General features: G+C 45.7%; 119 protein-coding genes and 1 pseudogene (2 of these 120 running past the window's edge). 78 read left to right on the top strand and 42 right to left on the bottom strand.

Going from position 1 to position 115,343, the window contains the following annotated elements; all coding sequences use genetic code 11:
* From AAEU32_RS02165 to AAEU32_RS02070, 20 genes are all read left to right on the top strand, one after another.
* Positions 1–316, top strand: partial view of a flagellin N-terminal helical domain-containing protein gene (locus AAEU32_RS02165; RefSeq protein WP_421968885.1) — the 3' end only. It extends 653 nt beyond the left edge of the window; only the last 316 of its 969 coding nucleotides appear in the window; its start codon lies off the left edge, out of view; the stop codon is at positions 314–316.
* A gap of 167 nt (positions 317–483) precedes the next feature.
* Positions 484–1,449, top strand: coding sequence for a flagellin N-terminal helical domain-containing protein (locus tag AAEU32_RS02160; RefSeq protein WP_421968884.1), 966 nt, complete (start codon positions 484–486; stop codon positions 1,447–1,449).
* A gap of 77 nt (positions 1,450–1,526) precedes the next feature.
* A complete protein-coding gene (locus AAEU32_RS02155; RefSeq protein ID WP_421968883.1) occupies positions 1,527–1,982 on the top strand; it encodes a flagellar protein FlaG in 456 nt (151 codons plus the stop codon).
* Positions 1,983–2,006: 24 nt separating this feature from the next.
* Positions 2,007–3,422, top strand: a complete 1,416-nt coding sequence (gene fliD, locus AAEU32_RS02150; protein WP_421968882.1) for a flagellar filament capping protein FliD — start codon at positions 2,007–2,009, stop codon at positions 3,420–3,422.
* A gap of 15 nt (positions 3,423–3,437) precedes the next feature.
* A complete protein-coding gene (gene fliS, locus AAEU32_RS02145; protein WP_421968881.1) occupies positions 3,438–3,872 on the top strand; it encodes a flagellar export chaperone FliS in 435 nt (144 codons plus the stop codon).
* Positions 3,862–4,143, top strand: a complete 282-nt coding sequence (locus AAEU32_RS02140; RefSeq protein ID WP_421968880.1) for a hypothetical protein — start codon at positions 3,862–3,864, stop codon at positions 4,141–4,143. Before fliS ends, AAEU32_RS02140 begins: the two co-directional genes overlap by 11 nt.
* Positions 4,144–4,220: 77 nt before the next feature.
* Positions 4,221–6,329: a motility associated factor glycosyltransferase family protein gene (locus tag AAEU32_RS02135; protein WP_421968879.1), complete on the top strand. Its 2,109-nt coding sequence runs from the start codon at positions 4,221–4,223 to the stop codon at positions 6,327–6,329.
* Positions 6,326–7,516 carry a UDP-N-acetylglucosamine 4,6-dehydratase gene (locus tag AAEU32_RS02130; protein ID WP_421969046.1) on the top strand — a complete coding sequence of 397 codons (1,191 nt, stop codon included), beginning with the start codon at positions 6,326–6,328 and terminating at the stop codon, positions 7,514–7,516. The genes AAEU32_RS02135 and AAEU32_RS02130 overlap by 4 nt, the downstream gene beginning before the upstream one ends.
* A complete protein-coding gene (locus tag AAEU32_RS02125; RefSeq protein ID WP_421968878.1) occupies positions 7,516–8,673 on the top strand; it encodes a LegC family aminotransferase in 1,158 nt (385 codons plus the stop codon). The genes AAEU32_RS02130 and AAEU32_RS02125 overlap by 1 nt, the downstream gene beginning before the upstream one ends.
* Positions 8,670–9,833 carry a UDP-N-acetylglucosamine 2-epimerase gene (gene neuC / locus AAEU32_RS02120; RefSeq protein ID WP_421968877.1) on the top strand — a complete coding sequence of 388 codons (1,164 nt, stop codon included), beginning with the start codon at positions 8,670–8,672 and terminating at the stop codon, positions 9,831–9,833. Before AAEU32_RS02125 ends, neuC begins: the two co-directional genes overlap by 4 nt.
* Complete coding sequence (gene neuB, locus AAEU32_RS02115; RefSeq protein WP_421968876.1) at positions 9,823–10,905, top strand: N-acetylneuraminate synthase; 1,083 nt, start codon at positions 9,823–9,825, stop codon at positions 10,903–10,905. The genes neuC and neuB overlap by 11 nt, the downstream gene beginning before the upstream one ends.
* Entirely contained in the window at positions 10,898–11,545 is a 648-nt protein-coding gene (locus tag AAEU32_RS02110; RefSeq protein ID WP_421968875.1) for a NeuD/PglB/VioB family sugar acetyltransferase, read from the top strand. The genes neuB and AAEU32_RS02110 overlap by 8 nt, the downstream gene beginning before the upstream one ends.
* Positions 11,542–12,600, top strand: a complete 1,059-nt coding sequence (locus AAEU32_RS02105; RefSeq protein WP_421968874.1) for a nucleotidyltransferase family protein — start codon at positions 11,542–11,544, stop codon at positions 12,598–12,600. Before AAEU32_RS02110 ends, AAEU32_RS02105 begins: the two co-directional genes overlap by 4 nt.
* Complete coding sequence (locus AAEU32_RS02100) at positions 12,600–13,565, top strand: Gfo/Idh/MocA family protein (RefSeq protein WP_421968873.1); 966 nt, start codon at positions 12,600–12,602, stop codon at positions 13,563–13,565. The genes AAEU32_RS02105 and AAEU32_RS02100 overlap by 1 nt, the downstream gene beginning before the upstream one ends.
* A complete protein-coding gene (locus AAEU32_RS02095) occupies positions 13,562–14,257 on the top strand; it encodes an acylneuraminate cytidylyltransferase family protein (protein ID WP_421968872.1) in 696 nt (231 codons plus the stop codon). Before AAEU32_RS02100 ends, AAEU32_RS02095 begins: the two co-directional genes overlap by 4 nt.
* Positions 14,257–15,066, top strand: a complete 810-nt coding sequence (locus AAEU32_RS02090) for an SDR family oxidoreductase (RefSeq protein ID WP_421968871.1) — start codon at positions 14,257–14,259, stop codon at positions 15,064–15,066. Before AAEU32_RS02095 ends, AAEU32_RS02090 begins: the two co-directional genes overlap by 1 nt.
* 72 nt (positions 15,067–15,138) lie before the next feature.
* On the top strand, positions 15,139–15,924 hold the full coding sequence (locus AAEU32_RS02085; RefSeq protein ID WP_421968870.1) for a flagellin N-terminal helical domain-containing protein: 786 nt from the start codon (positions 15,139–15,141) through the stop codon (positions 15,922–15,924).
* A 155-nt stretch (positions 15,925–16,079) separates the two neighbouring features.
* The gene (locus AAEU32_RS02080; RefSeq protein WP_421968869.1) at positions 16,080–17,513 is read left to right on the top strand and encodes a sigma-54 dependent transcriptional regulator; all 1,434 of its coding nucleotides are present in this window, start codon (positions 16,080–16,082) and stop codon (positions 17,511–17,513) included.
* A gap of 217 nt (positions 17,514–17,730) precedes the next feature.
* Positions 17,731–17,976: a Rho-binding antiterminator gene (locus tag AAEU32_RS02075; RefSeq protein WP_421968868.1), complete on the top strand. Its 246-nt coding sequence runs from the start codon at positions 17,731–17,733 to the stop codon at positions 17,974–17,976.
* A 27-nt stretch (positions 17,977–18,003) separates the two neighbouring features.
* The gene (locus AAEU32_RS02070) at positions 18,004–18,285 is read left to right on the top strand and encodes a hypothetical protein (protein ID WP_421968867.1); all 282 of its coding nucleotides are present in this window, start codon (positions 18,004–18,006) and stop codon (positions 18,283–18,285) included.
* 253 nt (positions 18,286–18,538) lie between these two features.
* Here AAEU32_RS02070 and AAEU32_RS02065 read toward each other — a convergent pair whose 3' ends face one another.
* Both AAEU32_RS02065 and AAEU32_RS02060 read right to left on the bottom strand, forming a co-directional pair.
* Positions 18,539–18,952: a biotin/lipoyl-containing protein gene (locus AAEU32_RS02065; RefSeq protein WP_421968866.1), complete on the bottom strand. Its 414-nt coding sequence runs from the start codon at positions 18,950–18,952 to the stop codon at positions 18,539–18,541.
* A 151-nt stretch (positions 18,953–19,103) separates the two neighbouring features.
* Positions 19,104–19,685 carry a DNA-3-methyladenine glycosylase I gene (locus AAEU32_RS02060; protein ID WP_421968865.1) on the bottom strand — a complete coding sequence of 194 codons (582 nt, stop codon included), beginning with the start codon at positions 19,683–19,685 and terminating at the stop codon, positions 19,104–19,106.
* Positions 19,686–19,870: 185 nt separating this feature from the next.
* Between AAEU32_RS02060 and AAEU32_RS02055 the strand changes: the two genes are divergently transcribed.
* The 31 genes from AAEU32_RS02055 to AAEU32_RS01905 all read left to right on the top strand — a co-directional run bounded on the left by AAEU32_RS02055 (position 19,871) and on the right by AAEU32_RS01905 (position 50,694).
* Complete coding sequence (locus tag AAEU32_RS02055; RefSeq protein WP_421968864.1) at positions 19,871–20,986, top strand: sensor histidine kinase; 1,116 nt, start codon at positions 19,871–19,873, stop codon at positions 20,984–20,986.
* Positions 20,979–22,388 carry a sigma-54-dependent transcriptional regulator gene (locus AAEU32_RS02050; protein WP_421968863.1) on the top strand — a complete coding sequence of 470 codons (1,410 nt, stop codon included), beginning with the start codon at positions 20,979–20,981 and terminating at the stop codon, positions 22,386–22,388. The genes AAEU32_RS02055 and AAEU32_RS02050 overlap by 8 nt, the downstream gene beginning before the upstream one ends.
* Positions 22,389–22,568: 180 nt before the next feature.
* On the top strand, positions 22,569–22,898 hold the full coding sequence (gene fliE, locus AAEU32_RS02045; RefSeq protein ID WP_421968862.1) for a flagellar hook-basal body complex protein FliE: 330 nt from the start codon (positions 22,569–22,571) through the stop codon (positions 22,896–22,898).
* 19 nt (positions 22,899–22,917) lie between these two features.
* A complete protein-coding gene (gene fliF, locus AAEU32_RS02040; RefSeq protein WP_421968861.1) occupies positions 22,918–24,636 on the top strand; it encodes a flagellar basal-body MS-ring/collar protein FliF in 1,719 nt (572 codons plus the stop codon).
* Entirely contained in the window at positions 24,629–25,666 is a 1,038-nt protein-coding gene (gene fliG, locus AAEU32_RS02035; protein ID WP_421968860.1) for a flagellar motor switch protein FliG, read from the top strand. Before fliF ends, fliG begins: the two co-directional genes overlap by 8 nt.
* Positions 25,667–25,669: 3 nt before the next feature.
* Positions 25,670–26,527 (top strand): flagellar assembly protein FliH, encoded by an 858-nt coding sequence (gene fliH / locus AAEU32_RS02030; RefSeq protein ID WP_421968859.1) that lies wholly within the window; start codon positions 25,670–25,672, stop codon positions 26,525–26,527.
* 3 nt (positions 26,528–26,530) lie between these two features.
* Positions 26,531–27,868 (top strand): flagellar protein export ATPase FliI, encoded by a 1,338-nt coding sequence (fliI, locus tag AAEU32_RS02025; protein ID WP_421968858.1) that lies wholly within the window; start codon positions 26,531–26,533, stop codon positions 27,866–27,868.
* Positions 27,861–28,313 (top strand): flagellar export protein FliJ, encoded by a 453-nt coding sequence (gene fliJ / locus AAEU32_RS02020; RefSeq protein ID WP_421968857.1) that lies wholly within the window; start codon positions 27,861–27,863, stop codon positions 28,311–28,313. Before fliI ends, fliJ begins: the two co-directional genes overlap by 8 nt.
* Positions 28,314–28,390: 77 nt before the next feature.
* Positions 28,391–30,427 carry a flagellar hook-length control protein FliK gene (locus AAEU32_RS02015; protein WP_421968856.1) on the top strand — a complete coding sequence of 679 codons (2,037 nt, stop codon included), beginning with the start codon at positions 28,391–28,393 and terminating at the stop codon, positions 30,425–30,427.
* Positions 30,428–30,474: 47 nt separating this feature from the next.
* Positions 30,475–31,002, top strand: a complete 528-nt coding sequence (fliL, locus tag AAEU32_RS02010) for a flagellar basal body-associated protein FliL (RefSeq protein WP_421968855.1) — start codon at positions 30,475–30,477, stop codon at positions 31,000–31,002.
* A gap of 11 nt (positions 31,003–31,013) precedes the next feature.
* A complete protein-coding gene (fliM, locus tag AAEU32_RS02005) occupies positions 31,014–32,105 on the top strand; it encodes a flagellar motor switch protein FliM (RefSeq protein WP_421968854.1) in 1,092 nt (363 codons plus the stop codon).
* A gap of 42 nt (positions 32,106–32,147) precedes the next feature.
* Positions 32,148–32,555, top strand: coding sequence for a flagellar motor switch protein FliN (gene fliN, locus AAEU32_RS02000; RefSeq protein ID WP_421968853.1), 408 nt, complete (start codon positions 32,148–32,150; stop codon positions 32,553–32,555).
* The gene (fliO, locus tag AAEU32_RS01995) at positions 32,552–32,953 is read left to right on the top strand and encodes a flagellar biosynthetic protein FliO (protein ID WP_421968852.1); all 402 of its coding nucleotides are present in this window, start codon (positions 32,552–32,554) and stop codon (positions 32,951–32,953) included. Before fliN ends, fliO begins: the two co-directional genes overlap by 4 nt.
* 34 nt (positions 32,954–32,987) lie before the next feature.
* Complete coding sequence (fliP, locus tag AAEU32_RS01990) at positions 32,988–33,701, top strand: flagellar type III secretion system pore protein FliP (RefSeq protein ID WP_421969045.1); 714 nt, start codon at positions 32,988–32,990, stop codon at positions 33,699–33,701.
* 2 nt (positions 33,702–33,703) lie between these two features.
* A complete protein-coding gene (fliQ, locus tag AAEU32_RS01985) occupies positions 33,704–33,973 on the top strand; it encodes a flagellar biosynthesis protein FliQ (RefSeq protein ID WP_421968851.1) in 270 nt (89 codons plus the stop codon).
* 2 nt (positions 33,974–33,975) lie between these two features.
* Positions 33,976–34,755 carry a flagellar biosynthetic protein FliR gene (gene fliR, locus AAEU32_RS01980; protein WP_421968850.1) on the top strand — a complete coding sequence of 260 codons (780 nt, stop codon included), beginning with the start codon at positions 33,976–33,978 and terminating at the stop codon, positions 34,753–34,755.
* A gap of 9 nt (positions 34,756–34,764) precedes the next feature.
* Positions 34,765–35,895, top strand: a complete 1,131-nt coding sequence (flhB, locus tag AAEU32_RS01975; protein WP_421968849.1) for a flagellar biosynthesis protein FlhB — start codon at positions 34,765–34,767, stop codon at positions 35,893–35,895.
* A gap of 642 nt (positions 35,896–36,537) precedes the next feature.
* On the top strand, positions 36,538–38,643 hold the full coding sequence (gene flhA, locus AAEU32_RS01970; RefSeq protein WP_421968848.1) for a flagellar biosynthesis protein FlhA: 2,106 nt from the start codon (positions 36,538–36,540) through the stop codon (positions 38,641–38,643).
* 76 nt (positions 38,644–38,719) lie between these two features.
* A complete protein-coding gene (flhF, locus tag AAEU32_RS01965) occupies positions 38,720–40,237 on the top strand; it encodes a flagellar biosynthesis GTPase FlhF (RefSeq protein ID WP_421968847.1) in 1,518 nt (505 codons plus the stop codon).
* A complete protein-coding gene (locus AAEU32_RS01960; RefSeq protein WP_421968846.1) occupies positions 40,230–41,090 on the top strand; it encodes a MinD/ParA family protein in 861 nt (286 codons plus the stop codon). Before flhF ends, AAEU32_RS01960 begins: the two co-directional genes overlap by 8 nt.
* Before the next feature lie 14 nt (positions 41,091–41,104).
* Positions 41,105–41,827, top strand: coding sequence for an RNA polymerase sigma factor FliA (locus AAEU32_RS01955; protein ID WP_421968845.1), 723 nt, complete (start codon positions 41,105–41,107; stop codon positions 41,825–41,827).
* A 40-nt stretch (positions 41,828–41,867) separates the two neighbouring features.
* Positions 41,868–42,251, top strand: a complete 384-nt coding sequence (cheY, locus tag AAEU32_RS01950; RefSeq protein ID WP_347391066.1) for a chemotaxis response regulator CheY — start codon at positions 41,868–41,870, stop codon at positions 42,249–42,251.
* An 18-nt stretch (positions 42,252–42,269) separates the two neighbouring features.
* Positions 42,270–43,025 carry a protein phosphatase CheZ gene (locus AAEU32_RS01945; protein WP_421968844.1) on the top strand — a complete coding sequence of 252 codons (756 nt, stop codon included), beginning with the start codon at positions 42,270–42,272 and terminating at the stop codon, positions 43,023–43,025.
* Between the two features lie 15 nt (positions 43,026–43,040).
* A complete protein-coding gene (locus AAEU32_RS01940) occupies positions 43,041–45,284 on the top strand; it encodes a chemotaxis protein CheA (RefSeq protein WP_421968843.1) in 2,244 nt (747 codons plus the stop codon).
* Positions 45,285–45,296: 12 nt separating this feature from the next.
* Positions 45,297–46,424 (top strand): protein-glutamate methylesterase/protein-glutamine glutaminase, encoded by a 1,128-nt coding sequence (locus AAEU32_RS01935; protein ID WP_421968842.1) that lies wholly within the window; start codon positions 45,297–45,299, stop codon positions 46,422–46,424.
* The gene (locus tag AAEU32_RS01930) at positions 46,417–47,181 is read left to right on the top strand and encodes a flagellar motor protein (protein ID WP_421968841.1); all 765 of its coding nucleotides are present in this window, start codon (positions 46,417–46,419) and stop codon (positions 47,179–47,181) included. The genes AAEU32_RS01935 and AAEU32_RS01930 overlap by 8 nt, the downstream gene beginning before the upstream one ends.
* 3 nt (positions 47,182–47,184) lie before the next feature.
* Positions 47,185–48,159: an OmpA family protein gene (locus tag AAEU32_RS01925; protein WP_421968840.1), complete on the top strand. Its 975-nt coding sequence runs from the start codon at positions 47,185–47,187 to the stop codon at positions 48,157–48,159.
* Positions 48,156–48,941: a ParA family protein gene (locus AAEU32_RS01920; protein WP_421968839.1), complete on the top strand. Its 786-nt coding sequence runs from the start codon at positions 48,156–48,158 to the stop codon at positions 48,939–48,941. Before AAEU32_RS01925 ends, AAEU32_RS01920 begins: the two co-directional genes overlap by 4 nt.
* Positions 48,938–49,723, top strand: coding sequence for a chemotaxis protein CheW (locus AAEU32_RS01915; RefSeq protein ID WP_421968838.1), 786 nt, complete (start codon positions 48,938–48,940; stop codon positions 49,721–49,723). The genes AAEU32_RS01920 and AAEU32_RS01915 overlap by 4 nt, the downstream gene beginning before the upstream one ends.
* Before the next feature lie 56 nt (positions 49,724–49,779).
* Positions 49,780–50,274 (top strand): chemotaxis protein CheW, encoded by a 495-nt coding sequence (locus tag AAEU32_RS01910; RefSeq protein WP_421968837.1) that lies wholly within the window; start codon positions 49,780–49,782, stop codon positions 50,272–50,274.
* 3 nt (positions 50,275–50,277) lie between these two features.
* Positions 50,278–50,694: a DUF2802 domain-containing protein gene (locus AAEU32_RS01905; RefSeq protein WP_421968836.1), complete on the top strand. Its 417-nt coding sequence runs from the start codon at positions 50,278–50,280 to the stop codon at positions 50,692–50,694.
* Here the strand turns inward: AAEU32_RS01905 and AAEU32_RS01900 are convergent.
* Positions 50,691–50,996, bottom strand: a complete 306-nt coding sequence (locus AAEU32_RS01900) for an EscU/YscU/HrcU family type III secretion system export apparatus switch protein (protein WP_421968835.1) — start codon at positions 50,994–50,996, stop codon at positions 50,691–50,693. The genes AAEU32_RS01905 and AAEU32_RS01900 overlap by 4 nt on opposite strands.
* Positions 50,997–50,998: 2 nt before the next feature.
* On the bottom strand, positions 50,999–53,374 hold the full coding sequence (gene fliK / locus AAEU32_RS01895) for a flagellar hook-length control protein FliK (RefSeq protein ID WP_421968834.1): 2,376 nt from the start codon (positions 53,372–53,374) through the stop codon (positions 50,999–51,001).
* Positions 53,375–53,476: 102 nt separating this feature from the next.
* On the opposite strand from fliK, the gene ccmA reads away from it, so the two are divergent.
* From ccmA to AAEU32_RS01845, 10 genes are read left to right on the top strand one after another with little or no spacing between them, the layout of a single operon-like run.
* Entirely contained in the window at positions 53,477–54,097 is a 621-nt protein-coding gene (gene ccmA, locus AAEU32_RS01890; RefSeq protein WP_421968833.1) for a cytochrome c biogenesis heme-transporting ATPase CcmA, read from the top strand.
* A complete protein-coding gene (gene ccmB / locus AAEU32_RS01885; RefSeq protein ID WP_421969044.1) occupies positions 54,097–54,783 on the top strand; it encodes a heme exporter protein CcmB in 687 nt (228 codons plus the stop codon). Before ccmA ends, ccmB begins: the two co-directional genes overlap by 1 nt.
* Positions 54,783–55,520: a heme ABC transporter permease gene (locus AAEU32_RS01880; RefSeq protein WP_421968832.1), complete on the top strand. Its 738-nt coding sequence runs from the start codon at positions 54,783–54,785 to the stop codon at positions 55,518–55,520. Before ccmB ends, AAEU32_RS01880 begins: the two co-directional genes overlap by 1 nt.
* A gap of 1 nt (position 55,521) precedes the next feature.
* On the top strand, positions 55,522–55,728 hold the full coding sequence (ccmD, locus tag AAEU32_RS01875) for a heme exporter protein CcmD (RefSeq protein WP_421968831.1): 207 nt from the start codon (positions 55,522–55,524) through the stop codon (positions 55,726–55,728).
* Positions 55,725–56,204, top strand: a complete 480-nt coding sequence (gene ccmE, locus AAEU32_RS01870; RefSeq protein ID WP_421968830.1) for a cytochrome c maturation protein CcmE — start codon at positions 55,725–55,727, stop codon at positions 56,202–56,204. The genes ccmD and ccmE overlap by 4 nt, the downstream gene beginning before the upstream one ends.
* 3 nt (positions 56,205–56,207) lie before the next feature.
* On the top strand, positions 56,208–58,148 hold the full coding sequence (locus tag AAEU32_RS01865; protein ID WP_421968829.1) for a heme lyase CcmF/NrfE family subunit: 1,941 nt from the start codon (positions 56,208–56,210) through the stop codon (positions 58,146–58,148).
* Positions 58,145–58,708 carry a redoxin family protein gene (locus AAEU32_RS01860; protein WP_421968828.1) on the top strand — a complete coding sequence of 188 codons (564 nt, stop codon included), beginning with the start codon at positions 58,145–58,147 and terminating at the stop codon, positions 58,706–58,708. The genes AAEU32_RS01865 and AAEU32_RS01860 overlap by 4 nt, the downstream gene beginning before the upstream one ends.
* 1 nt (position 58,709) lies before the next feature.
* Positions 58,710–59,171 (top strand): cytochrome c-type biogenesis protein, encoded by a 462-nt coding sequence (locus AAEU32_RS01855; RefSeq protein ID WP_421968827.1) that lies wholly within the window; start codon positions 58,710–58,712, stop codon positions 59,169–59,171.
* The gene (ccmI, locus tag AAEU32_RS01850; RefSeq protein ID WP_421968826.1) at positions 59,171–60,409 is read left to right on the top strand and encodes a c-type cytochrome biogenesis protein CcmI; all 1,239 of its coding nucleotides are present in this window, start codon (positions 59,171–59,173) and stop codon (positions 60,407–60,409) included. Before AAEU32_RS01855 ends, ccmI begins: the two co-directional genes overlap by 1 nt.
* A 9-nt stretch (positions 60,410–60,418) precedes the next feature.
* Positions 60,419–61,156, top strand: coding sequence for an MlaA family lipoprotein (locus AAEU32_RS01845; protein ID WP_421968825.1), 738 nt, complete (start codon positions 60,419–60,421; stop codon positions 61,154–61,156).
* 55 nt (positions 61,157–61,211) lie between these two features.
* Here AAEU32_RS01845 and AAEU32_RS01840 read toward each other — a convergent pair whose 3' ends face one another.
* Positions 61,212–62,432: an EAL and HDOD domain-containing protein gene (locus AAEU32_RS01840; protein WP_421968824.1), complete on the bottom strand. Its 1,221-nt coding sequence runs from the start codon at positions 62,430–62,432 to the stop codon at positions 61,212–61,214.
* 290 nt (positions 62,433–62,722) lie between these two features.
* Between AAEU32_RS01840 and putP the strand changes: the two genes are divergently transcribed.
* Complete coding sequence (gene putP, locus AAEU32_RS01835; protein ID WP_421968823.1) at positions 62,723–64,207, top strand: sodium/proline symporter PutP; 1,485 nt, start codon at positions 62,723–62,725, stop codon at positions 64,205–64,207.
* 55 nt (positions 64,208–64,262) lie between these two features.
* On the opposite strand, the gene AAEU32_RS01830 is transcribed toward putP, so the two are convergent.
* From AAEU32_RS01830 to AAEU32_RS01795, 8 genes and pseudogenes are all read right to left on the bottom strand, one after another.
* Positions 64,263–64,982: a DUF3379 family protein gene (locus AAEU32_RS01830; RefSeq protein WP_421968822.1), complete on the bottom strand. Its 720-nt coding sequence runs from the start codon at positions 64,980–64,982 to the stop codon at positions 64,263–64,265.
* Positions 64,975–65,529 (bottom strand): annotated as a pseudogene (locus tag AAEU32_RS01825) (sigma-70 family RNA polymerase sigma factor); the annotation flags it as partial. The pseudogene AAEU32_RS01825 and the gene AAEU32_RS01830, both read right to left, overlap by 8 nt.
* A gap of 59 nt (positions 65,530–65,588) precedes the next feature.
* Entirely contained in the window at positions 65,589–67,184 is a 1,596-nt protein-coding gene (locus AAEU32_RS01820) for a BatD family protein (RefSeq protein WP_421968821.1), read from the bottom strand.
* Positions 67,178–69,112, bottom strand: a complete 1,935-nt coding sequence (locus AAEU32_RS01815; RefSeq protein ID WP_421968820.1) for a VWA domain-containing protein — start codon at positions 69,110–69,112, stop codon at positions 67,178–67,180. The genes AAEU32_RS01820 and AAEU32_RS01815 overlap by 7 nt, the downstream gene beginning before the upstream one ends.
* A complete protein-coding gene (locus AAEU32_RS01810; RefSeq protein ID WP_421968819.1) occupies positions 69,109–70,107 on the bottom strand; it encodes a vWA domain-containing protein in 999 nt (332 codons plus the stop codon). Before AAEU32_RS01810 ends, AAEU32_RS01815 begins: the two co-directional genes overlap by 4 nt.
* On the bottom strand, positions 70,100–70,531 hold the full coding sequence (locus AAEU32_RS01805; protein ID WP_421968818.1) for a DUF4381 domain-containing protein: 432 nt from the start codon (positions 70,529–70,531) through the stop codon (positions 70,100–70,102). The genes AAEU32_RS01810 and AAEU32_RS01805 overlap by 8 nt, the downstream gene beginning before the upstream one ends.
* On the bottom strand, positions 70,532–71,497 hold the full coding sequence (locus AAEU32_RS01800) for a DUF58 domain-containing protein (RefSeq protein WP_421969043.1): 966 nt from the start codon (positions 71,495–71,497) through the stop codon (positions 70,532–70,534). It abuts the gene before it with no gap.
* Between the two features lie 8 nt (positions 71,498–71,505).
* Positions 71,506–72,462, bottom strand: coding sequence for an AAA family ATPase (locus AAEU32_RS01795; RefSeq protein ID WP_421968817.1), 957 nt, complete (start codon positions 72,460–72,462; stop codon positions 71,506–71,508).
* 603 nt (positions 72,463–73,065) lie between these two features.
* Between AAEU32_RS01795 and fadI the strand changes: the two genes are divergently transcribed.
* From fadI to AAEU32_RS01780, 3 genes are all read left to right on the top strand, one after another.
* Positions 73,066–74,376: an acetyl-CoA C-acyltransferase FadI gene (gene fadI, locus AAEU32_RS01790; protein WP_421968816.1), complete on the top strand. Its 1,311-nt coding sequence runs from the start codon at positions 73,066–73,068 to the stop codon at positions 74,374–74,376.
* The gene (fadJ, locus tag AAEU32_RS01785) at positions 74,376–76,538 is read left to right on the top strand and encodes a fatty acid oxidation complex subunit alpha FadJ (RefSeq protein WP_421968815.1); all 2,163 of its coding nucleotides are present in this window, start codon (positions 74,376–74,378) and stop codon (positions 76,536–76,538) included. Before fadI ends, fadJ begins: the two co-directional genes overlap by 1 nt.
* 223 nt (positions 76,539–76,761) lie before the next feature.
* A complete protein-coding gene (locus AAEU32_RS01780) occupies positions 76,762–76,953 on the top strand; it encodes a hypothetical protein (RefSeq protein WP_421968814.1) in 192 nt (63 codons plus the stop codon).
* 17 nt (positions 76,954–76,970) lie between these two features.
* On the opposite strand, the gene AAEU32_RS01775 is transcribed toward AAEU32_RS01780, so the two are convergent.
* Together AAEU32_RS01775 and AAEU32_RS01770 are read right to left on the bottom strand one after the other, a co-directional pair.
* Entirely contained in the window at positions 76,971–79,232 is a 2,262-nt protein-coding gene (locus AAEU32_RS01775) for a putative bifunctional diguanylate cyclase/phosphodiesterase (RefSeq protein ID WP_421968813.1), read from the bottom strand.
* 19 nt (positions 79,233–79,251) lie between these two features.
* Positions 79,252–81,978 (bottom strand): insulinase family protein, encoded by a 2,727-nt coding sequence (locus AAEU32_RS01770; RefSeq protein WP_421968812.1) that lies wholly within the window; start codon positions 81,976–81,978, stop codon positions 79,252–79,254.
* 163 nt (positions 81,979–82,141) lie between these two features.
* On the opposite strand from AAEU32_RS01770, the gene sixA reads away from it, so the two are divergent.
* Positions 82,142–82,612 carry a phosphohistidine phosphatase SixA gene (sixA, locus tag AAEU32_RS01765; RefSeq protein ID WP_421968811.1) on the top strand — a complete coding sequence of 157 codons (471 nt, stop codon included), beginning with the start codon at positions 82,142–82,144 and terminating at the stop codon, positions 82,610–82,612.
* Positions 82,613–82,624: 12 nt separating this feature from the next.
* Here sixA and AAEU32_RS01760 read toward each other — a convergent pair whose 3' ends face one another.
* A complete protein-coding gene (locus tag AAEU32_RS01760) occupies positions 82,625–82,954 on the bottom strand; it encodes an SUI1 family translation initiation factor (protein WP_421968810.1) in 330 nt (109 codons plus the stop codon).
* Between the two features lie 123 nt (positions 82,955–83,077).
* Between AAEU32_RS01760 and AAEU32_RS01755 the strand changes: the two genes are divergently transcribed.
* The 4 genes from AAEU32_RS01755 to AAEU32_RS01740 all read left to right on the top strand — a co-directional run bounded on the left by AAEU32_RS01755 (position 83,078) and on the right by AAEU32_RS01740 (position 87,071).
* Positions 83,078–83,383: an STAS domain-containing protein gene (locus AAEU32_RS01755; RefSeq protein ID WP_421968809.1), complete on the top strand. Its 306-nt coding sequence runs from the start codon at positions 83,078–83,080 to the stop codon at positions 83,381–83,383.
* Entirely contained in the window at positions 83,376–85,073 is a 1,698-nt protein-coding gene (locus tag AAEU32_RS01750; protein ID WP_421968808.1) for a SpoIIE family protein phosphatase, read from the top strand. The genes AAEU32_RS01755 and AAEU32_RS01750 overlap by 8 nt, the downstream gene beginning before the upstream one ends.
* A gap of 104 nt (positions 85,074–85,177) precedes the next feature.
* The gene (locus AAEU32_RS01745; protein WP_421968807.1) at positions 85,178–85,831 is read left to right on the top strand and encodes a GAF domain-containing protein; all 654 of its coding nucleotides are present in this window, start codon (positions 85,178–85,180) and stop codon (positions 85,829–85,831) included.
* A 46-nt stretch (positions 85,832–85,877) separates the two neighbouring features.
* Positions 85,878–87,071 (top strand): amino acid aminotransferase, encoded by a 1,194-nt coding sequence (locus AAEU32_RS01740; protein WP_421968806.1) that lies wholly within the window; start codon positions 85,878–85,880, stop codon positions 87,069–87,071.
* Between the two features lie 61 nt (positions 87,072–87,132).
* Here AAEU32_RS01740 and AAEU32_RS01735 read toward each other — a convergent pair whose 3' ends face one another.
* The gene (locus AAEU32_RS01735) at positions 87,133–87,444 is read right to left on the bottom strand and encodes a YebG family protein (RefSeq protein WP_421968805.1); all 312 of its coding nucleotides are present in this window, start codon (positions 87,442–87,444) and stop codon (positions 87,133–87,135) included.
* A gap of 173 nt (positions 87,445–87,617) precedes the next feature.
* Here AAEU32_RS01735 and AAEU32_RS01730 point away from each other — a divergent pair, with 173 nt between their 5' ends.
* On the top strand, positions 87,618–87,911 hold the full coding sequence (locus AAEU32_RS01730) for a ComEA family DNA-binding protein (RefSeq protein WP_421968804.1): 294 nt from the start codon (positions 87,618–87,620) through the stop codon (positions 87,909–87,911).
* 29 nt (positions 87,912–87,940) lie between these two features.
* Here AAEU32_RS01730 and AAEU32_RS01725 read toward each other — a convergent pair whose 3' ends face one another.
* Positions 87,941–88,243: a DUF6170 family protein gene (locus tag AAEU32_RS01725; protein WP_421968803.1), complete on the bottom strand. Its 303-nt coding sequence runs from the start codon at positions 88,241–88,243 to the stop codon at positions 87,941–87,943.
* Positions 88,240–88,761 carry a disulfide bond formation protein DsbB gene (gene dsbB / locus AAEU32_RS01720; protein WP_421968802.1) on the bottom strand — a complete coding sequence of 174 codons (522 nt, stop codon included), beginning with the start codon at positions 88,759–88,761 and terminating at the stop codon, positions 88,240–88,242. Before dsbB ends, AAEU32_RS01725 begins: the two co-directional genes overlap by 4 nt.
* 234 nt (positions 88,762–88,995) lie before the next feature.
* Here dsbB and fadR point away from each other — a divergent pair, with 234 nt between their 5' ends.
* From fadR to AAEU32_RS01705, 3 genes are all read left to right on the top strand, one after another.
* Entirely contained in the window at positions 88,996–89,709 is a 714-nt protein-coding gene (fadR, locus tag AAEU32_RS01715; protein WP_421968801.1) for a fatty acid metabolism transcriptional regulator FadR, read from the top strand.
* Positions 89,710–89,983: 274 nt separating this feature from the next.
* Positions 89,984–90,589, top strand: a complete 606-nt coding sequence (locus AAEU32_RS01710) for a peroxiredoxin (RefSeq protein WP_105255000.1) — start codon at positions 89,984–89,986, stop codon at positions 90,587–90,589.
* 435 nt (positions 90,590–91,024) lie between these two features.
* Positions 91,025–91,543: an outer membrane protein assembly factor BamD gene (locus AAEU32_RS01705; protein WP_421968800.1), complete on the top strand. Its 519-nt coding sequence runs from the start codon at positions 91,025–91,027 to the stop codon at positions 91,541–91,543.
* 79 nt (positions 91,544–91,622) lie between these two features.
* On the opposite strand, the gene AAEU32_RS01700 is transcribed toward AAEU32_RS01705, so the two are convergent.
* The 5 genes from AAEU32_RS01700 to AAEU32_RS01680 form a co-directional block, all read right to left on the bottom strand.
* Positions 91,623–93,452, bottom strand: coding sequence for a DEAD/DEAH box helicase (locus AAEU32_RS01700; RefSeq protein WP_421968799.1), 1,830 nt, complete (start codon positions 93,450–93,452; stop codon positions 91,623–91,625).
* A gap of 233 nt (positions 93,453–93,685) precedes the next feature.
* On the bottom strand, positions 93,686–93,952 hold the full coding sequence (locus AAEU32_RS01695) for a GrxA family glutaredoxin (protein ID WP_421968798.1): 267 nt from the start codon (positions 93,950–93,952) through the stop codon (positions 93,686–93,688).
* A 99-nt stretch (positions 93,953–94,051) separates the two neighbouring features.
* Positions 94,052–94,330, bottom strand: a complete 279-nt coding sequence (locus tag AAEU32_RS01690) for a peptidylprolyl isomerase (protein ID WP_421968797.1) — start codon at positions 94,328–94,330, stop codon at positions 94,052–94,054.
* 10 nt (positions 94,331–94,340) lie between these two features.
* A complete protein-coding gene (locus AAEU32_RS01685) occupies positions 94,341–95,399 on the bottom strand; it encodes a Kelch repeat-containing protein (RefSeq protein WP_421968796.1) in 1,059 nt (352 codons plus the stop codon).
* Positions 95,400–95,900: a TlpA family protein disulfide reductase gene (locus tag AAEU32_RS01680; RefSeq protein WP_421968795.1), complete on the bottom strand. Its 501-nt coding sequence runs from the start codon at positions 95,898–95,900 to the stop codon at positions 95,400–95,402.
* Positions 95,901–96,100: 200 nt separating this feature from the next.
* Here AAEU32_RS01680 and AAEU32_RS01675 point away from each other — a divergent pair, with 200 nt between their 5' ends.
* From AAEU32_RS01675 to AAEU32_RS01660, 4 genes are all read left to right on the top strand, one after another.
* Positions 96,101–96,547, top strand: a complete 447-nt coding sequence (locus AAEU32_RS01675) for an Hsp20 family protein (RefSeq protein ID WP_421968794.1) — start codon at positions 96,101–96,103, stop codon at positions 96,545–96,547.
* 70 nt (positions 96,548–96,617) lie between these two features.
* Positions 96,618–96,908, top strand: a complete 291-nt coding sequence (locus AAEU32_RS01670; protein WP_421968793.1) for a hypothetical protein — start codon at positions 96,618–96,620, stop codon at positions 96,906–96,908.
* Positions 96,909–96,982: 74 nt separating this feature from the next.
* The gene (locus AAEU32_RS01665; RefSeq protein ID WP_421968792.1) at positions 96,983–97,471 is read left to right on the top strand and encodes a LabA-like NYN domain-containing protein; all 489 of its coding nucleotides are present in this window, start codon (positions 96,983–96,985) and stop codon (positions 97,469–97,471) included.
* A 182-nt stretch (positions 97,472–97,653) separates the two neighbouring features.
* The gene (locus tag AAEU32_RS01660; RefSeq protein ID WP_421968791.1) at positions 97,654–97,941 is read left to right on the top strand and encodes a hypothetical protein; all 288 of its coding nucleotides are present in this window, start codon (positions 97,654–97,656) and stop codon (positions 97,939–97,941) included.
* 100 nt (positions 97,942–98,041) lie between these two features.
* Here AAEU32_RS01660 and cydB read toward each other — a convergent pair whose 3' ends face one another.
* From cydB to nadD, 18 genes are all read right to left on the bottom strand, one after another.
* Positions 98,042–99,040 carry a cytochrome d ubiquinol oxidase subunit II gene (cydB, locus tag AAEU32_RS01655; RefSeq protein WP_421968790.1) on the bottom strand — a complete coding sequence of 333 codons (999 nt, stop codon included), beginning with the start codon at positions 99,038–99,040 and terminating at the stop codon, positions 98,042–98,044.
* The gene (locus AAEU32_RS01650) at positions 99,033–100,400 is read right to left on the bottom strand and encodes a cytochrome ubiquinol oxidase subunit I (protein ID WP_421968789.1); all 1,368 of its coding nucleotides are present in this window, start codon (positions 100,398–100,400) and stop codon (positions 99,033–99,035) included. The genes cydB and AAEU32_RS01650 overlap by 8 nt, the downstream gene beginning before the upstream one ends.
* A 104-nt stretch (positions 100,401–100,504) precedes the next feature.
* The gene (locus AAEU32_RS01645; RefSeq protein ID WP_421968788.1) at positions 100,505–101,059 is read right to left on the bottom strand and encodes a GbsR/MarR family transcriptional regulator; all 555 of its coding nucleotides are present in this window, start codon (positions 101,057–101,059) and stop codon (positions 100,505–100,507) included.
* A gap of 137 nt (positions 101,060–101,196) precedes the next feature.
* Positions 101,197–102,756: a cryptochrome/photolyase family protein gene (locus tag AAEU32_RS01640; protein WP_421968787.1), complete on the bottom strand. Its 1,560-nt coding sequence runs from the start codon at positions 102,754–102,756 to the stop codon at positions 101,197–101,199.
* Positions 102,757–102,764: 8 nt separating this feature from the next.
* On the bottom strand, positions 102,765–104,063 hold the full coding sequence (locus AAEU32_RS01635) for a DASH family cryptochrome (RefSeq protein WP_421968786.1): 1,299 nt from the start codon (positions 104,061–104,063) through the stop codon (positions 102,765–102,767).
* A gap of 120 nt (positions 104,064–104,183) precedes the next feature.
* Positions 104,184–105,365: a type III PLP-dependent enzyme gene (locus AAEU32_RS01630; RefSeq protein WP_421968785.1), complete on the bottom strand. Its 1,182-nt coding sequence runs from the start codon at positions 105,363–105,365 to the stop codon at positions 104,184–104,186.
* Positions 105,366–105,518: 153 nt separating this feature from the next.
* Positions 105,519–106,496 carry a DUF4382 domain-containing protein gene (locus AAEU32_RS01625; RefSeq protein WP_421968784.1) on the bottom strand — a complete coding sequence of 326 codons (978 nt, stop codon included), beginning with the start codon at positions 106,494–106,496 and terminating at the stop codon, positions 105,519–105,521.
* Between the two features lie 60 nt (positions 106,497–106,556).
* Positions 106,557–107,150, bottom strand: a complete 594-nt coding sequence (locus AAEU32_RS01620) for a hypothetical protein (RefSeq protein WP_421968783.1) — start codon at positions 107,148–107,150, stop codon at positions 106,557–106,559.
* Between the two features lie 220 nt (positions 107,151–107,370).
* On the bottom strand, positions 107,371–108,339 hold the full coding sequence (lipA, locus tag AAEU32_RS01615; RefSeq protein ID WP_421968782.1) for a lipoyl synthase: 969 nt from the start codon (positions 108,337–108,339) through the stop codon (positions 107,371–107,373).
* Positions 108,339–108,941 carry a lipoyl(octanoyl) transferase LipB gene (gene lipB / locus AAEU32_RS01610; protein ID WP_421969042.1) on the bottom strand — a complete coding sequence of 201 codons (603 nt, stop codon included), beginning with the start codon at positions 108,939–108,941 and terminating at the stop codon, positions 108,339–108,341. Before lipB ends, lipA begins: the two co-directional genes overlap by 1 nt.
* A gap of 66 nt (positions 108,942–109,007) precedes the next feature.
* A complete protein-coding gene (gene ybeD, locus AAEU32_RS01605) occupies positions 109,008–109,286 on the bottom strand; it encodes a DUF493 family protein YbeD (RefSeq protein ID WP_421968781.1) in 279 nt (92 codons plus the stop codon).
* A gap of 153 nt (positions 109,287–109,439) precedes the next feature.
* Complete coding sequence (locus AAEU32_RS01600; RefSeq protein ID WP_421968780.1) at positions 109,440–110,603, bottom strand: serine hydrolase; 1,164 nt, start codon at positions 110,601–110,603, stop codon at positions 109,440–109,442.
* A 50-nt stretch (positions 110,604–110,653) separates the two neighbouring features.
* A complete protein-coding gene (locus AAEU32_RS01595) occupies positions 110,654–111,433 on the bottom strand; it encodes a septal ring lytic transglycosylase RlpA family protein (RefSeq protein WP_421968779.1) in 780 nt (259 codons plus the stop codon).
* On the bottom strand, positions 111,433–112,536 hold the full coding sequence (rodA, locus tag AAEU32_RS01590) for a rod shape-determining protein RodA (protein WP_421968778.1): 1,104 nt from the start codon (positions 112,534–112,536) through the stop codon (positions 111,433–111,435). The genes AAEU32_RS01595 and rodA overlap by 1 nt, the downstream gene beginning before the upstream one ends.
* Positions 112,533–114,452, bottom strand: coding sequence for a penicillin-binding protein 2 (mrdA, locus tag AAEU32_RS01585; RefSeq protein ID WP_421968777.1), 1,920 nt, complete (start codon positions 114,450–114,452; stop codon positions 112,533–112,535). Before mrdA ends, rodA begins: the two co-directional genes overlap by 4 nt.
* Before the next feature lie 9 nt (positions 114,453–114,461).
* Complete coding sequence (rlmH, locus tag AAEU32_RS01580; protein WP_421968776.1) at positions 114,462–114,932, bottom strand: 23S rRNA (pseudouridine(1915)-N(3))-methyltransferase RlmH; 471 nt, start codon at positions 114,930–114,932, stop codon at positions 114,462–114,464.
* A 3-nt stretch (positions 114,933–114,935) separates the two neighbouring features.
* Entirely contained in the window at positions 114,936–115,253 is a 318-nt protein-coding gene (gene rsfS / locus AAEU32_RS01575) for a ribosome silencing factor (RefSeq protein ID WP_421968775.1), read from the bottom strand.
* 51 nt (positions 115,254–115,304) lie between these two features.
* Positions 115,305–115,343, bottom strand: the 3' portion of a protein-coding gene (nadD, locus tag AAEU32_RS01570) for a nicotinate-nucleotide adenylyltransferase (protein ID WP_421968774.1). Its footprint extends 606 nt past the window's final position; 39 of the gene's 645 nt are visible here — the last part of the coding sequence; its start codon lies beyond the right edge, outside the window; the stop codon is at positions 115,305–115,307.

Genomic DNA, 115,343 nt, shown 5'->3' with positions numbered 1-115,343 from the left:
CACTGAAACAGGCATCAGTGTGTCGAGCCAGGGTAATGCACAAGCCGTTATGGCAGGTATGAATGCTATGATCGCTGTTGTTGATAAAAAGCGTGCTGAGTTGGGTGCGGTACAAAACCGTTTCCAGTCTACGATTCGTAACCAAGCAAACGTTTCTGAAAACGTTGCTGCGGCAAAATCACGAATTAAAGATGCCGACTTTGCGTTAGAAACAGCACAATTGACGCGAAATCAGATCCTACAACAGGCAAGCCAGACGATATTAGGTCAGGCGAATCAAAGGCCACAAGCGGCTTTGAGCCTATTACAGGGTTAGTAAAAAATTAATTTAAAGTTTTTTTAAAAAAAAAAGCTAAAGCTTTCGCTTTATTCGTCGATAAGAGATTAGAGAACTGTAATTTTAGGGCTCTAAACCTTAAAGGGTTTGTAACTGGGTAGGGGTATCCCGTTGCACTCCCTCTTGTCAATAAAGCGGAGGCTAATATGGCTTTATACGTAAACACTAATGTGTCTTCATTGAATGCTCAACGGCAGTTAATGACGTCAGGTAATGCGCTTGATACTTCTTTTAAGCGTTTGTCTTCAGGTCTACGCATCAACAGCGCAGCTGATGATGCAGCGGGTCTGCAAATCTCAAACCGTCTAGGTAGCCAAGTTAATGGCTTGGAACAGGGTAACCGTAACGCCAACGATGGTATTTCACTTGCTCAAACTGCTGAAGGTGCGATGGAAGAAGTAACGAGCATGTTCCAGCGTGTTCGTGTTCTTGCACAACAAGCAGCAAACGGTTCAAACACTGATGAAGACCGTTTGGCACTTCAAGAAGAAATCCGTCAACTAGCTGAAGAAACAAACCGTGTTGCTTCTGATACAACGTTTGGTGGTCAAAACCTGTTAGATGGTACTTACTCAGCATTCTTCCAAGTGGGTGCGGATGCAGTTCAAACTATTGGTTTTAGTATGCAGTATGTGGGTGCAACAACCAACACTATGACAGCTAACGGCGGCTTCACGCTTTCAGGCATCGCGGGTATTGCATCGGCTGTAACAGGTGCGGCACTTTCTGATGGCGTAGCGGGTGTGAGTGAAGCTGGTGGTACAGCTGCAGCGACTACTTACAACTTCGCAGGTGTATTTACTGAAACAGGTATCAGTGTATCAACTCAAGGTAACGCGCAAGCAGTTATGGCGGGTATGGATGCGTTGATTGCAGTAGTAGATAAGAAGCGTGCAGAGCTAGGTGCGGTACAAAACCGTTTCCAATCTACAATTCGTAACCAAGCTAATATCTCTGAGAACCTATCTGCAGCACGTTCACGTGTTCGTGATACGGACTTCGCAGCAGAAACAGCGGCGTTAACGAAAAACCAAATCTTGCAACAGGCGAGTCAATCTATCCTAAGTCAGGCGAACCAGCGTCCTCAGGTCGCTCTGTCACTTTTAGGCTAGTAGAGTGATTATGAGCCATAACTGACCGACGTGGGGTTATGGCTTATACTCCTACTTAGTGATGTTGGAGGATCCCCATGATAGAGATTAAACCAAATCAAGATGTGGCAAGCATTTTGCAAAAGGTTCCTGTGCAAAATCGCCAACAAGACACGCAAACTGAGGACTCAAATCCAGCACCTCAGGATGTAGCAAAAGTGCCATTGAGAGTCACTGAGCCTTTAGCTGAGACTAATGAAACGGACTCTAAGGCTAGCTTTGTTGAGCAAGTTACTCAGCAGCAACAAGAGCGCATGGAAGAACTTAAGGAAAGCTTAGAAAAGCTCAATGAGTTCATCCCCATTCGTTCTACTAATTTGATTTTTGAATTCGATGAGCTTGGCGATCCACCAGTGATTAAGGTGGTTGACCGAGACAGTGAAGAGGTTATCCGTGAAATACCTCCTCGCGAATTCAGAGAAATGGCTAAAGCTTTAGAAGATTTTGCCGATAAATTAGATAACCGCGGGATGATATTCAATCAGTCTGCGTAATAGCAGTTTTTTTAGGAGGTTTACATGCCATTAATCACATCAGCCGGCGTAGGTTCAGGTTTGGACTTAGAGAGTATCATAAGTGCGTCTGTTGAAGCTGAAAACGCTCCTAAAATGCTGTCTTTCATTAAACGTGAAGAACGGCTTCAAGTTGAATTGTCTTCGATAGGAGCAGTGAAGTCTGCGCTGTCGCAATTAAAAGACATCATGGAGAAGCTCTCAGATCCAGAAAATTTCAACAACCGTGTTGCCAACATTACGCAGCCAGCAAGCGGTGATATTATTTCTGTCTCACCTTCTAGCGACATCACCCCTGGTGATTTTGACGTCGAAGTGATGCAGCTTGCACAAGGCAGCCGAGCAATGTCGGCAGCAGGTGCATTTGCCGACTCAACGGCGGTTGTTAGTGCCAGCGGTGGCACACTTAGTTTTGCTGCTGGAGCCAATAGCTTCGATTTAACCGTGGATGCAGGTGCTACTCTTAGCGACTTGCGTGACGCCATCAATAATTCTGCTGATAACTTCGGCGTAACGGCTAACATCATCAATACGGGCACCGAGTCAAAGCTAGTGCTCACTTCTAATGAAACAGGCTCAGGCAACGATTTAGTAATCACCAATGACAATGCTGAACTGGATGCGGTATCTACGGTCGCCAACGCAGGTGGCGCGGGAGGTATGAGCATCGCTGCGGGTGATGAAGCCAAAGACGCCATTATCGAAGTCGATGGCATTGAAATTGTAAACGATAGCAATGTATTTATTGACGCTGTTCAGGGGATGACTATCACCGCTAAGCAAGTGAGCGAGGCCGGGGAGACAGCGCAATTGAATATTGCAGTTGATCGTAAAAGTGTAACGGAACTTATCGATAAGTTTGTTGAAAGCTACAACAATCTAGTTGGCACTATCGCTTATCATACTAGTTATGATGACCAAAGAACTGTGGGTCTTCGTGGTGATGGTACTATGCGAACTCTGAGTGACCAATTAATCAGCACTCTATCTTCAACGTTAACCGATGCAGGCCCATTTACCAGTATTTTTGATATCGGTTTGACCGTTGACAATAAAGGTTACCTTGAGAAGTCGAGTCTAGTACGTAGCTTAGATGAAGCAATGGATTCTAACTATGATGATATTGGCAAGGCATTTGCAGGAACTGATGGAGTTGCCACAAAGCTAGATGAATTATTGGGTGTTTTTGTTGATTCAGGCGGCATTTTGAAAGACCGAGAAGAAGACATAAACAACCAACTTGATGACCTTGAAGATGATGTGGCTAATCATGAATATAGAATGCAAGAACTTGAGGTGCGTCTTCGTAAACAATACTCAGGCTTAGATGTATTACTGGCACAGATGCAGTCGACTCAACAGTACTTGTCTGCGCAATTAGCAAGCTTGCCTGGTTTTAAAACCTCGAAATCTTCTTCGTAAATAAGGCGGTAAATTATGTACAACGCGAAAGTAAAGAACTATCAAAAAGAAGCTTTGAAAACGCGCCTAGCAGGTGCTGATCGTTACGAAGTAATCCAAATATTGATGGCGGGGGCACTGGAGAAGCTGGTGCATGCAAAAGTTGCGATAGAGCATAAAAACCTTGAAGCCAAAGCAGAGCACTTGGGAAAGGCGTCTTCGATTATAGATGCATTACGTGGTTGCCTAGACTTTGAAGCTGGCGGTGAAGTGAGTGAAAACTTATATGCCTTGTATTCATACATGCTCGACCAGCTAATCGACGCCACTGTTGAAAATAATGCAGCAAAAGTTGAAGAAGTCAGTGTGTTACTGAAGGAAATCAAATCAGCATGGGATGCTATCCCAGCAGATGTGCGTCACCAGACACTAAACACAGAACCAACTCAAGCGAGTGTCAATGCGAGATAAAAAGCATTCGAGTGCACCAGTTAGTCGGGCACTGACTTTGGCACTTGAAAAATCAGACATTGATGGCGCACAGCGTGCGCTTGAACAGTTGAGTGAGGTGATTACAAATCTGACCCAGCAAGAACTGCTAGAGCATCAAGCGTATTTTGCCGCTCTGAATGAACAAATGATTGGCGCTATTGCCACGCTCACCAAAGACAAAGAAGCTGCGAAGCAGCAGTTGTCGCAATATAAAGCCAATACGAATAAGCTTAAAGCCTACTCAAAGTAACGGGTAGGCACTTGGCACTTTACTTGCTTTACGCTAGTTTATTGTTATAACAGTCAAAAATGACGAGTGATCAATACATGGCAAATCAGCAAGACGAATTACAGACGCTGCTCTCTCAAGCCGAAGAATCAATAAAGCAAAGCCAAGAACACCAACAACGCGAAGCGCTTTTTGCGCAGCAAGCCAATGAACGTTTTGCGAAAAACCTCAGTGCATTCGAAAAATTTTATCCCGATATTGCGCAAGCAATTAGTCAATTCCAAACCAGAGAAGACTTTTGTCTGCACGTAACTAAATCTGGACACGGCAACTTTGTTCCTCAGGGCGAGAAAGTGCCGCTTTACAGTGAAGATCCCATTGCTCAAACCATAGCCCAAGTAGATAAATATACGCAAAAGGCGAATTTTGGTCGCACTGATTACACGGGCGCTTCACCCTGGGAAAGTGACGACTCCCGATTACACATACAATTTATGCGTCGTCTAAGTGAGGCACTTTCACGAATCGACACTCAACAAAATAAACCACTTCGCTCGTTACCACCGCATTACCCTACAGCACTGATTTTTGGTATCGGTCTGGGCTACCACATCCCTGAATTGATGAGCCGTCATAGCTTTGATTACATGTTTATTTGCGAGCCAGATTTAGAATTATTTTTTGCTAGCCTTTTTTGTATAGACTGGCATGACATTATCACCAAAGTGGATGAGCAAGGCGGTTGTTTGTTCTTGAGTTTAGGTGTTGATTATGACGAATTTTTTGACGAAATTTACCGCATAGCGAATGAAATTGGTTCATTCTCTGCGATTAATAGTTTCTGCTACCAGCATTATCCATCAGTCAAAGTAAATGAGTTAATAAAGTCATTTTTTGATAACTACTATCAATTGCAACAAGGTTATGGCTTTTATAACGACGCCATAACCGGACTGGCCCATGCGGTACTCAATGTAGAGTCGGGTGCAAACTTTCTGTTCGCAACTGAGCAAGCAAAAAAATTGGTCAGTGATACGCCAGTATTTATTGTTGGTAATGGGCCATCGTTGGATGAGGCCATAGACCTTATCCGTGAGAATCAAAACAAAGCAATTATTATTGCGGCCGGTACCGCGCTGCAAAGTTTACTCAAAGCAGGTATAACACCTGATTTCCATGTTTTAGTGGAGCGGCCAAAAATAACATACGATATTGCTAAGGTGATTGAACCTGAGCAAGGGTATGGTGATTTGAACCTACTTACAGTCGATGTCATGTACCCAGATGTATTGGGTTTGTATAAATGGTCAGGAATAGGGCTCAAGGGTCCAGAAGCCGCAACGGTTTTCTTATCTTTATTTAGCTATATAAACTATGGCATGTCTATCACAGAGTTAATCGCCAGTAGTCCATTTGTGTCTAATACGGCGCTGTCATTTGCTGCCATGATGGGCTTTAAGGACATTTACATGTTGGGCATCGACAATGGTTATCACCTCAGTGGCCAAACGCACTCAAAACTGTCTATTTATGAGGAAAAAGACAAACCGATGGAAGTGCTCGAAGGCGCAAATATTCGCCTTGCTGGCAACTTTGATCATGATGTTATGGCTACCTCGCTTATGGCCATGTCAAAGGCAAGTTTTGACAGGTTACTGACCGCGTTGGGGGATAAAGTACACGCATACAATGTTGGTAACGGTGCAAAATTACGTGGGGCTACGGCCATTCGCGAAAGTGACGTGATACTCACATCAAAAATCGATGATAAAGAGACGCTCGTTGAGAACATTAAAACGACTTTCTTTAAGCCGGTGGACTTTGGCGATATCGAACAACTCATGAGTTTTGATGAGTTTGATGAGTTGTGTGATTACATCATTGATTTTGGGACGCGACCAATTACCACACGAGACGAAGCAAATGCAGCGCTAAAGGCGCAACAGCGCGTTATTTACGCCTTTAAGCAATCTAAGGCGCCACACCTTTTCCAAATGCTCAAAGGCACATTGCTTTATTTTCATTGCCCCATGATTTGTTTCTTGTATCAGTTTGAAGATGAGCAAGAGACTTTGAAACACTTTCATGAAGTGCATTCGTTATGGTTAGAATTTGTTAAAGATGCCAAAGAAGACTTCCGCAAGAATTGGCGCACTAAGTGCACGTGGACAAAGCCACAGTACGAGAACTATAAAAAGGATTCATAATGGACGTCTTGAAGTTAGTTCATCGCAGTCAGCCTTTGTTTAGCAATGATTTGCAGGCATTTGCTGATGAACTCTCCGACAAAGTCGCACAGTCACGGTTTTTGGTGCTTGGTGGAGCGGGAACCATAGGGCAGGCGGTGAGTAAGGAGATTTTTAAACGTCAGCCTAAGGCTCTGCATATTGTTGATATTAGTGAAAACAACATGGTTGAGCTGGTGCGTGATATTCGCTCGTCTTTAGGTTATATCAAAGGGGACTTTCAAACCTTTGCGCTAGATATTGGCAGTGTCGAATATCAGGCATTTATCAATGCCATGCCTCATTATGATTATGTATTGAACTTATCTGCACTGAAACATGTGCGCAGTGAAAAAGATCCATTTACTTTGATGCGCATGATCAACACCAATATTTTTAATACCGAATCGACCTTACGCCAAGCGATAAACTCTCATGCACAAAAGTATTTTAGTGTGTCTACGGATAAGGCTGCCAATCCAGTAAATATGATGGGTGCGTCAAAACGTATTATGGAAATGTTTCTGATGCGTGGAAGTGAAAATATTCCAGTTTCAATGGCGCGCTTCGCTAATGTTGCTTTTAGTGATGGTTCGTTATTACACGGTTTCAACCAAAGGCTATTAAAAGCGCAACCCTTAGTGGCTCCCAGTGATATTAAACGGTACTTCGTCACTCCAGAGGAGTCGGGTCAATTGTGCCTAATGTCCTGTTTGTTAGGTGATAATCGAGATATATTTTTCCCAAAACTAAGTGATGAATTGCACTTACTCACTTTTTCCGAAATAGCACAAGCCTATCTGCAGCAAAGAGGTTACGAGCCGGTATTATGTGAGTCAGAGCAGCAGGCTAGGGAGTTGGCTGAAACACTACCACAACAAGGAAAATGGCCCTGCTTATTCACCCAGAGCGATACAACGGGTGAAAAAGACATTGAAGAGTTTTACACGCATACCGAAACACTCGATATGTCACGGTTTGAAGATTTGGGTATTGTTAAAAATAACGCCAATTATGATACCGATGAACTTGAGTATTTCACGGAGCAAATCAACGCAATGAAGCAAAAGGGACACTGGCAAAAAGTTGACCTTGTTGAGCTGTTTTGTCATCTGATGCCAGAGTTTAGTCATGCCGAGGTCGGTAAATATCTGGATGGTAAAATGTGATGAGTTCCACACAGAGTCTTATTCGTTTTGTCAGAGAGTTTTACCAAAGCAATGAGTTTATTCCACTGCATGCTCCTCATTTTAACGGCAATGAGAAAAGCTATGTGCTTGATACGATAGATTCAACCTTTGTTTCCAGTGTGGGTGCGTATGTCGATCTGTTTGAGCGTCAAGTTGCGGAATTTACGAATGCTTCGAGTGCAATCGCGACCGTCAACGGGACGGCGGCATTGTACAGTGCTCTGTATGTTGCAGGAGTGCGACCAAACGAGCTCGTGATCACCCAAGCTCTGACGTTTGTCGCAACGTGTAATGTGATTGCCCAGCTTGGTGCTCAGCCTGTATTTGTTGATGTGGAGCGCGCAACATTGGGGATGTGCCCACGTGCATTAGAGACGTTTTTAGATCAACACTGTCACCTTAAGGAAGGTATGTGTTTTCACTCAAGTGGTTCACGTATTGCAGCGGTTGTACCAATGCATACCTTTGGTCATCCTGTACAAATACATGAAATTAATCGTGTTTGTGCTCGGTTTGGTATTACTGTCGTTGAAGATGCTGCGGAAAGTCTTGGCTCGTTTTATAAAGGTCAACACACTGGCACCTTTTCACCTTTTGCTGCATTGAGCTTTAATGGTAACAAAGTGATCACCACAGGTGGTGGTGGCATGGTGCTATGTGAGTCACAGGAAGTCGGCAAGCGCGTGAAACATATCACGACCACTGCAAAAGTGGCCCATGCTTATGAGTTTTATCACGATGAGCTTGCGTTCAACTTTCGTATGCCAAATATTAACGCGGCATTGGGTTGTGGGCAGATGGAGCAATTACACGCTTATCTAAGCGCAAAGCGTGCGTTGGCGCTGGCTTATCAAGCGCATTTTGATGGCAGTGAGCTAGAGTTTGTCTGCGAACCAGAGCACGCCCAATCGAATTATTGGTTAAATGCAGTTATCTGTGCGGATAAGCATCATCGAGATGAGTTCCTTGAAATGACAAATAAAGCGGGAGTGATGACCCGTCCTGTATGGCAGTTGATGCACACACTGCCGATGTTCAAAAATGCCATTCGAGGACCATTGGATATGTCTGTTTGGTTGGCAGAGCGCATTGTAAACCTACCCAGCTCCGTGCCCACCGTATCGGAGGTGAAATGAAAAAAATAGCCATAGTTACCGGTACTCGTGCAGACTTTGGGTTATTGTGCCCAATCATTTTAAAGCTACAACAACACCCTCAATTTGACACCTGTGTCTTCGCATGCGCAAGCCATTTGTCTCCAGAGTTTGGGATGACAATCAATGAGCTAAAAGCGAATTCAATAAACAACATAAGGCCAATTGAAATGTTGCTGTCATCGAGTTCGAAAGTTGGAGTTGCAAAATCTACCGGCCTAGCTGTCATTAGTTTTACGGATGCGTTTGCTGCTGAACAGCCCGACTGTGTCTTGGTATTGGGTGACCGTTATGAGATTTTTGCAGCGGCACAGGCAAGCTTTTTCCTTGATATACCGATAGCCCATATTCATGGCGGCGAAGTAACCGAAGGCGCATTTGACGATGCTCTGCGCCATTGCATTAGTAAATTGGCAAGCGTGCATTTCTGCGCCGCTGAGCAATTCGCCGAACGCCTTGAGCGGCTGGGGGAATTTCCTAAAAGCATTCATGTTGTTGGTGCGCCTGGAGTGGACAACATTTTGAGTGCACGAGGAGCCTGTGAATCAGAGGTGGCTGATGTTATCAACTTCCCCTCACAATCACCTTTGGTGTTGGTTACCTATCATCCTGTGACGCGCGGTGATGCGAGTGAAAATGATATCACGCCACTGCTTACGGCCATTGAAAACCAAACACAATTTAATTTTATTGTCACTTACCCTAACGCAGATGGTTTGGGCGCACAGATGATTAAACAGTGGCAAAAGCTAGCGCATCTCCCTCATGTTCGCCTTGAGCCCTCGTTAGGGTTTAGGCGTTATCTCACAGTTATGTCTCATACTGCTTGTGTGTTAGGTAATTCATCAAGCGGTATCATTGAAGCGCCGAGCTTTCATGTGCCTACTGTCAATATCGGCTCTCGTCAGGACGGTCGCCCTCGCAGTGCGAGCATCATTGATATTGAGATGGAAAGTAAATTAGTTGAAGAAAGTTTGCAAAAGGCAACTAGTGAGGAGTTTAAACAACTCTGTCAGCAAGCAACTAATCCATACGGACAAGGTAATAGCGCAGAGAAAATCGTTGAGATACTCGCTAGCATTGATTTTAACACTCTGAGTAAAAAAGGATTTTATGAACAGGAGCAGGTTCATGAACGGTAGAACCTTAATTATCGCTGAGGCGGGTGTGAATCACAACGGCGACCAGGAAATGGCGCTTGAGTTGATACGTGAGGCACACAAAGCCGGTGCAGACATTGTTAAATTTCAGACTTTCAAAGCTAAAAACTTAGTTACAGCAGGAGCTGAGCAAGCCGCGTATCAGTCCGCCAATATGGGGAAACAGGAATCCCAGTTAAGTATGTTAGAGCGCCTCGAGCTTAGCTATGAGCACCATCATGCATTAGTGTCATTGTGTGACACGCTTGGCATTGAATTTTTATCGACGGCTTTTGACTCAGAGAGTTTGGCATTTTTGACCCAAGAGCTTGGACTCAAAAGGCTTAAAATCCCCTCTGGGGAATTAACAAATGCGCCGCTATTGTTAGAGCATGCACAATGTGGCTGCGACTTAATTGTATCTACAGGAATGGCAACACTCGCTGAAATTGAGCAGGCACTCGGGGTGATTGCATTTGGTATGCTGCACCCTAAAGCGCATGCTGGCAATGAGATAGCGTTTGCACAGGCTTACGCCAGCACTGAGGGGCAAGCTCTACTTAAACAAAAAGTAACGTTACTGCACTGCACAACTGAATATCCTGCGCCATTAGATGAAATAAACCTCTGCGCCATGAATACTATGAGTCATGCATTCTCTCTAAAAGTAGGGTATTCCGATCACAGTGATGGTTGGGTTGTGCCTGTGGCGGCAGTTGCCAGAGGAGCAACCGTCATAGAGAAGCACTTCACCTTGGACCAATCATTACCTGGACCAGATCATAAAGCCTCTTTAGAGCCTGACCAACTTGCCAATATGATTTGTGCTATCAGACAAACAGAAGTCATTTTGGGAAATGGTATTAAAATGCCAACTGTAAGTGAGCTTGGTAACAAAGAGGTCGCACGTAAAAGCTTAGTTGCAGCACAGAGCATCAAATGCGGTGATGTGTTTAGCGAAAGTAATCTCGCAGTTAAGCGCCCAGGTTCGGGTATGTCTCCGCATAAATACTGGTCATTACTCGGTGTAAAAGCGTCTAAAGACTATAACATCGGTGATTTACTCGATGAATAACTCACGCGTTATCATTTTGGGTGCAGGTGGCCATGCGAGTGTTCTGGCGGACACGATTATGCGCGGTACGCAGGATATAGCAGCGGTTATTAGCCCGAGTAAAGTGCATAGCCCCATTCTTACACACCTCAAACACTGTTCATCTGATGACCAACTTAAACACTTTGACCCACGAACCCATGAAGTTGTGATCGGTGTGGGTCCTCGGGTGCACGGTGATGTTAGACCCCAACTGGTATCTTTTGCACAGGAACTTGGCTTTAAATTTGCAAAGGTTATATCTGAGGCCGCGTATGTGGCGGAACAAGTGAAGATTGCCGATGGCGTGCAGTTATTGCCTGCTTGCGTGGTAAATACAGGCGCAATAATTGCGGAACATGTTGTTGTGAACTCACGCGCCTTAGTGGAGCATGACTGTTCTATTGGCGCTTTTTCGCATATAGGCCCAGCAGCCGTATTATGTGGCGGTGTAAATCTTGGCCAACATGTGTTTGTAGGAGCCGGGGCGGTTATTTTACCCGGCGTGCGTATTGCCAGCCACACTATCATTGGTGCTAATGCGTTAGTAGACAGAGATATTGACCAGCCGAGCACCGTATATGGTGCGCGCGCAACCGTCCAACAAAGGAGCAGCACATGAGCTTTGCTTGGCAGAAAATTTTATTAGGTCCATCGCGGCCACTCAGAGAAGCGCTGGAAGTGATCAATACCCAAGCCTCTCGGGTTGTTTTGGTTGTTGATGAAAACCAGCAACTGAAAGGAGTGGTTACTGACGGGGATATTCGTCGTGCTTTATTGCAAAATTTAGGGTTAGACGTACCGCTGTCGCAAGTAATGAACACCAATCCCATTATTGCCGCTAAAGGAACAGACAAGGACAAATTGATCGACATCATGGAAAATAAAGGGATTTTATCAATCCCGATTGTCGACAATGGCAAAGTGGTAGGTCTTGAGACGCTTCAGCAGTTTTTAAGCAAACCTAAATATGATAACCCGGTATTTCTAATGGCTGGAGGGTTTGGGACTCGGCTTAGGCCTCTGACCGATGACTGCCCAAAACCTATGTTGCAAGTAGGCAGTAAACCAATCTTAGAAACTGTGTTGCAAAGTTTTGTTAAGGCGGGATTTCGGAACTTTTATATCTCCACTCACTATATGCCCGAGCAAATTGAAGATCATTTTGGTGATGGCAGTAAGTGGGGGGTGAGTATTAAGTACGTGTACGAAGACACGCCACTTGGTACTGGTGGTGCGCTTGGTTTGTTACCCAAAGACTTACCAGATGACTTGCCACTGATCATGATGAATGGCGATGTGCTAACCAAAGTAGACTTTGCGCGTTTATTAGAGTTCCACTGTGATAATCAAGCTGACGCGACTATGTGCGTGCGCGAGTATGAATACCAAATCCCATATGGTGTTATTAACGGCCAAGGAAACCGTATCATTGATATGGAAGAAAAGCCCATTCAACGCTTTTTTGTCAATGCTGGGATCTATGTGGTATCACCACAAGTTGTTAAGTCAGTGCCTTACAACTTCAATATTGATATGCCTACCATACTAGAACAACAAATCGACATTAATAAACAGGTGTTGATGTTCCCGATCCACGAGTATTGGCTTGATATTGGTCGTATGGATGATTTTAACCGGGCACAAATTGATATCCGAAGTCTTGGGTTGAGTTAATGAAAACATTGGCAGTGATTGGTCTTGGCAATATATCCAATCGTCATCGACGTAACTTAAAAGCACTGTACCCTGATGCTCAAGTTCTTGCCATGTCGGCGAGTGGTCGGCCAATAACGAGCCTTCCTCAATGCGCGGATGCGATGGTAAGTAATGTTGACGAACTCGTTGCTGCAAGGCCTGACCTCGTTATAATCGCATCCCCCGCACCCATGCATCACTACCATGCTCAAGTACTGCTCAAAGCGGGAGTGGCATGTATCGTTGAAAAACCATTATGCGCTGATAGTACTCAAGCCAAGGAACTGATGGATGCGCTTATAGGCGTAAAAACTCCTGTGGCAGTGGGTTATTGTCTGCGTTACATGCCAAGTGCAATCAAAATGAAAGAACTCGTATATTCAGGGGGATTAGGAGAGATATATTCGATCCACATCGAAGTAGGCCAGTATCTTCCTGATTGGCGCCCTGACACGGACTTTCGTCAAACGGTCTCTGCGCGCAAGGAGCTCGGCGGTGGCGCATTACTCGAGTTGAGTCATGAGTTAGATTACGCCAACTGGCTTTTTGGGCCTTTAACTCCGCTGCAGGCCACTATTAAGCACTCTAAAACACTGAAACTTGAAGTGGAAGACCTTGTGGATGTTGGGTTTGCAAGCCAATCCGGCGCCCATCTTCATATGCATTTAGACTTTTTACAGCGCCAACCATCGCGCTTCTGTACGGTGCATTGTAGTGCAGGGAAGGTGCATTGGAATTTACTTTTAAATCGCATTGATTGGACCGATGAATCTGGTTTGATTCATGTTTTTGATTACCCAGATTGGCAAGCTAATGATATGTACATGGCGATGGTGCGTGACATGCAAAACAATATTGATGCACAACCGAATCAGTGCGTATCACTGTCACAAGCCGCTGAGGTTTTGGATTTGATAGATACTATTAGAAAGATGCAATCATGATACGTAATGCCTTTATTTTCGCTCGTGGTGGCTCAAAGGGACTACCTCGTAAGAATGTCTTGCCTTTGGCTGGAAAGCCCTTATTGGCTCATTCGATAGACAGCGCTAAACAAGCGGGGATATTTACAAGAATTTTTGTGTCCACCGATGATGCAGAAATTGCCAATGTGGCGCGACAGTATGGGGCTGAGGTAATAGACCGTCCTGCGCAGTTGGCACAAGATACATCATCTGAGTGGCTGGCGTGGCAACACGCTATCACATGGGTGCAAAGCAAATATGGTGCATTTGAGACCTTCGTAAGTTTACCAACGACCAGTCCTCTGCGCATCAAGGACGATATTATCGCTGCAGTTGAGCAGCTTAATGCAACAGATGCGGATATATGCATCTCGATCACACCAGCCTCACGCAGCCCATATTTCAATATGGTCACCCGTCAAGATAGTGGCGAGGTGCAGTTGGTGATAAACACAGACACTAAAGTGTTGCGTCGACAAGATGCCCCTGAAGTGTTTGATATAACAACGGTCGTGTATGCGGCCAAAAGTCGCTATGTTGAGTCAGGGAAGGGTGTTTTGTCAGGAAAGGTTACGAGCATTTGTGTGCCCCCTGAACGTGCAGTAGACATCGACACACAACTGGACTTCGATTTGGCACAGTTGCTAATTGCAAGACAGGAATCCAATTAATGAGAACAATAACTCAGCTTCAAGATATGACCCAACAGTGGGTTTTGATAACAGGTGGGGCCGGGCATGTTGGACGCGCTGCGGCGCATGCATTACTTGAGCTTGGCGCGAACGTTATCTTGCTAGACAGAGATAAACAATACTTAAATCAGGTTCATGCTGATGAGTTTGAACATGCTAAATCCGTGCATTGTGTGTGTTGTGAGCTCAGCGATGAGCAGAGTATTCACCTTGCAATGAAACAGGTTGCAAGTATTACTCAGGGCACACTTAATGTGCTGATCAACAATGCCGCATTCGTTGGTACAGATAAACTGACAGGTTGGTGTGTACCTTTTGAAAAACAGTCCTTTGAGACATTTAAGGCATGTTTAGATGTCAATCTCAGTGCCCCTTTTCTTTTGAGTCAATTGGCATTTGATTTGATGAAACAAACGCAAGGTGCGAATCGCAGTATCATCAACATTTCCTCTATTTATGCTGTAGTTGGCCCACAAATGGACATGTATGCAGGAACCGAAATGGGCAATCCCGCCGCGTATGCTGCGAGTAAAGCAGGGTTGATGCAATTGACTAAATGGATGGCTGCGAATATCGCTCCTGAGGTCCGCATTAACAATATAGTGTTGGGGGGTATTGAACGAGGGCAACCGCAAAGCTTCTTAGACAAATACAACGCAAAAGTGCCAATGCAACGCATGGCGACGGAGGAAGATGTCAAAGGTGCCATAGCGTATTTGAGTTCAGGATTGTCTAACTATATGACAGGACAGTCACTTTATTTAGACGGTGGCTGGACCGCTATTTGAAAATAGATTGTCACCGCTATTTGGCTATACTTATAGCTATGTGAGCTAGCTGTATAGTTAGGTGAGAGTGATATGAAAGTAGGTCAACCTTCGAGTGCATTGAACACCCAAGCGCTCAATAATCTCAACAAATTGGATCAACAACTTGCCTCTGGTAAGCGCGTTAATTCGGCAGCGGATGACGCCGCAGCGTTGCAAATTATTGACCGTTTAACGTCGCAGCAAAATGGTTATGCGCAAGCAAGCCGTAACGCTTACGACGGTATCTCTTATGCGCAGGTGAGCGAGTCGGCACTAGGGAATGTGAATGATGCGGTATCGCGTATTCGTGAGTTGTCAATCCAATCGGGTAATGGTGCCTTGACTGATAGCGACCGTCAGGCTTTGCAAGAGGAAGTCGTGCAGTTGCAAGATGAGATAAGCACCACCCTAGAGCAGGCAAACTTCGCAGGAAAACCTTTGTTTAATGGTGAGGATGTGAGTTTCCAAATTGGTGCTGATGCCAATCAAACCAATACTCTGAGCGCACCAAATAGCGATTTTCTAAATGCGATTAACACTATTGATATATCAACTCAAGCAGGAGTCGATTCAGCCTTGCAAATTGCCGATGATGCGTCGCAGTTAGTTAATGAGCAACGTGCGCAACTAGGCGCGTTTGAAAATGCACTTTCGAGCAATATTCGTAGTTTGTCGCAGCAAAATGAGAACATTGCTGCCAGTCAAAGTCGTATCCAAGATGCTGACTATGCGCGTGCTGTGAGTGAACGTACAGCCAATGATATTCTCAGCCAAGCGTCTATTGCATTGCGAGGGCAAGCAAATCAAAGCGCTGCATCAATACTAGGGCTGTTGTAAATTTATTCATCAGTTAACTCAAATCAAAGAAGTGTAGGAAAAGTGTCTGATTTTTGGCGTGTACGTCAAAAAAATGCCACTTTTCCTTGAATCCTGTCGTCACTGCAATACAATCTAGAGATATTACAATCGCTTAGTTTTAAAATGGCGGCAGGATGATCCTGATTCTTGATGATAATAATAAACGGGCAAATGGCTTAAGTTATGCACTTTCATTTGTAGGAGAAGCAAATGAAATCATTAATTTGGAGCAATTCGCTCACGCTACACAAAGGCACAAAGAATCAATAGTCGTGCTCGGGGCACTGGGGCACAACGAACATCAGCAACTTATCAAGGCACACCCTGAGTTACCATTTTTACTTATTGGCGAAACGCTCAATCCTCTACTTGAGATAGCCAATGTAATTGGTCTCATCTGTGAGCCGTTTAGCCACGATTTTACAACCCAACTTCTGCACGACTGTCAGCAGTATCTGCGCATGAAACCTTGTGCACATGCAGCAAAAAGTCCCAAAGCATTTAACGGCCTAGTCGGTGACACCGAAGCTGTGAACCACGTGCGTTTTTTAATCTCACAGGTTGCTAAAACAGATGCCAATGTCCTTATTTTAGGTGAGTCGGGCACAGGTAAAGAAGTGGTCGCAAGTAACGTGCACTTGCTTTCAGGGCGCAGTAATGGTCCGTTTGTTCCCGTGAACTGTGGCGCTATTCCTGGAGAGTTACTTGAAAGTGAGTTGTTTGGTCATGAAAAAGGCGCATTTACAGGGGCCATTTCTGCCCGAAAAGGTCGCTTTGAACTCGCTCAAGGTGGCACACTTTTCCTTGATGAAATTGGCGATATGCCGCTGCAAATGCAAGTTAAGTTACTACGTGTATTGCAAGAGCGTAGTTATGAGCGAGTAGGCGGTACCAAAGCCATACAGGCCGACGTGCGCGTCATCGCCGCGACACATCGTAACCTAGAAGAAATGATTGAAGCGGGCGACTTCCGTGAAGATTTATACTATCGCCTCAACGTATTCCCTATCGAAAACCCAGCATTGCGAGAGCGTGCTGCTGACATTGGTTTATTACTTAAAGAACTCACTAAGCGCGTGCAACAGCAAAGCGGACAGGGAGTAAAGTTTACTGATAGAGCCATCGAAAGCCTACAAGCCCATTCTTGGCCGGGCAACATTCGTGAACTTGGCAATTTGGTAGAGCGTATGGTCATCATGTTCCCTGACCAAGTAGTTGATGTGCCAGATTTACCTGCTAAATACCAACACGTCGACGTGGAGGCATTCGTCCCCGAGTATCCTGAAGAGTTGCTTGAACGCCAAGCTCTCAATGATATTTTTGGCGAAGGCTTTGTTGATGAGGACGATAGTCCAAGCGCTCCTGAGCACGCATCTTCTGCAGATATGGGTCTACTACCTGATGAGGGTATTGTTCTTAAAGACTATCTCGGCGAGTTGGAAATTAGCCTTATTACCCAGGCGCTAGAGCGTCATGATTATGTGGTCGCTCGAGCTGCGGAAATTCTTGGAGTCCGCCGCACTACCTTGGTGGAAAAAATGAAGAAATACGACCTTAATCGGGATTAGCCTTCTTTGAATTAACGGCTCCCTCAGGTGTAGTCGATTATAAAAGCAAGCCTTTGTTGTGAGTTCTTCGCTTCAGTTTATATTGGCCTGATCTCGAATCAGGCTGTTCAACACGCCCTAGCGAAAATCAGCTTGTTATGCTTTTCTGTGTATCGGCAACCGTGTTGAGGTATGCTCTGTTTCTATAATATTGAATTTGCATACAGCGGAGGTGTTGATGATAAGTTGTAGTCAATATGATTACGTAGAGATTGTGTGCTTGTTTCAATATCCCATTGAAATCCAGCTTAGCTGTGGTGATTTTGTTGTGGGTCGGGCGCTCGATACGCAACAAAATGCGGCCAAGGAGGAGTGCATTAAAATAAGCACAGATCAAGGCGATGTGTTGGTTGTCCTCGATAGCATCGCGACTTTAAAAGTCACAGTTAAAAACCCACACTTTGATGAAGTCGCGTTTAAGTAACGCCCCAGAATCAGCGAGGTCAACACGATGAAATTAACCCTAACCTGTAGTGTTATTTTATTGGCATTGAGTAGTGCAGCGCATGCCTTAGTGCCTAATGGCGAGTATTATCAAAAATCACAGCAACAGATTGACCAATTGCAGGCAGAGTCAGCGATACTCGCTAGCATTCATCCAAAAAACCAGCATGTGATACAACTTATCGATAATATCCGCCTGGAAATCAATTTGATTCAGCAACGAGTAGAGCTGTACAAAAAGTTAGAGCAATCACAATTAATTATGTACTCTTTCAAACCCCAAAAATAGCCCAGTTCATATGGGGGAAAAGGCCAATAAAATTGCCGTAGATCACAGCCATGTGCTACTTGAGCCTAGTATATCTATAATTTAATTTATTATGCAGAATGCGATGACTTAAGGCCAACATGACCGTACTTTGTTAGGTGGTTATTGATAACTGTAGTCAACTGAACCATTGCGCTATCTCTTGCCCAATGACAGGCTTTTTTCTAAACAGTGAAATCATTTCCGACATCCTTGTATGCGGTTTATGAGTCAGTCATGAAAGAGTCAAAATTGCCAAAAGTGTGATCCCAATAAAAAGGCATACTATTATCCAAAGCAATCTGGGGTTATCGAGTAAGAACCGATCATCAAGCTCTTTATTAGCCACTTTTTGAGTATCTTTTTCCACATTTGTCATGTGTATTCGCTGTGCTTGAGCTGCTGACACTTGATGCTGGCGCAGCCTCATTGCGACTTGTTCAGGGGTAACTACTTCTCCTTGGGCAATGAGAATTTGTTCAATGATGCCATCGCAAGGAGCAACAACCTCTAAAATCACTTTATCTGATTCAACGGCAAATAAAATTTGCTCGAATGTAACTATTTGACCTTCATTTACATACACTTTGTTGATGCTTGCGGACGATCCCTGTTCTGGTAGTGAGGGTATTTTAATTTCTTCGCGCATAAGCCTTCCATAGTTGCATTTATGTGGCACACAGGGATCATTGGTAAGCAAGCTTCGGTTATAAATAACACACCTGCACCAACAAATTATCAAGTTACTTTGCAGTAGGCAATTTTAGTTAGGGCTAGTTTATGTGAGTTAAGGTTTATCTTCATTGCTTATACATAGCCAACACTTCTTCTTTGCGAAAACAATCATTGTGATGATCGTTGACCATGCCGCAGGCTTGCATGTGTGCATACACGGTTGTAGAGCCCAGAAACTTAAAACCACGTTTCTTTAGGTCTTTGGCAAACGCATCGGACTGTTCGCTGGTGGCAACATAATCCGCTTTTGAACGAATGGAATTTACACGTGGTTTGTGGCCTACAAACTGCCATTGATAGTCGCTAAAGCTGCCAAATTCGTGCTGAATTTCTAAAAAGCGTTGGGCGTTATTAATGGTTGCGAGAATCTTCAGGCGATTACGCACAATGCCTTCATCATTGAGTAGCCTTTGAATATCTTTATCGTCAAACGCTGCGATTTTGCGGGCATCGAAATTAGCGAATGCGTTGCGATAGTTGTCGCGTTTTTTCAAAATGGTGTACCAGCTCAACCCTGCTTGCGCCGACTCCAAAGTCAAAAACTCAAAAAGGGTATCATCGTCGTATACCGGCACACCCCACTCACTGTCGTGATAGGCAACGTAATCTTCTTTATTTAAATCAACCCAATCGCATCGTTTACACATGTTCTTATCCTTGAAATAGGCGTCTTTATCATCACCCTGTTACCATAGCAGTTAACTGGTTTTATATACAGTGTCATTTTTTTGATTTTAAATTGATAACTCTAAATTATTGATATTTAAGGTTTTTAAAGTTGGTACGCTTTGTGCTTTTGTTTAGAAAACCCTGTGTTTAAGAGAAAGTTACCATGGCATTAGCGAGTGTATTAACCCCGCACATTTTTCCACAAGGACAGTTTGGCTCCGCATTAGCTCACGAGGCCTATATAGGTGAGCTCAGTGATTTGCGTTTGCAGGCCAGTTGGCTTAGCCACCTTGTTGATACTATGCCTGCGGGCGTTGTGGTGCTCGATGGTCAAGGCATGATAGCCAAAGCCAACCAAATTGCCATTGATATGTTAGGTGAGCCACTTGAGGGTGAGAAGTGGTTTAGCATTATTCAGCGCTCGTTCCGTCCCCAGCAAGACGATGGTCATGAGGTGTCATTGCGAGACGGACGTCGTATTAAACTCGAAATTCGTGCTTTGGCTCCTGAGCCAGGGCAGTTAATTCTGATGACAGACCTAACCGAAACGCGTCAATTACAAGCACGCTTAGCACATATGCAGCGCTTAAGTGCGCTCGGTAAGATGGTCGCTACTTTGGCACACCAAGTACGCACGCCACTGTCTGCAGCGATGCTTTACGGCGCTAATTTAGGCTCTGAGCGTCTCAATAGCGAGTCACGTTCGCATTTTCATGAAAAGCTGATGTCGCGATTGAAAGACTTGGAAAACCAAGTGAATGACATGCTGTTGTTTGCTAAAAGCGGCGAGCAACAAGTGGTTGAGCCTATGTCACTGGGTCAACTGCTCAGCGATGTAAAACAAGGTGCGGAAGCAATGTTATGTGAACATGGCGCGCAGTTGCACGTGCAATTGCCAGAGCCAGATGCTGAGGTTATGGGGAATCGCACAGCCCTTGCAAGTGCCATCAACAACCTTATTCATAATAGCCTGCAGGTGATCCCAGAGAATGCGCAAATACACATGAGTGCACAGCGCTGCCAAGAGGATGACACCAAGGTCAATATTATTATTCGTGACAATGGCCCTGGTATTAGCAATGAGCTAAAACACAAGATTTTTGAGCCCTTTTTTACCACCAAACGCCAAGGAACCGGACTAGGTCTTGCGGTTGTTGCATCGGTAATGAGTTCGCACAAAGGGCAGGTATCGATTAAAGATGCAGAGCATGGCGGTGCAGAGTTCATCTTGAGTTTACCGCTATTTAACATTCACCCACAGGAGGACAAACATGAGTAATTATGTCTTAGTGGTCGAGGACGATCCCGGTTTACGCGAAGCGCTGACCGACACGTTGTCGTTAGCTGGCGTGGCGTGTATTGCAGCTAAAAGTGGTGAAGATGCGATCATGATGCTCAAAGAGCATGATGTTTCATTGGTCGTCAGTGATGTACAAATGCCGGGTATTAACGGTATTGAGCTACTTAAAAGCATTAAACTTAACTACCCTGATTTGCCGGTGTTGATGATGACAGCCTATGCCACCATTGATGATGCGGTTGAAGCGATGCGCATGGGCGCAATTGATTATATGGCCAAGCCGTTTGCACCTGAGGTGCTGTTGAACTTGGTTAGTCGCTACTTGCCTGCCGAGGCACCAGCTCACAAAGGGCCTGTGGTGGCGGACGCCAAAAGTTTAGCGCTCCTCGATTTAGCGAATAAAGTGGCTGATAGTGACGCCAGTGTGATGGTCATGGGGCCAAGCGGTAGTGGTAAAGAGGTGCTGGCGCGCTTCATTCACGACCAATCTTCTCGTGCCAATGAACCCTTTATCGCGATTAACTGTGCAGCCATTCCAGAGAATATGCTTGAGTCCACCTTGTTTGGGTATGAAAAGGGCGCGTTTACAGGGGCTATTAATGCCTGCCCGGGTAAGTTTGAACAAGCTCAAAATGGTACCATTTTGCTCGATGAAATTACCGAAATGGATTTAAGCCTGCAAGCAAAGCTATTACGGGTGCTGCAAGAGCGTGAAGTTGAGCGCTTGGGAAGTCGTAAAACCATTGCGTTGAATGTGCGAGTGCTCGCAACATCTAACCGCGATTTGAAAGAAGCGGTGCGTGAGGGAGTATTCCGTGAAGACTTGTTTTACCGCCTTAATGTTTTCCCATTGAAGTGGTTGCCGTTGTGTGAACGTCCTGGGGATATTATTCCGCTAGCGGAGCATTTGCTCGAGCGCCATTGCCAAGCAGCCAAGCAGCCTATTGCGAGTTTAAGCGAGCAAGCTAAAGAACGTCTGTTGTCTCACGCATGGCCGGGTAATGTTCGTGAACTTGAAAACGTTATTCAACGGGCGCTAATTTTAAAATCAGGTGATGTGGTGCAAGAACATGCAATCTACATTGAAGAGTTAGTGCCTGCAGGGGAGCTGCAAACGATGAGTAACGTCCCCGTTGTTGGTCACAGTACTCCCCAAGAGCTGAATGTGCCTGCATCTGCTAATGAGAGTGAGAAGGTGCTCGATGATAGTGCGAGTTTTAAAGATGAACTCAAGAATAAAGAGCATAAAATCATTCTCGATACGCTTAATCGTTTCAACGGTAAGCGTAAAGATGTTGCTGATGCGTTGGGAATAAGTCCGCGCACCTTGCGCTATAAAATTGCGCAAATGCGTGAGCAAGGTATTCAGCTGCCCGCCTAAAATATCATTACGATGCCCAAACCTCGTTTGGGCATTTTTTTGTCAGTCAAAATTCTGCCAGCTCAAAAAGCCAGCAGTGTCAAAAATAAAAGCGCTCAAATCATTGTTTTTATTGGTTTTATTGTTGGCACGCTTAATGCTTTTCATAAACTAAGTTTTATTTAATTTGTGATATGCAAAATGAAAGTTGAAGCCAATTCATTGTTCCAAGAAATGCAAATGCTGACTCAAGAAGCACAAGCAAGAAACCCTCTCAAGCAAGTCGTGCCACAAACAACTACGTCGTCGGCACAGTTTGGCGAACTCCTAAGCAACGCAATTGATACAGTCAATGGTCTACAAAAAGACGCCAAAGCGAAAGTAACGGCTGTGGAAATGGGTGATCGCCGTGTGTCGTTAGCTGAAGCAATGATTGCATCACAAAAATCATCAGTGGCCTTTGAGGCAACCGTGCAAGTGCGTAACAAGCTGGTTGAAGCCTACAAAGACATTATGAATATGCCTGTTTAACGGATAGTGGAGAAAAGTCGTGGCGCAAGCAAACCAATCAACTGATCTCGCTCTGGCGGATGGCGGTGTCGATTTAAGTCCCGGCAACGACAATCATTCGGAGCAAAAGTCAGGATACCTTGGCGCAATGAGCGGTATCGATATGCTGCGTCAGGTGACCTTAATTATTGCTTTGGCTATTTGTGTGGCTATTGCAATCTTCATTATCATTTGGGCGCGCCAACCTGATATGCGCCCGCTCGGCAAGATGCCAACCGAAGAGCTCATTCAAACGCTTGATTTTCTTGATGCACAAAAAATTGATTACGAGCTAGATGGCAATATCGTAATGGTGCCAGATGATGCGTACCAAGATATTAAACTGTCAATGACCCGTGAAGGGTTAACGCAGGGTCCAGACTCAGGCACGGATATTCTCATGCAAGACATGGGTTTTGGTGTGTCACAGCGCTTAGAGCGTGAGCGCCTCAAGCATTCTCGTGAGCAGCAACTTGCGCGTACGATTGAAGAGCTAAACAAGATCACCCGTGCCAAAGTGTTGCTTGCTATCCCTAAAGAAAACGTATTTGCGCGTATCGAGAAAAAGCCTTCTGCAACGGTTGTGGTAACGCTTAAACGTGGCCGTAATCTTAATGGTGAAGAAGTTGATTCGGTAGTTGATATTGTCGCTTCTGCAGTGCAAGGATTATCGCCTTCACGCGTTACCGTAACCGACCAAAATGGGCGTTTACTTAACTCAGGTTCGCAAGACTCACTGTCTGCTCGCTCACGCAAAGAATATGAAATTGAGCGCCAGCGCGAGCAAGAATATATTGAAAAAATCGACAGCATCATGATCCCAGTGGTTGGCCTAGGTAACTACACCGCACAAGTTGATTTGGTGATGGACTTCAGCGCTGTTGAAGAAACACAAAAGCGCTTCAATCCAGATTTGCCAGCGGTACGTAGCGAGACAACCCTCGAAGAAAATAATATTGGTGGTTTAGCTGTGGGCATTCCAGGCGCATTGACTAACCAGCCACCGGTTAATTCAAACATCCCTGAAAATGCGGTGGGCGAACAAAATGCGCAAACTACAACGCCTTCGCGTAACCACAAAGAGGCAACGCGCAACTATGAACTCGACACCACGATTTCGCACAAGCGTAAGCAAACCGGTGTGATCCGTCGTATCAGTGTGTCAGTGGCGGTTGATTATACGCAAACTCAAGGCGCTGACGGTCAAAATGTGGCTGCGCCACGCACTGAGCAAGAATTGAATAATATTCGCCGTTTACTCCAAGGCGGGGTGGGTTTTGATTTGCAACGCGGTGATGCGCTTGAAGTTGTGAGCGTACCGTTTGTCCGTGAAGATGTAACCCAAATTGCTGAATTGCCGATTTGGGAGCAAAACTGGTTCCAAAAATATGTCCGTATGGCGTTAGGCTTCTTAGTAATCATCGTACTGATTGTTGCGGTAGTGCGCCCAATGCTTAAACGTCTTATCAACCCTGATGATACGCTTGAAGCTTATGACGAAGAATCATTGACCTCAGGTGTTGATATTGGTGATGCCACACTGGATATGCTTAACACCAACTTTGATGAGTCGTCAGTGGGCTTCTCCCCAGATGGCACATTGCAACTTCCAGATTTGCATGGTGATGAAGACTTACTCAAAGCGGTTCGCGCATTGGTGGCAAATGAGCCAGAATTATCCTCACAAGTAGTTAAAGCATGGTTGAGCGAAGATGACTGAAGAACAAGAGACAATTAGCACAAAATTCGATGTCGATAAGCTTGATGGGGTTGAGAAAGCCGCCATATTACTACTGAGCTTATCTGAAGAAGATGCAGCACAAATACTCAAGCACTTAGAGCCAAAGCAAGTGCAACGTGTGGGTATGACCATGGCCTCACTGACTGATTTGAGTCAGGCTAAGATCAGCGCAGTACACAACTTGTTTATTGAACAAATTCAGCAATTTAGTACGATTGGCTTCCAGTCAGAAGATTTCATTAAGAAGGCGCTAACCGCGGCTCTTGGTGAAGACAAAGCGGCAAGCTTAATTGACCAAATCGTGATGGGTTCAGGTGCCAAAGGTCTGGACTCATTAAAATGGATGGACTCGAAGCAAGTTGCGAACATTATTCGTAATGAGCACCCTCAGATTCAAACTATCGTGTTGTCGTACCTCGAGCCAGAGCAAAGCGCCGAAATCTTGGCACAATTCTCAGAGAAAGTACGCCTTGATTTGACCATGCGTATTGCCAACTTAGAAGAAGTGCAGCCAGCAGCATTGCAAGAGCTAAACGAAATCATGGAGAAACAGTTCGCAGGTCAAGCAGGTGCGCAAGCGGCGAAGATGGGTGGTCTCAAAGCGGCAGCAGATATCATGAACTACCTCGATACCAATATCGAAGGTCAGTTGATGGATTCAATCCGCGAACACGACGAAGAAATGTCGCAACAAATCCAAGACTTGATGTTCGTATTCGAGAACTTAATGGATGTCGACGACCGTGGTATTCAAGCAATCTTGCGTGAAGTGCAACAAGATGTCTTGATGCGTGCAATTAAAGGCGCAGACGATGGTCTTAAAGATAAGATCCTCAGCAACATGTCTAAACGCGCTGCAGAAATGTTGCGTGATGACCTTGAAGCCATGGGTCCTGTGCGTGTCAGTGAAGTTGAAGCGGCACAGAAAGAAATTTTGTCTACAGCACGTCGTCTTGCAGATTCAGGTGAAATCATGCTTGGCAGTGGTGGTGGTGAGGAGTTCTTATAAGCCATGAGCGACATCAAATTGCACCGTGGAAGAAAATTGGATGCCAGTGAAGCAGCACAAGAGTTGTTACAGAACTGGTCCATACCTGAGGTCACAGCGAAAGTTGAGGCGCTAAAAGGCCGTTCCACTGCGTTTGGTACACCACTAGAAGAGTTGTACAAAAAACATGTGCTCGAGGATGACGCGCATCACGGTGATGAGGTTGAGGTGCAAACACCTCAAGAGCCAGACTTGCCTAAGCTCACTATGGAAGAGCTTGAACAAATTCGCCAAGATGCCTATGAAGAGGGCCTCAAACAGGGCAACGAACAAGGTTACATCGATGGCTTTGAAAAAGGCGTAAGTGAAGGCAAAGAAGCAGGCTACAAAGAAGGTATTAATCAAGGAAAAGAGCAAGGGCTACAAGAAGCTAAGCCTTTAATTGACGAGCAACTGGCAACCTTAAAGGCCCTGTTAGAAGCCCTTGATGAGCCGGTTAAACACCTTGATCAGCAAGTTGAAAGCGAAGTTATTTTGCTCGCAACTGAGTTGGCAAAAGCCATTACCTTGAATGAAATCAAGACTCATCCTGAGACCATTTTAGCAGCGCTTAAAGCAGCAACGGATGCGTTGCCGAGTAACGATGCACAATGCCAAATTTACCTGCATCCTGAGGACTTAGAATTAGTGCAACGTCACTTTGATGAGCAAGCACTTGCTAACCGTCATTGGCAACTATTGAGTGAACCAACAATGGAACGTGGTGGGTGTCACATCAAACAACAGCGCTCATCAATTGATATGGCCCTGGCGGGGCGTATCAACCAAGTTATTGATAACTTCTTGCAAGATGCCGGTGTGCATGTGAAGGACAAGGAGTAAGCCATGTCAACTTCCTTGTTAGAACGCCTACAAAGTAAGCGCCAATACATTCACCAACCCCCAGTAGCAGTGGCGGGGAGCTTAACCCGCGTGGTTGGTTTAACCCTCGAAGCCAAGGGCCTACATGCCCCCATAGGCAGCCAATGCCTAGTGGAAACTAATCAAGGTATGGTCGAGGCTGAAGTTGTTGGTTTTAATGATGATATTTTATATCTAATGCCCAACGATAGAATCTCAGGGGTGCTGCCTGGCGCGCGCGTTATACCTCAAGCTAAACAACCTGGTTTACCAGTGGGAATGAGCTTGCTTGGCCGTGTAGTTGATGGCTTGGGTCGACCTTTGGATGGTCTTGGCCCGTTGCGTACACAAAACTATGTGCGTTTTGCTCAGCACAATATTAACCCGCTCGCGAGAAGACCTATAAGTCAGCCCATGGATGTGGGCGTCAGAGCCATTAACTCAGTGATCACAGTGGGTCAGGGCCAGCGCATGGGCTTGTTTGCAGGTAGTGGTGTCGGTAAGTCGGTGTTACTTGGCATGATGACACGCGGCAGTGCCGCTGATGTGATTGTGGTTGGCCTTGTTGGCGAACGTGGTCGCGAAGTAAAAGAGTTTATTGAAGAGATTTTGGGAGATGACGGGCGCGCTCGCTCGGTGGTGGTTGCTGCTCCTGCGGATGCCTCACCACTAATGCGTTTAAAAGGGTGTGAAAGCGCCGTGACAATCGCTGAGTATTTTCGAGACCAAGGGTTGAATGTGTTGCTCCTTTTAGACTCAGTGACACGTTATGCCATGGCCCAGCGTGAGATTGCGCTAGCGGTAGGTGAGCCGCCAGCAACCAAGGGTTATCCACCTTCTGTCTTTGCTAAACTGCCAGCGTTAATTGAGCGCGCAGGTAATGGCGGCGAAGGCCAAGGTGCGATCACCGCATTCTTTACCGTCCTCTCTGAAGGGGATGATTTACAAGACCCCATCGCTGATGCCGCGCGTGCCATTTTGGATGGTCATATTGTACTCTCTCGTGAGCTTGCAGACAGTGGTCATTACCCGGCGATTGACGTGGAAAAGTCGATAAGTCGTGTGATGCCGCAAGTTGTGTCTGAACAACATATGCAGCAAGCGCGTTTACTCAAACAGGTGATGGCACTGTATTCAGAAAACAAAGACATGATCACGTTGGGTGCGTATCAAAAAGGTACCGACCAAGTGCTCGACCAAGCTATTGATATGATGCCCATGATCAATCAATTTTTGCGTCAAGGTATGAAAGATGTGGTGCCATATGATGAGTGTCTGAACTCGTTGGCTATCTTATTCGGCCAAGGAGGCAACCGTGGCTAAACTCAGTGTGTTACACAAGTTAGAAAGTGATAAAGAGGAAAAGCTACGCGCTGACTTTTTGGCCGCACAGCAGTATCAGCGTATGCATCAGCAAAAGCTCACGGGTTTGAATCAATTCCGTGGTGAATACATGCAGCAATTGATGACTAAGGCTCAAACTGGCTTATCTAGTGCAGGGTTTAGTCACTATCAAAACTTCATCAGTAAAATTGACCAAGCTATTGAGCAGCAAACTCAGGTTGTAGACACAGCGAAAAGAGTGGCTGAACAGCGCCAAAGCCAGTGGCAACAACAGCGCATTCGTACCGAGGCAGTCGCCAAGTTAATTGAGAAGCAAGCTCTTAAAAAACAAATACAAATGGCTAAGGCCGAGCAGAAAATGTTGGATGAATTTGCTACTAACCAGTTTTTCGCACGGCGGGCTGCACAAAACACTGGTACGTAACTTGCTACCCTGTGAGTAATAAGTGATTTTGGCGGTAAAGCGGCAGCGCTTTGCCCCTTTTAAAAGGGTTTCATCACATGTCATACATAGAATCAGCGTTACCGCTCAATACCCTTGTGCAAGGCAGTGAAGCTGCACCTAGCGAAGCTCAAAGTGGCAGCAGTGCAGATTTTGCAGACGCTTATGGCCAAGCGCAGGCCAGCGTTCAAGAGCAATCGCAAAAAGCGGCTGTGCGCGCTAACGACCAATCTGCAAATGAATTAAAAGCCGTGGACCCTTCGTTTAGAAAAGAGCCCGAACATAAGCCGCTAGATGCCAAAGTGCATCCCCAAGAAAATGCTCAAGAAGTAACATCAGATCAGTCTCAAGAGCATGATGCGCAGGCCAACGCTGTGGCTGAACTAGATGAGGTCACTGGTGCAAAAAACATTGCATCACAGTCACTTGAAACGCAAGTGCAAGGTGAGGATATCTCCATTGCCAATGAGCAAACGGAACAGCTGAGTGATGACATCCTGCTTAGCAATGATGATTTTTATCAGCAAATTTTTGCCCAGCTCAATGTCAGTGCAGAGCTAAAGCCGGTGGCAAAAGAAGTGAATCAACTGTTGGTGGGTGACTATGCGCATATGCCAATCACACCAGGGCCAATCATGACTTTGCCTGTCGAGCTAGAAAGTGCACTGGCCGAGCTCACACCAAAACAGCTTGAGCAACTTAACGTATTGATTCAACAGCAAGGTCAAGCTCAAGGGGTTGACGCTAAGCTGTTAACGCAGCTAAGTCAGCACCTGCAGGCAATGATCGCTCAAGGAGACGCCAAAGCAGCATTCCCAAAGGCTTCGCCAGAGGTGCTCCCCCAAGCTATGCATTTAGAGCAGGGTGAGGCAATCGAGCAGCAGATGCAAAGCGGTGATAAAAAGGCTTTTGCTGACGTGGCATTAGGTGCTGTTAAGGCTCAAGGCCAACACATAGGTGATGTGTCTGCAACAGCGAAGGGCGAACTTCCTGTTTCAGCCAAATCAGAAGCACAAGCGAAGGTGGAAGCGATTGCTGCGGCAAAGGCACAAACCACCGAAGGCGCAGAGGCAAAGCTTGGCGAGCGTATCAGCACCATTGCCAGTGATATAAAAGGTCAGGTAACTGACAATGCAAAGACTCAAACTAAAGTATCATCGGCTGAGCATTTAGCGGCACAATTGCAGCAGGTGCAAAAAGATCAGGCGTCTAAATCAGAGGCACCTGCAAATGTATTTGCCCGCTCTGAAAAGTTAGAAAGTACCCAAGCGCAGAGTATTAATGAGCGTTTGGTCAGTGCATTAGGTGAGCAAAAAATTACGTCCAATCAAGGGAGCGTGGTCAGTGGTGCCGCGGTAACTAAAGAGCAAGCGCTGCACAATATCAATGTGGGATCAGACAAGGTGTCGCAATCGACGATTGATATGCAATTAGAGGATGTTGCAGAGCAATTGAGCCAAAAAGAGCACGCATCTGTTGGCTCTAAAGTTCAGCAACTGGCACAAGCGCTGGTAAGCCAAGTGTTGGGGCAAGGGCAAACGACTGTCAGTGATGCGATTGAAACAGACTTTGCGCGTTGGCAACAGCAACACAGTGTGAATCAAGCTTCGGCTCAAAGTATGAGTGCAGTACAAAAACACAGTGCGCCATTGGATTCAGCGCTATTACAGGCTATTAATATTTCTAAAAGTGATGCGGCTATCGCACTTCATCAGCGCGTCAACATGATGCTCAATATGAATAATCAAGAAGCGCACATTCGTTTAGACCCTCCAGAATTAGGTAGCATGCAAGTGCGAGTGCGAAGTGAAGGCGAACAAGCGCACGTTAATTTCGTAGTGCAAAGCCAGCAAGCCAAAGACGCCCTAGAACAATCGCTGCCACGTTTACGTGAGTTATTGGCGCAGCAAGGATTGGCACTCGGTGATACCAATGTTGAGCAACACTCTAGCGGCGCAGGTGAGCAAGATGAACAGTCGCAATTTGCAGGGACACAACAGGGCGCATTAGACGAAGAAATAAGCAATGAAGAAAGCCCATCTGTAATGCCTGGGAAAAACGCCCAGTCTGAGCAAGGAATTGATTTCTATGCTTAATAACTATTGCTATTATACATTTTAAATACGTTTATTTGAGGCAGCCCATGGCCGAAGACAATAAAGCCGATCTTCAAATTGAAGAAGGTGGTTCTAAGAAAAAGCTCATTATCATTATTGCCGTTGTGGTGTTGTTGGTGGCCGGTGCTGGTGGCTATTTTATGTTTGCTGGCGGAGATGAGCCTGTTCCTGCAACCTTAGACCAAGAAGCGGGTGCGACAGGTGGGCAAGGGCCTGTGGCCTCAGCTGACCTAGGCAGTGCGCTGTATGTTGCGATGCCAAGGCCGTTTGTATTTAACGTGCCAGGAGCCGCGCGTGACCGCGTGGTGCAAATCAAAGTGCAATTACTTGTTCGCGGCGAAGGTAATGAGGAAGCGGCTAAAAAGCACATTCCGTTAATTGAAAGTACCTTACTGAGTGTGTTTGCTGGCACCAATGCCGATGAGCTAAGTACTGCTGCAGGCAAAGAGTCATTGCGTGATAAGGCCGTGACAAAGGTTCAAGAAGCATTAGAAGGCGTAGAGAACTCAAAAGTAGTTGAGCGAGTTCTGTTTACCGGCTTTGTAATGCAGTAACGAGGTGAAGCGTGAGTGACTTATTATCTCAAGACGAAATCGATGCCCTCTTACACGGTGTAGATGAAGTCGAAGAAGAAGATGTTAGCGAAGGCGGCGGTTCTGGTGAGAACGCTCTGCAATATGACTTCTCTTCGCAAGACCGCATTGTGCGCGGTCGTATGCCAACCCTTGAGATTGTTAACGAGCGTTTTGCACGGCACATGCGTATCAGTTTGTTCAACATGATGCGCCGCACTGCTGAAGTGTCGATTAATGGCGTGCAAATGATCAAATTCGGTGAATATATCCACACCTTATTTGTACCAACCAGTTTGAACATGGTGCGTTTTCGTCCTCTTAAGGGCACCGGGCTTATCACCATGGAAGCGCGTTTAGTTTTTATCTTAGTGGATAACTTTTTTGGTGGTGATGGTCGTTATCACGCCAAAATCGAAGGCCGTGAATTTACGCCGACTGAGCGTCGTATCGTGCAAATGCTGTTGAAAATAATCTTTGAAGATTACAAAGAAGCATGGGCCCCGGTTATGGATGTGTCTTTTGAATACCTAGATTCAGAAGTAAACCCAGCGATGGCAAACATCGTAAGCCCGACCGAAGTCGTGGTAATTAGCTCGTTCCATATTGAGCTAGACGGTGGCGGTGGCGATTTCCACATTGCCTTGCCGTATTCGATGCTTGAACCTATCCGTGAATTGCTTGACGCAGGTGTGCAATCAGATACTGAAGACACCGACTTGCGTTGGTCTAAAGCGCTGCGTGATGAAATCATGGATGTGGAAGTGGAGTTGTCAACGCGTTTACTCGACGTTGAGCTGTCACTGGAGCAAGTCATGGAGCTCAAAGCGGGTGATGTTATCCCAGTGGAAATGCCAGAGCACATAACTGTATTTGTTGAAGAGTTGCCCACATTCCGAGCGAAGATGGGACGCTCACGCGATATGGTTGCACTGCAAATTAGAGAAAAAATTAAACGCCCTGAGTCGGTCAAATCAGAGCTGCATGTCTTCACTAAAGGCGGCAAAAAGCTCGATTCAGATGCCGAACTGGCAGAACTAGAAGATGATCTTCACTTAAGTGAAGGGGTCGATTTAGATTGGTAAATAGCGCATAGTGATTATGCGTAGCAACAGAGGTTGTATGTAATGAGCGATGATCAAGATACCATGGACGAATGGGCAGCAGCCCTAGCCGAAGCTGAAGAAGGCGAAGGTGGCGAACAAGGCGATGATGCACAAGTTGCTGAGCTGGATGAGCTATCTGCTGGTGACAAACCAGTAACGGCAGAAGAAAAGCGCAAGCTAGATACCATATTAGATATTCCAGTGACCATTTCGATGGAAGTGGGCCGCTCGAAAATTAATATCCGTAATTTATTACAGCTAAACCAAGGTTCAGTGGTTGAGCTTGACCGCGTTGCTGGTGAGCCACTGGATGTATTAGTCAACGGCACCTTGATTGCCCATGGCGAAGTGGTTGTAGTGAACGACAAATTTGGCATACGTTTAACGGACGTTATTAGCCAAGTAGAGCGTATCAAGAAGCTACGATGAGCCGCGCTGTTATCTTGTTAATGATTGCAATGCTCCCGCTGTGGGGGTGTGCCAATACGGGGACGGCGCAAACTGGGACTGGATTAAATCTAGACCTACTTTCCATGCTGATGTCTTTGGCCTTGGTGGTGATCACCATCTTGATTTTGGCCTTTTTTGTTAAGCGTTTGAACCCAAATATGACCGCTTCTGCCGACTTCAAAGTCGTTCGTACGTTGGCTTTAGGTACCAAAGAGCGCTTATTAGTGGTAGAAATTGATAACAAGCAGCATTTGTTGGGTGTAACACCCAATGCTATTAATTACTTATATGAGCTAGAAAAACCTTTGTCAGAGCGTGAAATGACGCCCTTGGCGAAACAACTGAGCCACATACTTAATACTAAAAATAAGACCTAAGATTATGAAATATTGGCTAATACTTTTTTGCGCTATGCTCCTTAGCCCATCCGTATTTGCAGAGCAAGGAATGCCCGCAATTACCGTGACAACCAATGCCGATGGCAGCCAAGATTATTCCGTTACTTTACAAGTATTAGCCATCATGACGGCGCTGAGTTTTATTCCAGCCGCTGTGATTATGATGACCTCATTTACCCGCATTATTGTGGTATTGGCTATTTTGCGCCAAGCGATTGGTTTACAACAAACACCGTCCAATCAGGTGTTACTGGGAATGTCGCTGTTTTTGAGTATTTTCATTATGGCGCCAATCTATAATCAAGTGCATGACCAAGCAATCGCGCCTTATTTGGATGAGCGCATGACATCCATGGAAGCGCTTGAAGCGGCAAAGCAACCAATGAAAGCATTCATGCTCTCGCAAACCCGCATCAGTGATCTAGAGACATTCGCAAAAATAGCAGGTTATGAGCAATTAGACTCACCTGAAGATACGCCGCTGATTGTAGTGATCCCAGCTTTTGTTACTAGCGAGCTGCAAACGGCTTTCATTATCGGTTTCATGTTCTTTATTCCATTTTTGATAGTGGATTTGGTGGTGGCCAGTGTCCTGATGGCCATGGGTATGATGATGCTCTCGCCCATGATTGTATCGTTACCATTTAAAATCATGCTGTTTGTTCTGGTCGATGGCTGGTCTTTGGTGATGGGGACATTGGCACGCAGTTTTGGCTTGGGGACTTAACTATGGAACCGGGAATTTTCGTCGATATTCTCAGTGATGCCTTGTTTTTGGTAATCAAACTCGTTGCGGCGATTATCGTTCCAGGTCTTATTGTTGGTCTTGTGGTCGCGGTGTTTCAGGCCGCAACATCTATCAATGAACAAACCTTGAGTTTTTTACCTCGCCTGTTAATAACTTTGACTGTACTGATTATTGGTGGACACTGGTTCACACAGGAGTTGATGGACTTTTTCAACCGCTTGGTAATGTCGATCCCCGAAATAGCGGGGTAGTGATGGAATACCCTTTTACTACCATATTACAATGGCTAAGTGATTACCTACTACCACTTATTCGTGTGCTTGCTATGTTGATGGTAATGGCGGGGATTGGTGCTAGGAATGTTCCGTCTCGAGTCAAACTTGGTTTGGGACTGGTTATTGTTATGGTGGCAGTCCCCGTATTACCCCCTGTGCAATTTACCAATTTGTTTTCCTTTGAAATGATCCTCGTCGTGGTGCAACAGCTTCTAATAGGTGTTGCCATGGGCTTTGCGTCACTGTTGTTACTTAATACCTTTATCATTGCAGGGCAAATATTAGCGATGCAAACAGGCTTGGGTTTTGCCTCGGTTGTTGACCCAAGTAATGGTCTGAATGTGCCCGCCGTTGGTCAGTTTTACTTGATATTGACGACTATATTGTTTTTTGTACTTAACGGTCATTTGATGATGATCCAAATGATAGTGCACAGCTTTATTGCGGTGCCCATTGATGGCTCGTGGTGGGCGGTTGATCACTATTGGGACATAGTCAATTGGGGTGGTTGGATGTTTGCATCGGCGCTGGTGTTGGCACTGGCTCCTTTAACTGCAATGTTGGTGATCAATTTATCCTTTGGGGTAATGACGCGAGCGTCGCCACAACTGAATATTTTCTCAATCGGTTTCCCATTTACACTGGTATCGGGTTTAACCATCATTTGGGCTACGTTAGGTAATTTCATGGCACAATTTGAGGCACAATGGTTACGCATGGTTGAGTTAATGTGCTCTATGGTCGGTTGTGCTCCGTAAGGACTTGTTATGGCAGAAGATTCAGGTCAAGAACGTACCGAAGAACCCACGCCCAAAAAGCTGCAAGAGGCGAAGAAAAAGGGGCAAATAGCCCGCTCTAAAGAGTTGGGCACTACGTTTGTGTTGATCATGTCTGCGGTGTCTATATTAATTTATGGCCCAGATATCGGCCATGGTTTATACACTATCATGGAGCGCATGCTGAGTCTCAGTCGCAATGAAACCTATGACACCACCAAAATGTTTGCGGCTTGGGGAGCGGTAGGGGATTCTCTGATATACCCCCTAGGGATGTTTGTCTTGGTGATTATTTTCGCGGCCTTTATCGGCAATACCATGCTTGGGGGCTTTAACTTCTCTTGGCAAGCAATGGCGCCTAAAGCGAGTAAATTGTCACCTGCAAAAGGGCTCAAACGTATGCTTGGGCCGCAAGCTGCGGTGGAATTAGTCAAAGCACTTTTAAAGTTTTCCTTGGTCGCTGCTTGTGCGGTATTTCTTATAAAAATGTATTTTTATGAGATTTTGCATCTGAGTATTGAGACCATGCCGGGTAATATTGCACATGCATTAGAGATTATCTCTTGGATGTTTTTAGCATTAAGCTGCACCATGCTTGTGGTCTCAGCGATTGACGTCCCTTATCAAAGTCACACCCATCACAAGCAGCTGAAAATGACCCTGCAAGAAGTCAAAGATGAGTACAAAAACGCTGAAGGTGATCCGCAAATTAAGGCGCGTATTCGTCGCACACAACGTGAAATGTCGCAGCGACGCATGATGCAAGAAGTGCCCGATGCAGACGTGGTGGTTACCAACCCGACACACTACTCCGTGGCGCTAAAATACGACACCGACAAAGCGGGTGCCCCCATTATGGTCGCTAAAGGTGGTGATGAACTCGCTCTGCAAATACGAAAAATTGCCAAGGGCAATGATGTTCCCATTGTTGAGTCGCCGATGCTCACCCGTGCGCTTTTCCACACCACCGAAGTGGGTGAGCAAATACCAGAGCAATTGTTTACTGCAGTAGCGCAAGTGCTTGCCTATGTGTATCAACTTAAGCGCTTCCAAAAAGGGCGTGGTAAACGACCTACCAAACTCAGCGATAGTCTTCCTATCCCAGACGATTATAAATACTAGGGTTTGTTGACCTTTGAAGTATGAATTTTGTTCAAATCAAAGGCTTTCAATGCAAGGAATGGGTTATGTTGCATAGTGAGCTATGTTAATAGCCCATGACAGAGCAGTGCAAGCCTTTGGTTGAACCCTTTGGGCAGCGCCATTGGGGGATTTTTTCGGCGTTATCGCCTGACTTACATAGAATGACTATGCGACGCAGGCTCTGCCTTGCCAAAATGCCCCAATGACAGCTGCAAAAACACACAGCAAAGGTCAACAATACTAGGGTCTGTTGACCTTTGAAGTATGAATTTTGTTCAAATCAAAGGCTTTCAATGCAAGGAATGGGTTATGTTGCATAGTGAGCTATGTTAATAGCCCATGACAGAGCAGTGTAAGCCTTTGGTTGAACCCTTTGGGCAGCGCCATTGGGGGATTTTTTCGGCGTTATCGCCTGACTTACATAGAATGACTATGCGACGCAGGCTCTGCCTTGCCAAAATGCCCCAATGACAGCTGCAAAAACACACAGCAAAGGTCAACAGACCCTAGGTAATAAGTTCAAAAATCGCGCAATGTGAATGCTCTAAAGAATGGCCAGTCAAAGCTGGCCTAGTCTTTGCAGAATCAGCATCAGTGTCAATTTTTTGCTGATCGCATTTTATGGATTTCAAGGCCGTTTTAACCCAGCTTAACCGAGATAGAAAAGAGTATGCCAAAGGGGTTGGTACGCCGTTATTAGTGCTTGCTGCGCTGGCGATGGTGGTGTTGCCGATGCCACCGTTTTTGCTCGATATCTTGTTTTCATTCAACATCGCCCTTGCGCTAGTGGTATTACTCGTAACGGTCTATACCATGAAGCCGCTGGAGTTCGGCATGTTCCCCGCGGTGCTGTTGGTTGCAACTATCATGCGCTTGGCTCTCAACGTTGCCAGTACCCGGGTGGTATTGCTTGAAGGTCACCAAGGTGGTGATGCAGCGGGTAAAGTAATTGAAGCATTCGGTTCTGTGGTGATCGGCGGCAACTATGCAGTTGGTCTGGTCGTATTCCTAATTTTGATCATCATTAACTTCGTGGTTATCACCAAAGGTGCTGGACGTATCTCTGAAGTATCAGCACGTTTTACGTTGGATGCGATGCCAGGTAAACAAATGGCTATTGATGCTGATTTGAATGCTGGATTTATCAGTGCAGAGCAAGCGCGAGAGCGCCGTGAAGAAGTCACACGCGAAGCAGATTTTTATGGCTCGATGGACGGTGCCAGTAAATTCGTTAAAGGCGATGCGATAGCGGGTATCGTGATCTTGGTAATTAACATCGTCGGTGGTTTATTTGTTGGCATGATCCAACATGACCTGCCATTTTCCCAAGCTATGGAAGTCTACACCTTGCTAACCATAGGTGATGGCCTCGTTGCTCAACTACCGTCATTGCTTCTGTCTATCGGCACCGCAATTGTAGTCACCCGACAAAACGAATCGCAAAACATGGGTGAGCAAGTTAAAGCCCAGCTAGGAAACGATAAAGCCCTGTGGGTTGCGTCGGGTATTTTGATCACCATGGGTCTTGTTCCAGGTATGCCGCATATTGCTTTCCTTGGCCTTGGCGCATTGCTGGGTTTCGTTGCTTACTACTCACAAAAACAAGCACGTTTAGCCAAAGAACAAGAGCAAGAGGATGCGAAACAAGGTACTGGAACTAACGTAGCAACCCGAGATGAACCTCGTGAATTGGGCTGGGATGATGTCCAACAAGTTGACGTCATCGGCTTAGAGGTTGGCTATCGTTTAATCCCACTTGTTGACCAAGCACAAGGTGGGGAATTACTGAGCCGTATCAAAGGGGTGCGTAAAAAACTATCCCAAGAGTTTGGTTTCTTAGTACCTCCTGTACATATTCGAGACAACTTAGAATTAGACCCTAATGCCTATCGCATCACTTTGATGGGCGTGGGCAGTGGCGACGGTGAATTGAGTCATGGCGATGAGCTCGCTATCAATCCGGGTCAAGTATTTGGCCCTATCAATGGCGTTGCAACCAAGGATCCGGCCTTTGGCTTGGATGCTGTATGGATTAAGCCAGATCAAAAAGATGAAGCGCAATCATTAGGGTATACCGTAGTTGATGCAGCTACCGTTGTGGCTACGCATATTAGCCAATTACTCACCAATAATGCGTCCTTGTTACTTGGGCATGAAGAAGTACAAAGTTTGCTAGATATGCTTGGTAAGAGCCATCCACGCTTAGTGGAAGGACTTGTACCAGATGTCTTGCCATTGACGACCGTCGTTAAAGTGCTGCAAAACTTACTCAATGAAGGTGTCGCAATTCGTGATATGCGTACTATTGTACAAACTCTCGTGGAGTATGGTCCACGTAGCCAAGATCCTGATGTACTCACAGCCGCAGTGCGTATTTCTCTGCGCCGCTTAATTGTTCAAGATGCGGTCGGCGCAAGCCCTGAAATTCCTGTCATAACATTGGCGCCTGAGTTGGAACAGATGTTGCATCAGTCACTTCAGAACGCGGGAGACGAAGGTGCAGGCATCGAGCCGGGCTTAGCTGAGCGACTACAAGCGTCACTTAGCGAAGCTCACCAAAATCAAGAAATGATTGGTGAACCTTCAATTTTATTGACCTCGGGAATGCTTAGAACGGTGTTATCACGCTTTGTTAAATACACCATTCCAGGCTTGAAGGTAATGTCTTACCAAGAAGTACCAGATGAGCGTCAAATTAAGATAGTTAGCTCCGTAGGACAGCAATAAACAAACGGTGATGCCTAAGGGCTAAACCACGATGAATAGCTAGTTGGTAAGGTGCCGATTGGCAGAGGGTGAACTTATGAAAATCAAACGTTTTTTTGCAAAAGACATGCGCACAGCGCTCAAAGAAGTTAAAGATGAGCTTGGCGCTGATGCAGTCATCATGTCGAACAAAAAATTGGCGGATGGCGTTGAGATTGTCGCGGCCATTGATCATGAACGTCCAGCGGCACCTAAGGCACCTCAGAGCAATGCTCCAGCAGCCAAAACAAGTGTGCAACACCCAAGTCGTGTGGTTCAGCCGCAAACACGTTTTGCGCGCCCACAGCCGCAAGACCAACAAAGTAGTGTCGCAGACTCATTGCAAGCCCTACTGGAGCGTCAAAACCCTCAGCCTAAAAATGCCGCATTGGCAGATATGTTTTCGCAATCAGGCATCGACTTAACAGCAGCAACTCGCACACATGGTGATGGTAACCATCACACTGCTGCGCAGCAGGTTGCGGCGCCTTCTAGGGCTTCGGCTCCTATGTCACAACCAGCAATGCACAGTGCACCTGTGAATACCCATCTTGATGATGACCTAGATGGTGATGATTTTGACGATTTTACCGCTCAAGCAAAAGCCCCTTTAGCGCGCCAAGAACAGCATGATGAAATGATGGTGATGCGCGAAGAGATGAATGCGATTCGTCAGCTGCTTGAGAACCAAGTGTCAGGCTTAATTCAGCAAGACCGTGCGCGACGCGACCCAACTCGCGCCTGCTTTATTGATCGCCTTCAAGGTATGGGTATTAATGCGGATGTTGCGGAGCAATTGGTGCGTTATGTGCCCGACGACTTGTCGCGCAAAGAAGCGTGGCATGTGGTAATGGAGATGATGCATAAGCAAATGCACACCACGAACAATGAAATTCTGCGCCATGGTGGTGTTTACGCATTAGTGGGTCCAACTGGTGTGGGCAAAACCACGACGGTTGCCAAACTGGCGGCACTTGGTGCGCAAAAATACGGTGCTAATAATGTCGCGTTGATCACCACTGACACCTATCGTATTGGGGCCTACGAGCAGCTTGCAACATACGGTCGTATTATCGGTTGTCCAGTAAAACAGGTGAAAGATGCCAATGAACTTGCTGATACGCTTTATCAACTTCGTAATAAGCGTCTAGTATTAATTGACACAGCAGGTATGAGCCAACGTGATTTACGTTTAAGCGAACAATTGAACACGCTAATGCGCAGTGCATCAGCCGATATTCGCAGTTATTTAGTACTCAGTGCCACAGCCCAACATGAAGTGTTGCAAGAGACTATTAAGCACTTCAAAAAAGTTGACTTAAGTGGTTGTATTTTCACCAAACTTGATGAAAGTCTAAGTTTAGGTGAGATTATTAGTGTAGCGATTCAAAATCGCTTGCCAATAGGGTATCTTACTAACGGCCAGCGCGTTCCAGAGGATATTCGCGTAGCAAACTCAGAAAAAATGGTTAGAAAAGCTGAGCAATTGTTTATTAAACGTCAAAAATCAAAACAAACAGCGGCTCCAATGGGGCGTCAGTCAGTGGCGCCACAAGCAGTAGGAATGTATGATTAACACAGTACACGATCAAGCAAGCGGCCTTCGAAGAATGAATCAAAATAACAGTCAAGGCGTAAAAGTAATTGCAGTCACCGGGGGTAAAGGTGGCGTGGGCAAAACCAATGTCTCGCTCAACTTGGCCATTGCCATGGGGCAGCAAGGAAAGCGCGTGTTAGTGCTCGATGCTGACTTGGGGCTGGCAAACTGCGACGTTATGCTTGGTCTTCGCGTGGAAAAGAACCTTTCTCATGTATTAAGCGGCGAGTGTGATTTAAGAGATATCTTGGTCACAGGCCCTGCGGGGATCCAAATTGCCCCTGCGACCTCAGGCTCACAAAGTATGGTTGAGCTGACGCCTGCGGAACATGCAGGCCTTATTCGCGCATTCAGCGAACTTGATAGTGACTTCGATGTATTAGTGGTAGATACCGCAGCGGGTATATCTGACATGGTACTGAGCTTCTCACGTGCCTCGCAAGATGTGCTAGTCGTCGTGTGTGATGAGCCAACATCAATCACCGATGCTTACGCCCTTATTAAAGTGCTAAGCCGAGAACACGGTGTGTACAAATTTAAGATAGTTGCCAATATGGTTCGCAGCCTTCGTGAAGGGCAGGACTTATTTGCGAAGCTGTCCAAAGTAACCGATCGATTTTTAGATGTGGCCCTCGAGCTGGTGGCAACTGTGCCCTACGATGAAAACATGCGTAAGGCGACGCGTCGTCAAAAAGCCGTGGTGGACTTTTTCCCCAACTCGCCAGCATCAGTCGCCCTCAAAAACTTGGCAACAAAAGCACTGAAGTGGCCCATTCCAAATCAGCCATCGGGTCATCTCGAGTTCTTTATTGAGAAATTAGTTAATAACTAACGGTTAATTCCAGTATGAATAGAGTCGCCGGGTATCAGCAGCAACAACAGCTTAACTCTCTTGTCGAGCGTCATGCGGCGTTGGTCAAACGCGTTGCGTGCCACTTGCTAGCGCGCTTACCTGCCAGTGTGCAACTGGATGATTTAATCCAATCTGGAATGATAGGCCTGATCGAAGCGTCAAAAACGTTTGATGCAACAAAAGGCGCCAGCTTTGAGACCTTTGCTGGTATTCGCATTCGTGGCGCGATGCTTGATGAGATACGCCGTGGTGATTGGGCGCCGCGTTCTGTGCATCGCAATAGCCGTGCTGTGGCACACGCTATCAACGAGCTCGAAGGGCTATTAGGACGTGAACCTAAAGACATTGAAGTAGCTGAAAAACTTGATATTTCCCTTGATGAATACCATCATATTTTAAACGATGTAAATTGTTCAAAAGTGTTGGGCATTGAGGATTTGGGTGTGGATGAGGACGTTATTCACACTCACAGTGACCAATCTGATGCAACGAAGCCATTTAACAGTGTTCAGGGGGAACGTTTTAATGCCGCCCTTGTTGATGCGATTAAGTCGCTACCTGAACGTGATGCGCTCGTGCTGTCGCTGTATTACAACGATGAAATGAATTTAAAAGAAATAGGACAAATACTGGACGTAAGTGAGTCCCGTGTAAGTCAGATACATGGTCAGGCAATGATTAAGCTCAAAGCGAAAGTCAGTGACTGGGTCAATTAGTAGTAAATAAAAATAGGTTCATACCTCACTGGAGGATACTTTGGATAAGAACATGAAAATTCTTGTGGTTGATGACTTTTCAACGATGAGAAGAATCATCAAAAACCTTTTACGTGATTTAGGTTTCACAAACGTACAAGAAGCTGATGATGGCAGTACAGCGTTACCTATGTTGCAAAATCAAGAGTTTGATTTTGTGGTAACTGACTGGAACATGCCAGGTATGCAGGGGATTGACCTATTACGCGCTATTCGTGCTGATGATAACCTAAAACATATTCCTGTGTTGATGGTAACTGCTGAAGCGAAAAAGGAGCAGATCATTGCTGCTGCGCAGGCAGGCGTAAACGGATACATCGTAAAACCATTTACCGCAGCGACATTGAAAACCAAGCTGGATAAAGTGTTTGAGCGTTTAGGTTAACCATTTAAGGAGAGGTATATGTCGGCTCCCGCTGCACCTCACATTACCCTAGAGCAAGCTAAACAGCTCGTCACTTTTCTTGAGCAAGGTGAGCAGGAAAAAGCTGATCAGCTAATCCTTGATGCTGCTTCTAAGGAGCAGTCTGAACTGTTTGCTGAAGTGGGGAAACTCACTCGGCAGTTGCATGAGTCATTGAAAAATTTCCAACTTGATACGCGTATCAATGATTTGACTCAAGAAGCCATTCCTGATGCCAAGCAGCGCCTCAATTATGTCATCGAGATGACAGAGCAGGCAGCCAATAAAACCATGGACGCTGTGGAAGCAAGCTTACCTATCGCAGAGCAATTATCTACCGACCTGCATCAGATTAAGCCCAGTTGGGATAAGTTGATGCGTCGCGATTTGGATATCGGTGAGTTTAAACAATTATGCCATTTGCTCGATGGCTTCATGACTCGCTCACAAACCAGTACCTTAGAGTTGCACGATTTACTCAATAACGTACTGATGGCGCAGGACTACCAAGACCTTACAGGCCAAGTAATTCGTCGCGTAATGGAGTTAGTGCGCGAAGTGGAAGACAGTCTTATCCACATGTTAAAGGTATTTTCTGGCGAAGACGTTGACGTCAATACTGCTGAGCGCAACAAGCCAACCACCCCAGTTGAAGGCGAAGGCGCTGAAGGGCCAATTATCGATAGTGAAGCCCGAGATGACGTGGTATCAGGGCAAGATGAAGTCGATGATTTATTGTCGAGTCTGGGATTCTAAGAGGAGAGCGGTTGCATGAGCTTTGAAGTAGATGAAGATATTTTACAAGACTTCCTTGTTGAAGCGGGTGAAATATTAGAGCAGCTGTCAGAACAACTGGTTGAATTAGAAAACAATCCAGACGACAAAGATTTGCTCAATGCTATATTCCGAGGGTTCCACACCGTGAAAGGTGGTGCGGGCTTTCTTGGTATGAACGAATTGGTCGATGCCTGTCACGGTGCTGAGAATGTCTTTGATATTTTACGCCAAGGCAAAAGACAGGTAACTGCTGAGCTGATGGATGTGATCCTTCAAGCGCTAGACACCATTAATGAAATGTTCGCGCACATTCAAGCGCGAGAGCAACCAGACCCTGCGGATCCACACCTACTCGAAATACTACATCAACTTAGTGAGCCAGAAGTTGCGGGGGAGCAAATTGTTGCTCCTGCGGCAAGTGAGCCTCAAGAGGTTGAAGCAACACCTCCACCTCCTGAAGATGATGACGTCGATTTGGGATTCGGCGACGATATCCTTTTCGATATGGATAGCGGTGACACGAGCGATGATGGCATAGATGAAATCACCGAAGAAGAGTTTGAGCATTTATTAGATGAGCTTCACGGGGCAGGAAAAGGGCCATCAGTAGACGCTCCGCCGTCAAGTAACGACAGTGGCTCAGATGATGACATTACCGATGATGAGTTTGACTCCCTTCTTGATGAGCTTCATGGCCCCGGTAGCTTTGGGACAATCAGTTCAGAGCAAGAGTCAGCTCCACCTGCTGCCCCAAGTGAGACGTCAGATCAGAGTACACAAGCAAAAGATACAGACGGTGGTGATGAAGAAATCACTGAAGATGAATTTGACGCGTTACTCGATGAGCTGCACGGAAAGGGCAACGCCCCTAGTGTTATAGAGAGTAATGAACAAGCTCAAGCGAGTGAAGCGCCCAAAGCTGCCAGTTCAGCGCCTGAACAAGCTAAGCCAGCACCGGCAGCTAAAGCGCCAGCACCAGCTCCAAAACCCGCACCTGCTGCCAGTGATAAAGCAGCAGATGCTAAAAAGGCACCTGCCAAAGCGGCCCCAGCTGCGCAAGCTGAAACCACAGTTCGTGTTGATACCAAACGACTCGACCAGATCATGAATATGGTGGGTGAGTTGGTACTAGTGCGTAACCGCCTAGTCACTTTAGCGAACAATACCAGTTCAGAAGAAATGGGTAAGGCGATTTCAAATCTTGATGTAGTCACTGCTGACTTGCAAGGTGCGGTAATGGCTACCCGCATGCAGCCAATCAAGAAAGTGTTTGGTCGCTTCCCTCGCGTGGTCCGTGATTTGGCTAGAAGCTTACAAAAAGACATTTCACTCGTACTTGAAGGTGAAGAGACCGATCTTGATAAGAACTTGGTTGAAGCTCTGGCCGATCCACTTGTTCACTTAGTACGAAACTCTGTTGACCACGGTATTGAGATGCCTGATGTACGTGAGCAAGCGGGTAAGTCACGAACCGGTTTAGTGAAACTGTCAGCATCACAACAAGGTGATCATATTTTACTGAGTATTGAGGATGACGGCGCCGGTATGGACGCTGAAAAACTCAAGAAAATAGCTATTAGCAAAGGGGTTATCGATCACGACCAAGCGGCGCGTTTGAGTGATACTGAAGCTTATAACCTGATTTTTGCCCCTGGTTTTTCGACTAAAGAGGAAATCTCAGACATCTCTGGGCGTGGTGTTGGTATGGATGTGGTTAAAACCAAGATCAGCCAGCTCAATGGCACCATCAACATTCAGTCGCAGCTTGGCGAAGGCACGCGTTTGGATATCAAAGTGCCATTAACACTCGCTATTTTGCCAACCTTGATGGTGGTTATTGGCGAGCAAACATTTGCCTTACCTTTGGCTGCGGTCAGTGAAATTTTCCACCTCGATTTGACCAAAACAAATGTGGTCGATGGTCAGTTAACGATTATTGTGCGTCAAAAGGCCGTGCCACTGTTCTACCTCGAGCACTGGTTAATCAAAGGCGCGGACCGTACTCAGCGCAAGGCGCAAGGCCACGTTGTTATTGTGCAAATCGGCACCCAGCAAGTAGGTTTTGTGGTCGACTCGCTCATCGGGCAAGAAGAGGTTGTTATTAAACCATTGGATGCGTTGCTTCAGGGTACGCCTGGTATGGCGGGCGCTACAATCACCTCTGACGGTGGTATCGCATTGATTTTGGATGTTCCGAGCATGTTAAAACACTATGCCGGTCGTTCGAATGTAAATTAAATAGAGTAACGCATGGCTGTAAAAGTATTAATAGTCGATGATTCCAGCTTCTTTCGCCGCCGAGTCACTGAAATATTAGAAGGTGACTCGCAAATTGAGGTGATAGATACTGCGGTAAATGGCAAGGATGCTGTAGAAAAGGCAGCAGCATTGCGTCCTGATGTGATCACTATGGATGTGGAAATGCCAATTCTTGATGGCATTTCGGCTGTTAAACAAATTATGGCTAAGTCGCCAACGCCGATTTTAATGTTCTCGTCTTTGACCCGTGATGGCGCAACGGCAACCCTCGATGCGCTTGACGCTGGAGCGCTGGATTTTCTCCCTAAAAAATTTGAAGACATCGCACGCAATAACCAAGATGCCATTGAGATTTTAAGACAGAAGGTCAAAGAGCTTGGGCGCAGAAGAATGTCGCGTTTGAGTCGTCCTGTGTCTACTGCGTTTACGCCAGCTAAGCCACTAGGTACTCCAAGTACAAGTGCGCCCAGCAAACCTAGTGCATTTCAAAGTGCGCCAGAGGCAACATCCTCAAAGAGTCAGTTTCGCCCATCTGGGAAACGATACCGTTTGGTGGCTATAGGCACCTCGACAGGTGGGCCTGTTGCCCTACAAAAAATACTGACCCAGTTACCAGCTGACTTCCCACTGCCTATTTTATTGATTCAGCACATGCCGGCAGCATTCACTCCAGCATTTGCTCAGCGTTTAAATAACCTGTGCAAAATAGAGGTCAAAGAGGCTGCGCAAGGAGATAAGCTCAGACCAGGAGTAGCCTACCTTGCACCCGGTGGTCAACAAATGATGTTTGATGGTCGTTCTGCATCACCGTCTTTAAAAGTATTCGTAGATGATAACCCCCGCACCACCTATAAACCGAGTGTAGATATTACCTTTGCCAGCAGTGCCAAACAATTTGGTGCAGATGTGTTGGCTGTAGTATTGACCGGAATGGGCGCTGATGGCCGCGAAGGTGCGCGTATGCTCAAACAACAGGGGGCAAAGATCTGGGCTCAAGATGAGCAATCGTGTGTTGTATATGGTATGCCACAAGCAATTGCTAATGCAGGGTTGCATGACCATCAAGTGGCGCTTGATGATGTAGCTGACCACTTAGTTAAGGAAGTGATGCGTGGATAAACTCTCCCTGATAGGTCTCATTGTTGCACTTGGCGCTATCATTTTCGGCTACGCGCTAGAAGGTGGTGTCATCTCAGGGTTACTGCATGGACCGGCGTTTGTTATTGTGCTTGGCGGTACAGTAGGGGCCGTAATGCTGCAATCGCAATTACCTACGTTTAAAAAAGCGCTCGAGATTTTTAAGTGGGTATTTTGGCCACCACAATATGATATGCAAGCAGGTATTGAGCAAATTAAATCTTGGACCAGTACCGCGCGACAAAAAGGTTACCTCGCCCTTGAAGAGCAAGCGCTCACGGTTGAGGACCCATATGCCGCCAAAGGGCTAAGCCTGCTGATTGACGGCTCGCAAGAAGATAGATTACGCGATACGTTAGACATTGAATTAACGCTAGAGCGTGAACGTTTACTTGACGCTGCCCGAGTTTATGAGGCCATGGGTGGTTATTCGCCAACCATAGGTATTTTGGGGGCGGTGTTAGGACTTATTCAAGCCATGGCGTACATTACTGAACCAGAGAAACTTGGCGTGGGCGTAGCCACCGCATTCTTGGCAACGATTTACGGTGTGGGTTTTGCTAATTTATTGTTTTTGCCGGTGGCTAATAAGCTCAAGCAAATCATTGAAGAAAAAATGCAATATCACGAACTCGTAGCAGAGGGGATCGTGGCGATGCAAATTGGCGAGTCACCCGCCAATATTGAGTTGCGATTAGAGGCTTACCTAGCTGAGCGCCATGTAAGCGCAGGGTATTAACCCATGCGTCTACGTCATCGCAGAGGTCATGCCAAGGAGTCCCAACATACCCATCGTTGGTTAGTGTCTTATGCAGACTATATGACCATTATGTTTGCCTTTTTTGTAGTCATGTACGCGATAGCTATCAATAATAAAGACGAACAATTTGCTGTGTTTTCGCAAACCCTAGAACAAATTTTTGATAAAGCCACTAACATCAAAGCCGATGATGGTAATAACGTTTCTACCGACGGCTTATTGCCCATGCCTATACCACCTACTGATGATGTTCTCCACGGCGAGAGTGTGCAACCAGAGTCGCCGCAAAGCAGTAAAATCTTACCTGAATACACCGACATGAGCTTAGTATCACAGCAGCAAATGGGTGAGCCACTCGATAGTTTATTGGATAAATTTACAGGCGCGTTACTGAATGAAATTCGCCAAGGTGATGCGCAGATAGAGCTTAATGAAGATTGGCTTACTATCGAAATGAGTTCTGGGATGTTATTCCCAAGCGGCAGTGCTACTGTGACTAACCAAGCGCAGGGTGTAATCGCGCGCGTGGCCGACGTGATCCGTCCTATGCGTAATTATTTACGGATTCGAGGCTACACTGACAATTTGCCGATTCGTAATGAGTTATTCAGTTCAAACTGGCAACTTTCTGCAGCGCGTGCGGCCGAGGTAGTAAAGCAGTTACAGATTCACGACATCACGCCAGCACGCATGGCGCTTGAGGGGTATGGTCAGTATACGCCCTTTGGTGACAATGAGACCGAACAGGGGCGGGCGCAAAACCGTAAGGTTGTGATAGCGGTTTCTAAGTATGCGCTGCCAGAGCCTGAGCAAAGCCAAGAGCAGGTGAGCCAAGAGCCAGAGCAGGCAAAACAGCCTGAACTAGAAATACCGAGCGAAGATAACACTATAAAAATAATACAGCTGCCCCATGGCGGCATACGAATTACTACGCGCAGTGAGGGTAATGAGCAATGAAGGTTTGGACGGTAGCCAACCAAAAAGGGGGCGTTGGCAAAACCACCACCACAGTAACATTAGGTGGCCTACTCGCCGAGCAAGGCAAACGTGTGCTGCTAATTGATACCGACCCACATGCATCACTCACTTACTATTTTGGCATCGACTCTGAGCAAGTAGAAATAAGCGCGTACGATGTTTTTACCCGCGGTAAAGACATGCAAGCCGAAGAAATTTTACAGGCATTTAGCCCAAGTGGCGTCGACAATATTGATATCCTGCCTGCAACCATGTCTATTGCAACCTTAGATAGGAGCATGGGAAATAAAAACGGCATGGGCCTAATTCTCAAAAGGGTTCTGGCTAAAATCAGTGATTATTATGATTATGCCATTTTAGACTGCCCCCCCGTACTTGGGGTGCTTATGGTGAACGCGTTAGCCGCGAGTGAGCGAGTTCTGATCCCCGTACAGACTGAGTTTTTGGCGCTCAAAGGGTTAGATCGCATGATGCGCACTATGGAGTTGATGCAGCAAAGCACCAAAGGCAATGCGTACACGCATACTGTGGTTGCGACTATGTACGATAAGCGCACTAAAGCGTCTTTAGAGGCCTACAAAAAGCTGCGAGCCACCTACCATAATAATGTCTGGCCAGGGGTTATTCCTATTGATACCAAGTTTCGAGACGCCAGCTTAGCGCAACAGGTTCCGAGTCAACACTGTGCTAAGTCACGAGGCGTTCAAGCCTATCGCGCCTTACTCGATTACTTGCAAAATGGTCGGAGTGTGCAGCTATGAGTGGCGTTAACGATAAAGTGATGCGCCAATATTTAGACGCACTATTGACCGAAGACGAGCAGCCACAAAAGGCCCCAAGCGCGACACCTAAACAAGTAACCCCAGTGGCAACGCATGTTGAAGACAAGCCGACTGTCCTAAAAAATAAGCCGATAGAGCAGTTACTAGCACAGGTTAAAGAACCAGAACCTGCGCCGCAACAACAACCTGAAGTTGATACCAAAGCGCCTACATCTCAAGATGAAGCGCAACAAGATCAAGAAGTTAATGTACAAAGTGCCCCGCCACCTGTACAACCTCTTAGGGCGCCACAAGCGGCTCGTGAGCAATACATGGAAGGTGAGTTTCAGGCTTTGTTCTTTGATGTGGCTGGGCTTACTTTGGCGGTGCCACTTAAATCCCTTGGCGGTATTCATCAGCTTGGCGAGGTGAATCAACTCTTTGGTAAGCCAGCTTGGTTCAAAGGTGTGATGGTGAATCGCGATGAAAAAATACACCTAGTTGATACTGCTCGTTGGGTAATGCCAGAAAAATATGACAAAAATTTAGAACAAGCATTAAACTATAAGTATGTGATTATGCTCGGAGAATCCCAGTGGGGGCTCAGTGCCGAGAACTTAATCAATAACGTCACATTAAAGAGTGAAGATGTAAAATGGCGTAAAAGCCATGGCAAGCGCCCCTGGCTTGCTGGCGTTATTAAAGACAAAATGTGTGCCTTGATAGATGTAGAGAATTTACAGCTGCTACTAGAGCAGGGCTTTGACAGTCAAGCACAGTAACAAATAAACAATATTGCAACCCACCGCGTATGTAAGGCGGTAACATGGAGCTTAGTATGAGCGAAGAGAGAAAAGTATCAGCGCATGATGTCGACAGCAGTGATGAAATATTGCAATGGGTAACCTTTCGACTCGAGCAAGAAACCTATGGCATCAACGTGATGCAGGTTCAAGAGGTACTTCGTTATACCGAAATCGCCCCAGTGCCAGGCGCGCCTAATTATGTATTAGGTATCATAAACTTGCGTGGTAACGTAGTGACGGTTATCGACACTCGGGCACGATTCGGTTTAGTGGATGCTGAAGTCACAGACAACTCCCGTATAGTGATTATTGAAGCTGAAAAGCAAGTTATTGGTATCTTGGTTGATTCGGTCGCGGAGGTTGTATATTTGCGCAGTTCAGAAATTGACAGCGCGCCGAATATTGGCACTGAAGAAAGCGCTAAGTTTATCCAAGGTGTGTCGAATCGTGACGGTGAATTGCTGATCCTCGTTGATCTCAACAAACTTTTGAACGATGAAGAATGGGACGAGTTGAGTAATCTCTAAACCATGAAAGATGCAAATACTGTTTTAATGATTGCCGCGGGAATTGTGTTGTTTCTCGCGGTTTTGGTATTCGTTGTTTGGGCGCGTTTATCTCGCTTAAGCCAAGCCCATAATGAACTGCAAAAACAATTAACTGACGCTCACCATACCCAAGACCAAAGCCAAATACTGCGAGCTGAGGTTGCTGAAGTGCGCAGCGCTCTTGAAAATATTGCCAAGCATGTGCAGCAACTACGTGGCAAAACCGATGAATTGGCGCAGTTACAGGACAATATCGCCGAGTCTGACCCACAAGCGCGTTTATACTCTCGCGCCGTAAAAATGATCGAACTCGGCGCGCCAATGGAAGAGGTGATGCAAGAGTGTGAACTGCCACGGGCAGAGGCGGAGCTGCTGTTCTCACTACATGCTAAGTCCTAAGCCTTAATATTGAGCTTGTTGCTAAAGTTTTGCCATCCTGGTGGAAACTTTCCTCTTAACACGTAAGAAAAAGCAATAAGCTCAGCAATTACATAATACAATTCTTTTGGGATTTCTTGCCCCTGCTCTAGGGCCTCTAGCGTTTTCGCTAAATCAGCATCTTGGTGAATTAAAATTCCTTTTTCTTGAGCTGCAGCAATAATATGCTCTGCAAGCTCACCAAAGCCCTTAGCACTGACCGTTGGCGCGCTCCCTGCTTCATAAAGGAGCCCTATAGCACTGCGTTGTGATTTATCACTCATGTTTACACCTTGACGTTAACGATACTATGGCGCTTGTAAAAGCTTTGCCATTGTAGCGCTTGCTGTTCACTGACCTGCTCGATTCGAATAGGCGCGACTCCTAAGCCATGCTTTTGCAAGTTACGACGCAAGTCTTCACTGTGTTGATGCGCAAGCTGCGCCAGTGATTGCGAGCTTGCGCGTAATTCACAATTAAGCTTTTGTTTACACAAGTGCGCTTGCACGCTGAGTTCACCTAGTGCTGCGTAATCAAATTGCATGCGTACAAACCACACATCTTGCGTTTCGCCCTTGTTGCTCTTTTGTTTGTAGCGGCCAATGCTCAGATGCGTCTGACCCACCTCTGGCGGTAACCGCATAGGTAAAAACAATTGTACTAAGGGGTTGTTGTCTTGCTGCGCACTGGCCTGTGATTGGGTTGCTTGCGGCGTCACACTTTGTTGAATAAAGCTTAGCTCGCTGAGCAGTGCTTGGGCACTGGGCGATTGCAATTGTTGCACAAATTGCTCTGCTGCAGGGGGAGAACTGACTTGGCCCAGCAGTAAATTGATCAGCGGTAATAGGGCTGTTTGCGCCACACTGGGTGAGAGCGCTGGGTGCGCGGTGACAATGGGAGCACTGGCGAGCGCAGTGACCAAATTATCAAGCTGTCCAACAAAACTAGATTGATGAAGTATGTGCGGCACCTGCCACGGTTTTAATTGTGCTATCACCTGATTGGATGTCACCGTGCTTGGTATTTGTTCACTGATGAGCCTAGAAAACGCTTGATTAACCAGATTTTTTAATTCAGGTGGTGCATTGGCTATGAGTTTATCGAGCGTATTAATGCTGTGGCTGAGTTGTTGCGCTGGTGCTATGTGTTTTTGCAATCTGGCGGTAAGCTCGTTGGTCAAAGCCAGCGGGGTGAGTGACGTTAATGGCAATGAATCACTCTTGCTCGGCGCTATCGTGGTCGAGGTGGCCGCCAACGTAGTCATCTTGACTGCCAATACTGGGCTGGCGCTCTCTTTGACGGTGCTTTTGATTAAGCTTTGCATTTGTACAGTCAGCTCAAGCAAGGGCGCACGTTGGCGCACTATGCTGGGTATATTGTCAATTAATGACAGCACAGGCGTGGGGCTGTGCCCCCTTAATTGCGAGTTTGATGCGCCATTGTCTTGAATAAGAGCCATTTTTTGCGCAGCTGCACTGGTCATTCTCAATGGTGTTGGATGCAATAGTGGCGTAAGCAACGCTTTAGCTGGGCTTTGCAGTAACCGCATAGCCTGTGGTGTAAATTCTTTAATCTGCGTGTTATCGCCGCCAAAGCGTGCAGTCATGCTTTGCTGCCATGCTTGTAAGTGCTGTTGTGCGCGCTGCCACAGGGTGTTCGAGCTTTGTCTGAGAGTGGGGGCAGTTGAGGGCTGATTTACATCAGCGCGCAGGCTTGGCGCTTTATCCTGAGCCGCTATGGGAGGCGCTTCTGCGCTAACCTTGGTGTTTAAAGTTATCACCTTGATATCAGCGGGGGCCACATTGAGCTGCAATTGCGTGTTGTTTGTTAAGTGGATACTTGCAGGGCGAACTTGATTTGCCAGTAAGGCCAGAGCTGGGCGACTGAGGTTAATATTAAACAGTGGGCTTGGCCCCGAATTTCCCTTTGTTAACGCTGTTACCTGTGCCATCGCTTGTGGCCCTGAGTGAGTAACTTGCGCTGGCGGTGCCAATTTTGCAGCTAACTGCGCTAGTTTCGCAGGCGTTAAAGTAATCTCAGTTCGAGCGTTATCATTAAGCAGTAAATGAGTCTGTAGTTTCCCTTGAGAAATGGTTAATTCGACCGCTTTGACTTGTGCGCCTTGAGCAATTAATTGTGCGGCGATTTTATCTAATTTAACCGAGGCATTAAGCTCGGGCAGTGACAAAGACTGCCCAGAAGTGCTTAGCGCTTTGAGCTGTAAGGTTTGCACTGGGGCGCCTTGCGCCGAGGTACTTTGCATCAGTGCATTTTGCACAGATGAGCCACCTTTAATTTGTCCTTGTTTGCTCAGGTACGACAGTAAGTTGAGTAATTGCTGTGGTTTATCAACGGGTAATTGTATGGCCTCTGGTTTAATTGTCAGTGTACCATCATGTTTAAAACTCACCTGTGCCTGTTCAATATGGCTGCCAATCAAAGAAGGAGTTGGGCTTTTTATGGGGATTGAGAGCGTTTGCCACTGGCCTTGCACTTTCACTTCCATGCTCAGCTGGTGATGTCCTAGGGTTATGTTGCGCGCAGCAATGGGCTGGCCTGATGGAAGTTCCAGTTGTTTAGAAGCATCGGTGGATGTGCTTATTTGCAACTGCACCGTTTGCGCTGTCGTGTGATTAGTAATAGGGGCAAACGGACCCGACATATACCCCCCAGAATGAGATCAAAGTTTTGTCTGCATTTTTTCGCATTAGCTTAGCATTATGGTAGACTATCGCCCAATTTTAAGCATTGAGAATGCCTGTTAGTGTTACACGTTGACGCAGTCACTTGTATAAAGCAAGAGCGATGTTTGTTTGAAGACCTGAGTTTTGAATTAAATTCGGGTGAGATCATGCAGTTAGAGGGTCCAAACGGAGCGGGGAAAACCTCGTTGCTTCGTATTTTGGCTGGTTTCGCTGAGCCTATGCAAGGGCAAGTAAAGTATCAAAATCACTGTATTGCTCGCCATTATGACGAATATGCGCAAGACGTGTTGTTCATTGGCCATAAAACCGGTGTAAACACTCAGCTCAATGCTCTTGAAAATTGTCAGTTTTGGCTCGAAACCCACGGCCTACAAGCCAACGTAGATTTGTACGATGTGTTGGCTAATTTGGGATTAGTTGGTCTTGAAGATGTGCCTGTTCGACAACTCTCTGCAGGGCAACAACGTCGTGTCGCGTTAGCGCGCTTGTGGCTTAATCGTGCGCCGTTGTGGCTCCTTGATGAACCTTTTACTGCGGTAGATAAAAAAGGCGTGAACTTATTGCAGCAACGCTTTGCCCAGCACTTAGCTCAAGGCGGAGCGATTTTGCTTACCAGTCATCAAGACTTGACAACCCACTTCGACAATCTCAGCAAATTGCAGCTGGAGTATCGCATTTGATAGCGCAAAATAACTCCTACTGGCGGGTGTGGACCAGTGTGTATAAGAAAGATGTGCGCTTAGCGTTTCGCCAAAGAAGCGACATCGTCAATCCGTTATTATTCTTTTTAATCGTGATCACGCTGTTCCCTCTCGGTATTGGTCCTGAACCCAATTTACTGGCGCGAATGGCTCCGGGGATTATATGGGTTGCAGCCTTGCTGGCGACGATGCTCGGCCTAGATAAAATGTTTCGTGATGATTACCTCGATGGCTCTTTAGAGCAGCTAATGCTCTCGCCTTTTCCTATGTCATTGACGGTGTCTGCAAAAATAGCAGCGCATTGGACCATAACTGGGTTACCTATGGTGATCCTTGCGCCCCTGTTTGCGCTATTAATGAATTTACAATCGCAAAGTTTGACGGCCATGATGCTTACCTTGCTCATTGGCACGCCGTTACTAAGCCTGATTGGCGCTATTGGCGCTGGGCTGACGGTGGGATTGCAAAAAGGCGGAGTGCTGTTAAGCCTCTTGGTTCTGCCGCTTTATATTCCCGTTTTAATTTTTGCAACCTCCGCAATTGATACAGCCAGCATGTCGTTGGCGTACGGCGGACAACTTGCGATTTTAGGTGCATTTTTGGCTGTTGCCAGCGTGCTTGCACCTATTGCCGTTTCATCAGCATTGAAAGTGAGTATTAACTAATGTGGAAGTGGTTACATCCCTATGCAAAGGCCGAAAGAGCCTATCAGTTGTGTAACACCCTGCTGCCGTATTTTTCGGTAGTAGCCGTTGTTGGTATTGTTGTTGGTTGGGTTTGGGGTTTAGCTTTTGCGCCCGCAGACTATCAACAAAAAGACAGTTATCGCATCATCTTTATCCATGTGCCTTCGGCGATTTGGTCGATGGGTGCATACTCATCGATGGCTATTGCCGCCTTGGTTGCCTTAGTGTGGCAAATTCGCAATGCCCAGTTGGCCGTAATAGCCATTGCTCCAGTGGGCGCAGCTATGACTCTGATCGCACTGTTAACAGGTGCTGCATGGGGTAAACCTATGTGGGGTGCTTGGTGGGTATGGGATGCGCGTCTGACTTCTGAGCTCATTCTATTGTTTTTGTACTTGGGTGTGATTTCACTGTATCACGCCTTTGAAGATAAACGCGCTGGCGGTAAAGCAGCATCTATTTTGGCTCTAGTAGGTGTGGTGAATTTGCCGATTATTCATTTCTCTGTGGAGTGGTGGAATACCCTTCATCAAGGCGCAACTATCACAAAATTTGATACCTCAGCGATTGATTCAAGCATGTTTTGGCCCTTGATGGTTAACCTTGCGGGCTTCCTTGGTTTTGTCGCGGCGGTGAGCTTAATCCGTCTGAAAACTGAAATTCTAAAGAGCGAGCAGCATCGTCCTTGGGTAAAAGCAATGGCGGGAGGTAAGTAAAGTGGAATTTAATAGTTTATCTGAATTTTTTGCCATGGGCGGCTATGCCTTTTACGTATGGTTGTCATTTGGTAGTTGCGCACTGATTTTAGTTGGTCTGTTGTTTAGTTCATTACGTGAAAAACGTGTTTTATTGCAACAGGTGGCAGCACAAAGTGCTCGTGAGCAACGCATTGAAAAGGCTAAGCAGCAGGAGAAGCAGTTATGAATCCTAGACGTAAGAAACGCTTACTAACTATCATCGCCTTGTTATTTGGTTTGTCTAGCGCGGTCGGGTTGACCTTGTATGCGCTGCAAGAAAACATCAATTTGTTTTACACCCCGAGTGAGCTTATCAACGGTAAAGGACCTGAGCTGGAAAAGCCAACCATTGGCCAGAAGCTGCGTATTGGCGGTATGGTCGTGCCAGGTTCAGTAAAGCGCGATGATAATTCACTGTTTGTGGAATTCAAATTAATTGATACTGGTCCTCTTGTGACCATTCGCTACAAAGGCATCTTGCCGGACTTGTTCCGCGAAGGTCAGGGTATTGTTGCACAAGGCACGCTAGTGCAGCCTGATGTGATTGAGGCATTTGAAGTGTTAGCAAAACACGATGAAGAATATATGCCTGAAGAGGTTGCTGAAGCGGTAAAAGGCATCAAGCACCAAAAACCAACTTATAATCAAGGCAGTGGCAACTAAGTTATGATCCCAGAGCTCGGTTATTTTTCCTTAACCCTAGCAATGGTGCTGTGTGTGCTGTTGTTTGTGTTTCCTCTTTGGGGGGCGCATACGGGGAATTTGCGTCTGATGCGTGCAGCGCCTTCGCTTGCAGTTGGGCAGTTTGTCTTTGTGTTGTTGTCGTTTGCAGCGCTTATCTATGCGAGTTTAACGGATGACTTTACGGTGGCCTATGTCGCCCATCACTCCAGTACCACCTTGCCTTGGTACTATAAAATCACCTCGACATGGGGTGGTCACGAGGGCGCAATCTTATTATGGCTGGTGATGCAAGCAGGCTGGACTGCGGCGGTGGCATTGTTGTCAAAGTCGTTACCATGGCCGCTGCGAGCACGCGTGTTGGCGGTGCTTGGTTTCTTGGCCGTTGGCTTTATGCTCTACACCTTGCTGATGTCGAGCCCATTTGACCGTTTGTTGCCATATTATCCGGTGGAAGGACGAGATCTTAACCCGTTATTGCAAGACCCGGGGATGATCATTCACCCACCGCTTTTGTATATGGGGTACGTAGGATTATCCGTGTCGTTCTCATTTGCAATTGCTGCATTGTTAACAGGCCAGCTTGATAACCTTTGGGCTAAGTGGTCTCGCCCTTGGACTATGGCCGCGTGGGGTTTCTTAACCTTAGGTATTACCATCGGAAGCTGGTGGGCATATGCTGAGCTCGGCTGGGGTGGCTGGTGGTTCTGGGACCCAGTTGAAAATGCGTCTTTGATGCCTTGGTTGGTGGCAACTGCTTTGTTGCACTCGCTGGCAGTGACAGAGAAACGTGGCATCTTCAAATCTTGGACAGTGTTACTGGCTATTGCCGCATTCTCGCTGAGTTTGTTAGGTACCTTCATCGTGCGCTCGGGCATTATTGTTTCTGTGCATGCGTTTGCCTCAGACCCAGACCGCGGTATGTTTATTTTGGCCTTCCTCGCTATTGTTGTCGGGGGAGGTTTGACCTTGTATGCACTGCGTGCAGGACAGGTAAGCAGTGAAGGTCGCTATAGTTTATTTTCACGTGAAGTGGCGCTTTGGCTGAATAATATTTTGCTTGTAGTAGCGACATTGATTGTACTGCTAGGTACCTTATTACCCATGGTTCACAAAGAGTTGGGCTTAGGCTCCATCTCAATTGGTGAGCCATTCTTTAATCAAATGTTCACCTACCTCATTGTGCCTTTTGCACTGCTACTTGGCGCGGCTCCTTTGCTACGTTGGAAGCAAAACAAAGCCAAGCAGCTTATTAACAAGTATGCCCTTGGCATTGTTATCGCGCTTGTCGCTACCGGTGCATGGTTATTCAGCAGTTACGAGCAAATAGCGGCAGTCACCTTTATGGCAACAGCGTTAGCGCTGTGGATTATCGTTATGAGTGCACAGGATTTGCTGCACAAAACAGCACAAGCGGGCTCTATGAAGCGCCTAGGTCTCAGTTATTGGGCAATGCAATTAGGCCATATTGGCTTGGCGTTGGTGATTATGTCGGTTGCGCTGACTTCGGCATATTCAACTGAGCGAGATGTGCGTGTATTACCACAAGAACAAGTGTCTTTGGGTGGTTATGATTTTCGCTTTGACGGTGTCACGGCCATTCGCGGACCAAACTATACCGGTCATGCAGGGGTCGTCAGTGTCTTCAAAGATGGTGAATTTGAAACCACCTTGCATGCAGAGAAACGCCGTTACGATATTGGCATGCAGTTTATGACAGAAGCGGCAATTGATGATGGATTAACACGCGATTTGTATTTGGCGCTGGGTGAGCAGCTCAATGGTGGCGCATGGTCATTGCGTATTTATCATAAGCCATATGTGCGAGTAATGTGGCTTGGCGGTATTTTAATCGCGTTGGCTGGCTTTGTAGTGTTGTTTGACCGCCGTTACCGCCGCCGAGCACAGAAGGAGGCTCAAGCATGAGCAGAAAATGGTTAGTGCTGACACCGCTGGCAGTTTTTTTGCTGTTGTGTGTGTTTTTGCTAAAAGGCTTATTTTCAGATCCGCGTGAACTGCAAAGTGGGCGTGTGAATCAAGCGTTACCGGCGTTTGATTTACCCGATTTGATGCAGCCGCAAAAACGATGGACCAATGCTGACTTAGCCGATCAAAAATACCTCATTAATGTGTGGGGTACGTGGTGCCCAACCTGTGTCGCTGAGCTTGGTTATCTCACACAATTGCGTGAGCGCGGTATCAAGATTGTTGGCGTATATTATGAGCAAGGTTATGACCCAGATTTTGGTGATACCTTCAGCCTCTCAGACTTGCAACAAGAAGTCGCTGATATGCTGACGCGAGCAGGTGATCCCTATGCGTTTAATATGCTTGATTTGGACCGTCAATTTATCCTTGATTTAGGTGTTTCAGGGGCTCCTGAAACCTTCCTAGTCGATCATGATGGCACTGTGCTAGTTCATCACACCGGTGATGTTAACCCACGCGTGTGGCGCGCGAAATTCGCGCCATTGATGGGAGAATAAAATGCGTATTTTATTGTTGTCTTTATTTATTTTAATAAGTGGATCAGCCGTAGCTGTGGAAGAAAAATATGACTTCCAAAGTCCTGAACATGCGGCACTTTTTACTGAGTTAACCAAAGAGCTACGCTGCCCTAAGTGTCAAAACCAAAACATTGCTGACTCAGATGCGGTTGTTGCTAAGGATCTTCGCGACAAAGTCGAAGAGTTGGTTAAACAAGGACAGAGTAAACAAGAGGTCATTGATTATATGATCGACCGCTATGGCTACTTTGTGCATTATCAGCCACCGGTTACACCCGCGACTATCTTTTTGTGGATCCTTCCTGGCTTTATTGTTATCGCTGGTTTCGCGTTTATTATTTTGCGCCAAAAAAAGGCGGCACAAAAGGCAAGCTGGTCTGAATCAGACGAGCAGCTACTTCAGGATTTGATAAAGCAGTACAAGCGTAAGGAGTCTGCGTAATGTTGTCATTGTGGGGAGCGTTTGCAGTCCTATTACTACTGGCGCTGTTATTTGTATGCTGGCCTTTTTTTAGAACGTTTAAAGATGCCACTAACCCAAGCGTGAATGCTGAGCGCATTGATATCTTTGAGCAGCGTCAGCAGGAGCTGGCAGATGATTTAGCCTTAGAGCGTATTTCGCGTACCAGTTATGATGAATCCTTGCTTGAATTAAAGCGCCGATTACTCAATGAGTTAGCGCCTGAGCAACAGCTTCAAAGTCGTGGTGATAACCGTATTTTGGCACTCGTTGGTGCTGCATTTTTAATTTTACTCAGTGCTATTTTTTATCACTTTACAGGTAATCAATCACAGCTGTCAGCTTGGGAAAAGGCGATGCAGGAATTGCCATCTCTGGGCGAGCGTGCTGTATTGGGTAAAGGCGAGCCGCTGGATGCTAATGAGCGCCAAGCATTTTTGCTAGGGCTGCGCACCCGACTAGCTCAAGATGGCGATGATGCAGTCGCATGGTTAATGCTTGGCCGTGTAGCGATGACCATCAATGACTATGAGATGGCTAGCCAAGCGTTTGATAAAGTATTGGCGATGGACCCTGAGAATATCTCTGCAAAAGTGAGCTATGCTCAGGCGCTGTTGGTGCAAGGCAGTGAGCAAGGCATGAATCAGGCAGCCAAGCTGCTATCTCAAGTGCTACAAGTGCAACCACAGAATATGGATGCCATTTCGATGTTGGCATTGATAGCGTACGAGCGCAAAGACTGGCTTGAAGCAAAGAGTGCATTTGAGCTCATACTGGCAACGATGACTGAGTCTGACCCGCGCTATGCCATGATTGCGCAGCGAATTGATGAAATTGACGGTCGTATTGCGCAAGCTCAGAACGCACAGGCTGTGCATCAGTTGAGTGTTAATGTGACAATTTCTGAACAGGTGCAAGACAGGATACCACTTAACTCGGTGTTGTTTGTTTTTGCCAAAGCGGCCTCAGGACCGCCGATGCCGCTTGCGGTCCAGCGCTTTGATACATTCACGCTGCCTATGACGGTAACCTTGAGTGAAGCAGATGCCATGGTGGCACAACTAAGTCTTGCAGAGTTTGAACAAATTCAAGTGTTTGCACGTATATCCAAGGACGGCGATGTGGCCGTAGACTTAGGTGAATTGGAAGGTCAATCAGCGGTGTTTAATCACCAACAGCAGCAACAGGTTGATGTTGAGATTAATACCTTGATTCAATAGGGAACAAAGATGCTTAAAAAGATAACCTTAATCGCGATGACGGTGTTGCTTGGCGCATGTGCGCAGGTGCCACCTGAAAAGGAAGACCCGCGCGATCCGCTACAAAGTATTAATCGCCCAATATACGACTTCAATATGGATGTGTTGGATGCGTACATTTTGCGTCCTGTGGCTGTAGGGTATGTGAAGATAACCCCTGCGCCTGTGCGCAGTTCTATTGTTAATTTTACAGACAACATTGATGCACCTATCGATGCTGCTAATGCGGCGTTACAAGGAAAAATGGATAGAACAGGGGTTGCGTTAGCACGCTTTTTGGTCAACTCCACAGTGGGGATTGCAGGGTTATTTGATGTAGCAACTAGCCTGGGCCTCGAAAGTGTCGATGAAGACTTTGGCCAAACACTTGGAGTATGGGGTGTTGGCGATGGTGCTTATGTAATGCTACCTGGGATGGGGCCGAGCACAGCACGAAACCTTACAGGTGATGTGGTCGATAACTTTGTGTTGCCCGAAATTGCATTGACTACACCGCAAACTATTTTGGTTTTTGCGTTGCGAGTGGTTGAAACGCGCGCATCACTCATTCCACAAGAAAGCCTGCTCAATGAGTCACTTGACCCTTATACCTTTGTAAAAGACATCTATTATCAGCGTCAGTTGTATGAGGTCTATGATGGCAATCCACCGCTTCAAGAAGAGCCTGAAGCACAAGAATACGATGACGATTTCTTAGAAAATCTATGACCCAAACACGCAAAAGCCGGTCTACACCGGCTTTTTTAATATCAATGATATGAGCTTAACTAATGGCATCCATTTGCTCTTTGGCCCAGCTGATGGCCTCGTGATAGGCATCTGGGACCTTGTTCGGGTCGAGTTTTAACGCCTCAATGGTTGAGTTGGCATCTTGCCATTTTGCTTGCTCATACTGTTCAACAAGGTTGATGTACTGACCTAAGTCACCTTCACGCTCACTGAGCGCAGATTTAATATCTGTTGCCAAAGGCAAGCGTTCTACTACTTCACTCATGTCTTGGTCCAAGATGGCATCAAGGAGTGACATCATTGACGTCAAGAAAGCCCGACCAGAATCAACACCACCTGGGTTTTGCTCTGCTAACACTTCAGAGAAGCGCGCACGGGTCAAAGAGAGGTGCATAAGCTCTGCTGGTTTGTCAGAAGACAACTGGGCGGTGAATAACAAAGAAAGAAACTTTTTGATTTCCCCTGCGCCAAGAACCACTAATGCTTGCTTAATGGTTGAAATTTCAGCACGGCGCTTAAACATGGCTGAGTTTGAATAACGCAGCAGTTTGTACGATAAGTTCACGTCACGCTCGAATACACGAGTGATCTTCTCTAGGTCCATATCGGCGGTAGACGTTTCATATAGAAGCTCTGCGAGCGTTAATTCCGATGGCGGCAGGGCTTTGCTTTGTACCATTTCCGGTTTGGAGAAGAAATATCCTTGGAAATACGTGAAGCCTAAGTCCATCGCTTGTTGATATTGCTCGTGGGTCTCTACCTTTTCAGCTAATAGCTTGATATGAGGATAAGGTTTGATGGCTTCGATGACTTCAAGAATATGTTCTTTACTGGAGGTTAAGCAGTCAATCTTGATGATATCAATATGAGGGAAAAAATGGCGCCATACGTTTTGATGATGATAATCATCGAGCGCAATGGTGTAACCTTTTTCTTTGAGCTCCTGTGTTATCGCTAACAGGCGTTTACCCGGCTGCACAGTTTCAAGGATTTCGACAACGATCTCCTCGTTGCCCATCATAGAGGCGTACCCTTTTGCAAGTGTCTCTAGTGTGAAGTTGATATAAGCAGGCTTGTTACCTGTTAACTCTTCAAGCCCAAAAGTAAATTGGCTTCCTTCGATCAGGCGCGACGTGGCCTCATCACCATTGATTTGTGGAAATACGTTGTCGATGCCATCACGAAACAGCAACTCGTAACCTACAAGTGCTTTGTCTCTGTCCAAAATTGGTTGGCGAGCAGCGTAGAAATTCATTATTCACATCCAAACACGTTGCTAATTGCTTATTAATATATGAAAAAAACAGATTGCTTTCATCAAGTATTATATAAATTTATTGCCTTGCAAAATTGCGTTTACCCAAATTAGGCTCAATTGCGTTGCGTCTACTTATCCCTTAGCTCAGTAATTGGAGTTACACGCTTGGGCCGTGCTATAGTCCAAAGGCAGCAGCTACTCCTTAATAGTAGCCGTAACTTAACAATAACAATATGTTTCGCGGTAAAGTTTTACCGCATACTTTTAGCGCTATGTTGGAGGCAAGTTTGGAATTAGGAACAATTATATCCTTGGCTATCTACTTTATTGCCATGCTCGGCATTGGTTTATATGCCTATAAGAAATCGACCGATGATGTGTCTGGCTACATGTTAGGTGGGCGTAGCTTGCCACCAAGTGTTGCAGCGTTATCTGCAGGTGCCTCTGACATGAGTGGTTGGATTTTGATGGGCTTACCGGGGGCAATGTTCGTCAGCGGCTTTAGCGCAATGTGGATTGCTATTGGCCTTATCATTGGTGCATGGGCGAACTATTTGCTAGTTGCACCGCGTCTGCGTGTTTACACTGAGCGCGCTAATGACTCTATTACCATTCCGGATTATTTTGCTAATCGTTTTAATGACTCTAAAAACGCGTTACGTGTGGTGTCGGCAGTCGTTATTATTCTATTTTTCACCTTGTATACATCATCTGGTGTTGTTGCAGGTGGTAAATTATTTGAAGAGTCATTCGGCTTGTCTTACGAGATGGGCTTATATGTGACCACCGGCGTAGTTGTGCTTTACACCTTGTTTGGTGGCTTTTTGGCGGTAAGTCTAACGGACTTTGTCCAAGGCTGTATCATGTTTTTAGCGCTGATCATTGTGCCTACTGTAACCTACAGCTTATTAGACCAGCCTATGGCGCAAAGCTTAGAACACGTTAATCCAAGTATGCTTGAGTGGGTTGGTACAGGCTCTGTACTGGGTATTATCTCTGCTATGGCGTGGGGTTTAGGCTATTTTGGCCAACCACACATTATTGTGCGTTTTATGTCAGTGCGCAGTGTCAAAGATATTCCGACGATGCGTCGCATTGGTATGTCATGGATGGTCGTTGCCGCATTGGGTGCTGTAGCGACGGGCTTGTGTGGCGCCGCCTATAGTTTTGAAAAAGGCATCGAGGTGAGCGATCCGGAAACCATTTTCTTAATTCTTTCGCAGTTATTGTTCCATCCTTTGGTTGCGGGCTTTTTATTAGCTGCGATTCTTGCAGCCATCATGAGTACGATTTCGTCACAGTTGCTTGTGAGCTCTAGTTCACTGACTGAAGATTTTTATAAAATTTACGTCAAGCGAGATGCTAGCGAGAAAGAGTTAGTGTTGGTGGGGCGCATTAGCGTGTTAGTCGTTGCATTGTGTGCTATTTACCTCGCTTACGATCGAGATAGTTCAATTCTAAGTTTGGTGAGCAATGCATGGGCAGGATTTGGTGCAGCGTTTGGTCCACTTATCCTATTTAGTTTGTATTGGCGTCGTATGAACCTTGCAGGTGCATTGGCTGGTATGATTGTGGGTGCAGCAACGGTCTTATTCTGGATTTATGCGCCTATCACGGTGGATGGCCAATCGTTAAGTGCGTGGATGTATGAAATCGTACCGGGCTTTATCTTCTCAAGTCTGGCTATTGTTGTGGTGTCGTTAGCGACGACGCAGCCGCGTGATGAGTTGGTAGAGATGTTCGACAAAGTGGAAGCTGAATTGAACAGTTAACGCCATTGCAGATAAGAAAAAGCCACCGCGAAGGTGGCTTTTTTATTGCTAAGGCCTACAGCCATTGAATGGCTTGATTGATACGGCTTTGGTATTCATCAATAGGTGCCTGTGCCGAGGCAACTAAAATGGTATCACCTTGCGGGAAATGCGAGACGCGTCCAGCAAAATGTTGATCTGAGAAGTAATTATCTCCCAAGTATTTGTTGGGCGAGGGCACAACAAACATGGTCATCGGGCCAAACTCTGAGTCAAAAACAAGGTGCAAACCCTTTTGTCCTTTAAAGTGACAAAAGCGTGCATATTTTACCTCTCCAGGCAGTGCTTTTATCTTGCTGCCCAACTCAGCGAGGCGACTATTTACTTCTGATATATCAAAACGTTGTGTTGACTCTAATGAATCAATTTCATGGTATACATGCGCCAGTGCATGTTCACCTACGCTAAGTGGTGGCAAGCTGAATTGATATACCGCAAAGCTGCATGCGATGGCAACAGATGCCGCCATGGTCCAATACCATGAACGTTTTTTGCGTGCCTGACCCAGTTCTTTTATACGCTCTGGGCATTCCAACATAGTTTGCTTAAGAATAATCTTGTCTGCCAAGTTATCAGGCACATCAATATTCATGGCTTCATTGAGCTCTTTATCAAGCGCTTTGAGCTCATTGACAAGCGCTTTACGCTCGGTGCTTTGCTCCGCGAACTCTTTAAGTTGTGGATCTTTATCAGTTGGCTCAGCGAACAGGCGCCGACGAAATTCTAATTCATCCATTGGGGGCCTCTTTATACTGTTCGTTACTACTCGTTAATGCTTCTTTAAGCTGGTTACGGGCACGAAAAAGTCGTGTCATCACCGTATTTTTGTTTAAATTTAGAATGCTTGCTATTTCTTCACCACTGCACCCACCAATTACTTGTAATACAAGTGGTTCTCTGTACTCATGTGGTAGTGCAAGAATGTGTCTTTGCACGACAGTAAGCTCCATTTCGTCATCCAATGACGGGGTCGAATCATCGATGAGAGTGTCTTGCTCAACATCGCTATAGTCGAATTGTTTACGTTCAAATCGACGGGCATTTTCTCGACGCAAAATGGTGAGCAGCCATGATTTAGCCGCAGCATCGTCTTGCAAGGAGTCAAGGGACCGCCATGCTCTTAAGAATGTTTCCTGGACCAGATCTTCTGCCACGGTGGGATCTTTACACAGCCAAAAGGCAAAGCGATAAAGCTCTTTGTGATAGACTTGGACCAACGCTTCGTAGCGCTTTTGTTTATTTGCCATGCTCAGTAAGACCCATGAAGGGGGGTTTTTATTTCCTAAAAAGGAAAATTTTTTGCAGCCAGTGAGATTTTACTCAGTGGCTGCGTGCAGAGCGCCTAATACAAAGAGTCTAGTTTAGATTGGTTATCCTTGGTCGGTATTTTGCGTGATGCCGCTTGGCCAATTAAGGGGTAGTTAATAGCAACGCCATTTGCAGGGCTGTAGAGTGATTTACGCAGCTTCGCAAATTCATCAGCCGCCTCTTTTGACCAATACTCTAACCACGCATCGATACTGCCATGGTTGGCTTTGGCATACGTATCAATTGCGTGATACAGGCCTTTTGCGTCTTCATTTTTGATTGCTATCACGATGTTCTTAATGCCCTGCACAGGAGGTGGTTGGGTGTTGTCTTGTGCTTTTGATGTCGTTTTATCTTTGCGGCTCAACCACCACATAAACAAGGTCACCAACCATAAAATATAACCAGGTAATACCAGATACCAGGCAATTGACGTGCTCTCATCTGTTGATACAGCCGGCTGTGCCAGCGCTTTGGCATCATTATCTAGAGTTGGTTTTACAGTATCACTCACAGCGTCACCTATTACGGTAATGGTCTTTGCGGGTACTTTAGCTATTTGAGTACGCCCTGTTACCGTATTGAACCAAGGTACGTTTACCTCTGGTAGCACATACGTACCGGGTCTTTGCGGCACATAGGCAACAGAGGTTTTCGTTTGCGCTATTAATCGGCCATTACGGACTAAATGGGTGCGTTCTGTTTGATCTGGATAACTGCGCACGTCATCCACTTCTTCATTAGGTACGTCGGGTAACTGTTCTTTAGTTACATTTAACGCTGTGAGTGTCAGAGTGCGTGTAATTGGCGTGCCCACTTGCACTTCATCTTCGAGGCCCTGCCACTGTTCACTTAAATCTACCAGCTCACTGGGTAGCCAAGAGCCAGATTGTTGCGCTGGTATTGGTTTGATGTCTAGCAGCTGATCGGGCGCAGTGGCACTTACACCAATAGTGCGATAATTTTTTCGCGCTTTAGCGTTTAGAGTGGGAGCTTGTAGCTCATATGTGCCACTTTTTTGCGGCTGAATAAGGTAGTTACGTTCAATAACGCGGTAGCGTCGACCGTCGATGACTTCTTGCCCTTCAGAATCTTGTCCCATTTGTGAAATGGACGCTTCAGCGAGTGTCGGCGGCGTTAATGAGCCATCAACTAAATCAACACCTAGATAAAGCTTCACCGTATAAATACCCGCCTGCTGCACATATAAAGATGACGGGGTTAGCTCTGTTTTGATGAAGGCATTCTCTGCTTGAGCTTGAGAATTATTACTTGCCACTACTTTTAACGTAAAAGGTGCAGAGCTGATGCCGTCGATGGTGAAAGCGGGGATTTGATATTCGCCGGGATTGCGGGCCATTAATTCAATGTGCCAAGAATCTTTGCGGCTGAAAACGCCATTTACATAGCGAGAGTCTGTGCTCACTGAAGTAGGGCCAACGACAAAATCTTTGAGTAATGCAGAGGTGTCTAACTTGTTTTTGTCTACAGAGTCGTCGGCGGTGATTGTCAAATAAAAGAATTCATTGGTGAGCACCGGATTTTTATTAACACTGGCTTCAACTTTTGACAGCGCTAAGGCACTGTGGCTGATCAATAATAAGCACAGGGCAAATATACTTCTTACCATGACTTCTCTTCTCCTTGTGGCAAGCGACGACGATATCGTTGGCGTTTCTGCGCCTCTAATTGCATTTTATTGCGTAATAGAATTTCAGGTTCATCAGGAATTTTTCGCAGTAACTGGTTTAGCTGCTGCATTTTTTCTCGCTCTTCGGGGCTAAGCTGAGCATCAGCAAGGGCAACCTGTTGCTCACTTTGTCCCTCACCGTGTTCGCCTTGCTGAGTGTCTTGTGGTTGCTGTTGTGAGCTTTCAGCGTCTTGTTCACTGGTTTGTGGTTGTTCATCATCAGCTTTCATAGTGGGATCACTAGCAGATTGTTGCTGTGCATCTTGCTCAGATTGCGTTGCATCGTCATCTTGCTCTGTGGTTTGGGCACTATTTTGCGGCGCGTTTTGCTGTGCATCATTACGCTGTTGATTGTCACTGTCGCTACTGCTTTGTTGTTGCGAGTTTTGCTCAGTGCCATTGTCTTGTTGTTGGTCATTAGTTTGCTGTTGACCTTGTTGTTGGCCTTGCTGTTGCTCAGAGCCTTGGTCTTGCTGTGACTGGTTTTGATCACCTTGCTCACCATTTTGCTTCTGGTCTTGCTGCTGATTCTTGAGCTGCTCTAACAAGGTTTTGTTCGTGGCTGCGCTGTGTAAGTTGGGGTTTATCTCAAGGGCCTGTCGATAGCGCTCTATTGCTTCGTCAATTTGCCCTAACTGCGCCAGCGCATTACCTTGGTTGTATAACCCAGATGCTGATGCGTCTTTATTAAATTCAGACAACGCAGCTTGATAGTCTTGTTGTTGATACAAAGCAGCCCCTCGCAGAAGCGGATTGTGCGACGCGCTTGCCTGCTCATACTCTTTTTGTGCGTAGGCATGAAGTGCATTTTGTTCGTTATTTTTAAACCATGATTGCCAATTAGCGGCATGCGCTCCTTGCCAAGGAAAGAGCACGCATACAGCGCATACCATGATAGCGCGACGATGGATTTGAATGAGCAATAAAGGCAGCGCTAGAAGAGCAAGATAGATACCCGCATCAATGCGCCAAAGGGTTTGCTGATTTTTGGCTTTGCGCGTTGTTTGAGTGTTTTCGCCATTAGCGAGCAAGCCAAGATTGTCACTACTGGGCTGGTAGCGTACCAGTTGACCACCCCCTAAATTGGCAAGTCTCGAGAGGCGGTCAAAGTCGGTTTTAGGGATCACAATTTGCCCAGCATCGTCTTTCAAAAACCCCCCATCTGGAAGACTAATAGGCGCACCTTGCTCAGAGCCTAGTGCGTAAATGGATAATCGATGGGGAGTATTGGCTAACCAATCCCGAATATCACTTTCATCCTCATAATCAATGCCATCAGTAATGAGAATTACATCCCCTTGCGGGTAGTCTGCTTGCTCAAGCAAGTTATGTGCGGCCGTTAACCCTGTTAAAACGTTGCTGCCTTGCTCTGGCATGATATCTGGTGTCAAACTGGGAATAAGGTTGTCCAGCGTTTTAACATCTGAGGTCAGTGGCGAGATAGTGTATGCATCACCGGCATAGGCAATGAGCGCAGTTTCACCTTCTTCAAATAGTGCAACCATGTCCAGCGCTTTAAATCTGGCTTGCTGCAAGCGGCTAGGGCTAATATCAGTGGCAAACATGGAGCGCGACATATCCATTACGATGACGCGAGCTGTCTTTGCTTCATAGACTGGCACTTCTTTTTTGCTAAAACTAGGACCTGCTAAAGCAAGTACCATGATAGCAAGTAACAGCGCGTTAACTATGCCACTGCTTTTTTGTTTTTGGTGTGTCTCTTTCATGACTTGTGTTGCCAAATGCGCTGCTATCAGCTCACCTTGTTGCTGCGCCTTTGAGCGCTTCACGATAGCCCACACACAAAAGAATATGACGGGTAGGAGTAACCACAATGCTTGGGGACGCAGAAATACAAATTCATTCATGCTTGTCTCCTTGTCATAGCATACAAAATTGGCCGAATATGTTTTCTAATAACGGCCAAAAACAAGGCTAATAAGGCTGCCGCCAAGGGCATATAAAAAAGTTGTGTCGTTGGTCTAATTGTTTGTTCTTGTTTAGCCTGCGGCTCTAATCTATCTAGCTCTTGGTAGATATTTGCGAGGCTTTGGGTATCGGTGGCGCGAAAATACTGGCCGCCAGTTTGCTGTGCAATTTCAGTAAGTAACTGTTCATCGAGACTGCTACCTGAAGACATGTTGAAAAAGCCAGTATTGACAGGCCCATTGGCACCCACGCCAACGGTATAGACCTTAATATTGGCGTCTTTAGCCAAAATGAGCGCCTCTTCAGGGGTTAAGTTACCTGCGGTGTTTTGACCATCAGTGAGTAAGATAACCACTTTATTAGATTGGCTTTTTTCACCAAAGCGCTTTACTGACAGCCCAAGTGCGTCGCCAATGGCTGTAGCACGCCCCACAAGGCCTATCTGTGCTTCTTCTAGCATTTGCGCCACCGTATCTAGATCTCGAGTCAGAGGGGTTTGTAAAAACGCCGTATCGGCAAAGAGTATGAGCCCGAGCTGATCACCTTGGCGCTCTTTTATGAAGTCGCTAAGCACGCTTTTAACTACGCTTAGGCGGTCTACAAAGCGGCCGCGGTAGGCCATATCTTGCTCATTCATAGAACCAGATAAATCCACAGCCAACATGATGTCGCGTCCCTCGTTAGCAAGTGTAATTGGCTCACCGCGATATACTGGATTGGTACTGGCTAGCACGGTACAAATCCAAATAACGCTGATTAACCAATGGGGCCACCGTGTTGATGTGAGCGACTGCTGATGCTTTACATCCACATGATTAAACGATGGGATGTGCAGCTTAAGTGCTTCATTGCTGTTTTTGTTGGGTGTGAGTAACACTAACAACCAAGGCAGAGGTAGTAGTAATAACATCCAAGGCCATTGAAACTCATACATCGAGCACCTCCTTGGTTTTGAATTGCACAATGGCACGCTTGAGCTTGTCACCAAGATTGCCATGTTTGGCCTTGGCACGATAAATTGCTGTTAGCTCATCATTGGAAAACGATTCATTGCTCAAATGCGATAAAGTTGTGGCCCATTTTTGCCCGCTTTGAGCACTGACGTGTGCGCCATAGTAGTGTTTACATAATCGTTTCAGTATTTGGTGTAGCTCTAATAGGTCATCGGTTGATGCCAGTTGCATGGCTTCTCGTTTGGCACCGAGGTGCTTGTGTCGAGCGCGAAGGTAAACAATGAGGGCTATTACAAGGGCAATGAGTAATACTGCTAACAACCACCAAGCAGGACCTGGCGGCCAAGCACTGACTTCAGTGGGTGCGATGACGTCTTCAAGTTGAGGGATAGGCACAGACTGCATTTATGTGCTCCGCTGATAAAATTGCTGTTCCAGTGCTTTGGCAGCACTGATCTCAATGAGGGAATGGCAATAACGTGACAATATCTGTAAGCGCGCTGAGCCTAGTTGTCGCGCGCGTTTGTTAAAGCGAGCACGAAATGTTGCATCATCTAATGCGAGACTAATTTCACCTTGACCCGTACTCACCTTGATTGCTTCTTCATACTTTGGCAGTTTACGCTCGAACGGATCGCTAATGACACAGGCCACCACTTCACAATGGCGAGCAAGGTGCTGTAATTCACGTTCAATAGCTTGGTTGTGTGATGTGCTCAGGCCAACAAAATCGCTTATCAGATATACCGCGCTGCCTGGTTTTGCTAATTGATTTAGGCGCTTTAACTGCGTCAATAAATCACTGGGTTTGCTTTTTATCGAGGCGTTTTGTTGCTGGGCATGACAATCGAGCATGCCATGAAAAACGCGCAACACAGCTTTATCCCGACTTTGCGGTCGAAACTCATAATGTTGATTATCGTTAAATACTAATGCACCGAGTTTATCGCCACGTTCACATGCAGACCACGCAATTAGCGCACTCAGATGGGCTGCTTGTACTGACTTAAAGACAAACGCAGAGCCAAACTGCATATTGGCACTAAAGTCCGTCATTATCAGAACGGGGCGCTCTTTTTCTTCTTGAAATAACTTGGTGTGAGCTTCGCCCGTGCGCGCAGTTACGCGCCAATCAATACTGCGTACATCATCACCGTTTTGGTAATGACGCACTTCGGCAAACTCCATCCCGCGACCTTTAAGTGGCGCTAAATATTGACCACTCAAGGGGCTGCGTATTTTTCTGCGCACCGCAAGGTTGAGCAGCTTTGTTTTGCTCTTATAGTAAGTGAGCTCTTTGAGTGCGAGCGAGTGGCCATTACTGTGAAGCTGCGCGAGCCACTCATGCACACTACTAGGTGATGAGGACATTTTCAGCATTAAGGTACAGCCACTTGCTCTAGAATATGCGTTAATACTTGATCTTTAGTAATGCCTTCAGCTTGGGCTTCATAGCTAAGGATGATGCGGTGGCGAAGTACATTATGAAAGACTGCCTGAATATCCTCTGGGCTGACAAAGTCACGACCATTTAGCCAAGCATGGGCGCGTGCAGCTTTATCAAGAGCGATTGTTGCTCGAGGGCTTGCGCCATATTCAATCCAGTTACCGAGGTTGTCATCAATGTTACGGCCATCACGGGTTGCAATGATCAGTTGCACCAAATACTTTTCTAATGGCTCGGCGAGATGCAGTGACAGCACTTGCTGTCGCGCAAGGAATAAATCTGCCTGAGAGATTGGCTCCACTGCCACGTTATCGCCCTCTAGTGCTTCACCGCGAGTGAGGCGCAAAATAGCAAGCTCCGCGTGTGCATCAGGGTAATCGATATTTAAATGTAACAAGAAGCGGTCAAGCTGTGCTTCAGGAAGAGGGTAGGTACCTTCTTGCTCAAGTGGGTTTTGCGTCGCCATGACCATGAATAACTGCTCTAGTGGGTAAGTGTTTTTTCCCACAGTGATTTGTCGCTCGGCCATCGCTTCTAACAGTGCCGACTGAACTTTTGCTGGCGCTCGGTTTATTTCATCGGCTAATACCAGATTGTGAAAAAGAGGTCCTGGCTCAAACACAAACTCACTCGTTTGCTGGCGGTAAATATCTGTGCCCGTTACATCAGAAGGTAACAAGTCAGGAGTAAACTGGATGCGTTGGAAGCTGCCTTCTAAGCCTTTTGCCAGTGCATTGACCGCGCGTGTTTTAGCCAACCCAGGAGGGCCTTCAACAAGAAGGTGGCCGTCTGCTAATACCGCTATCAGTAGCGATTGAGTGAGATGAGGCTGACCAATGATTTGCGTATCTAAATAGTTTTTTAACTGTGCGAACTTCGAAACTGCCATACGTATACTTGTCCTTGGAGGCATCATACCCATTCACTTAAGTCGCTGAGCTTTGTATGCGAACGTACTGAACATAAATGGGTATAGAACATGAAAATTTATAAAAATACGGTGCTTTTGTTTTTTGCTACACCGCACAGTAGCAAGCCAGTTAGGCACTGTTTATGCTAATTAGTTCAGATTGATTTTACTCACAATTGCCTAGTTTTAAAGTCTTGTTTTTATTTTAAATGCCCCAAGTTGTGAGGAGCTGTTTGTCTTTAGGTTTTTTTTGCACAAGGCGCAGCATAGGAGCCGCAGTTCAGCTACACGACTATGCGATAACGCCTACACATGCGCTCAATATGCCGCCCCGTGGGTACACCCAAACGCCTTATACTGTTGTTTGCTCTTTATTTGTGTAGAACGACTATGCTTAATAGCTCGCGTCATGGCTGCAAGACGTTGAGGTTAAAGATAAAGCAAAGCACATGGATGAATAGACCCTAACTGTTGTTTTTGCTACACCTTTATTTTTAACTTCGCTCTTGGCAATGTGCGTGGGGTTGTTTAGAATCGAGGAAACTTTAACAGGTCAGACCTGTCAGCAGGAGAAGCATTTTTATGTCTGAGCAATTAAAACTAACAACACGAAACGGGGAGCGTATCGCTATTGTCAGCGGTTTACGTACACCTTTTGCAAAGCAAGCTACCGCTTTTCATCACATTCCAGCGTTAGATTTGGGGAAACTAGTTGTCAACGAGATGCTTGAGCGTCTTGATTTTGACCGAAAAGAAATCGATCAGCTGGTATTTGGTCAGGTGGTGCAAATGCCAGAGGCCCCAAACATTGCTCGCGAAATCGTACTGGGTACAGGAATGCCAGTTAATATTGATGCTTACTCAGTATCGCGTGCATGTGCTACAAGTTTCCAAGCAATTGCCAATGTCGCAGAGTCGATTATGGCTGGCCACACGCAGGTAGGTATTGCTGGTGGTGCTGATTCATCATCTGTATTGCCAATTGGTGTGAGTAAGAAGCTTGCAGGTAGCCTTGTGGATTTAAATAAGGCACGTACCTTGTCGCAACGTTTGAAGATTTTCTCAAAATTGCGCCTTAAAGACTTACTGCCTGTACCGCCTGCGGTTGCAGAATATTCAACGGGCTTGTCGATGGGACAGACTGCTGAACAAATGGCGAAAACACACAGCATCAGTCGAGCTGACCAAGATGCGTTGGCGCACCGTTCACATACGCTGGCAAGCCAAGCTTGGGCAGAAGGCAAACTGGCGCAAGAAGTGATGACAGCACATGTACCGCCTTATAAATCTTTCATTGAACAAGACAATAACATCCGCGCTAATTCTGAGCTGGCAAGTTATGCCAAGCTAAAACCTGTATTTGATCGCAAATACGGCAGTGTTACCGCTGCTAACGCGACGCCACTTACCGATGGTGCAGCGGCAGTGCTACTGATGAATGAAAGCAAAGCCAAAGCCATGGGCTATGAAATCTTGGGTTACATCCGTAGTTACGCATTTACAGCGATTGGTGTTCATGAAGATATGTTGATGGGCCCAGCTCACTCTACACCGCTTGCACTTGATAGAGCAGGTATTACGCTGGGTGATTTGAATCTTATCGAGATGCACGAAGCATTTGCAGCGCAAACACTGGCGAACATGAAAATGTTTGCATCAGATAAATTTGCCAAAGAGAAATTAGGCCGCGATAAAGCCATTGGCGAAATCGATATGGATAAGTTCAACGTTAACGGTGGCTCATTAGCATACGGCCATCCATTTGCTGCTACCGGAGCGCGTTTGATCACCCAAAGTATTCACGAACTTAACCGCCGCGGCGGAGGGTTGGCATTAACGACAGCCTGTGCGGCTGGTGGCCTAGGTGCTGCCTTTGTATTGGAGAGCGCATAATGACTGAATCAGTATTTAAATTTGAGCTCAATGATGAGCAAGTCGGTATTGTCACCATTGATGTACCAGGCGAGAAAATGAATACCTTGCGCGCAAGTTTTGCAGCGCAGCTTGAAGAGGTGATCAAAACCGCCAACGATGCCAATGTTAAAGGCCTCGTGTTTGTCAGCGCCAAGCCAGATAACTTTATTGCGGGTGCAGACATTAATATGCTTGATGATGCGAACTCGCACGAAGAGGCATTGGCACTATCGACGACCTGTCATGATGCCTTCTTTGAGTTGGCAAAATTACCTTATCCTACGGTTGCCGCTATTCATGGCGCTGCACTTGGCGGTGGTCTGGAATTTGCGCTGGCATGTGATTATCGTGTGTGTAGTGACAGTGACATTACCAAAATGGGCCTCCCTGAAGTGCAGTTAGGTTTGCTTCCCGGAGGTGGGGGGACCCAGCGTTTACCTAAACTTGTGGGTATTCAAAAAGCACTGGAGTGGATGCTAACAGGTAAGCAAGTGCGCGCTAAGCAAGCTAAAAAAGCAGGACTAGTGAATGAATGTGTACCACAGTCAGTGCTATTAGATGTAGCGACCCAGTTTGCGCTTAAGGGCAAAGCCAAAGCCGCCAAACCGCAGCTCGATAAAGTCTCTAAGTTGCTTGAGTCAAATCCATTTGGTCGTAACCTTATTTTCAAAAAAGCGGCAGAGAATGTGGCTAAGAAAACCGGTGGCCATTATCCAGCGCCTAATCTCATCATCAAAGCTGTGCGTGCCAGTGTCGAGCTCGATACGCTAAAAGCCTACAAAACGGAGGCTGAAGGCTTTGCTAGCTTAGTGATGAGTGATGTGTCGAAACAACTACGTGGAATTTTCTTTGCAACTACGCAAATGAAAAAAGAATGGCGAGCCGATGACGCGCCAAGCACAGACAAAGTTGCGGTGTTAGGTGGAGGCTTAATGGGCGCGGGTATCACGCACGTGAGTGCGATTAAAGCAGGCGTGCCAACACGCATTAAGGACGTTGCTCAGCAAGGTATTGCAGGTGCAATGAACTACAGCTACAAAATTTTGGACAAAAAACTCAAACGTCGTATTTTGTCTAAGGCTGAGCTTCAGATGCAGATGAATCGCATTACTGGCACGACCGATTACAGCGGCTTTAAAAATGTCGATATGGTGATTGAAGCGGTATTTGAGGATTTAAAACTCAAACAAGCCATGGTTGCGGATGTTGAACAACACGCGCAAGAACACACCATTTTTGCTAGCAACACCTCGTCACTGCCAATTTCGCATATTGCCCAAAATGCGCAGCGTCCAGAAAATGTTATCGGTTTACATTACTTCTCACCGGTAGAGAAAATGCCATTGGTGGAGATAATCCCTCATGAGAAAACCAGTGAGCAAACTATTGCGCGCACGGTGAGCTTTGCACGTAAGCAAGGTAAAACTCCGATTGTGGTTAAAGACAAAGCGGGCTTTTTTGTTAACCGTATATTGGCGCCTTATGTCAACGAAGCCGCGAATCTGCTGCTCGCTGGCGAGCCTATTGAAAAGATAGATAAGGCCCTGGTTGAATTTGGTTTCCCTGTTGGTCCACTGACCTTGTTGGATGAGGTGGGTATCGATATTGGCTCTAAGATTGCGCCAATTTTAGAAGCTGAACTGGGAGAGCGCTTCAAGGCACCTGATGCCTTTAATCGCCTTATTGATAGTAAGCGTCTGGGGCGCAAGTCAGGCCGTGGTTTCTACGATTACTCCAAAAAAGATAAGAAAGTTGACGACTCTGTGTACGAGTTACTTGGCGTGACACTGGCACCTAAGCTCAATAAGGAAGAAATTGCTGAGCGCTGTGTTATGCAAATGCTCAATGAGGCGGCTCGATGCTTGGAAGAGGGGATTGTGAGTAATGCCCGCGACGGTGATATTGGTGCCATTTTTGGCATTGGTTTCCCGCCATTCTTAGGTGGCCCATTTAATTACATGGACCAGTTAGGTGCCAGCGAAGTGTGCTCTAAACTGGCTACGTTTGCGCAGTTCAATAGTACCTTTGAACCAGCGCCGACTTTGCTGGAGATGGCTAAGAACGCAGAGTGTTTTTATGCTCAAGCGCAACAGCAAGACTCGGGATCTGCACAAAACGAGGAAGCCGAACAAAGCGCATAAGCGCAAGGGCGTGCTGATCTTCATAAAAGCGCAAGCACTAACTTGCGCTTTTTTCATGTCTACAAATTAATACACCGATGCGCTTCTATTTAATTGATATGTAAATTAATTCTTTGGGCGGGTGCGAAGCGGATGTTTATTTATTGCACATATGGTACTTTTGTATGGTTAATAAAGCAGCGCTTGTGTGCTAAAGTCGCGGCCTCAAATTTCGGGGGATAAAATGCTATTAGTACTGAGTCTTGTTTTCGCAACCATGTTATTTTTTATTGCTAACGCTAAAGGTATGCCAGCAAAGCGCTGGGCATTTTTAGGTGGCTTATTTGGTCCATTTGCGTTGGCTCTGTTTAATGTGCATTATCGTCGTGCTCTAATGCGTTCCGTGGCGCACTGTGGCATTATCTGGCGTCCATAGCACAGAAAAAGCCTGCTTTAGCGCACCAAGCTGAGGTGTTGCGTGTCGTTGCTCTCTTTTCTTTGTTGACGCAAGAACGCTTCAAACTGTTCGCTGGACAGTGGCTTAGAGTAATAATACCCCTGCATTGTTTCGCAGCCGAGATCGCGCAATTGTTGCAATTGTTCCACTTCCTCAACCCCTTCAGCAACAACATGTAGACTTAGATTTTGCGCCATAGTGATAATTGAATCCACCATGTTTTTACCGCGCTCGTTCTCCATATCTATGATAAAAGCGCGGTCTATTTTCAGCGTATGCAATGGGAATCGTTTCAAGTAGGCCAAAGATGAATAGCCAGTACCGAAGTCGTCCATCGCCAAATGCATGCCTTTATCGACGAGTGCGTGCATAACGGCAATGGCGTGCTCTGGATTGTCCATTACCGTGCCTTCGGTGATCTCCAGTTCAAGTGCGCTGGCGGGTAACTGACTTTGATGCAAAATGCGCTCGATGCGTGTGGTTAAATCAGCAAGTGCGAACTGTTTGGCCGAGAGGTTTACTGCCACTCGCTGATTGAATAACCCTAATTCTCGCCAGCGTTTCACATCAGCACAGGCTTTGCGTAACACGACTTCACCAATGTCGATGATTTGCCCTGTCTCTTCGGCGATGGGGATAAATAAGCCAGGGCTGATCATACCTTTTTTCGGAGTGATAAAACGCACCAACGCTTCCATACCCGCAATTTCACCGGTTTTGATATCCATTTTTGGTTGATAAAAAACTTCAAAATGATCTTTTTTCAGACCAAAGCGCATAAGGTTTTCAATTTGCAGGCGCTTAACGGCTTGATGGTTCATGGCATCATTAAAGAATAAGTAGCGGTTGCCTTGCTGTTTAGCGTGATACATGGCGGTATCTGCATTTTTAAGTAGAGCCTGCGGTGTGCGGCCGTCTTCTGGGCTCAATACAATACCGATTGATGCTGTAATAGCCAGCTCATGGCCCATCATCCGAAACGGTGTGGCGATGGTTTTTAAGAAGTCTTTGCTTAGTGCGGTAATACTGTGGATATCGTTTGTACCGCGCATGATAAGTGCGAATTCATCGCCCCCTAAACGGTAGAACGAATCTTGTGGACGTTTGCGCTCGTTCAGGCGCTGAGCGAGTTTGACCAGCAGCTTATCACCCAGCTGATGGCCCAAAGAATCGTTAATTTTTTTGATGTTATCCAAGTCCATAACCAACACCGCATGCTGGTTGTCTTTTTCCATCAACACATCAAGATCGGCAAAGAATTGGTTGCGGTTAGGGAGGCGCGTTAACGTATCTTGGTTGGACAGATCATTAAGTGCTTGCTCGGCGTTTTTGCGCTCGCTTAAGTCCGAATAAACCAGGATGTAGTATTCAATTTGTCCACTTTCGTCACGCACCTTATCAACACTCAACTCCATGCATAAGGGTTGCCCTGTAACCGTGGTTACATTGACTTCATTGAGGAAGTGATGAGTACCAAGGATAGATTGGCGTATTGCTTCATTACGTTGCTGATTTTTCCCTGGTATCGCGAAATCGTGACCAAAATGATATTGCCGTGATAGTCCAAACAACGCAGTAAACGCAGGGTTCGTGTCGATAAGCTTAAATTTGTGGTCATAAATAACCAGAGCATCACTGAGGTTTTCAACACACGTGGCGAACAAGTTTAACCGTTGCTCGGTGGTTTTTATGTCGTGTATATCCTTGACCGTACCGGTCATTCTTACTGGTTGAAGCTGCGCATTTTTTTCAACCACTTTTCCTCTATCGAGTACCCAACGCCACTGGCCTTGCTCATCTTGTAATCGGTAACTGGCTTCAAAAAAAGCGGTTTTTTGAGCGAGATGAGCGCGTAGTGCGTTTTCAACCGCAGGTAAATCTTGCGGGTGAATGAGCGCTCTGTTGGGTGGAATTTGTTTGCTAATAATATGACTCGTCTGGCTGTGACGTTCATCATTGATGCGCATCACTTCACCAGAAACAAGGTTCCAGTCCCACAGAATGTCTCCGCTGCCTTCAAGAGTTGATTGTAAAAGCTGTTTTGAGTGGCGCTCGCTTTGTTGGGAGCGACGCAAGGAAAGTACACTCCACCCCATAACCAACAAAGAGCAGAGTAAAAATACAGTAGTGGCTATGTAGAGCGGGCTTTGCGCAACGCTATTAGCGGATTGCTCAGCGTGCGCAGGCAGGCCAATGATCAGTGCTGTGAGACTTATGTAAGTCTTGTTATTGTTATTTTGCACGTTGTGATATGTCATATGAATCAACCCTCTAAGGTTAATTCATGGTTGAGCTGGAGTAAAGGTCGACGTCGTCCTCTTTGTTGGTGTGAGGCGAGCTAAGCCATTGTGTGCGTGCTCGTTGCTCAGAGAACAGCACCTTTAGGTAGTCTTTTACTTCACTAAACTCAATGCTATGCAAGGTTTCTAAGAGGTTGTCCTGCAAAGAAAAATCTACATCAGGATTACTGATGGCGAGCCAAAAGCGTTGCGAGCGTAGACGTAGATTTTTATCTTTTTCTGCAATTTGACGATACAGACTCTGCTTTGCTTGCTGCCAGTCTTGATTATCCATGGCACTAAACTCTTGGCTGTATTGCTGCACAAATTGCGTATGATGTGCGAGCAAATCTTTGGCACTTACTTTAGGGGATTGCACATAAAAAGCTAATCCCGCACGGGAGTTAAATGGCGCATAACCCGCACCTACCAAGTAACCGAGCTGTTGTTGAGTCCGTAATGTGTTGAAATAAGGCTGGTTGATGAGGTGATTAACCATCATCATGATCACCTTTTCACGAATGTCAGCGCTGAGCGCTTGGTAGTAAATCACCATTGCATGGTCATTACCAGCTAGGGATATGTGCTGTTGCTGAACACCTTTAATTTCGATTAAAGGGCGACAGATGGCATCGATGTTTGCGCGTTGTTGCAAATGTGATTGGATCAAACGCAAGAAATCATAGGCATCTGCTGGGCGCCAGTTACCATACAAGAACGCTTCAATGTGTATTTCATCGAAAAACGCGGTTCTGAATTTTTTAAACTGCGAGTAACTCGTGCTCTTTAGTGCATTGGCTAACTCATCAGGAGTGGGATTCCAAGGCATAACCTGCGCACCAATGCGGCTGAATATCTCACTCACAGGTTTGTTTTGATTACTCGATTGCCAATGTCGCACTAGTTGTTTTTTGTACTCGGCAAAGCGTTTGGCACAGATATCAGCATGAAACAATGCATCAAGTAACCCTTGGGCTAGTTCAAGCTGGCTTGATGATAGACCCGCAGTATGTAAAGTGAGGCCCCCTTGATGCGAAGAAATATGGTAATTGAGACCAGCGAGCTCCGCTGGGTAAAAGCGCTCTGCTACGCAATCAATAAACAAGTCAGCAAATAAGCGTGTCAGCGCCATGTGTTGCACATCTTTAACTGCCAATTTTGAGTCCAATGCAAGATAAAAATGGCCCTTGGCAACGCGGTATGTGGAGTCTTGTTTGAACCAAAAATTAAACCCAGGATGAGACGCGAGTTTCTCGGGTATTTCTTGGACATTGACTATCTCATGCAACACGCAAGGTCTTTGCAGGTAGGGATTCACTTCAGGCAGGGACATGGTGCTCAGTGGCGCGTCAATGGCGCTGAGCGCTTCGAGCCAATCCTCATCTAGCGCTTGGGTGTAGTAGGGGGTGTTGTACCATTTGGTGGTTTGCTCTGAGCTAATTCCTGGGTGTATTAGCACTAAGCGCATATTCTTTGGCGTTAGCCAATCGAGTACTTGCGCGAATTGCGCCTGATCATAGCCAGCCATCAAGTAGTCACCATAGAGGTAATTGTCACTTGAATAGTGGTGCATATTAACACTGACGCCGCTAACCCAATCGAGCAGGCGTGCCTTTTCTTGGTTATCAAAAGCAATCTGTAGCAGTGTTTGTTTGTCATTATACAGTGGCTTCAGTGCGCTGAGATTTTGGCGGATAAGGGCAATGTAAGCGAACACACACTCAACGATATCTGAATAATATTCAATGCCTTCATCAGTTAAAGCCAAGCTAATATTAAAATCTTTAAAGTTACTGCCATTGATACCGCCACCGGCAGATAAGGCATTTATCCAGCCTTGATTTTTTAATATGGAATGTAACGATCCCTCACCTTCATAGCCGAGCAAATGTGCTAAAAAGCTCACCGTTTTATGCTTATAAAAGTCGTCGATACTGGGCATCGCAAAGCTAACAATTAATTTTTGCAAATGCTTGTGGGGTTCAATGTGCAACTCAATAGCCAAGTCTTGAGGACGGTATAGAGGCTCACTGATCGGTTGTTTTTCCGTGTTATTACCAGGAATATCAGCAAACAAAGTCGTGGCCCATTGCTTGAGCTCGGCGAGTGGATATGGTCCACACAACACGAGTGTCATCCACTGCGCTTGATAGTGCTGTTCAAAAAAAGCGACTAGCTCAGCTTTTATTGCGCCGCGCTCATCGCTAAGCGTATCCATATTACCCACAGAAAATTTAGCAAAAGGGTGCTTTGGGTTAACTGTTTCTTTATGAGCTTGATAGATGCGTCGGCCATCATCTTTAATTTTGAGTTTAAACTCAGCATCAATGGCGTGACGCTCTTTGGTAATTTCGTGTTCGTTGAATAACGGCGCGATAAATAATTGGCTAAAGCGCTCTAGTGCGTCGTGGTAATACTGTTTGGTTATATCAAAGAAGTAACAACTGTGCTCGGTGCCTGTCCACGCATTACTGCTGCCACCATGGAGGCTAATGAAATCATGAAATTCACCGGCTTCTGGATACTTCTTGGTGCCAAGGAACAAGAGGTGTTCAACAAAGTGAGCAAGGCCTTGGCGGTGCCAAGGATCGTCAAAGTGCCCCGCATTAACAGTCAATGCCGCCCCAGCTTTTGGGCTTTCTTTATCCTCTACAAGAAGCACTCTAAGACCATTGGGCAGTGTTAGAGATTGGTAGAGTCTGTTATCATTGCGGCTGATATTCAAAGATTGCTCCTGAAACTAAAATAGTAACAAGATGTTCAGGGCCAGCGGTTACGGCGAGTGCCTACCTGAATATCGGTGGTAAAGCTAAACTATAGCGAACATTGTACCTTTATGGCTAGCTTTGCGGTAAAACTTTTGTCTCTAATTTGTTGATTTCTCAAACATGAAAACAATTTTAATTATGCGTCATGGCGACGCAGAAGCACTACAGAGAAATGACGAAATGCGTGCGCTTACTGAGTTAGGCAACAAGCAAGCCCAACAGGTAGGTGAGTGGTTGGCGCAGCGCTTCAATCCCGACGCATTATTAGTCAGCCCTTACGTGCGAGCGCAACAAACTGCGGCGCAAGTTAAAGGGTTTTACAGTGCTTTTGGCTACGAAGAAACGACTGCGGATATAATTCCCTCGGGTGATGCACAACGTGCTATTGACTACGTTAAAGCGTTGATTGAATTGCATCCACAGCTTGATACCTGGTTGATTGTAGCTCACATGCCAATAGTAAGTTACATGGTTGCGCAGTTATGCCCAGATAAAATGCCTATTTTCCCAACCTGTGGTGTCGCCCATATTGACTTCGATGAAACATCAAACACCGCCCATTGGCGCGCGTTGTACAGTCCTCAAGAGTAAGCGGCTAATGCGTTAGCCGCCCGCTATCTTTACTTTAAATCCAGCACTTTCCAATAGGCCTTTGAGCTTTTCACGGTCGTCACCTTGTATCTCGATGATCCCGTTTTTCACGGCACCGCCTTGACCCATTTTAGATTTTAGTTGTTTAGCCAGTTTCTTTAAGTCGTGCTCTTGTGGGTCAATTCCTACAACCAACATTACGCCTTTACCTTTACGACCTTTTGTTTGGCGTTCAATGCGCACAGCGCCATCTTTAAAAAGTTTCACGTCTGGCTCGCTTGAAGCCTCAGGAGCTTTGATTCGTCCCGTTTCGGTTGAATATACTAGGTTGTTGTCACTCATAAACCTGCTCTTATTAAAAATTAAACCCGTGGCATTTTAACATATTTACGCTTTTGATATTGCGAAATAACAATGTCGGCCTATATTTTAAAAAAGCATATTATCAGCGGGTTAGGAGCCTAAATGAGCTTGAGTCAGCATTATGATAGTAATAACAACACTCTGGTCATTGCTATCAAAGATAAATTTGATTTTAACTTGGTGCAGGACTTTAGGTCAGCCTATGCGGACATTCATCCAGATACGAAAAATGTTGAAGTCGACCTTCGTGAAGCAAGTTATATGGATAGCTCAGCATTAGGCATGCTGCTGAATATGCACAAGGCACTTAAAGACCAAGTGACAGAAATCTCTATTTCCAATGCAAATGCCCAACTGAAAAAGATCCTGCAAATTTCTCGTTTCGATAAAAAGTTTACCATTGACTGACGCCAGCAATCCCGACTCCTTAGAGGTGCCAGAAGTGGTACCTCCTCTGATCCTAGTTGTAGACGATGAGGAACTTAATCGCACGCTCCTGCGCATAATGTTAGAACATGACAATTACAGTGTGATTGAGGCAAGCAATGGTGCTGAGGCGTTAGTACAGCTTGCTAGTAATGACGTTGATCTTGTTCTTCTCGATATCATGATGCCGGTTATGGATGGTTATGTAGCTGCTCCCAAAATCAAGGAACACAGCGGCGCATCGTATTTGCCTATTATTTTTATCACCGCACTAGAGGACAGTGCATCATTGGCACGATGTTTAGATGTCGGTGGCGATGACTTCATGCCTAAGCCATTTGAGCCACTGGTGCTTAAGGCAAAGTTGCGTGTACATTTGCGTATTCGTGAACTGGTACAGCAATCGATAAGACAAACCCAAACCTTAACGTACTACCAAAACCAAACCGAACGCGAACACGAGCTGGTTGAGCACATTTTTGCAAATGCATTGAAGCAGCCACATGAGATGCCAAACGGGGTAGACTCGCACTTATCTCCGGCCGCTATGTTCAACGGAGACGTGTTCTTGAGTGCTGTAGCTCCTAACGGTTCTCAGTATTTTATGCTCGGTGATTTCACCGGCCATGGATTAGCCGCGGCTATTGGTGCACTGCCGATATCCACTATCTTCTATACCATGGCGGCAAAAAATTTAGCGATTGGCGATATTGCCAAAGAATTGAATCGCTCTTTGGCTAAGTTATTGCCCTCGCATATGTTTTGTGCAGCTACCTTGGTTGAAGTTAATGCCTCTGCGCAGAGCGCAAACTTTTGGCTGGGTGGGTTACCTGATGGTTTTATTATCGACCAACAAGGCGATGTCCTTGCTCATCTAGAATCCATGCATATGGCGCTGGGTATACTCGATGATGACGAATTTGAGCGTGATGTTGTTCATTTGTCACTGCGTAATCATGCACGTATCGCTCTGTATACCGATGGTATTATCGAGGCAGAGAACCCATCCGCAGCGCAATACGGGTATTCTCGACTTGAGCGGGCATTAAAGAATAAGCCCCGTGTTGGCACCAGTGAGATCATTGCTGATGTACACGCCTTTACTGGCTGTGAAGTACAACAAGATGATTACAGTGTGGTCATTATCGACCCTACACCACACAAGGTTGATGAGCAGCGCAACAAGGTGATAAGCCCGTTACCGCTGACCTTGCATTTGGACTTGGATGCACAGCAACTCAAAAAATTAGACCCTATTGCCCAGCTCATCGATTTGCTTACCAATTTACCGGGCTTAAATGCGCATAAATCGTCGTTATTTATCTTGCTATCAGAAGCCTACAACAATGCTTTAGAGCATGGTTTGCTGGGTCTTGACTCACAGATGAAGCTATCCGACGAAGGGTTTATGGATTACTACTTGCAACGTGAACAGCGTCTTGATGAATTAACGCAAGGAAAAATTGTCATCGACGTTCACTACGTGCCGCATGAACGCAAAGTCATATTTAAACTTGCGGACTCTGGTGACGGATTTGATAGAGATGCGATTAACCTACAGCAAGGCTATCAGAGTTTTGGTCGTGGCCTTTCATTGCTCAACGAGCTTGCTGAAAACGTCACTTATAACGACAAAGGCAACGAAGTAAACATTACTTACGTCATTGAGTAATTCTCCTCACAGACAATTGTATATCTTACCTACAACTAATTATTGCGCCGCGACTTGTGGCTATGATAGCATCCAGATGTATTTCTAGATGTTTGGACGGCTAAATGGCTTTATCTTATTCTCAACACGCACAATGTGACGTTAATAACGCGCAAGCAGAGCAAGCTCACACGCTTTTATCACAATTTTTGCTTAACGCCCAATCACCCGTTCAGTGGCAATATTTAATCCCTGAACTAGGTGAGGGTGGTGCGTGTAGTTTGTTTGGTCACTTGCAAGACGAGCCTTTTAACTTACAACAGTATATCGCGCCAGAAAGTGAAGCTAATTTGGCTCAGTTACAAGGTATTGTCGATTTTGTTGTTGAGCACACTGGGGTTGATTGGTTTGGTATTTATCAAAGCCGCGATATTGACGGTGAGCAACAACTGCTCAAGCTGGCCTATCATGGTGCACCGAGCAGACCGCTGTTTCCAATGAATGCAGCGTTTGCAGCAACCAGTAATAACGTACAAGTTGCGATTTCAGGAAAGGCACGCATTATCAATGATGTGGAAGACTATGTTGCCAAGGGTGGCGAATACTATACATGTGACCCTAAAGTGAAGTCAGAAACCTGCTTGCCGCTTTATTCTCAGGAAGGTAAAGTAGTGGGCATCGTCGATGCAGAAGCATTCAGCAAAGATTTTTTTACCCCCGAGCGTATTGCATTGTTAGTCGCTGCTTGCAAGGAAATTGTTAAGCATTTGCCTGCGTAATGTGTGTCGGGATACACGCTAACCCAGAGATAAAAAAGAGAGTTCCATGTTCTCACAATTAAAACCTTTACCAACCGATCCTATTCTTGGGCTTATGGCTGCGTTTAAAGCTGATACCAATGCAAACAAAATTGACTTAGGTGTTGGTGTTTATAAGGATGAAAAAGGCGACACCCCTGTACTGCGAGCAGTTAAAAAAGCAGAAGAGTTTCGTTTAGCAAACGAGACAACCAAGACGTATATTGGCTTGGCGGGTAACCTAGATTATTGTCAGAAGATGGAGCAATTACTGCTTGGTGATGCACACCCTGCATTGCTTGCTAACCGTGTTCGTACTGCCCAGGCTCCTGGCGGAACAGGTTCATTACGTGTAGCAGCTGAGTTTATTAAGCGTTGTAACACTGATGCCACTGTGTGGGTAACAACACCAACATGGGCAAACCACATCAGCTTGTTCGAAGCTGCGGGTCTAACAGTAAAAGAATACCCTTACTACGACTATGAAAATAAGGGCCTTCTGTTTGATGAGATGGTAAATGCACTGAGCCAAATTCCAGCGGGTGATGTTGTATTGCTGCACGCATGTTGCCACAACCCAAGTGGTATGGATTTAAATGCAGAGCAATGGAAAACGGTAACAGAGATTGCTAAAACGCAAGGCTTCACTGTATTAGTAGATATCGCTTATCAAGGTTTTGGTACAAGCCTAGATGATGATGCGGCGGGCCTTCGTCACCTTGCTTCGCAAGTAGAAGAGCTGATCATTTGTTCTTCATGTTCAAAGAACTTCGGTCTTTATCGTGAGCGTATTGGCGCATGTTCAATTATCTCTAAAGACGCGGCAGCTGCAGACGTATCGAACTCAGTTATGTTGAGTGTTGTACGTAGTATTTACTCAATGCCACCGGCGCACGGTGCTGATATTGTTAACACCATTTTATCAAGTGATGAGCTTACTAACATGTGGCATCAAGAGCTTGACGAGATGCGTGCGCGTATTAATGGTTTGCGTTCTTTGCTCAAAGAAAAATTAAATGCCAAGTGTGAAGGCATGGATTTCTCATTCATCGAGCAGCAGCATGGCATGTTCTCTTTCTTAGGCATTAATAAAGAGCAAATTGATCGCCTGCAAAAAGAATACTCAATCTATATCGTAGGTTCTAGCCGTGTGAATGTGGCGGGGATCAGCGAAGCGAACATTGATTACTTCGCTAATGCAGTGGCTGAAGTGACTAAATAAGTCATTAAACAGTGCACAAAAAAGCCAGATTTTGCTGGCTTTTTTTATTTTTATCAGAGTGTTAGGCTTCTTTTGTTTTTAGCTCAGTGACATTCTCGTCAGTTTTAGCTGCTTTAGCTTTCTTTGGTGCTTTATCTGCTGTTGGCTTTGCCCCTTTAAGCACATTCATGAAGTCATCTTTTTGCTTCGCAATTTGCAGGGATAAGCTTTCGACTTGCTGTTCACTTAATGGCACATCAACAGCGCCCAATAACTCTTCTAAGTTTTCTGCAATATCGAGCATTTTGTCATAAGCATCGGCTTCTTTTTTACTGGTAAAGGTCATGCGCTCGACTCCATTTCTTTCCACTACATACTTAACTACAACAGCCATGGGATCTCCTAACTATACTGTTTTTTTATACAGTTAGGTTAGAGGTAAGTGCGTACAACGTCAAGGGCTTTTATTAGAGACTTTATTGTTTGAACCTAATTTGACAACAAAGGTGTTTTCTTCTTTATTTAAAACAGCAGTACAAGGAAAACCATTACTTTAAGGAGAGAAGTATGAAACTACTACATGCCGCAGTAATTGCATTGTGTATACTCAGCGCAGGTGAGGTGGTTGCCGCTCAAAAGGCACCGGTTCAGACTGATGCTATCGTTCCCGCGCTGGTAAATATTAACAGTGCTTCTGAAAAAGAATTGCAGATGTTGCCTGGCATAGGAGCAGCAAAAGCAAAGGCGATTGTTCAATATCGTGACCAAAACGGCCCGTTTACCAGCGTAGAACAACTGGTGAATGTGGCTGGAGTGGGTGATAAATTACTCGCGAAGATAAAGGATAAAGTGAGTATTTAATATTCAGGTGTGAATAAACCAAGGCAGCGTTAGCTGCCTTTTTTGTGTGTTTGTATCGCTTGCTCAAGGTGCATTGATGCAAAGTAGTGACGCACTGGCAAAACCAAAATAGGATAGGCGATACCAGCAAGCAGTAACCAAGGCAACATACTCCAGCCTTCAAATCGTACCAACAATAAGAACAGTGGTGTGATCAACAGCAGCTTTAATATGTTCATCAATATCCGCTCTTGAGCACTTAATAACTCCAAAGAGTCAGCCACAATTGCAAGACGCTCTTTGTGACTAAACTCTTTGAGAGCAGGGATTTGGCTGGCTAAAAAATAAATCATGACTTTTGCGCTTTGAAAAATAGGCTAGCAAGCGTAACAAGAATAGCCGCCGCAGCAAAAGCAGCGAAAACGACCTGCATCCAACCTGGCATCGATAAGCCTAAAAACTGCCAATCGATATTGCCACAATCCCCTGTTGCAGCGAAGAAGCTAGGGATCCACTCGTGCAATGGCATGAAGCTTGGGAAGTTAGGTTCAAATTCACATACGAATGCGAACGGATCGGTTGTTGTTTGCATATCCACATGATCAATGGCAATAAGCAAGCCCCAAATGCTTGCTACCAGCCATGTAGCAAATCCAAGCAAACGGATGAAGGTATTGGCTGGATTAATTGCGCCAATGATCCCCGCAGCTGCAATTCCTAAAACCGCAGTGCGCTGGTAGATACACATGATGCATGGCGCTAAGTCCATTGCATATTGAAAATACAGTGCGGTTACTTCTAGCACTATGGCTACTAGCGCTAACAAAATCCAAGGTGCACGTTGACGTGACAAACTACTTAACCAACTCATGATGTACTCACTTAATTATTATTTTGAGAATTATGCCGACCCAGCGCAGAGCATGCAAGTTCAGTCATCTAGGGGATTTTCTACAAAGCAGATTTAGACGCTGAACCCTACTTTGAACAATGTTGATAACGCAATCAACCTAAGGCAGTTAACTTTTCTTGTTACTTGCTGATCATCTGGTACAATCAGTCAGATAAATGAAACGAAATCAATCCGTAGTGAAGTGGACGTTAGATGAGAATTTTTAAAGCAAAAAGCCCAGCTGGATTCGCTGAGGAGTATATAGTTGAGTCCATTTGGAACGGTGAATTCCCACCGGGCTCTATCCTTCCAGCAGAACGAGAGTTGTCTGAGCTTATTGGCGTAACCCGCACGACACTGCGTGAAGTACTTCAGCGTTTAGCACGTGACGGCTGGTTGACGATTCAACATGGCAAGCCAACACGCGTAAATAATTTCTGGGAAACATCAGGACTGAATATCCTCGAAACGCTTGCGCGTTTGGACGAAGATAAAATGCCTGAGTTAACCGATCAGCTTTTGTCAGCGCGTACCAACATCAGTGCAATTTACATGCGAGCGGCGATTAAAATTAATCCTGAGCGCGTGAAAGAAATTGTCGCTGATCGTTCCTCTGTTGAAGACAGCGGTGAAGCGTTTGCAGATTATGACTACTGGGTACATCATCACCTAGCCAGTGCCGGTAACAACAAGATTTACGTGTTGATCCTCAATGGTTTTAAAGGTTTCTACTCAAAAATTGGTAGCCACTATTTCTCAGATCCACGCACGCGCGAATTGGCTCGTAAGTTCTACGCTGACTTAGCAGAGTTAGCCGATAAGCATGATCACGATGGAGCCATAGGCCTAATGCGTAAATACGGTCATGAAAGTGGTCAAATCTGGCAAGAAATCCGCGGTGATATGCCTGAGAACATCATGGATTAAAAATGAGCCTGCGCAAGCGGGCTTTTTTGTGTCTGATTGTTGGTAAATTAAGCCATCATTTTTTTCGATTAATGCTATCGTTAAATGCGATTGTTCTTTTGCGCGTGAGCTAAGTAACATAGCGAACAAGAATATAAATGCACGGATTTTAGCGCTTAAACCTTGTTTTTTAACCGCTTGGCACCATATCTTAGTGCAGGAATAATTACAGGCTTGGCGACACAGTCGTCGCAGCCGCAAAATACGACAAACTCAAACTATTTTGGAGAATAAAATGGGTGTATTAGTAGGCCGCAAGGCACCAGACTTTACAGCTGCAGCTGTGCTAGGTAATGGCGAAATCGTAGATGCGTACAACCTACACGAGACTATCAAAGGCAAAAAAGCAGTAATCTTTTTCTACCCACTAGATTTCACTTTCGTTTGTCCTTCAGAGCTAATTGCATTCGACAAGCGTTATGAAGAATTCCAAAAGCGTGGCGTTGAAGTAATCGGTGTTTCTATCGATTCACAATTCTCACACAACGCATGGCGTAACACTGCTGTTGCAGACGGCGGTATCGGCCAAGTTAAATACGCACTAGTTGCTGACGTTAAGCACGAAATCTGTCAAGCGTACGACGTTGAGCACCCAGAAGCAGGCGTTGCGTTCCGTGGTTCTTTCTTAATCGACGAAGAAGGCACAGTACGTCACCAAGTAGTTAACGACCTACCACTAGGGCGTAACATCGACGAAATGCTTCGTATGGTTGACGCACTAGCGTTCCATAGCGAGCATGGTGAAGTGTGTCCAGCTGGTTGGACTGAAGGTAAAAAAGGTATGGACGCAAGCCCTGAAGGTGTTGCTAAGTTCCTATCTGAAAATGAAGGCGACCTATAAGGTTTACCCCTAGTTTTAAAAACCGCGCTCAGGCGCGGTTTTTTTGTGCCTGATATCCGCGTTCATCTTGATGGTGTTGATACACAAGCGGCTGATTAGTTTTTCAAATCCAATATTTTTATCTTCTTAGTTTTTGGACTATTCGTTTTCCTTCATATTTAGAAAAATGCGCAATTTGTGCAGGGTTAACTTAGCTCATTACTCCATTTAGCCTTGCCATTATGCGCCTCAGGTGTTTAATGTTGGACCTGATAATGGGGCGGTTGCTCCAGCAAAAGAATTCGTAGTAAAGTATCAACAAGATACGGTGTACTCGCCTTAAAACAAGGCTGATTAAAAGTGGGCACAGAAACAGCTGATTTTGCGCGTACCTCACAATTAAAGCTGATTATTTAAGTTACGGCTTTAGGCAGCTAATTGCATTATGGAGTATTTATGAAAAGGATATTATTACTGATAGTTTCACTAGCATTATTCTCATGTAAATCCACAGATAGAATTACAAAAGATATAGATGTTATCGATAAACAACTAAAGTGGGGCATTGTTTTATATGAAAGAGGAGAGTATGAAAGCGCATTTCAAGAGTTAAGTGAATTAGCTGCTTGGGGCTATAAGGACGCGCAATACGCTTTAGCGTTTATGTTTCTTAAAGGACAATATGTAGAACAATCGACGTTAATTGGTATGGGTTGGTTAGGGGTTGCTACAGAGTCAGAAATAGAAGATTGGGAGGTGCTTTTTAATGATCTTTATTCTAAAGCATCAAATGAAGATAAAAAGAAATTTGATATTATCATTGAAGACTATAAATCAAAGTTTGGTTTAAAGGCGCAGCATGTTAAATGCAGTAAAACGACTAATGGTGTATCTAAAAAAATAATCACCAAATGTACCAAAAGTGATAAATTATCGAAAATTTATGAAATAGATTTAACAGAAGCAGACTTATAAAAAGGCAATATTGTTCAGCTATAGAGCAACATAATGCAGACATAAAAAAACCGCCCTTGGGCGGTTTTTCTAATTTTGCTTATTGAAAGCTTACTGCGCGGCGCTCTTTACGTGGCGCTCGGCTTTTCGCGTTAGGGTCGCGGAAGCTACGCTTTTTACCTTCGCTGCGCTCGTTACGGTCGCGTGAAGGACGTGCTGGGCGAGAGTCACGTTGCTCGCGCGGTGCACTTGCTTCAGATGGGCTCAGCGTTAGCTTCATTGGGCGCTTACAAATGTACACTTTTTGGAAGTGTGCAACTTTGTCTGCCGGCATACCCTGTGGAAGCTCTACCGTGCTGTGCGCATCGAATAAACGAATGTCGCCAATGAACTTGCTTGAGATATCCGCTTCGTTGGCAATAGCACCCACGATGTTTTTAACTTGAACACCGTGTTCACGGCCTACTTCGATACGGTATGTATCCATAGGAACATTTGACTCACGACGCTCGCGACGAGGCTTATCACCACCATCACGACGGCCGCGCTCACCACGCTCGCCACGTTCACCGCGACGGTCGTTACGCTCACCGCGCTCTGGACGTTCTTTAGTGTTAATCTCTTCAACTTTCAGCGGGGTTTGCTGTTGTGCTAAACAAAGTAGTGCAGCAGCAAGGTCGCCTTGGCCAAGTTGTAGTTTGTTACCAATTGAGTTAGCAACTTGAGTAAAGAACTCGATGTCTTTGTGCTCAAGGGCCGCTGCAATTTTTGTTTCTAGTGCGTCAATACGCTTTTGCTCAACCACTTTCGCGCTTGGCAATTGTACTTCTGCGATATCGCTCTTAGTGTGGCGAATAATGTTCTTCAATAGGTAACGCTCATTACCTTTAACGAACAAGATAGCTTTACCTTGACGACCTGCACGGCCAGTACGGCCAATACGGTGGACGTATGCTTCGCTGTCTTGCGGGATATCGTAGTTAACAACAAGGCTAATACGCTCAACGTCAAGACCACGAGCGGCAACGTCTGTTGCGATAACGATATCGAGTAAGCCGTTCTTAAGGCGGTCTACCGTGCGCTCACGCGCTTGTTGGTTCATATCACCATTAAGCGGTGCAGCTGAGAAACCTTCGCGCTCTAGCAGCTCTGCAAGCGCTACAGTGTCGTTACGCGTACGTACGAACACGATTGCTGCGTCAAATTCTTCAGCTTCTAAGAAACGTACGATCGCTTTGTTTTTGTGTACACGCGCCTGCCAGTAAACCTGTTCAATTGTAGATACTGTACTGTTACGCGGAGTAATACGAACTTGCTCTGCGTCTTGTAGGTATGTTTTACAGATAGACTGGATTTGGTTAGGCATAGTTGCAGAGAACAAACAGGTTTGTTTGTCTTCTGGTGTTTGCGCCATGATGCTTTCTACATCGTCAATAAAGCCCATGCGCAGCATTTCATCTGCTTCGTCAAGCACAAGCGCGCTCAAACGAGATAGGTCAATTGATTTGCGGCTGATGTGATCAAGTAGACGACCCGGAGTCGCAACGATGATCTGTGCACCACGACGAAGTGCACTTAGTTGGATGCCGTAGCTTTGACCACCGTAAAGGGCCAATACTTCAACACCTTTAGTGTATTTAGCATATTGCTCAAACGCTTCAGCTACCTGAATAGCAAGCTCACGAGTAGGAGTAAGCACAAGAATTTGTGGGTGCTTAGCGTCTGCATCGATATTGTTCAATAAAGGCAAAGCAAAGGCTGCGGTTTTACCCGTGCCTGTTTGTGCCATTCCCAAAACATCCTTTTTGTCGAGTAAAAGGGGAATACACTGGGTTTGGACCTCTGATGGAGTCTCATAACCCAACTGTTCCACTGCTTTCAAGATTGCAGGAGAAAGGTTCAACGACTCAAAGGTGACTGGTTCTGACATTAAAACGCCTCAAGGAATTCAAAGAGGCGCGCATTGTACAGGAATGAAGCACTAATTGCTTGTATAAATTAAAACTATTTCCTATGTGCTTGGTTTTGTATGAAATTTAATCAGTGGCTTTTTTGGAAATTAACTATTTATTGACAATATTCTTTATTTTTAGCGACTTGCGCATAGCCAAAAAGTCACGTTTTAAGCGCAAAAAGCCGGGTAAAACCCGGCTCATAAAGTACTTAGTTTTGGTATAAACCAAGGTTTGCTTTGGCGTATGCTTCAAACTCAGTGAAACCACCAATATGTGTTTGGTCGATAAAAATTTGCGGCACTGTTTCGCATGGTTTGCCCGCTGATTTCTCTAGATCAGCTTTGCTGATCCCTTCTTTAATAATATCAACGTAGCGAAATTTAAAATCATCGCGTTGCTCGCTAAGTGTTTGTGCAACTTCTTTAGCGCGTACGCAAAAAGGACACCCATCACGACCAAAAATTACAGTTAACATATCATCTCCAGTACTTTTTAACTTTACGTGTTGCAGTGTACCTAGGATGACGCAACAGGTAAAACAATGAAAATCGATGCAGCTGTTCGTAAAAAGCGATTAACTGCGATACACGGTTTTAATTAAGTGATAACCAAACTTTGTTTTAACAGGGCCATGCACTTCAAATAAAGGCTTTTTGAACACCACGTCGTCGAACGCTTTGACCATGGTGCCTCGTTGAAACTCACCAAGATCACCCCCGCGCTTTTTAGAAGGGCAAGTAGAGTATTGCTTTGCGAGCTTATTGAAATCGCCGCCTTTATCCAATTTGGCTTTAATCGCCAAGCACTCTTTTTCGGTTTTCACTAAAATGTGATAGGCACATGCTTTGGCCATGTTGTTACTCCTAAAACGTAAATCTATATGGGGTGATGGCATCCAACACGTGTTGTTTTTCACCCATACCGCCGATGCGGTAGGCATGGCCATCATGCTCAAGCAGACCACGATGATCCATAGTTGCTTTTAGCGCGTGTTCCATACGCTGCCATTTATTGCTAGCAATATCAAAGCGCCACACTTGGCTTGAAGGCGAACTAGGCTTGCCATTGTAACCAACACCGTTGTAGTTGTAAGGGTTGGGTGAGCCGCCCATAAAGACGATTTGCTTGTTAATGGTACCTGCGGCCATACGATAGTGTGCTTTGCCTGTAGGGTGGGCAAGTGCGTGCCACGACACTTTTGCTGGGTTCTCAGAGTCAATAATGCCTTTCAAGCACTGTGCTTTAGCATCAAAGCCTCTGCGTTTATTTGCAAAAGCAACGGTTTTGACGCCATCACATACCACCATGGTGTTGCCGCTGATGGCTGCTGCTTGTCCAAATACCGCATCGCCTAAAAAGGGAGAGGCTTGAAACCAGGTATTATTAGCGATGTCGTACACTTGCACTAGGTTAACGTTACCGTCGTTGTGCCACCCACTCACAAGGTAAATGTATTTATCTTGATAGTTCAAAGCTACACTGTCATCCACTGGCACAGGCATATTGGCGAGCTTTACATATTCATTGCTTTGCACATCAAAACGATACACATCAGGAACAGAAATCTCGGTGTGATCCGCGGCGACAGTGTAGCCGCCAAAAATATACGCATATTTGCCAACCCCCACCGCCGTAGCAGCCAAACGCCCTTTTAATGCGATAGATGCGGGTACCGCCTTCATCGCTTTCCATGCATTTTCGGCGGTATTGAGTGCCCACACTTTGTTATGCACGTCGGCATGGGTTTTACCTTTACCCAGCCCCATAAAGCTCAAAAAATAATGGCCCGAGTCAGTGCTTACTTGCGCAACAGCGTTGTTGCTCACAGGCTCAGGTAATGCTGGAAATGATTGTGCCATTGCCGTAAAAGAAGCGACGCAGAGTAAGTGAATACACAGCCCTTTAGTCAATCTAGTAACCATTTATTTGCCTCTAAACTTAATGCCTAGCTCGCTTGAGTAGCCCATTGAGCGAGCAGTGATAGACAAGGATTCGTCTATTACATAATAGGTGGGATACGCGGATATTTTATATTGCTTTGCGGTATTTTCGCTACCTAAAAGTATCGGCATTGTTAAGTTTAAATCTGCCACAAACTCAGAGACTTCAGCGGCATTTTGATAATCCAAGGCAATAGCAATCGCGTTAACTTGGTTATCGGCAAATGCCGCTTGAAGGTTAGGCATAGATAGTTTGCACACCGAGCACCAAGGCGCAAAAAAGTACACCACTGTTTTTTGCCCTTGTAATGATTTAATCGTAAACCTGCCATCGTTATTGAGTTGTTCAAGAGCAAAGTAGGGGGCTGGAGCGTCGTCAACAGGGAGTAAATTACGTTGTTGAAACGTACTTACTGCATAAAAGACAATTGCAAAGATAAAAAGTTGAGAAAAAATTTTAATTATTAATTTCTTTATATTCATATAGTTAATTATTTTAGGTTGAGTTTTTATAAAAAAATTTCAGACATTCTCTTGAAAAGAATTTGCTCGTCCATACATCAGATTATGAGGACGCCATAAAGGGTCCCAACCAAACTAAAGTTATTGATATTTATACATAAAAGTTGTTTGTTCAATTGAAAAACAACGACCAATATTGCTTAAAAATTGAGGATATTATTATGCGTACAGTAGACCTTTCACCACTATATCGTTCATTCATCGGTTTTGACCACCTTGCATCACTTATGGATGCTGCGGCTCGCACCGATAAACAGCCTAGCTACCCACCGTACAACATTGAGGCACTGGGCAAAGATCAGTACAGAATTACTATGGCAGTAGCCGGTTTCAGCGATAACGAATTGACCATTGAGTCAGAGAATAACACGCTAAAAGTGACCGGCACAAAAGCAGATAAAGATACAAAGCAAGAGCGTAAATTTATCCACCAAGGTATCGCGGAGCGTAACTTTGAACGTAAATTCCAACTTGGTGATCACGTAAAAGTGATGGGTGCAGAGCTAGAAAACGGCTTGTTGGTTATCGACCTAGAGCGCGAAATTCCAGAAGCACTGAAGCCGCGTAAAATTGAAATCGGCTCAGGAAAATTGCTCGAGAGTAAATAATCACTCACCCATTCTCCCTTGATATGCCGCCCTTTTTGGGCGGCTTTTTGTTTTCACACAAGGTGTTATGGTGACAAAAACAGATAAAAAACGCGATAAACAGTTACGCGAATTACTCACACAGGTTTGCGAGAGCCACTGTAAATCAATTGCTGGTTTTAGTTGGTTAACACATCGTATTGACTGGAAAAGCCCGCACAAAACCTTCACACTCACAGTGGTATTTGAGCACCCTGATGACCTTGCTACGTTTATACAAAGTAATGACAGAGCGGCGCTTGAAAGGCTGGTAAAAAATAAAATAAAAGCGCTGGGCGTCGATATAAAAGAACCAAGGCAATTTATATATCAATCACAATAGCGCCATCGAACAACACTAAAAGTCGCACCTTAGATATTAAAACAACTGAAAAGGTGATGTACTGAGGATCACAAATGAGCACACCAAAACCCACCGCCGCTATTTTTGTTGACGTACAAAACATTTATTACACCTGCCGAGAAACCCATAGGCGTAACTTTGATTACAACGCATTTTGGCGTGAGGTGAGCAGCCAATACCTGATACGCCATGCGTTTGTCTATGCCATTGACCGTGGAGATACCAAACAAGGTGAGTTTCAAAATATTTTGCGCGCTATTGGCTTTGAAGTGAAGCTCAAACCCTTTATTCAACGCGCCGACGGCTCAGCTAAAGGTGATTGGGATGTGGGGATCACCCTCGATGCCATTGAATATGGCTGCGACACTGACGTCACCATATTACTCTCAGGTGATGGTGATTTTGATTTACTCGCAAAAAAGTTACGTGACGAAAAAGGCAAGCGCGTGGAAGTATATAGCTGCGAGAAACTCACAGCCGCCTCTTTGATTAATGCGGCAACGCACTTTCGAGCCATTGATAGCACACTGCTGCTGGGTTAGCTTATAAATTTTTACTAATACTCTGTCAGGCTTCACAAGGATGCTGTGCATGGAAAATATGATCGAGTTAATTTCAAAAGTACCTAATGTGATTTGCAGTGCGGTAATTGCTGCATGTCTTACATTATTAGGTGTTTTATGAACAAATAGAGGTAACTTATGCACATGGAAGCAAACCGAATATGGCGCTAGATGCAATTGGTGATTTACTTGAGGTGGTTGGTCGGTTTTTATTCAGAACAATGAATGAGGTGTTAGTCGAGTTTCTCTGCAAAGGAACAGGTTATTTTATTTGCAAACCATTCAAAGCAAATGTCGAACCAGATGGATTTTTTGTTTTCTTGGTTGGCTTTGTATTTTGGCTCTGTGTCGTATTGATGGGTTTTCATATTTATGAATTTATTCAAATTGATAAATGCCTAGATTCTGGCGGTCGCTTCAATCACTCGAATAATCAATGTATAAAGTAAATACTGTAGCAAATGCTAAGCGCTATTCAATTACAGGCTGACTCAGAACAAGATAATCCCATTACATAATATGTAGCCCGTAGGCTACATATTCACTTTCTTAGTAATAACGCAGCTCATCGACTTTGCCCCAGAATACGCGGTAGGAAAACGCGGTGTAGGCTAAAATGGTTGGCACCACGATAAGCGCACCCCACAACAGAAAGTTCAACGACTCTGGCGCGGCTACGGCTTGCCATATGGTTAATTGGCCCGGAACAATATCTGGGAAAAAACTAAATGCTAAGCCAAAAAATGACAGTGAAAAAATCAGTAGTGCATAAATGAAAGGCAAGCTGGCTCCTATGTGTGGATGCGTGATTAACCGCTGCAACACTGCCCAACACAATAAGAAGAAGCCCGCACAAATAAGCGGAATGGGCACAAGCAATAATGCGTAAGGTAGGGTAAACCACTTATGGTAAATTTCAGGTGAAATAAATACGTTCACCAGTGATACCAATAAAATCCCCACGAATGTGATAACCACGGTTGCTTTACAAATGGTAATGGCCTTTTGCTGGAGATCGCCTTGTGTTTTCATAACCAGCCATGCGCTGCCGATAAAGGTATAGGCGGCTGTTACACCCACGGCACTTAATAATGCAAAAGCATGTGCTTCAAATGATGGCGAAAAACCCATTACATACAGGCCTAACATATACCCTTGTGACAAAGAGGCTATGAGCGAACCTGCCTTGAAAACAGTGTCCCAAATCTTCTTATGGCTGACGATGGCTTTGGCTCTGAAATCAAAGGCAACACCACGCATAATCAAGCCAATGAGCATAATGGTGCAGGGAATGTAGAGTGCCTGAAGGACGATGCTGTGAGCTGTTGGAAAGGCGATAAGCAGCAAGCCAATAGCGAGGACTAACCAGGTTTCATTGGCATCCCAAAATGGGCCAATAGAGGCAATCATGGTGTCCGCTGAGTGTTCGTCATCTAGGGGTAGCAGTATGCCCACCCCCAAGTCATAACCATCTAATATTGCATACATAAGGGTTGCCAGCCCCATGAGCGACACAAAAATAATTGCCAGTGTGGATTGATCAAACATATGCACTCTCTGTGTTTGTCGGTGTGCGTTTCACACCTTGTTCGCTTAAATCAAATTCTTCAATTTCAACAGCTCTACGGGCCATTAAAAATACGGTGTGCAGGTAAGCCACCAATAAAATCGCATACACGGTTAAATACAGGGCGAGGCTAAAACCAACATTCGCAGGCGCGATTTGCGTTGCCGCGTCAGATACTTTTAAAACACCGCTGACTAAGTAGGGCTGTCTGCCAACTTCGGTCACATACCAGCCAGCGAGAGTGGCAATCCAGCCACAAAAGGTTAGGGCAACGAAGGCGCGCATTAACCAATTAGGCAAGTGGCCGCGCTTTTTAAGTTGATACAGTGCCACCCACGACATAACAATCATTAATAGGCCGAGGCCAACCATAATACGAAAGCTAAAGAACACAGGTTTTACCGGTGGATGCTCGCCTTTAAATTCGTCTAGCCCTTTAATTTCTCCATTGGTGTCATGCGTTAAGATAAAACTGGCCATTTTCGGGATGCCAATTTCAAAATGGTTAGCGCGCGTTTGCTCATCAGGGATGGCAAATAGTAATAGCGGTGCGCCTTTTTCGCTTTGCCATACCCCCTCCATAGCCGCGACTTTCTGAGGTTGATGTTGTAAGGTATTTAAGCCGTGCAAGTCCCCCACGAAGGCTTGCATAGGTGATAGTACTGCTGCCACAACGAGGGCGACTTTCAACGTGAGTTTAGGCGCTTGTTTATCATCGCCTTTTATAACGCGATAACAGCTTATGCCAATGATAAAGAAGCTTGCAGTGAGCCCTGACGCCAACAGCATATGCATCAGCCGGTAAGGGAAGCTCGGGTTAAAAATAATAGCGAGCCAATCTGTGGGGTAGGCAATACCATCTCGTAATTCAAAGCCAGCAGGTGTTTGCATCCACGAATTTAGGCTCAATATCCAAAATGCTGATAACGTGGTACCCAGTGCGACAATAACACAGGCGAGGGTGTGCATTTTCGGTGGCACGCGCTTGATGCCAAAAAGCATGATCCCTAAAAATGTGGCTTCTAAGAAAAAGGCTGTCAGTACCTCATAACCAAGAAGGGGTCCTGCGATATTGCCCACCTTTTCCATAAAGCCGGGCCAATTGGTACCAAACTGAAAAGACATGGTAATGCCACTGACCACCCCAAGTGCAAAGGTTAACGCAAATATTTTTACCCAGAAGCGATAGGCGCGCATCCACACTGGGTTGCCCGTTATATCGAACCGAACTTTAAAAAAGACTAAAAACCAACACAGCGCAATGGTGATGGTGGGAAACAAGATATGAAAACTAATGTTGGCGGCAAACTGAATGCGTGAAAGCATTAATGTATCCAACATAAACAACCCCCAATAATGACTTTACTAATAGTGCCTTGAGTGTGTTGGCCTAGTAGCACGACGACTAATGCATCGAGAAGATGCACATAAAAAAGGCGGTAAAGTTATTCACTATTACCGCCTTTTAAAACCTTATCTTTAAAGTCGAGCACTTTAACGACACCAGAGCCTAGCTTCATTAAGGTGGTGAGCTTTTCTGGGCTCATACTTTGTAGCTCGCTTGCCCATTGCGTGATGGTTTCAAGCAAGTCATGAAGCTCTGCCATTTTGTTTTGTGCATAGGCTTCTTCGGTATTGGCTGGCTCGTCAATAATTGAAGCGCGCAAAAGAGATAGGGTTGGGTCCATCTCTCTTTTTCTGCGCTCTTCAAAGACTCTATTTGCTAACAACCAAATATCACCGGCTGGGGCGTAGTAATCCTTTCGGTCACCCGGCTTATGGATCACCGACACTAATCGCCATGATTGTAATTCTTTAATGGCCATGCTGACGTTACCGCGCGAGATATTGAGTGATTCCGACAGCGCTATCGCGCTTAACGGCTCTTCACTCATCAATAAGAGGCCCATGATCTGGCCAATGGTGCGGTTAAAACCCCAGCGGCTGCCCATTTCGCCACAGTGCATTACAAAACTTTCAATCTTCGGTGTTAGCAGCATTCTAAACTTTCAATAATTTCTGAAACTTTGAAATATAGTATGCGCATCTTTGACATAGATCAATCATTTTTGTGTGGTCTTTGAGCAGTTTTTTGGTTTTATGTAAACGTACTCAGTACGATATTTACCGCGTGTTGTTATAGTTGCTCGATATTCCCGATACACCACTGTGCTCTACCGAGCACAGCATTTCTAGCTTCCTCGCTTTGTTTATCCCAGTTACGATAAATCATACCTATGCGATGGTTATTGCCAAACCGCGCTCGGTGTCTATCCATGAAGTGCCAGTAAAGGCTATTGAGTGGACACGCTGAAGCAGATGTTTTCTCGCTGACTTTGTAGTGACAGCTTTTGCAATAGTCACTCATTTTGTTGACATAGTTACCACCGGCACAATAGGGTTTGGTGGCTATGATACCGCCGTCGGCAAATTGACTCATGCCGCGCGTGTTGGGCATTTCCACCCACTCGATGGCATCCACATAGATACCTAGATACCATGCATCCACTTCATCCGGATTTACGCCTAGTAATAAGCAAAAATTACCTGTGATCATCAAACGTTGAATGTGGTGTGCATAACCATATTCAAGACTTTGTGAGATGGCCTGTTGCAGGCACTTCATTTTGGTATCACCGCTCCAGAAAAAATCAGGCAGCGAACGCTTTGCTTCAAGGTTATTTTTGTTCGCGTACGCAGGCATGTTGAGCCAGTAAATACCTCGAACATACTCACGCCAGCCCAGTATTTGTCTTACAAACCCTTCAACCTGAGCCAGTGTGATGTGTTTATCATTGTCGTGATAGGCATCGACGGCAGCTTGGATAACTTGCAACGGGTGTAGGATCTTGGCATTGAGCGCGAACGAGAGGCGGCTATGATACAAAGACCACTTATGGTCACTTTGGCAGGTCATGGCATCTTGAAATGTGCCAAACAAGGGCAGTAAATGCGCACAAAAATAATCGAGTAATTGCAGCGCTTGTTGGCGGTTGACAGGCCAAAGTAAATGACTACCAACAGTGCCGATTGTTTTGATATTGTGCCTGTGTATGCGCGCTAATATCTCTTTGATATCATTGTCAAAACACAGTGGTTCAGGAATGTTGTTAATGTCCTGTGCTTTGAGCTTATTGCGGTTATCTTTATCGAAATTCCATTGCTCCCCAAGGGGCTTACCGTCTTGCATTAGCACATTAAAACGCTTGCGCATTTTGCGATAAAACTGCTCCATGGTGTGATGTGTATCTGCTTTGAAATACTGTGTTAACTCCTCAAATCCGAGCATGAAATGCTCGCTGTCATATCCTCGAACATCAACTCCTGCTATCGCCAAGTCGCTCATTTGTTGGCGTAGACGGTACTCGTCGGGCAGCTGATAACTCAACTGCGTTGCTTGGTACTTTGATAGCAAATTGGCTAATAAATCTGGCAGTGTTGCGAAGTCGCGGGTGTCATCCAGTGTCAGGTGAAGCACATGATGGCCACAATGTTGTAGCGCGTGGGCAAAACGTTCCATAGCTGCAAAGAAGGCGATAACTTTTTGGATATGATGTGTACAGTAGTGCATCTCTTGATGAAGTTCTGCAATCACGTACAGCACATCATCGTGTTTGCTTTTAAACCACGTGTGGTTAGCGTTGAGCTGATCGCCTAGTACAAGGCGTATCTCGCGATAATGGTTGTTTTTTGTCATAGCGTTTTTTAACTCTGTGGCCAACCAACACAATCGCGTTCAGGGATCTGCACTTTTTTGCCATGGTAGTGGTTGGTGAATTCACCATCTGGGTCAAACATCTGTGTTTGTTTTTCAATATTGAAATGCCTGCCTCCACGCGGGTCGGCACCGACTCCAGCGATGTACTGCCAGTTACCATAGTTGCTTGCGACATCATAGTCGATAAGTTGATGTTCGAAATACGCCGCGCCATAGCGCCAATCTAAGCCCAACTCATTGATAAAACAGCTGGCGACGATTTGTCTGCCACGATTTGACATCCAGCCAGTTTGTTTGAGTTGATTCATTAGCGCGTTGACTAAGGGGTATTCGGTGTTGCCGTTACACCATGCTTGAAAGCGCTCAGCGTAAAAGGTGTTATTGGGTGACTGCTTAGCCATACCTTTAAAGCTAAACAGAGATTCTTTTTGATAAAGCGCCAACCATTGGAAATACTCACGCCACAGTAATTCAAAATAAATCCAATAGGTGGAGTCATTGGCGCCATGTTCGCCTTCATACGCAATCAGCGCACTGTATACTTGCCGAGCACTTAATGAGCCGTTTGCAAGCCATGGCGATAAGCCTGTGGAGAAGTTATCCCCCCAAAGGGCGTTTCGTGTTTGTTTGTAGGTGCTTGGTGCCGTGGTGGCAAAATAGCGTGTGAGCGCTTCAGATGCCGATTGACTGAACCAAGGCTGCAACTGCAAGTAAAAGTGCTCCAAGCTCACAGCATGATTAAGGTCACAATTTACAGAGTCGGGTAATGACAAAGGCTTGCCAAGACTAGGGTCAACCGGCACTTGGCCTTCGATTTTTTTCCTAAACTGGCTAAAAGTAAGAGGGATGTCTTCGAGGGCAAATGGTAACTGCTCTTTGTGAAACAAGGTGTGATTGTATGCTTGATGTATGGTTATCCCTTGAAGGCGACGAGTTAACTTTTCGACGGCAAAGCTTTCATGCCAGCCGTGCTGAAAAGCAACACCAATATCAGTCACCTTATGGCTCTGTATGATTTGCGTAAGTTGCGCAAAACAATTGATATCATAAAGTACATGGCCGTAATGAGTGAGTTCATCAGACAGTGCTAATAATGTTTGCTGCTTAAACGCCCTGAGTGCTTGTGAGCTATTTTGGCGTGGGTAGGCACTGTGATGTACCGGGCGCAAAAAATGCAGCGGTGCATAGGCAAAGATTATGCGATCGCACTGCTTACTCAATTGTCTGAGCAAGGGGTTGTCGCCAAGGCGTAAGTCGTTAGTAAATAAGTAAAGACCCGTTTTCATATGCATCACATCCTGTTCGTTCAGATATGTCATACGCATGAGTGAGAGGTTTAGATCGACCTGTGCGATGTTAATCGCGAGCAAAGATAGGCGGTGAGTCTATCTCACCGCCAAACTGAGTTAGCCGACTTGGGCTACCATTAGGGTGTTGTTTAAGCTGATAAGTTCAGCCTTAGCAAAGAAGTTAAAATCTGTGCTGGTGGTCCATGTATATGCGCCCATGTTTTGTGTGAATACCAAATCACCATCTTGCAGCGCAGGGAGCAATACGCGCTCACCAATCACATCGATGCTGTCGCATGTTGGACCGGCCAGCACACTTGGCTCGCCTGCTGCAAATTCAGTGCTATATTGCGTAAAGAAACGCTGCTCTGGTTCACCATAAACGCGACCACTGAATGCACCATATACACCATCGTCCATGTAGTACCATGTCGCATCACCACGCTGGCTTTGACCCATAACACTCATGACATGAGTCATGGCGTTAGCAACAATAAAGCGCCCTGGTTCAGCAATAAAATGCACGGTTTCTGGCCACGCTGCCAATGCAGCTCTAATTGGTGCGCAATAGTCATAAATATCAATATCTTGGCCTGTGTAGCTTACAGGGAATCCACCACCGATATCGAGGGTGTTCATAGCACCAATGCCAGCGTCGAGCGCAGCTTCAAATACGGCTTTACATTGCTCAATCGCATACACGTATTTGCCTGCATCCATTGTTTGTGAACCAACATGGAACGACAAGCCACGCACGCGAATACCGAGTTCTTTTGCGCGCTTTAAAAGAGGTAACGCAGCGCTTGGTGCAACACCAAATTTCTTCGATAAATCAGCCGCCGCATCTTTGTTTGGAAAGCTTAAGCGCAGTAGCAATTCGACTGAGTCGCTATATGGCACAAATTTATTGAGCTCGTTCTCACTGTCGAACACAAACGTTGTACAGCCATAATGTAGCGCATGCTCAATGTCACTGATGCGTTTAATCGGATGCGTGTGAATTACAGCCGATGCATCAACACCTGCTTGTGCTACAAGGTCTACTTCACCGTTTGTTGCTAAGTCGAAACAGCCACCTAATTCGTTAAGCGCTTGAACAACATCGATATGAGGTAACGGCTTTAGGGCATAATGCAACGCAACATTGGGCAGAGCTTGTGTAAGTTGCATGTAATTAGCGCGCACTTTGTCTACGTCTAATACCAATAAAGGTGTACCGTGCTGCTTAGCAAGCGCTGCACATAAAGAAAAGTGTTCGTTGTTGGTAGCAAAAGGCTGGACCAAAGTAGAAACCGACATCATAACTCCAAAAGTTAATTTGGATAGTTACTCTTTCGCCTTGGCAAGGAATGCTGTACTAGGATTGGCTATCTAATAAAAGTGGCGCAATAATAGCCATATTATTGCGCCACGCAAGCAAAATTTTAAAAAAATTAAATTAAATTTTTGCGCTTATTCTGCTGTAACATCAAAGGTTACGGTTGCATCTTGACCTGCAGTTACTGTAACAGCTTGGCTGCTATAAAGCGTGAACGCTTCGTCCATCACTTCTGCGTCATCAATGTGTGCTGCACAGGTATAACCTAGAGTGTATTCACCCGTTGCTACGAAGCCGATTTCAAACTCATAACTTTGGCTCTGTTCATTGTACGCTACGTTTGCAGTTGCAATTGGTGCGTCTGCAGGCACTGTTACGCCATCAGCTTCTACGTAAAGATCCTTCATACCTTCAGCGACTGAATACAGGTATACAGCGTGACCAAAGTCGCCTTCTGTTGGTGCGATTGCTGCATTATCTGTTTCACAGTTCATGAATAAGTTTTCAGATACTGTACCTACGATGTTTTCAACTTCCGCCAAATTTTCGAGGCGAACACCGGTTGGCTTAAGCACCACTTCTTCACCGTTTTGAGGGTCTACAAGTGACTTCTTAAGGTCGAACTCAAGTACAAAATCGTTTTGGCCAACAGCGAGGGTAAAGTCATTTAGTTGGATTTCACCGATACCATCGTTACCTTTACGTTTGACGATAAGAGGAACCACTGTGTCGTCGTTGTAAACAAGGTGAGAAGTTTGGGCTAGGTTCGCAACATCGCCATTTACAATGTTTGCACGAAGCCATGAATAGTTACCTGGGACAACTACTTCATTATTAACAAGAGAGAAAAGGTCACTGCCTGTATACTCTAGTAGGTTCACCATAACTGGCGCTGATGGGTCATCTGAACTGCGTGTTTCGAACGTTGGGTTTTCACCGCCACCGTTTAAGATGATGCTATCAAAAGCAACCCATACTTCTTTCACATTGGCGACAGGGGCGTCAGAAATACCAAGAGAAAATTGCGCGGTTTGTACTTCTTTGTCGTCGCTTGAGCCACAGCCAGCGAGGAAAGCCGCAGAGATTGCACTGACTAATAGTAATTTTTTCATGGTTTACGTTCCTTTGGAATATAGTTTTTTCAAGTGTAGCAAATGAGCCTGAACGTTGATTTAACACGCTGTCGTTAACGACTGGTAGATGTGCCGATAATGCAACTTATGTTGCTCGAAAAGAAATTGTCGCAGTTGTGCTTTGTTATTATTGGATACGAAAGTAACAGCAACAAAGTTTTCCTGCTGGCGCATCTTTTTTAGCTCTAAAGGTAGAGGATCATACTCAGGTAAATGTAGCTTTGCCATAGCACTTTGGGGTGGATTATTGTATTTCGCGGCATCGAGTACCGCCCCCGTTGATGATAACGAATGCACAGGCAGAGTATGCCCATTTGCAGTTTCAACATTGATGTTTTGCGGGTTGTCGAAGCGCCAGCTGCGATGCAGTCCTTGGGCTTCGAATATTTCAGGAGCACCTAGCTTTGGTTGGATATCGCCATTTTGTGCAAGGCTTAATGTGAGCGGAAACCATAACTCGAAATGACCGACCTCGGCGAGCATACACAGTACTGGTTCATCAAAAAGAGGGGCGACATAATCAGGGAGTTGCGAGCGCAAAGATAAGCCAGCGCCAGGAATGTTGTCATTACCTAACGGTTGCTCACTAAAAAGTTGCTTAAAAAAAGCAAGCTCCTGCTCTGTAAACTCCATCTCTTACCTCGGGTACTGCGTATTACATCTTGTAGTTGTTATTGTTTTCAATGCCGGCGCAATGTAGCAGACATTCAAAGATGTTTAAAGATTAAACAGGTACAAACAAGTGCCTAATTTAGGTGCTAGTCTAGAGGAAGCGGCGTTAAGTGGCAATAAGTGAGTGATAAATTGCGCCACGCTCATCAGTTCTGAGCGTGGCTAGAAGGTAAGTTAGGGGTTACTTAACCTCTTTACCTGCTGCTTGTTGATCAGCATGGTAACTTGAACGTACGAATGGGCCACAGGCTGCGTGGCTAAATCCGATTTCATCCGCATATTCTTTTAGTGCATCAAACTCTTCAGGTGGCACATAACGTTTTACTGGTAGGTGATGCTTTGATGGTTGTAGGTATTGGCCAACAGTTAGCATATCAACATTGTGCTCACGTAGGTCACGTAACACTTCTTCGATTTCGCTCATTTCTTCACCAAGGCCTACCATCAATCCAGACTTAGTGCGCACTTCTGGGTGTGCTTCTTTAAAGCGACGTAGAAGTTCAAGCGACCATTTATAATCAGCACCTGGACGAGCGAGCTTGTACAAGCGCGGCGCCGTTTCAAGATTGTGGTTGAATACATCTGGAGGTGTTTCACTCAAGATTGCCAATGCTCTGTCCATGCGGCCACGGAAGTCAGGCACTAAGATCTCAATCGTGATCCCTGGGTTATGTTTGCGAATTTCGCGGATACAATCAGCAAAGTGTTGTGCACCACCATCACGTAAGTCATCACGGTCAACAGAGGTGATCACTACGTAATTAAGTTTCATGTCTTTGATTGTAAGTGCCAGTTTCTCAGGCTCTTGTGGGTCAGGCTTAAGTGGACGACCATGGGCTACGTCACAAAATGGACAGCGGCGCGTACAGATTGCACCGAGGATCATGAACGTTGCTGTGCCGTGGTTAAAGCATTCCGATAGGTTAGGGCAGCTGGCTTCTTCACACACTGAGTGCAGACCATGCTTACGCATCGCTTGTTTGATGCCATCAATACGCTCACTTGATTTTGGCAAGCGGATTTTCAGCCACTGTGGCTTTCGTAGCATCTCGTCTTTTTCGGTTGGTAATACCTTCACCGGGATTAATGCCATTTTCTCGGCATCACGAAGCTTAACGCCAGGCTCCATACGTACAGAAGATTTTGTCATTACTTTGCCAAACCTTTTTGGTACTCAACATTTTCGGGGTTGAGTCGTTTAATTAATTGCTGAACTAGCCCTTGACCCGCAGCTTCAACACTTTGTGGTCCGCCTAGGTCTTTACATTGCACCATTTGCATGCCCGCATAACCACAAGGGTTAATACGTAAAAATGGGCTCAAGTCCATATCAACATTCAGTGCCAGGCCGTGGAACGAACAACCACGGCGAACGCGAAGTCCTAAAGAGGCTATTTTTGCCTCATTTACATACACACCCGGAGCATCTTTTTTGGCATAGGCCTCGATGTCGTACTCTTTTAGACAATCAATAATGCTTTGCTCTAGCCATGTAACAAGCTCACGCACGCCAATGTTTAAGCGGCGCAGGTTGAAAAGCACATACAGCATTTGCTGGCCGGGACCGTGATAGGTCACTTGGCCACCACGGTCTACTTTAACAACGGGAATATCGCCCGGCATCAGCAGGTGTTCTTCTTTACCTGCTTGGCCTTGGGTAAATACAGGTTCATGCTCTACAAGCCAAATCTCATCAGCGGTGTTGTCGTCGCGCTGATCGGTGAACTCTTGCATCGCATGCCAAATAGGCATGTACTCTTGGCTTGCGAGTTGGCGAACAATTAGATTACTCACAGGTAGTGTGTCCTTAACGTGCTATTAAAGCACATAGCGGACGTCATCAAGATTGCCCAGCTCAGTGTAGATAATTTCGATGTGCTCTTTTGAAGTGACAGTTGCTACCAAGGTAACCGATTCATAATTGCCTTTGCTGCTTGGCTTGGTTTTTGGTGCATAATCGCCCGGAGCATGTGTTTGCATCATTGTTAGTACTTGCTCAGTTAGTTGCACATTAGCAAGACCCATCACCTTAAAAGTGAATGGACAAGGAAACTCTAGAAACTCATCAAACTTGGTGTTTTTTACCGGCTTGACCATAATATGTGACCCTCTTTTACAGCACAGGACGCAGAACAACTAATCAGATGATTAGCCTATAATGGTGCGCATTCTATCATTTTTTAACGCAAAAAAAACGCCCCTGAGTAGGAGCGTCATTTTAATGCTATTCAAGCAACACGATAGCGTTATTTACTCGATGATTTGTAAACGTAAATAGTCGTAAATCTTGCTGAAGAAGCCGCCTTCTTGCACGCTCTCTAGCGTCACTAGCGGGTAGCTTGCAATGTCTTCGCCTTCTAGGCGTAAGTATAACGTACCAACTTTAGAGCCTTTTTCTAGCGGTGCTTCTAGGGTTGTGTCTAGTTCAAAGTTTGCTTCTAGATTTTTCTGTTGGCCGCGTGGAATAGTGATAGGGGTATCTTGCAAAATACCTAATGCTACGGTTTCTTTATCGCCCATCCAAATGCGTTGATCAGCAAATTTGTCACCTGCTTGATATGGCGTGACCGTTTCAAAGAAGCGAAAACCGTAGTTTAGTAGCTTTTTGCTTTCAACCTTACGTGCGCGCTCAGACTCAGTACCCATTACCACAGCGATTAGGCGCATGTCGCCCTTGGTTGCTGAAGACACTAAGCTATAACCGGCTTCGCTAGTGTGGCCTGTTTTGATGCCATCGACATCCAAGCCTTGATCCCACAGTAAGCTGTTGCGGTTAAACTGCTTGATACCGTTGAAGGTAAATTCCTTTTCTTTGTATAGCGCGTATTCTTCTGGCACATCACGGATAAGCGCAGCACCTAAAGTGGCCATATCACGAGGTGTCGTATAATGCGCGTCAGTGTCTAGGCCATGGCTGTTAATGAAGTGTGTGTTGCTCATACCTAGCTTTTCAGCGTGGGCATTCATCAAATCAGCAAATGCTGACTCACTACCTGCAATATGCTCTGCCATAGCAACACAGGCGTCATTACCTGATTGGATAATAATGCCGCGATTGAGGTCTTCAACGCTCACTTGCTTACCCACTTCAATAAACATTTTTGAAGATTCAGGGAAGTTTTTCGCCCATGCATTTTCACTGATAGTGACCATGTCTGTAGGTGCAATATTCCCTGCTTCAATTTCAGTTCCGATAACATAACTGGTCATCATCTTGGTCAAGCTAGCTGGGGCAAGCTTAGTGTCAGCTTCGCCTTCAGCGATGACTTTGCCTGTTGTGAAATCAACAAGGAAGTAGCCTTTAGCGTTTACTTCAGGTGGCGCAGGGATGATCTGGGCGTTAGCGGCAAAAACGGCGCTTGCACAAAGCAAACCACTAAGGCCTTTTAGGAGAGTATGTTTCATGGATTTCATTATACTTTTATAAATTTGTTTATGAGTAAAAATGCGGTTATGCCGATATCTTAAAGGGCTTGGTCGTCATAAAGCAAGAAAGCTTGGGCGAACTGCCGACTTTTTAACTGCTCTAGTAACGATTTAGCCTGATGCTCGTCGGCTATTGGACCCAAACGCAGGCGAAAAATTCCATCATTTTGCGTTTTAATATGCGTTGGGACATTAAAATCTTGCTCAAGCTGCATTGCCAGTGCTTGAATGTTTGCAAGCTTGGAGCCAGCCGCCACTTGAATGTATTTAGTACGAGGCTTTGAGCCAGCAAGCGTAAGCGCTTCTAACTTAACCCTTGCTGTACCCTTGAGATGGTAGCCGAGTTTGTATGCTGCTGAGTAAGATAAGTCGATAATTCTGTCTTGGTGAAACGGTCCACGGTCGTTGACCCTAACGATGACGCTTTTGCCATTATCTAAGTTAGTTACCCGCACAAAGCTAGGTAGGGGCAAGGTTTTGTGTGCGGCGGTCATGGCAAACATGTCGTAGGTTTCGCCATTAGACGTTTGGTAGCCATGAAACTTTCGACCATACCAAGAGGCAATGCCTTGCTCAGTAAAACCCGTCTCATCGAACACTGGTACGTAGTGTTTGCCGTTGACTTCATAGGGACGATTCGCTGCTGCACTTTTGGGCTCGTCGGTGATAACCGCATCTTGCAATTCAATGGCTGTGGGTTGTCGCATTGGCGCTGCATCGTGGGTCATAGAATAGCGTCCAGAATTGCCATTGGGTCCTGAACTACAGGCAGCCACAAGTAAACACATGGAGAGTAGGACGAGCGCGCGAAAAGTCATTATTTGTTCAACATCCGTTTTTCTGTAGCAATGCTCATTATGATGCCAAAGCCTGCAAGCAGTGTCACCATAGAAGTCCCGCCGTAGCTAATAAGGGGAAGGGGAACGCCTACTACAGGTAAAAGGCCTGATACCATGCCTATATTCACAAACACATAAACAAAGAAGGTCAGCGTGAGGGCGCCCGCTAGCAACTTGCCAAACGCTTCTTGGGCGTTCACCGCAATGTACAAGCCTCGAGCGATGATAAATAGATACATGCCGAGTAAGAACAGTACACCAATCAAGCCAAACTCTTCACTCAAAACGGAAAAGATGAAGTCGGTATGACGCTCTGGTAAAAATTCAAGTTGTGACTGTGTGCCTTGAAGCCACCCTTTACCTTCGATACCGCCAGAACCAATGGCGATTTTAGATTGAATAATGTGATAGCCCGAACCAAGAGGATCGCTCTCTGGATTTAAAAACGTCAGTACGCGCTGTTTTTGATAGGCATGCATGCCGTAATGCCAAAATGGCCACGCGCTGATCCCCGCAATGGCGACTAGGCTGCCGATAAGTTTCCAACTCACTCCAGCAAGAAACAGTACAAATAATCCTGAACTGGCTATCAAAATAGAGGTACCTAAGTCTGGTTGCTCTTTGATAAGTAGCGTAGGCACCATCACTATCACCAAGCCAATAAACAAGTTAGTCATGGTTGGTGGCAGGTGGTTTCTGCCGATGTACCAAGCAACGCACATGGGCACGGCCAGTTTCATAATCTCTGAGGGTTGAAAGCGGATGCCTATGTCAAGCCAGCGCTGCGCCCCTTTGGAACTGACACCCACGAATAATACCGCAACGAGCATCAATGTGCCGACGATATAGGCTGGGATCACCACCCGCTTTAGCGTGGTGGGAGAAATTTGTGCGCAAACCATCATTGCGATAAAAGCACCCGCCATACGTGTACCGTGGCGCAACATCATACCTGAATCTTGACCACTGGCACTGTAGACAATAGACAGACTCATAACCATCATCGCCATCAAAGCCAGAAATAGTGGCATATCGATGTGCATGCGTTGCCAAATTGAGCGTTTAGCGGTAGCGGGGATCATGGTTGTGACTCCTCATTCGCACGTGCCACCACGCTTTGCGAAGCGCTGCTTGATGTGTTTGCGAGCGGATTAGCAATAAAATAGTAATCCATTACTTTGCGAGCAATGGGCGCTGCAACTGTACTACCGCCACCACTGTTTTCGACGATGACTGTAACAACAATTTTAGGGTCATTAAATGGCGCAAAACCAACGTAAATGGCGTTATCGCGATGGCGCTCTTTGAGTTTTTCAGCATCATAGCGCTCACCTTGAGCAATGCTGACTACCTGTGCGGTCCCTGTTTTACCTGCTGGGTCATAATCAGCACCTAAGAATGCTTTGTGTGCCGTTCCCGTTACTTTTTCTACGGTATTGTGCATCGCATCAAGGGCAATTTGCCAATGGCGTTCATTTTTAAGTTCAACGGGTGGCTTTTCTTGGTTATTGATATCTTCGCGCACGTTGTCATGGCCTAGTTGGCTAACAAGATGCGGAGGATTGTGCTTACCCTTGTTCACAAGGATGTTAACCGAGTTGGCAATTTGGATGGGCGTTACCGTCCAATAACCCTGGCCTATACCCACCGAGATACTGTCTCCGGGATACCAAGGCTCTCTGAAGCGACCGCGTTTCCAATCGGCAGTAGGCAAGATTGCGCTGGTTTCTTCTGAAATATCAATTCCAGACAAATCACCAAAGCCAAACTGGGCCATAAAGTCACTGATTTTGGTGATGCCAGCACGGTAGGCAATATCATAAAAATAGGTATCGCACGACTCTTCAATCGCCTTATACACATCGACGTGGCCATGTCCCCAGCGTTTCCAGTCACGCCATTTGTGGTCCACATTCGGAATTTGGAAAAAGCCTGGATCCCACATTTTCGTACTTTCGCTTACCAAGCCTTCTTCCAGACCAAAGATGGCCATGTGCGGCTTAATCGTTGATGCAGGGGCATAGCGACCTTGCGTTGCGCGGTTGATGAGTGGGCGGTCAGGATTTAATAATTCTTTGTAGTCTTTAGAGCTAATTCCGTGCACAAACAGGTTTGGGTCATAGCTTGGATTGGAATATAGGGCAAGAATCCCCCCCGTTTTAGCATCCAAGGCGATGACTGCACCGCGCATATCTTGTAGCGCCAGTTGTGCGATTTGTTGTAGGCCGATATCCAATGTTAAGTGTAAATCTTTGCCTGGAACCGGTGGTGTTTCTTCTAAACGGCGTAATACGCGTCCGCGGTTGTTAATTTCCACCGATTGAGAACCTACTTCACCGTGCAATAGGTGTTCGTAAAATTTCTCTAATCCCAACTTACCGAAATCGCGTGTTGCACGGTAATTGGTAGCCAAGTCTTCTGCTTCTAACTGAGCTAATTCTTTCTTATTTAATTTAGCAACATAGCCCAGTGCGTGGGTGAGGGTGTCGCCATAGGGGTAATAGCGGGCCAGTCGCGCTTCGATACTAAAGCCTGGAAATTTATGTTGGTTAACTGAGAATAACGCCACTTCTTTCTCGTCTAGTCGACTTTTCAGCACCTGACTTTTAAAACGACGGTTGTTGCGAATATCATCAAGAAACTCTTGGCGCTGCTGTGCTGATATTTCGATAAGTTGGCTGACTTTATCGAGCGCTTCATCAAGGTTGTCGACTTCTTCGGGAATAACCTCTAGGTTGTAAACGGGTTTATTCTCCGCCAATAAATAGCCATTGCGGTCGTAAATTAGGCCGCGATTTGGTGCTACCGGAATAACCTTTATACGGTTTTCGTTTGAACGGGTTTGGTAAGAATCGTGAGCAACTATTTGTAAATTATAAAGATTTGATATTAGTATCGCGACCAACAATAAAACAAAAATAAATGCAGTAAAAGCGCGTCGCGCAAACAAGTTGGCTTCGGCAGAATGGTCGCGAATGGGAGTGCGTTTACGCAGCATTGTTTATTATTATTCTCGATGATAAGGATGGTTATTATTCAAGCTCCAGCCTCGATAAAGGCTCTCAGCTACAATAATGCGCACTAGCGGGTGTGGCAAGGTTAAATTTGATAATGACCACTTTTGCTCTGAACGCGCTACGCACTCGGGTGCCAATCCTTCGGGGCCACCGATCAGTAAGCTAACGTCACGCCCATCTAGCTGCCATTTCTCCATGGCTTTGGCGAGCTGATGCGTATCCATAGCTTTGCCTGTTACTTCAAGGGTAACAATGCGGTTGCCTTTGGGAATTGCTGCAAGGGTGCGCTCACCTTCTTGCTGTAAAATGCGTTTGATATCGGCATTTTTACCGCGCTTTCCTGCGGGGATCTCGATTAACTCTAGGGCCATGTCTTTGGGAAAACGGCGCTGGTATTCGCTAAAGCCTGCTTCAACCCAAGCAGGCATTTTGGTGCCAACTGCAACCAATTGAATCTTCAAAGCTTAACCCCAAAGTTTCTCTAGTTGGTAGAAGTCACGCGTTTCGTCTTGCATTACGTGTACAACAACATCACCTAAGTCCACCAATACCCACTCACCTACGTCTTGACCTTCTTGGCCAATAACGTGGAGGTTGTGCTCTTTTGCTTCTTTGGCAAGGTGCGCGGCAATAGACTGTACTTGGCGCTTAGAATTACCTGAGCACACCACCATGTAATCTGTGATGCTGGATGTTTCGCGTACGTCTAGAGTGATCACGTCACGCGCTTTCATGTCGTCAATTTTGTCTAATGCAAAGTCAAGAAGTTCGTTGGTTTGCAAAATAAACTCTCTGTTCAATTAAGTATTTTCAAGCAGATAATATTAACACTTTTACACGCCTATATACAGGCGCTTATCAAGGATATATTG

This window comes from Pseudoalteromonas maris (assembly GCF_049257235.1).
In the GTDB taxonomy this organism is placed as follows: domain Bacteria; phylum Pseudomonadota; class Gammaproteobacteria; order Enterobacterales; family Alteromonadaceae; genus Pseudoalteromonas.
Note: the sequence above shows the minus strand (reverse complement) of the source record. Positions and strands in the feature narration are given on the sequence as shown.

Bases quoted from the DNA above. Each gene is read 5' to 3' on its own strand.
- fadR (WP_421968801.1), top strand. From the start codon at position 88,996: ATGAGAATTTTTAAAGCAAAAAGCCCAGCTGGATTCGCTGAGGAGTAT.
- AAEU32_RS01775 (WP_421968813.1), bottom strand. From the start codon at position 79,232: ATGACATATCACAACGTGCAAAATAACAATAACAAGACTTACATAAGT.
- AAEU32_RS02135 (WP_421968879.1), top strand. From the start codon at position 4,221: ATGGCAAATCAGCAAGACGAATTACAGACGCTGCTCTCTCAAGCCGAA.
- AAEU32_RS01925 (WP_421968840.1), top strand. From the start codon at position 47,185: ATGCGTCTACGTCATCGCAGAGGTCATGCCAAGGAGTCCCAACATACC.
- AAEU32_RS01945 (WP_421968844.1), top strand. From the start codon at position 42,270: ATGTCGGCTCCCGCTGCACCTCACATTACCCTAGAGCAAGCTAAACAG.
- fliE (WP_421968862.1), top strand. From the start codon at position 22,569: ATGAAAGTTGAAGCCAATTCATTGTTCCAAGAAATGCAAATGCTGACT.
- mrdA (WP_421968777.1), bottom strand. From the start codon at position 114,452: ATGCTGCGTAAACGCACTCCCATTCGCGACCATTCTGCCGAAGCCAAC.
- AAEU32_RS01810 (WP_421968819.1), bottom strand. From the start codon at position 70,107: ATGTATGAGTTTCAATGGCCTTGGATGTTATTACTACTACCTCTGCCT.
- fliK (WP_421968834.1), bottom strand. From the start codon at position 53,374: ATGTCGGGTCCGTTTGCCCCTATTACTAATCACACGACAGCGCAAACG.
- AAEU32_RS01900 (WP_421968835.1), bottom strand. From the start codon at position 50,996: ATGAGTGATAAATCACAACGCAGTGCTATAGGGCTCCTTTATGAAGCA.
- AAEU32_RS01820 (WP_421968821.1), bottom strand. From the start codon at position 67,184: ATGGTAAGAAGTATATTTGCCCTGTGCTTATTATTGATCAGCCACAGT.
- fliI (WP_421968858.1), top strand. From the start codon at position 26,531: ATGTCAACTTCCTTGTTAGAACGCCTACAAAGTAAGCGCCAATACATT.
- AAEU32_RS02055 (WP_421968864.1), top strand. From the start codon at position 19,871: ATGGCATTAGCGAGTGTATTAACCCCGCACATTTTTCCACAAGGACAG.
- AAEU32_RS01960 (WP_421968846.1), top strand. From the start codon at position 40,230: ATGATTAACACAGTACACGATCAAGCAAGCGGCCTTCGAAGAATGAAT.
- AAEU32_RS01940 (WP_421968843.1), top strand. From the start codon at position 43,041: ATGAGCTTTGAAGTAGATGAAGATATTTTACAAGACTTCCTTGTTGAA.
- AAEU32_RS01640 (WP_421968787.1), bottom strand. From the start codon at position 102,756: ATGACAAAAAACAACCATTATCGCGAGATACGCCTTGTACTAGGCGAT.
- AAEU32_RS01620 (WP_421968783.1), bottom strand. From the start codon at position 107,150: ATGGAGTTTACAGAGCAGGAGCTTGCTTTTTTTAAGCAACTTTTTAGT.
- AAEU32_RS01845 (WP_421968825.1), top strand. From the start codon at position 60,419: ATGCTTAAAAAGATAACCTTAATCGCGATGACGGTGTTGCTTGGCGCA.
- AAEU32_RS02095 (WP_421968872.1), top strand. From the start codon at position 13,562: ATGATACGTAATGCCTTTATTTTCGCTCGTGGTGGCTCAAAGGGACTA.
- sixA (WP_421968811.1), top strand. From the start codon at position 82,142: ATGAAAACAATTTTAATTATGCGTCATGGCGACGCAGAAGCACTACAG.
- AAEU32_RS01800 (WP_421969043.1), bottom strand. From the start codon at position 71,497: ATGTCCTCATCACCTAGTAGTGTGCATGAGTGGCTCGCGCAGCTTCAC.
- AAEU32_RS02125 (WP_421968878.1), top strand. From the start codon at position 7,516: ATGAGTTCCACACAGAGTCTTATTCGTTTTGTCAGAGAGTTTTACCAA.
- AAEU32_RS02155 (WP_421968883.1), top strand. From the start codon at position 1,527: ATGATAGAGATTAAACCAAATCAAGATGTGGCAAGCATTTTGCAAAAG.
- AAEU32_RS01595 (WP_421968779.1), bottom strand. From the start codon at position 111,433: ATGACTTTTCGCGCGCTCGTCCTACTCTCCATGTGTTTACTTGTGGCT.
- AAEU32_RS01700 (WP_421968799.1), bottom strand. From the start codon at position 93,452: ATGTCAGAACCAGTCACCTTTGAGTCGTTGAACCTTTCTCCTGCAATC.
- AAEU32_RS01650 (WP_421968789.1), bottom strand. From the start codon at position 100,400: ATGTTGGATACATTAATGCTTTCACGCATTCAGTTTGCCGCCAACATT.
- ybeD (WP_421968781.1), bottom strand. From the start codon at position 109,286: ATGGTCAAGCCGGTAAAAAACACCAAGTTTGATGAGTTTCTAGAGTTT.
- AAEU32_RS01745 (WP_421968807.1), top strand. From the start codon at position 85,178: ATGGCTTTATCTTATTCTCAACACGCACAATGTGACGTTAATAACGCG.
- AAEU32_RS01795 (WP_421968817.1), bottom strand. From the start codon at position 72,462: ATGGCAGTTTCGAAGTTCGCACAGTTAAAAAACTATTTAGATACGCAA.
- AAEU32_RS01685 (WP_421968796.1), bottom strand. From the start codon at position 95,399: ATGGTTACTAGATTGACTAAAGGGCTGTGTATTCACTTACTCTGCGTC.
- fliO (WP_421968852.1), top strand. From the start codon at position 32,552: ATGAGCCGCGCTGTTATCTTGTTAATGATTGCAATGCTCCCGCTGTGG.
- fliN (WP_421968853.1), top strand. From the start codon at position 32,148: ATGAGCGATGATCAAGATACCATGGACGAATGGGCAGCAGCCCTAGCC.
- AAEU32_RS01675 (WP_421968794.1), top strand. From the start codon at position 96,101: ATGCGTACAGTAGACCTTTCACCACTATATCGTTCATTCATCGGTTTT.
- AAEU32_RS02060 (WP_421968865.1), bottom strand. From the start codon at position 19,685: ATGTGTAAACGATGCGATTGGGTTGATTTAAATAAAGAAGATTACGTT.
- AAEU32_RS01725 (WP_421968803.1), bottom strand. From the start codon at position 88,243: ATGATTTATTTTTTAGCCAGCCAAATCCCTGCTCTCAAAGAGTTTAGT.
- AAEU32_RS02140 (WP_421968880.1), top strand. From the start codon at position 3,862: ATGCGAGATAAAAAGCATTCGAGTGCACCAGTTAGTCGGGCACTGACT.
- AAEU32_RS01955 (WP_421968845.1), top strand. From the start codon at position 41,105: ATGAATAGAGTCGCCGGGTATCAGCAGCAACAACAGCTTAACTCTCTT.
- ccmI (WP_421968826.1), top strand. From the start codon at position 59,171: ATGTTGTCATTGTGGGGAGCGTTTGCAGTCCTATTACTACTGGCGCTG.
- fadI (WP_421968816.1), top strand. From the start codon at position 73,066: ATGTCTGAGCAATTAAAACTAACAACACGAAACGGGGAGCGTATCGCT.
- lipA (WP_421968782.1), bottom strand. From the start codon at position 108,339: ATGACAAAATCTTCTGTACGTATGGAGCCTGGCGTTAAGCTTCGTGAT.
- flhF (WP_421968847.1), top strand. From the start codon at position 38,720: ATGAAAATCAAACGTTTTTTTGCAAAAGACATGCGCACAGCGCTCAAA.
- AAEU32_RS01735 (WP_421968805.1), bottom strand. From the start codon at position 87,444: ATGGCTGTTGTAGTTAAGTATGTAGTGGAAAGAAATGGAGTCGAGCGC.
- AAEU32_RS01705 (WP_421968800.1), top strand. From the start codon at position 91,025: ATGAAAAGGATATTATTACTGATAGTTTCACTAGCATTATTCTCATGT.
- AAEU32_RS01680 (WP_421968795.1), bottom strand. From the start codon at position 95,900: ATGAATATAAAGAAATTAATAATTAAAATTTTTTCTCAACTTTTTATC.
- fliP (WP_421969045.1), top strand. From the start codon at position 32,988: ATGCTCCTTAGCCCATCCGTATTTGCAGAGCAAGGAATGCCCGCAATT.
- AAEU32_RS02015 (WP_421968856.1), top strand. From the start codon at position 28,391: ATGTCATACATAGAATCAGCGTTACCGCTCAATACCCTTGTGCAAGGC.
- AAEU32_RS01805 (WP_421968818.1), bottom strand. From the start codon at position 70,531: ATGCAGTCTGTGCCTATCCCTCAACTTGAAGACGTCATCGCACCCACT.
- AAEU32_RS01935 (WP_421968842.1), top strand. From the start codon at position 45,297: ATGGCTGTAAAAGTATTAATAGTCGATGATTCCAGCTTCTTTCGCCGC.
- fliH (WP_421968859.1), top strand. From the start codon at position 25,670: ATGAGCGACATCAAATTGCACCGTGGAAGAAAATTGGATGCCAGTGAA.
- AAEU32_RS01660 (WP_421968791.1), top strand. From the start codon at position 97,654: ATGGCGCTAGATGCAATTGGTGATTTACTTGAGGTGGTTGGTCGGTTT.
- AAEU32_RS01915 (WP_421968838.1), top strand. From the start codon at position 48,938: ATGAGTGGCGTTAACGATAAAGTGATGCGCCAATATTTAGACGCACTA.
- fliS (WP_421968881.1), top strand. From the start codon at position 3,438: ATGTACAACGCGAAAGTAAAGAACTATCAAAAAGAAGCTTTGAAAACG.
- neuB (WP_421968876.1), top strand. From the start codon at position 9,823: ATGAACGGTAGAACCTTAATTATCGCTGAGGCGGGTGTGAATCACAAC.
- AAEU32_RS02090 (WP_421968871.1), top strand. From the start codon at position 14,257: ATGAGAACAATAACTCAGCTTCAAGATATGACCCAACAGTGGGTTTTG.
- fliQ (WP_421968851.1), top strand. From the start codon at position 33,704: ATGGAACCGGGAATTTTCGTCGATATTCTCAGTGATGCCTTGTTTTTG.
- fliD (WP_421968882.1), top strand. From the start codon at position 2,007: ATGCCATTAATCACATCAGCCGGCGTAGGTTCAGGTTTGGACTTAGAG.
- ccmE (WP_421968830.1), top strand. From the start codon at position 55,725: ATGAATCCTAGACGTAAGAAACGCTTACTAACTATCATCGCCTTGTTA.
- AAEU32_RS02080 (WP_421968869.1), top strand. From the start codon at position 16,080: ATGATCCTGATTCTTGATGATAATAATAAACGGGCAAATGGCTTAAGT.
- flhB (WP_421968849.1), top strand. From the start codon at position 34,765: ATGGCAGAAGATTCAGGTCAAGAACGTACCGAAGAACCCACGCCCAAA.
- AAEU32_RS02105 (WP_421968874.1), top strand. From the start codon at position 11,542: ATGAGCTTTGCTTGGCAGAAAATTTTATTAGGTCCATCGCGGCCACTC.
- AAEU32_RS01600 (WP_421968780.1), bottom strand. From the start codon at position 110,603: ATGAAATCCATGAAACATACTCTCCTAAAAGGCCTTAGTGGTTTGCTT.
- AAEU32_RS01665 (WP_421968792.1), top strand. From the start codon at position 96,983: ATGAGCACACCAAAACCCACCGCCGCTATTTTTGTTGACGTACAAAAC.
- AAEU32_RS01690 (WP_421968797.1), bottom strand. From the start codon at position 94,330: ATGGCCAAAGCATGTGCCTATCACATTTTAGTGAAAACCGAAAAAGAG.
- flhA (WP_421968848.1), top strand. From the start codon at position 36,538: ATGGATTTCAAGGCCGTTTTAACCCAGCTTAACCGAGATAGAAAAGAG.
- AAEU32_RS02085 (WP_421968870.1), top strand. From the start codon at position 15,139: ATGAAAGTAGGTCAACCTTCGAGTGCATTGAACACCCAAGCGCTCAAT.
- AAEU32_RS01880 (WP_421968832.1), top strand. From the start codon at position 54,783: ATGTGGAAGTGGTTACATCCCTATGCAAAGGCCGAAAGAGCCTATCAG.
- fliR (WP_421968850.1), top strand. From the start codon at position 33,976: ATGGAATACCCTTTTACTACCATATTACAATGGCTAAGTGATTACCTA.
- cydB (WP_421968790.1), bottom strand. From the start codon at position 99,040: ATGTTTGATCAATCCACACTGGCAATTATTTTTGTGTCGCTCATGGGG.
- AAEU32_RS01710 (WP_105255000.1), top strand. From the start codon at position 89,984: ATGGGTGTATTAGTAGGCCGCAAGGCACCAGACTTTACAGCTGCAGCT.
- AAEU32_RS02075 (WP_421968868.1), top strand. From the start codon at position 17,731: ATGATAAGTTGTAGTCAATATGATTACGTAGAGATTGTGTGCTTGTTT.
- AAEU32_RS01645 (WP_421968788.1), bottom strand. From the start codon at position 101,059: ATGCTGCTAACACCGAAGATTGAAAGTTTTGTAATGCACTGTGGCGAA.
- AAEU32_RS02100 (WP_421968873.1), top strand. From the start codon at position 12,600: ATGAAAACATTGGCAGTGATTGGTCTTGGCAATATATCCAATCGTCAT.
- neuC (WP_421968877.1), top strand. From the start codon at position 8,670: ATGAAAAAAATAGCCATAGTTACCGGTACTCGTGCAGACTTTGGGTTA.
- AAEU32_RS01625 (WP_421968784.1), bottom strand. From the start codon at position 106,496: ATGAAAAAATTACTATTAGTCAGTGCAATCTCTGCGGCTTTCCTCGCT.
- AAEU32_RS01910 (WP_421968837.1), top strand. From the start codon at position 49,780: ATGAGCGAAGAGAGAAAAGTATCAGCGCATGATGTCGACAGCAGTGAT.
- AAEU32_RS01760 (WP_421968810.1), bottom strand. From the start codon at position 82,954: ATGAGTGACAACAACCTAGTATATTCAACCGAAACGGGACGAATCAAA.
- AAEU32_RS01630 (WP_421968785.1), bottom strand. From the start codon at position 105,365: ATGTCGGTTTCTACTTTGGTCCAGCCTTTTGCTACCAACAACGAACAC.
- AAEU32_RS02070 (WP_421968867.1), top strand. From the start codon at position 18,004: ATGAAATTAACCCTAACCTGTAGTGTTATTTTATTGGCATTGAGTAGT.
- fliL (WP_421968855.1), top strand. From the start codon at position 30,475: ATGGCCGAAGACAATAAAGCCGATCTTCAAATTGAAGAAGGTGGTTCT.
- fadJ (WP_421968815.1), top strand. From the start codon at position 74,376: ATGACTGAATCAGTATTTAAATTTGAGCTCAATGATGAGCAAGTCGGT.
- AAEU32_RS01815 (WP_421968820.1), bottom strand. From the start codon at position 69,112: ATGAATGAATTTGTATTTCTGCGTCCCCAAGCATTGTGGTTACTCCTA.
- lipB (WP_421969042.1), bottom strand. From the start codon at position 108,941: ATGCCTATTTGGCATGCGATGCAAGAGTTCACCGATCAGCGCGACGAC.
- AAEU32_RS02050 (WP_421968863.1), top strand. From the start codon at position 20,979: ATGAGTAATTATGTCTTAGTGGTCGAGGACGATCCCGGTTTACGCGAA.
- fliG (WP_421968860.1), top strand. From the start codon at position 24,629: ATGACTGAAGAACAAGAGACAATTAGCACAAAATTCGATGTCGATAAG.
- AAEU32_RS01865 (WP_421968829.1), top strand. From the start codon at position 56,208: ATGATCCCAGAGCTCGGTTATTTTTCCTTAACCCTAGCAATGGTGCTG.
- AAEU32_RS01830 (WP_421968822.1), bottom strand. From the start codon at position 64,982: ATGGATGAATTAGAATTTCGTCGGCGCCTGTTCGCTGAGCCAACTGAT.
- AAEU32_RS02110 (WP_421968875.1), top strand. From the start codon at position 10,898: ATGAATAACTCACGCGTTATCATTTTGGGTGCAGGTGGCCATGCGAGT.
- AAEU32_RS02065 (WP_421968866.1), bottom strand. From the start codon at position 18,952: ATGCGCGAAGAAATTAAAATACCCTCACTACCAGAACAGGGATCGTCC.
- dsbB (WP_421968802.1), bottom strand. From the start codon at position 88,761: ATGAGTTGGTTAAGTAGTTTGTCACGTCAACGTGCACCTTGGATTTTG.
- AAEU32_RS01905 (WP_421968836.1), top strand. From the start codon at position 50,278: ATGAAAGATGCAAATACTGTTTTAATGATTGCCGCGGGAATTGTGTTG.
- rodA (WP_421968778.1), bottom strand. From the start codon at position 112,536: ATGATCCCCGCTACCGCTAAACGCTCAATTTGGCAACGCATGCACATC.
- AAEU32_RS01855 (WP_421968827.1), top strand. From the start codon at position 58,710: ATGCGTATTTTATTGTTGTCTTTATTTATTTTAATAAGTGGATCAGCC.
- AAEU32_RS01755 (WP_421968809.1), top strand. From the start codon at position 83,078: ATGAGCTTGAGTCAGCATTATGATAGTAATAACAACACTCTGGTCATT.
- AAEU32_RS01920 (WP_421968839.1), top strand. From the start codon at position 48,156: ATGAAGGTTTGGACGGTAGCCAACCAAAAAGGGGGCGTTGGCAAAACC.
- AAEU32_RS01780 (WP_421968814.1), top strand. From the start codon at position 76,762: ATGCTATTAGTACTGAGTCTTGTTTTCGCAACCATGTTATTTTTTATT.
- AAEU32_RS02160 (WP_421968884.1), top strand. From the start codon at position 484: ATGGCTTTATACGTAAACACTAATGTGTCTTCATTGAATGCTCAACGG.
- AAEU32_RS01635 (WP_421968786.1), bottom strand. From the start codon at position 104,063: ATGAAAACGGGTCTTTACTTATTTACTAACGACTTACGCCTTGGCGAC.
- AAEU32_RS01840 (WP_421968824.1), bottom strand. From the start codon at position 62,432: ATGAATTTCTACGCTGCTCGCCAACCAATTTTGGACAGAGACAAAGCA.
- AAEU32_RS01695 (WP_421968798.1), bottom strand. From the start codon at position 93,952: ATGTTAACTGTAATTTTTGGTCGTGATGGGTGTCCTTTTTGCGTACGC.
- AAEU32_RS01860 (WP_421968828.1), top strand. From the start codon at position 58,145: ATGAGCAGAAAATGGTTAGTGCTGACACCGCTGGCAGTTTTTTTGCTG.
- AAEU32_RS01730 (WP_421968804.1), top strand. From the start codon at position 87,618: ATGAAACTACTACATGCCGCAGTAATTGCATTGTGTATACTCAGCGCA.
- AAEU32_RS01740 (WP_421968806.1), top strand. From the start codon at position 85,878: ATGTTCTCACAATTAAAACCTTTACCAACCGATCCTATTCTTGGGCTT.